Below are 112,576 nucleotides of genomic sequence, written 5' to 3'. Positions count from 1 at the left end.
CCACCTGGTCCGTGCGCAGCACGCAGATGTGCACGTCCGGCAGCAACGTGATGATCCGGCGGCCCTGGTCCGGCGACGCGTCGAGCACGATGGTGCCGGTCTCGGCCACGGCCACGGCCGCGGCCGTCAGCACGGCGTCGGCCGCGGCGATCCGGTCCGGCGCGAGGTCGTCGTCGACGAAGGCGCCGGCGGGGCGCCAGGATTCCGGCAGACCGGGCGGTACGAGCACCGCAGCCTCCCCGCCCACGATGGCAGCCACCGCACCCACCACCTCGGCCGAACTCACCCGGTGCACCTCGGCCTTGTAGTCGACGAGCCGGTCGACCAGCACCTCGACGTCGACCGCGCGGCCACCCTGCCGGTACTCGCGGGGCACCTCGGCGACGACCGGCGCGTCCCGCAGCGCCGCCCGCACGCGCCCGAGGATCAGGTCGCGGGAACTCATCGCTCGGCCCACCAATCGCGGAACGTCTGGGACGGGAACTCGGGCAGGTCCCGGCCCGCCGTCCACCCGGAGAACGGCGGCGGCAGTCCCCGTCCGCGCCGGCCCGCGATCCGGGCCAGCTTGGCGGCGCGTTGCGCGTTCGCATACAGCCGGGGGCGGGCCATCGTGTAGGCGGCGGCTGCCATCGCGGCCCGCTCGGCCGGTGGGTGCGGCACCTGGTTGCGCAGGTGGACCAGCAACGACGGGATGTCGATCTTCACCGGGCAGGCGTCGAAGCAGGCGCCGCAGAGCGAGGACGCGTACGGCAGGGAGGCGTTGTCGGCCACCCCGGTGAGCTGCGGCGACAGCACCGCCCCGATCGGGCCCGGGTACACCGAGCCGTAGGAGTGCCCGCCGGTCCGCTCGTAGACCGGGCACACGTTGAGGCAGGCCGAGCACCGGATGCAGTGCAGCGCCTGCCGCCCGGCCGTGTCGGCGAGGACCGCGCTGCGCCCGTTGTCGAGCAGCACCAGATGGAAATTCTGCGGGCCGTCGCCGGGGGTCACCCCGGTCCACATCGTCGTGTACGGGTTCATCCGCTCCCCGGTCGACGCCCGCGGCAGCAGCTGGAGGAAGACTTCGAGGTCGCGCCAGGTGGGCAGCACCTTCTCGATGCCCATCACGGTGATCAGGGTGTCCGGCAGGGTGAGGCACATCCGCCCGTTGCCCTCCGACTCGACCACGCCGAGCGTGCCGGTCGCGGCGATCGCGAAGTTGGCCCCGCTGACCGCCACCTCGGTGGACAGGAACGTCTCGCGCAGATAGCGCCGGGCCGCCGCGGCCAGCACCGGTGGGTCGTCGGTCAACGCGGGATCCACTCCCGGCATCGCCCGTAGGAAGATCTCCCGGATCTCCGACCGGTTGCGGTGGATCGCCGGCACCAGGATGTGGCTCGGCTTGTCGTCGCCGAGCTGCACGATCAACTCGGCCAGGTCCGTCTCGACCGGCGTGATGCCGGCCTCCTCCAGCGCCTCGTTGAGCCCGATCTCCTGGGTGGCCATCGACTTCACCTTGATGACCCGCGACGAGCCGGTCTCCCGGACCAGGCGGGTCACGATCTCGTTGGCCTCGTTCGCGTCGGCGGCCCAGTGCACCACGCCGCCGGCCTCGGTGACGCGCGCCTCCAGCTCCTCCAGCAGTTCCGGGAGCCGGGCCATCACGTCGGCCTTGATCGCCGAGCCGGCGTCGCGCAGCTCCTGCCAGTCCGGCAGCTCGGCGATCACCTTGCCGGACTTGCCGCGGATCGTCGTGGTCGCGTGCCGCAGGTTGCGCCGCAGCTGGGAGTTGCCGAGCGCGTCGTGCGCCGCTCTCGGGAACGTCTGGTCGCCGCGCAGGTGCCCGACGCCGCGCGGTGCGGTCGCCGGCATCCCGAGGAACGTGCTCATGAAGTGAACTCCGTGGAGGCGAGGATCTCGGCGAGGTGCACGGTCCGCACGCCGGTGCGCAGCCGGGACAGGCCGCCGCCGATGTGCATCAGGCAGGACGCGTCGCCGGCGGTGCAGACGTCCGCGCCGGTGGAGACGATGTTGGTCATCTTGTCGGCGAGCATCGCGGTCGACGTCTCCGCGTTCTTGATCGCGAAGGTGCCGCCGAACCCGCAGCACTGCTCGGCCGCCGGCAGCTCCACCAGGTCCAGCCCGCGGACCTGCCGCAGCAGCCGCAGCGGCTTGTCCCCGACCCGGGTCATCCGCAGGCTGTGGCAGGTCGGGTGGTAGGTGACCCGATGCGGGAAATACGCACCCACGTCCTCCACGCCGAGCACGTCGACGAGCAGCTCGGACAGCTCGTAGGTGCGCGAGCCCACGTCGGCGGCCCGGGCGGCGAGACCCGCGTCGCCGTAGGCCGCGGCCACCATGGAGTGCTGGTGCCGGATCGACCCGACGCACGACCCGGACGGCGCGACGATCACGTCATACGGGTCGAAGACCGAGGCGTATCGCTTCACCAGCGGCAGCGCGGCGGCCTGATAACCGGTGTTCACGTGCATCTGGCCGCAGCAGGTCTGCTCGGCCGGGAAGACCACCTCGTGGCCGAGCCGCTCGAGCAGCAGCACGGTCGCCTTGGCCGCCTCCGGGAAGAGGGTGTCGGCCAGGCAGGTGGCGAAGAGCGCGATCCGCACGGGTCACCTTCCTGCTCGCGCGGCGGCGGCCTGCCAGGCGGCCGGTCCACCGGAGGTGCGCGGCTCGTAACGCACGATCCGTTGAGTCTCGCGCACCAGCGAGCGCAGCGCATCCAATCCGCCCTGGACCACGCCGGCGGCGCGGGCCTGGACGAGGAGGTTGCCGAGCGCGGTCGCCTCGACCGGGCCGGCCAGCACCGGCAGGCCGCACGCGTCCGCGGTGAGCTGGCAGAGCAGCTCGTTCAGCGCTCCCCCGCCGACCAGGTGCACGACGGAGACCTCACGGCCGGCGAGCTCCTGGGCCTGGCGCACCGCACGACGGTGGGCGAGCGCCAAGCTGTCCAGGATGCACCGGGTGACGACCGCCGGCGACGCGTCAGCCGGAAGGCCCGCCAGCTTGCGCAGGCGCCCCTCCATGTCGCCGGGCGGCAGGAAGACCGGGTCGTCGAGGTCGACCACGTAGGCCAGACCGGGCTCGGCCGCCGCGGCGGACAACAGCGAAGGAAGATCGGGTGAGCCCCACTCGCGGAGGCACTCCTGCAACGGCCATAACCCCATGACGTTCCGGAGGTACCGGAACGTTCCGTCGACGCCACCCTCATTGGTGAAGTTGGCCCGCCGCGACGCGTCGGTCAGCACCGGCTCGTCCAGCTCCAGGCCGACCAGCGACCAGGTTCCACAGGAGATGTACGCGAAGTCGCTGCCGCTCGCCGGCACCCCGACGACCGCGGAGGCCGTGTCGTGCGAGCCCACGGCCACGACGGGCGTGCCGTTGAAGAACCCGATCCGCTCGCCGGGCTGCCGCACCGGCGGCAACAGCTCGGCACGCAGGCCGAGCTCAGCAACGAGAGAAGCGGACCAATCCCGGGTACGCACATCGAGCAGCCCGGTCGTCGAGGCGTTGGTGTACTCCGCCCCGATCTCCCCGGTCAGCCAGTAGGCGAGCAGGTCCGGGATGAGCAGCAGGTGCCGCGCGATCTCGTACTGCGGGGTCCCCGCCGCCGCGACCAGCTGATACACGGTATTGAACGGCAGGGTCTGCAGCCCGTTCACCGGATAGAGCTCACCCACCCGCGCAGCGATCCCGTCGGTACGCGAGTCCCGGTAGTGGACCGGATTCCCGAGCAGCGCCCCGCTGGAGTCGATCAATCCGTAGTCCACCGCCCACGAGTCGATGCCGATGCTGCTCACCGGCCCCGCCGCGCGCAGCCCATCGAGCATGCCGCGGTGCAGCGACAGGATGTCCCAGTGCAGCGTCCCGCCGACGCGGACCGGCTCGTTCGGGAACCGGTGCACCACGTCCAGATCGAACACCCCGTCGCCGAACCGGCCGACCACGACGCGCCCGCTGGACGCGCCGAGGTCGACCGCGGCAAACGCCTTACTCATCGCAGGAACGCCGCGGCGACACCCGCGTCGACGGGAACGTGCAGGCCGGTGGTGTGCGACAGCTCGCCCGCGGTGAGCACGAAGACCGCGTTGGCCACGTGCTCCGGCAGGACCTCCCGCTTGAGCAGGGTGCGCTGCGCGTAGAACTCGCCCAGCTGCTCCTCCGGCACGCCGTAGACGGCCGCCCGCTGCGCGCCCCAGCCACCGGCGAAGATGCCCGAGCCACGCACCACACCGTCCGGGTTGATGCCGTTGACGCGTACCCCGTACGCCCCCAGCTCTGCGGCCAGGAGCCGGACCTGATGGGCCTGGTCCGCCTTGGCGGCGCCGTAGGCGACGTTGTTGGGGCCCGCGAACAGCGAGTTCTTGCTGGAGATGTAGACGATGTCGCCGCCCATGCCCTGCTCGATGAGCACCCGGGCGGCGGCCCTGGCGACCAGGAACGAGCCCTTCGCCATGACGTCGTGCTGCAGGTCCCAGTCCTGCTCGGTGGTCTCCAGCAGCGGCTTGGAGATGGACAGGCCGGCGTTGTTGACGATCAGGTCGACGCCGCCGAAGGCGAGCACGGCCTCGCGCAGCGCCGCTTCGACCGCGGCAGCGTCGGTGACGTCCGCGGTCACGCTGACCGCCGCGTCGGTGCCGCCGATCTCGCGGGCCACCGTCTCGGCGGTCGCCGCGTCCCGGTCGGCGACCACGACGCAGGCGCCCTCGGCGGCGAGCCGCAGCGCGATGGCCCGGCCGATGCCGGAACCGCCGCCGGTGACGAACGCGACGCGGGTGGCCAGGGGCTTCGGCTTCGGCATGCGCTGGAGCTTGGCCTCTTCGAGAGCCCAGTACTCGATCCGGAACTTCTCCGACTCGTCGATCGGCGAGTAGCGGGAGACCGACTCGGCGCCGCGCATCACATTGATCGCGTTGACGTAGAACTCGCCGGCCACCCGGGCGGTCTGCTTGTTGGCGCCGAAGGAGAACATGCCCACGCCGGGGACCAGCACGATCGCCGGGTCGGCGCCGCGGATCGCCGGGCTGTCCGCGGTGGCGTGCCGCTCGTAGTAGCCGCGGTAGTCCTCGCGGTACGCCTCGTGCAGCTCCTTGAGCCGGGCGACGACCTGCTCGAGCGGGGCGTCCGGGGCGGTGTCGACGACCAGCGGCTTGACCTTGGTGCGCAGGAAGTGGTCGGGGCAGGAGGTGCCGAGGGCGGCCAGCTCGGCCAGGCGCTCGCTGCCGACGAAGTCGAGGACCACGTCGCTGTCGGTGAAGTGGCCGACCTGGGGGCGGTCGGTGGAGGCGAGACCGCGGATCACCGGGAAGAGGGCGGCGGCGCGCTCACGGCGTACCTCCGCTGGGAGGGGTTGATGGACAGTGGCGCCGAACGGCGCGCTGCGGCCGTGCGAGGCCAGATAGGCCGCGGCGGTGTTGATGATCTCGTTGGAGTTGGCCTCGCACTCGGCGCTGGTCGCGCCCCACGCGGTGATCCCGTGCCCGCCCAGGATGACGCCGATGGCCTGCGGGTTCGCCTTCTGCACGGCGGCGATGTCGAGGCCGAGCTGGAAGCCGGGACGGCGCCAGTCCACCCAGACCACCCGGTCGCCGAAGATCTCCTTGGTCAGCGCCGGACCGTCGGCGGCGGTCGCGATCGCGATGCCCGCGTCCGGGTGCAGGTGGTCGACGTGCGCGACGTCGACCAGGCCGTGCATGGCGGTGTCGATGCTCGGGGCGGCGCCACCGCGGCCGTGCAGGCAGTAGTCGAACGCGGCGACCATCTCGTCCTCGCGCTCCAGACCCGGGTAGACGCCCGGCAGCGCCCGCAGCCGGTCCAGGCGCAGGACGGCCAGGCCGGCCTCGGTGAGCGTGCCGAGGTCGCCGCCGGAACCCTTGACCCACAGCAGCTCGACCGGCGCGCCGGTCACGGGGTCGGTCTCGGCGCCCTTGGCGGAGGTGTTGCCGCCGGCGTAGTTGGTGGTGCGCGGATCGGCGCCGAGGCGGTTCGACCGGGCGATCAGTTCGGAGACTGCGGGGTTGGTCATGACGGTCCTTCGAGATCGCTCATGAAACGTTTCAGAGTTACGGACAGATTACGCGCGCGCTGAAGTCCGGGTCAAGGGTCAACGACAACACCCTCTTCCACGTACGTTTGTACACATGACCGTGAGTGAGAAGAGCATGCGCGAGCGGATGCTCGCCGGCGAGCTGTACATCGCCGACGACCCGGAGATCGCCAAGGAGCTGGCGCACGCCCAGCGGCTCAGCCACGAGATCAACACGATCGATCCGACCGATTACGACCGGCGTCGCGAGCTGCTCACCGAACTGCTCGGCTCATTCGGCGAGGGCAGCGAGATCCGCCCGCCGCTGCACTGCGACTACGGCTACCAGACGAGTTTCGGGGCCCGCTCGTTCGCCAACTTCGGGCTGGTCATCCTGGACGTCGCGACCGTGACCGTCGGCGACGACGTGCAGATCGGGCCGAACGTTCAGTTGCTCACCGCCACCCACCCGCTCGAGCCGGGCCCGCGCCGGGACAAGTGGGAGGCGGCCAAGCCGATCGTGATCGGCGACAACGTCTGGCTGGGCGGCGGCGTGATCGTCTGCCCGGGCGTGACGATCGGCGAGAACACCGTGGTCGGCGCGGGCTCGGTGGTGGTCCGCGACCTACCGGCGAACGTGGTGGCGGTCGGCTCACCGGCCCGGGCGATCCGCGAATTGTGAACACCACCCTTCCCGCAGTGCCCGGTCCGGCGCCGTCGCCCGAGGGCCGCAGCGGCTCGGAGCGCGGCGCTCGGCGGGCGCGGCGGCACGATCCGGATCGCAAGGACCGGATCGTCGACGCCACCATCCGGGTGATCGCCGAGCACGGCGTCGCCGGGACCACCCACCGGCTGATCGCCGCCGCGGCCGACGTGCCGCTGGGCTCGCTGACCTACCACTTCAGCGGCCTCGACGACCTGCGCGCCCAGGCGTTCCGCCGGCACGCCGAGCGGATGTCGGTCGCCTACGCGGCGCACTTCGAGGGGGTACGCACGCACGACCAGCTGGTCGACGCGGTCACCGACCTGATCCACGGCAACGCCGGGGCGGACTCGCAGGACTGGGCGATCTCCTACGAGCTCTACCTGGCGGCGCTGCGCGACCCGGGCCTGCGCGAGGTGACCGAGAGCTGGATGCGTACGAGCCGCGCCGTGCTGGAACGCTTCGTCGACCCGACGACGGCCCGTGGCGTGGACGCGCTGATCGAGGGTCTGGTCATCCACAAGACGCTGGCCACCACCCCGGTGCCGTACGCCGAGATCCGCGAGATCGTGCGCCGCGCGGTGGGCGCAGCCGCTCGGGTGTGAAATTCCTGTTACAGGTGCAACCTGGCCGGGTGGTCATCGCGTCCTCACTATGAGGGCTGTTGCGGCCCGGCACGGGTACGGGGTGCGGCGGCGGCACCGGTTCGGGTTGCCGCCGCCCTGTGTCGCTACTCGACGGGCCCGCCGCCCAGGCCTATCTCGTTGCCGTCCGGGTCGTAATAGGTGATCTTCCGGACCCCGTTCTCGTAGGTCTCCCGTTTCCCCGGTTCCAGGCCGCGCTCCGCGATCCCGGCCACCCGCGCGTCCAGATCCTCGACGAACAGCGTGGTCAGCCCGTGTCCCGCGTGCGCCGGCCGGTGCTCGATGTAGACGAAGCGGTGCTCCGCGACCTCCCACACCGCCTCGACCTCGTTCGGCAGGAAGGCGGGCGGCCCGCCGAACAACTTCTCGTACCAGGCGAGCCCGGCCGGGAAGTCGCTCACCGAGATCCCGGCGAACAGTTCGACGCTCACGAACCCGCCTCCAGCGGCGCGCAGATCATCACCGGATTGCCGTCCGGGTCAGCCACGTACGCCATCCGCTCGCCCCACGGCTGGTCGGCCGGCTCGGCGAGCACCGGCGCCTTGGCCGCCCGCAACTCCTCGACCGCCTGATCGACGTCGTCGGTGTAGACGCACAACTCGAACGGCCGGCCCACCCGCATCTTGATCGGCAGCCCGTGCGAACCGTTCTCCCCGTCGTTCACCGCGGCGAGGGAGATGCCGTGCTCCAGGGCGACGAACGCGGCCGGCCCGTCCGGCGGGAACTGGTAGGTCTCGGCGAACCCGAGGCGGTCCCGGTAGAACTCCAGGGCCGCGGGCAGGTCCTCGACGTACAGGATTGTCGATGCATCTCGGAAGACAGCCACGAACCCGACCCTATCGCTCTACAGCAGCCCGTGCTCCCGGGCGAGGACGACCGCCTCCCGGCGCCGGGCCGCACCGAGCTTGCGATAGATGGCCCGCATGTGCGCCCGGACAGTGTTGACCGAGATGGTGAGGCTGTCCGCGATCTCCCCGGCGGTCAGCACCGTGGGCAGGAACCGCAGCACCTCGATCTCCCGCGGGCTGAGTTCCTCGGGCAGCGGCGGCGCCGGGTCCGATCCGGCGGGCACCCCCGGGACCGGGTCGGCCGTCAGCCACTGCCGGCGTTCGACCAGCGACGCGACCCGGCCGCCGCCGAACCGGCGGAACGGCCGGCTGATCCGTTCCGGCCCGGCGAGCGTCTCCGCCCGGCGAATCGCGTCCAGCGACCGGGCACTCTGTCCGTACGCGTCGGCCAGCAGCGCGATCCCGATCCAGGCGGCGACCGCGGAGACGACGTCTCCCCCGTCGGCCGCCCGGATGAACCGGATCTCCGCCTCGGCGCGGTTCTCCATGGCCAGGTAGGCCTGCCCCAGGCACACCTGCTCCGCCGGGTTCAGGGTGCGCCCCTCGGCCCCGGCGTATCGGCTGACGACACGGGCCGGCTCGCCGAGCGCCAGGTCCACCTCCGACCGGGTACGTTCCAGCCAGCGGTCGAGCAGCGGCGCGTCGAGACTCGCGGGCCGGTCCCGGCGTGCCTGCCGCAGAACCTCCCGGGCGCCCTCCGGCTCGTCCCGGGCCAGCCGGACCTGGGCGCGAACCAGGCAGGTGAGCATCACCGTCGCCGCCTCGTGCGGATAGGCATCCAGGTGCAGTGCCAGCCGCAACGCCTCCTCGGCCTCGCTCACCTGGTCACGCTCCACCGCGATCAGCGCCTCGATCAGGAATGCTGTGGTCGCCTGCGGAGTGGCCGTCAGGTCGTACTCCTCGGCCAGGCTCCGGCAGTCCGCGGCGTATTCCTGTGCCTCGTGCAGGGAACCGCGCAGGAAGGCGAGCGCACCGAGATGCCCGAGAGTGTTGATCTCGGTCAGCCCCACCCCGGCCGTTCGTGCGGCGCTCAACCCGGCCCAGAGATCGCGCTCGGCAGCGTCGGCCCGATCGGCCCAGAACAGACCGACACCCTGGTTCGCGATCGCGATCGCCCGGTAGTGGTGGGCGGCCGGCAGCTGTTCCAGCCGGACCGTCGCCAGCCGGCGCAGGATGCGGGTGGTCTGCTCGATGAGCTTCGGCATCTCGCCGCGCACCCGGCGAACGACGGTCGCGTCCAGCAGGCGCGCCGCGGTCTCGACCATCAGCCGGTCCGCCTTCCGCCGCCCGGCGAGCAGACGATCGACGCGGGCCAGCTGCTCCGGCACCGCCCCGTGATCGCCTTCACTGACCAGCCGCAGTGCGCCGCAGACGGCCAGCTCGGCAGTGAGGCTGAAGGCCTCCGGCGGAACCTGTTGCACGACGGCGAAGAGCTTCGCCCGCTCCGCCGTCACGATCAGCGGGGCCGCCGACTCGACCACGATCCGGCCGAGCGCCGGCCAGTCCTCGGCGGCCACCGCGTGGTCCAGGGCGTACTGGGGGAGCTGACGGGTGACGTACCAGCGCATCGCGAGCCGGTGCAGGTCCGGCGCCAGCCCCGGATGGTCACGATGCAGGCGGTGCAGCAGCGTGGTCCGCATCTGCGGGTGGTAGCGGAACTGGTCGGGCGTCTCCGGGTCGGGCCGGACGAAGGCGTCGGCGCGGACCAGCCCCTCCAGGATCCGTGCGGCGTGCCGCTCCTCGGCCAGTTCGGCGGCCAGCGCGGCCGGGACCTGGCGCAGCACGCTGGTGCGCAGCAGGAGCCGACGGGCCGGCTCGGGCAGGCCGGCGAGCACCTCGCCGTCCAGGAAGTCGGCGACCGCGCTGGACTCCGGCTCGTCGCCGAGTCGCAGCCCGGCAGCCCAGCCGCCGGTACGCGCCACCATCGCAGCCGGATCGCCGGTGACGGGCAGCAGTTCGGCCACCTCGAAAGTGGAGAACGCCAGGGTGGCCGGGCCGATCACGGTCAATTCACCGGAGGCCTGCCAGCAGTGGGTGGGCAGTGCCGGTTCGCCGCGGCCGACGAGCACCGTGGACAACCGGTGTGCCGGGTCGCGCAGCACCGCCTCCAGCACGGCGATCGCGCCCGGGTCCCGGAGCCGGTGGTGATCGTCGAGCACCAGCAGCGACGCGCCGGGCGACAGAACCGCCTGCAGCTCGTCCCGCAGGACCACGGCGTCGTTGTGCCGCTCCGTCAGGGAGAGCCAGGCGGCCGGCTCGGGGCGGTCCCGCACCCACGCCGCCACCAGCACGGTCTTGCCCCAGCCGGCGCCGGCCCGGACCAGCGTGAGGGTGCCACGCACCCCCTCGTCCAGCTGAGCCTCCAGCCGCGGGCGCCGGACCAGGGTGCGTGGAAGCGCCGGGAACGCCGACGGCGGCCCCGATCTGCCTGGGCCGCGTTCTCCCCGCATACCCCGCCCCAGTTGCGGCGGGCCCACTGTTGGACCCGGCCGGATGCCAGTGGACCACGGTCGGCAGCGGGGCGGCAACAGCCGGCAAATGTGATCTTGAGCGTTGCTCAACGCCGGCCGGTGCGGCGCGGACCGAGGTCGGCGGTCTTGTACGTGACCACCGGCACCGTGGTGACGACCGGGGTGGCCAGACCGTGCCTGACCAGGTCGCCGATCACCTGCTCGATCCGCTTGTACGCGGTCGGCGCCTCCTCGAACAGCAGCTGCCGGTCGCCGCAGACGACAAGCGAGCCGACGGGCGTACGCCGCAGCTCTTCCACCGTGTGCTTGGCCTTGCCGCGGCGCAGCGCATCCGCCCGGGACATCTTGCGTCCCGCGCCGTGCGCGACCGAGTGCCCGGCCTCCGGGCCGGCGTGGGCGGCCACCAGGTAGGAATGCGTGCCGCGGGTGCCGGCGATCAGCACGTCCCGGCCGTCGCCCGGCGCCGCGCCCTTGCGATGCAGGTAGACGCCGTCACGGACCTCGACCGAGTTGTGGCAGACGTCGACGATCGGCTCACCGATCTCGGCGCCGAGGGCCGCGGCGACCCGCTCCGCCATCAGCCGCCGGTTCAGATGCCCCCAGCGCACGGCCGCATCGTGCATCGCCAGGTAGGCGCCCGGATCCGGGGCGGGCCCGGCGCCGTGCCGCTCGGTGTGTGCCCGCAGGATCCGCTCGCCGAGACCGCGCGAACCGCTGTGCACGATCAGGACCACGTCACCGGCGGCCATGCCGAGACGGCCGGCGTGCGCGGCGTCGAGAACGGCGTCGACCCGGGCCAGTTCGACGAAGTGGTTGCCGCGGCCGACCGTGCCGAGGCTGTCGGTGTAGCCGGCCGGGATGTCGGTGTCCGGCAGGTCGGCGGGATCGAGCGGCTCGTCCAGGTCGGGGAAGCGGGCCGCGATCCGCTCCGGCACGACCCGCTTGAGCCGCAGCGGGAAGACGGCGATGCCGCAGCCGATGTCGGAGCCGACGAGCAGCGGGTAGAGCACGGTCGACGCCATCGCGGCGCCGATCGGGGCGCCCTTGCCGGGGTGCAGGTCGGGCATGCCGGCGACGTGGGTCATGCCGGGGAGGGCGGCCACCTGGTGGCACTGGTCGACGGCGCCGGACTCGATCCAGGAGCCGGGCGCGGCGAAGACTCTGACGGTTGCAGACGTGGACTGCACGAACGCTCTCTTCTGCGAGGAGTTGCTTCTCTGAAGGCCGAGGCGGTTCGTCAGTACGTCATGCCGATCACTCTCGTCGCGGCGGCCGGCAGCGGCAACCGATTTACCGCCATATCACGGCGGCAGGTAGCGGCTGGGATTACCACTTTGTTACTGGCGGGTTACCTTCATTGCATCCATCGATGGCAATGATTCTCCCGCCTACCCCTGGGAGTTCCAGATGCCCTTCTCCGCTTTCCGGACCGCTCTCTGCGCCGCCGCCGTCAGCGCCGCGCTGCTGGTCGCGCCCGCCGCGCCGGCCCAGGCCGCCAACCCGTACGAGCGTGGCCCGGCACCCACCAACGCCAGCATCGAAGCCAGCCGCGGATCGTTCGCGATCGCCCAGGTCACCGTGTCCCGGTCCAGCGTCACCGGGTTCGGCGGCGGCACGGTGTACTACCCCACCAGCACCACGGCCGGCACCTTCGGCGCGGTGGCCGTCTCGCCCGGCTTCACCGCCTCCCAGTCCAGCATCGCCTGGCTCGGCCCGCGGCTCGCCTCACAGGGCTTCGTGGTGATCACCATCGACACGCTGAGCACGCTCGACCAGCCGGACAGCCGCGGCAGCCAGCTGCTCGCGGCGCTCGACTACCTGACCCAGCGCAGCACGGTGCGCACCCGCATCGACGCCACCCGGCTCGGCGTCATGGGTCACTCGATGGGCGGCGGCGGCAGCCTCGCCGCGGCCCGCACCCGCCCGGCGTTGCAGGCGGCGGTTCCGCTGACCCCGTGGCACGGCACCAAGAGCTGGACGACCGTACGCGTCCCGACAATGATCATCGGCGCGGAGAACGACACGGTCGCGCCGGTGTCCTCACACTCCGAGCCGTTCTACACCAGCCTGTCGGCGGCGCCGGACAAGGCGTACCTGGAGCTCAACAACGCCAGCCACTCCGCGCCCACGTCCGGCGGCAACGTCACCGTGGCGAAGTACAGCCTGTCCTGGCTCAAGCGCTTCATCGACAACGACACCCGCTACGACCAGTTCCTCTGCCCGGCGCCGTCGGGGTCCGCGATCCAGGAGTACCGCAACACCTGCCCGCACTCCTGACCTACCTGCTGCGGGCGGGACACCACGTCCCGCCCGCGGTGCTCAGTCCAGCAGCCAGGTGTTCATCTGGCGCCCGTAAGGCGTGAGCGCGAGGACGAGCAACAGCACCCAGACGGCGGTCAGCGCGAATCCCCAGCGCAGCGCCTTGCGGTCGGCGACCCTCCGAGCGCCGGCGATGCCCGCCACCCCGAGCATCAGCGCCGCGAATGCGACCGGGTAGACCAGCATCGCCACCAGCCGGCAGATGCCGACGATCCAGGTCAGCGGGTTGCCGACACCCCCCGGCATGGAGTCCTTCGGGTCGCCGAGCCGATCCAGGCCCGGGTCGAGCAGCGCGCCGGCGTCACCGGTCTGCACGACCGCGAGGACCAACACCCCGAAACCACCGATCAGGTACGCCACCAGCAGCACGCCCTGAGTCCAGAGCGCCACCCGGCCGCCGACCGTGTCCCGTACCTGTGTCATGGCCGGGGAACCTACCGCAGCGCGCGGCGATCAGAACAGGGTGAGCGGCCCGATCGGCTCCGGGGCCGGCAGTGGATCGAGTTGCGGCACCCGGGCCCGGACCTCGTCGTGGAAGCGGCGGCACAGCTCCGGCGCGTCCGCGTTGTCGGGCGTGTGCACGAAAACCGTCGGTGAGCGGCCCTCCCGCAGCCAGCCCGCCACGGTCTCCACCCACCGCTGCCAGCCCTCGACGGTCCGCTCCGGCGAGTCCCGGCCCAGGTAGCGCACGATCGGGCGGTCGGTCAGCGCCCGCATGCGCAGCGGCATCCGCGGCTTCTTCGTCCACGCGTCCCGCTCGGCGTCGCTGGCCGGCGGGGTGGTGAAGAACGACGTCGTGTCGAACGGGATCCACTCCGCCCCGACCGGACCGAGCACCTCCTCCAGACCGCGCGGGTCGTCGAAGAAGGCGGGATGGCGTACCTCCACCGCGTACCGATGCTCGGCGGGCAGACCCCGTAGGAAGCGGGACAGGACCGGCAGATCGCCGGGTCCGAAGGACCCCGGCAGCTGAACCCAGAGCGCATGCGTGCGCGGCCCGAGCGGAGCGATCGCGTCGAGGAAGGCGCGCAGCGGCTCCTCGGCGCCGGTGAGCCGGTGCTCGTGCGTGACCACCTTGGGGATCTTCAGGACAAACCGGAAGTCCTCACCGGTCTGCGCAGCCCAGCCGGCCACCGTCTCCCGGGTGGGGGTGGCGTAGAACGTGGTGTTGCCCTCGACCGCGTTGCACCACCCGGCGTAGGCCCGCAACCGCTCCGGCGGGGTGGCCGGATGCGGCAGGAACCGTCCCTGCCAGGACTTCAGGCTCCACATGGCGCAGCCGACGTGCAGTCTCACCGCCGCACAGTACCCGTGGAGGCGCGAGCCACCAGCGCCGGCACGAACGTCGCCTGCTCGTGCACGTGATCGGGGTTGGTCGCCTCGTCCAGGACCAGGCGCGCGGCGGTGCGGCCCAGCTCCTGCCGCGGCTGGCGCACCGAGGTGAGCGGGACGGCGGCGGCCGCGGCGAAGTCGATGTCGTCGAACCCGACGATCGCCAGGTCGTCGGGAACCCGCAACCCGGCGGTGACCGCGTGCTGGAGCAGGCCGAGCGCGAGCAGGTCGTTGGCGCAGAAGGCGGCCGTGGGCCGGCGGCGGCTCGGCAGGCCGGCGAGACGTTCACCGGCGGAGCGCCCCTCGCTGACGGTCATCGCCTCGGTGGGCAGGTGGACGAAGTCCTCCTCGGCCATGCCGAACTCGTTCCAGACCGCCCGGGCGCCCTGCAGCCGCTCGCGGACCTGGCCGATGCTGGCCGGGCCACCGACGAACGCGACCCGCTGGTGCCCCCGGTCGAGCAGGTGCTCCACCGCAATGCGGCCGCCGAGCACGTCGTCGACCGAGACCGAGCAGTGGTCGCCGGCGGCGCTGAGCCGGTCGACCATGACGAACGGGATGCCGCGCCGGGCGACCTCCTCCAGATGCGGCGCGTCCGGGTCGACCGGGGTGATCAGAATGCCCTGGACCCGCTGCTGGACGAGCCGGTCGAGGTGTTTGGCCTCGCGCTCGGCCCGGCTGTTGCTGTTGCAGACGAACAGGGAGAGGTCGGCGTCCTCGGCCGCGGTCTCGATGCCCTCGGCGACGTCGTGGAAGAACGGGTTGCCGCCGTCGAGCATCACGTAGGCCAGGGCGCGGCTCGTGCCGGCCCGCAGCTGCCGGGCCGACTCGTTGCGGATGAAGCCGAGCTCGGCCATCGCACGCTCGACCCGCTCACGAGTGGCGGTGCTGACCACCGCGGGACGGTTGAGCACGTTGGAGACCGTGCCCAGGGAGACGCCCGCCGCCGCGGCGACGTCCTTGACCGACGGGGCGCGACCGTTGCGGGGCGGTTGGCTCACCGGGCCTCTTCTCTCCTCGAAACCCTTGAAACGTCATAGGGGAGCATAAAGCATTCATGCCGCAGTGGTTGCCCACAAGGGATCCCATCCGGGTGAAACATTTCAACGGCATCGCCGAGCCGGCTGGGCCTGCCGGTAGAAGACCCGGGCGAAGAAGGCACCACCGCCCCGGAACAGCATGATCCACGCATCGAGGAAGCGGGTGGAATCCTCCGTGACGCCCAAGTCGGTGACCAGTTCGGTGGGCCGTTCCGGATCTACCGTGATCGGCACGTTGTGGGCGCGACCCGAGGACGATCAATGGCCGGGTGTCACCCCACTCAGTGTACCGGGATGTATACCATTGCCCCATGAGCACACCGCCGCCCCCGTCCCGCACCGTCGACCGCGCCGACGTGGTGCACGAGCGGCTCCGCGACGCCATCCTCTCCGCCGAGCTGCGGCCCAACCACCGCCTGGTCGAGAAGGAGATCGCCGACTGGCTCGAGGTCAGCCGCACCCCGGTGCGCGAGGCGCTGTTCCGCCTCGTGCAGGAGGGCCTGGTGGTTCAGCGTAAGGGCTGGGTGGTCCGCGATCACACCCCCACCGAGATCCTGGAGATGATCGAGGCGCGTTCCGGCGTCGAGGCGCACGCTGCGTACCTCGCCGCGCAGCGGATCACCGCGCCGCAGCTGGCGCGGATGGAGGAGCTGATCGAGACGATGGAGGACGACTCGATCTCCCGGCTCAAGCTCAACGAGCTCAACAACGTCTTCCACGACATCATCACCGAGGCCAGCACCAACACCGTGGTGGCCCAGCTGCATCGGCGCACGAAGATCAACTACTGGAACCTCAACCAGCCGGTCGTCTTCACCCCCGCCGACGACGAGATCGTCAACACCCAGCATCGCCAGCTGGTCACCGCGCTGCGCGACGGCGACGGCGAGACCGCCGCCCGGGTGGCCCGTCAGCACGTGGAGAACACCGCCCGCATCATCCGGGCCGCCCTGGGCATCAAGTGATCGCCCGGGTCGACCACACCCACCTCTTCCCCGGCGCGATCATCCATCTCCCGGGGCCCGGCAGCGCGCTCACCCTCGAGTTCTCCGACGGCAGCCGGGTCACCGCCGAGATCATCGGCGGCAGCCTCGCGGTCGAGGCCCACACGACCGCCGCCGGCACGGCGATCCCCGCCAAGGTCTGGGCGATCAAGGAACAGACCCCGCGGACGCTTCGGCTCGGCGCCAGACTTCCGGCTTAACCCTTTTCTGGTACGGGTTTTCGAGAAGTTCCCGCCGCACCGCGCGATCATCTGCCGGTCCGGGCCGCCCGGCGGGCGCCGGGCTCATGCAGTCTGCCGCGGCCGATCCCGCGTACGGCCTCGGAGGCGAAGACGGCCAGCCCGCCCAGGATCAGCGCCAGGGCCACCCACTGACGGCTGTTCACCGATTCGCCCAGGACGAGCACGCCCAGGGCGATCCCGACGATCGGCTGCAGGTAGGTGTTGAACGACGTGGCACTCGACCCCCACCGCAGGATGAACCGGAAGAACAGCAGGTAGCAGAAGGCTGACGCGAACACCCCCAGCTCCAGGACGGCGAGCAGCGGGAGCAGGCCGGGACTGTGCGCGGGCCACACTCCCCCGGCCAGGGCCGCCGCCGGCAGCAGGTAGAGCAGGCTCGCGGTGATCTGGCCCCAGGCGATGACGAGCGGGTTCAGGCCGGCCAGGTGACGGCGGGTGTAGACGTTGCCGGCCGCGTACAGGGCGGAGCTCAGCACCACGACCAGCGGCCACCCCCACGATCCGGCGCCGCCGCCGTGCCAGCCGGAGAGCACGGTGACGCCGGCGAAGGACAGGGCGACGCCGAGCAGCCGCCGGCCGCTGAACGGTTCGGCCCGCAGCAGGCCGGCGAAGAGGAACACGAAGACCGGGGTGGTGGCCGACAGCACCACGGTCAGCGACGACGTCACGTGCTGCTGCGCCGCGGTGAGCAGCAGGAACGGCAGGGCGATGTTGAACCCGCCGAGCACCACGAGATGCCCCGCCGCCCGCTGTGCCGGAAGCGGTGGACGGCGGATCAGCACCACACCGGTCAGCACAGCCGCGGCCAGCGCCATCCGCAGGACGACGACCCCGACCGGGGTGAACGAGCGCAGCGCGATCGCGGTGAAGAAGAAGCTCGCTCCCCAGCCGGTGGTCAGCAGCGCGAAGAGCAGCCGGTCGGTCACCCCGTCATCCGGGCCAGGAACGCACGGGTCCGCTCGTGCGACGGGTCGCGCAGCAGCTTGTCCGCCGGCCCCTCCTCGACGATCCGGCCGTCCACCATGAACACGACCCGGTCGGCGATGTCCTCGACGAGCGGGATGTCATGGGTGGCGATCAGCATCGTGCACTGCGACCGGGCCAGGTCCCGGATGACGCCGGCCACCTCGACGCGCAGTTCCGGGTCGAGGGCGCTGGTCGGCTCGTCCAGCAGGATCATGCTGGGGTCCATCGCCAGCGCTCGGGCGATGGCGACCCGCTGCTGCTGGCCGCCGGAGAGCTCGCGCGGGTAGTGGTGTTCGCGGCCGGTGAGCCCCATCCGGTCCAGCAGCTCCCGGGCCTTCTCCCGGGCAGCGCGTTTCGGCAGGCCCAGCACCTCGCGTGGCCCGTAGGCGACGTTCTGCGCCGCGGTCATGTGCCGGAACAGGTGGAAGTGCTGGAAGACCATGCCGATCCGGGCGCGCCGGCGGCTGGCCTCCTTGTCGCTCAGCGGCTCCAGGCAGCCGTCGGCCTCGCGGTAGCCGACCAGCTCGCCGTCGACCGAGATGTGCCCGGAGTCGATGGTCTCCAGGTTGTTGACGCAGCGCAGAAAGGTGCTCTTGCCGGCGCCGGACGGCCCGATCAGGGCGACGATCTCGCAGTCGGCGACCTCGACCGAGACGTCCTTCAGCACCTGCAGGTCGCCGTAACTCTTGAACACGTGACGGGCGGAGAGAGTCATCGCGGGGGGAACTTTCGCTCGACGAAGTGCTGGCCGATCGTGATCACGGCGGTCAGCAGCAGGTACCAGAAGGCCGCGACCAGCAGCAGCTCCAGGTACTTGAAGTTGGTGTAGTAGACCCGGCTGACCGACAGCAGGATCTCGGAGTAGCCGATGGCGTACGCCAGCGAGGTGTTCTTGATCATGAGGATGTACTGGTTCGCGAGGGCCGGCAGCACGATCCGGAACGCCTGGGCCAGCACGATCTGCCGCATGATCTTCCCGGCCGGCACACCGAGGGCCCGTGCCGCGTCCCGTTGCCCGGCGTCGACGCCCTGGATGCCGCTGCGCACCACCTCGGCCATGTAACCGGCCTCGGCCAGGGTCAGCGCGAACAGCCCGGCCACGAACGGGGTGAAGAAGTTGCTGGCCGGCTGGTACGGGACGAGCACGATGTCGGTGCCCGGAACGTAGAGGCCGACGTGCCCGACCACCCGCGGCACCGCGTAGAACCAGATCAGCAACTGCACCAGCATGGGCGTGCCGCGGAAGACGAAGACGTAGAGGGACGCGCCGGCTCGCAGCACCGGGTTGGCGCTGATCCGCAGCAGCGCGACGCCGGTGCCGAGCACCAGGGCGAGCGCCGTGCTGAGGGTCGCGAGGGAGAGGGTGCCCCAGACGGCTTTGAGGATGGTCGGCCCGAACAGGTACTCACCGACGGTGGCGATGTCGAAGACGCCGGAGGAGAGGAACGGGTAGACGACGGTGGGGATGAGGGCGACGACCACGGCGGCCTGGACGATCTGGCCCCATTGCCGCGGACGGCGTACCGGATAGAAGACCTTGTCGCTCACATGCGCTCTCTATGGAAAAGGGTGCGGGCGGCGGCATCGCCGCCCGCGCCGTCTCAGGGCTTGCCGGTGAGTTCGCCGTTGTAGGCCGGCTGGGTGAGGCCGCCGGTCTTGAGGTTCCAGCCCTCCAGGATCCTGGTGTACGTGCCGTCGGCCATCATGTCGCCGAGGGCCTTGAAGACCGCGTCGCGCAGCGCGGCGTTGCCGTTCTTCCCGAAAGTGAAGTTGATCAGGTAATCCACCAGGTGATAGTCCGTCGTGGCGAACTGCCCGGGGTTCTCCTTGACGATGTACTGCGCCTGGGCGAGGTCCGGCGCGTACGCGGTGATCCGCTCGGACAGCAGCCCCTGCAGACCGAGCGGCGTCGAGGTGTAGAACTCGATCTGGATCGGCTTGCCGCCACACTTCTCGTTGAGGGTGGCCACCGCCTTCTCCAGCGTGGTGGAGCCCTCGAGCATGCCGAGCTTGTGGCCGCACATCGACTCGCCGGTGGTGTACTTACCCTCGTCGGCCGCCCGGACCAGGAACGTCGCCCCGGACTGGTAGTAGCCGATCATGTCGACCTGCTGCAGCCGTTCCGGGTTGACGCTCATCCCGCCCGACCCCATGTCGAACTGCTGCGCCTGCAGCCCGGTGATCAGCGCGGAGTAGTCGGACTGGACCCATTTCGGGGTGAGGCCGAGCCGTTTCGCGATCTCGGCGACGATCTCCACGCCGAAACCGGTGAGCTCACCGGCGCCGTCCTCGCGGAACTCGCCGGGGATGTAGGACTGCTGGGACCCGATCATCAGGGTTCCGCCCTGGATCGTGGTGAGGCCGCCGGCCTGGTCGTCGGCGGCGGACTCCGGTTTGCCGCAGCCGGCGACGGCGAGCGCCGTCGCCAGCAGCACGGCCGGGAGCAGACGTATCTTCCTTGACATGCTCGTCTCCCTGGTCGAGTCGGCGGTGCCGGTTACCGGCTGTCGGCGGAGCGGCCGGGTTTGCCGGCCGGCATCGGGCGGTCGAAGTCCGGGCACTCGGCGGCCTCGTCGAAGGTCCGCTGCACCTCGGCCCGGTAGTCAGCCGGGAAGTTCTGCTCCGCGAGACCGTTCGGGACACGTTCCCAGTAGAAGCGCGGCGGCCGCATCCGGATGCCGGGTTGCGAGAGAACGTACGTGAAGCAGTCGTACGCCTGACCGTCGTCCCCCCGGACGGTGAGGAAGACGATGTCGAAGTCGTCGAACTCGTCCTTGAGCCGGGCGTCGTCCACCTGGAAGACGATGCCCTGCGCCGCCTTGCCATAGGTGCCGCGGTCGGCGAGGTGGCACCAGCCGCGGTCGGTGCGCTTCCCCGACGCGCGGAACTGGACCTGATGGTTGGGCGCCACCGCCTTCGTGACCGGCGAGGCCTCGGGCAGGTATTTCCGCAGCTCGTCCTCGAGCAGGTAGGTGCAGTAGCCGAAGTAGTACATGGAACCTCCTGGCGTTGGTGCACCGCAATGTATACCGTCTGGTGTGCCGTACAGAAGTCATCGGGAGGTAAAAGTTGTTTCAGCGCCTGCATCACGTCTGCGTCGTGGTCGCCGACCTGGAGAAGGCCGTCGCCTACTACGAGGGACTCGGCGTCGGGCCGTTCTTCGACTACCCCAAGGGCACGCCGTACGTCGAGTTCGAGGTGCCCGACCCCGCAGCCTCGGCCCAGATGCGGTACAAGTGCGCCGACCTGGAGAACGTCCAGCTTCAGCTCTGCCAGCCGGGCACCCTCGACTCGCCGCAGCGGCGCTTCCTCGACGAGCGCGGCGAGGGCGTCTACCACCTGGGCTTCGAGGTGCCGGACCTGCCGGCCGCGCAGCAGGAAGCTGCCGGCCGGGGGCTCGGCGTGATCGCCCGCGGGCTACGGGCGGACGGGTCGGGCTTCTGCTACTTCGACACCCGCGCCGACGCGGGGGTGGTCCTGGAGGTCCGCCGCTAGAGGACGGCGATGTGCGCGGCGACGATGCGCCAGCCGTTCTCGTACGCCCAGGTGCGCGTGTAGCGCATCCGGGCGGAGAACGGCGCGCCGCCGAAGGTGCCGGAGACGGTGCCGGTGAAGAACGTGACGCCGGTGCTGCCGACGACCAGCGTCTCCAGGCTCTCCTCGACCAGTTCCCCGACCACCGAGGCGCCGGACCGGTACGCGTCCAGGTCGTCCTGCTTGCGGTAGCGGGCCCCGTCCGGCCCGATCGCGATCAGGCGGTCGTCGAGCAGCCGGTCGAGCTCGGCGACGTCACCGGCACGCTGGGCGGCCTGCAGACGGTGTTCCGCGGTGATCAGTTCGGCCTCGATCATGCGCCCACCCTAACCGCAACGGGGTCTCCGGCACGTCCGCCGGAGACCCCGTCAGCTACCGATCACCGGCCGGTCTCACCGGTCTTCCCACTGCCAGAGCTGGTCGAGCTGGTAGGTGATGCAGGTGTACTGGATGGCCTGCACCCCCTTGTTCGGGCTGTCACCGGGGATCGCCAGACACTTGCCGCTCTTGCGGTTCTTGAGCTGGAAGAACCCGGTGTCGTTCGGCAGGTAGACGCGCTTCCACTGCTGGTCGTGGTTGCTGGTGTCGTAGGTCCACTGGATGATCGGCGCCCCGTTGTCGGTGCGGCCCCCGCTCACCCCCATCGCCTTCCAGTCGGGCGTGCCGGCGTTGCGCAACGAGATGTAGCCGTTGCCCCGGTCGACGATCAGCCAGTCCTGGTTGGGGGCCGCCTGCTTGTCCGGCCCCACGATGTCCTTCGTCCACTGGATGACCTTGCCGCCGTTGGCATCGCTGCTCCCGCTGATGCCCAGGACCAGGCCGGTGGTCTTCCTCTCGATCATCCGCCAGCCGTCACCCGGCTTCGCCTGTGCGGCGCCCGGCGCGGCGGCCACGCCCAGAACGGCAACCAGGGCCGCGGCGACGTATCGAGTCCCCCGTGCAGTCTTCAAACCGACCTCTTCCGTCCACATAGGTGATAAACGAAGATCGATTCAAGCATCTATCTTGAGCGATGGTCAATATCCGCCGGCGGCCGGGCCATCGACCAGGAGACCGGGCGGCCGCGGCCGGGCTGGCCACCCTGCTCGGCGAGCTGTCGCTGCGGCCGCGCATCGGCGCGTTCCAGGCCGCCGCGCTGAACGTGCTGCCGCCCGCTGGCCGGCGAGGCGTGGGTGACCATCCTGGCCGGGCACGCCGCGCGGGCCCAGTTCGACCGGGCCGCGGCGGCCGCCGGATTCACCCCGGACATCCGGTTCCAGACCGATCCCTGGGCCGGCGAGGCCGCCCCACCATCTCCGTCGATCAGGCCGGTGCGGTTTTGCAGGCGCGTTCTTCATCGAGGCGGCCCGGCCGGCAGCACAGAGGCGGGCCACGTCTCCTCCGGGATGAGCGTCCGAGAACCCCTTCGGCGCCACCCGGCGGGCAGATCCGGGCGACTCCGGTGGCAGATGAGTTCCCGAACGCCGGCACACCCGTAGCGGGTGTAACCACACCCGCTGTGGGTGTGGCCCTTCAACCGGAAGGTCTCCCGCCGCAGAACGCCGGCCGCCGCACGCACGGTGCTCTGCCAGCCGGGGCGGGCGCGGCTGGGCCGGAAGGAAGGACAGCCTGGTGCGTGCCTGCACCGCAACCCGGCCGGCCACCCGGCACATCTCGCGATCGAGGCGAGCGGCGGACGGCCGCCGACTCCGGGCCGACGGCGAGACCCCGACGCCGAAGTCCTCTAGCGGGTCGCGTCCAGGACCGGCTTGACGTCGATGACCGGGGTGCCGTCGACGGCCTCGAGGTCGGCCACCCGCACCCGGAGACCGTCGACGGCGAGCACGCGTACGCGGTGCAGGCCGACCGGGTTCGGCCGGTCCGAGGAGCGGGTGCTGAAGACGCCGGTCAGCGGGGTGCGCGGGTCGTCGCGCGGATGGACGGCGAGCACCGAGCGGTCGGCGAGGTGCAACCAGGTCAGCACGAACACGTCGTCGCCGGGCCGCAGGTCGCGGAGGCCGTCGGCGACGGTGGGATGGAACGCCAGCCAGGCCTCCGGACCGCCCTCCACGCCCTGCTTCGGCGCGGTCGCGGGATCGGCCAGCGGTGACTCGACCACGGCGACGGGACGGATCTCGTACATCGTGTCTCCTCTCAGGCGAACCAGGTCAGGCCGTCACCGTGCGCCCGCGCCCAGGCCTGCGGCTTGCCGTCGAGGGCGAGCACGTTGTGCAGGGTCGCGTCGGGCGGGGGCGGCAGATTCCCGTGGCTGATGACGGTCGGGTTCTCCACCGCCACCCAGTGCGCGGGCAGGTCGCGGACCAGATCGACGAAGGCCTGCCGGCGCGGCTCGGGAACCTGGTAGAGCACCGACGTGTGGAAGATGACCAGGGTGACACCGGGTGGCGCCTGGGCAGCCAGGGCGGGCAGGTCGTCGACCAGGTCACCGCGTACCAGATGGGGTCGCTCGGCCGCGGCGATGCGCGCCGCGGCACGCAGCCGCGCCCGGCGATGCTCCTGTTCGGGCCAGATCAGCGCCTGCAGCCAGGCAGCGTCGGCCGGGTCGGTCACGTCCAGCGGGTTCAGGTCCAGACCGGCACGCCACACCACTTCGGGTACGCGTGACGGCGGCGCCACCCCGGTCAGAGCGCAGTCGAGCACCGGCTCGTCACCGGCGCCGAGCAGGTGGTCGCCGTAGCGGTAGGAGTACCGGTCGGGGAAGAGGTTGAGCCCGGCGCTGGCGCCGACCTCGAGCAGGGCGAGCGGCTGCGGCAGGGCGGCCAGCACCGGCAACAGCAGGGCGCACCGGGCCGGCTCGTTGGTCTGGGTCGCCCGGGTGCGGATGTGCGACTCCACCTCGGGCCAGTGTTCCGCGGCGAAGTTCAGGAAGGCCGCCGGATCGGTGACCGGGCCGCCGAGGAACTGGACGACCGCGAACAGCAGGTTGGGCTGCCGTTTCGCCGGGGGCAGCGAGTCCAGCAGAGCGAGCAGCCGGTCGTCGCGGGAAACAGCGGCGGCGAGCGCTTCGTAGGCCGGTGACTCGCCGGCGGCCTCGCGGGCGGCGAACTCGGCATACGTCATGGCGGTCTTCACCGCCGCGATGATGCCACGTGGACGACGTCCGGTTCGCCCCGTGGCACCGGCACGCGGACAGTTTGGGTGGGGCCGATCCGGCGGTCGAGTTCGGCGGCGAAGCGGGGCGAGTCGGCGGCGCTCCAGACGGCGAGGACGCCGCCGGGGTTCAGCCGGGCGCGCAGCAGGTCGAGGCCGGCGGGCTCATACAGGCCGGAGTTGGCGGCGAAGACGGTCCAGTCGGGGCCGTTGTCGATGTCCAGGCAGACCGCGTCGTACCGGTCGGTGGTGGTGTGCAGCCACGTCGTCAGATCGGCGGTGATCACGCGTACCCGGGGGTCGTCGAGCGCGCCCTCGCTGTACGGCCGCAGCACGCCGCGGTGCCAGCCGACGACCACCGGTTCGATCTCGACGACGACGATCTCCGCGGCGTCCGAGCGGGCCGCCTCGGCGAGCGAGAAGCCGACGCCGAGACCGCCGATGAGCAGCCGCGGTCGTGGCCCGGCGCGGTCCAGTGCCTCGCGGACCAGGGCGCGCTCCGACTCGCCGGAGCGGGTGTCCATCAGGAAGACGCCGTTGCTGATCAGCTCGTAGTGGCCGTCCCGCCGGCGCAGCACCAGCTCACCACGCTCGGTGATGATGCGCTCCACAATGTCCATTGCTCGCAGCGTATCGCCGTTAAGGTGCGGTCATGCCGTTGCTGTTTTCCTACGGGACCCTGCGCGACCCTGCCGTACAGATGGCCAATTTCGGCCGTGAGCTGCCCGGCCACCCGGACCGGATCCTCGGTTTCCGCCTCGAACGCGTGCAGATCACCGATCCGCGCGTGCTCGCGGTGAGCCGCCAGTCCCACCATCCGATCCTGCACGCCACCGGCAGCCCGGCCGACGGCGTCGACGGCGCCGTCTTCGAGGTCACCGACGAGGACCTGCTACTCGCCGACGAGTACGAGGTCGACGACTACCACCGGGTCGAGGCCACTCTCGCCTCCGGGGCCACCGCCTGGGTCTACATCGCCCGCTGATCGGTGTTTCGCGGGCGGCTCGGCGGGCAGGTAAAAGAGCAGACAGATAGTCCAGGAGGAGGTTCGTCCCGATGGCCCGCAAGGAGCACGACGTCAACCGCAGCGCCCGCAGTGGACGGTTCGTGAAGGAGAGCACCGCTGAGCGTTCACCGCGGACCACGACGACCGAGCGTGTCGGTGGCGGCAAGAGCGGTCAGAAGCGCGAGGTGCACCGCAGCGCGAGCACCGGCCGCTTCGTGAGCTCGGCCACCGCCGAACTGCACTCTTCGACCACCGAGACACAGCGCGTCTGACCTGTGCTGCGACCGCCCTCCGCACCCGGGTGCGGAGGGCGGTCGTGTTTACCGGATCGGCTACCTTGAGCGCGTGCAGAAGCAGGTTGATCAGGAACAGCAGTGGCTCCTCTGGCCGGTTCGCGCTCTCGCTGTCGTGGTGGTGCTCCCGTTCCGGCTGCTCTGGGAGGGCGCGAAGCTGATCGGCCGGTTCCTGGCCTGGTTGTGGCGGCACCTCGTGGCGATCCCGGTGCTCTGGCTGTCCCGGCTGATCGGGGCCGGCCTGACCGTTCTCGGTCGCTGGCTCTCGGCCGCGCTGCGGGTGCTGATCGGTGTCCCGCTCGCCTGGCTGTGGCGGCAGGCGCTGCGTCCGGTGCTGCGCGCGATCTGGCAGTACGTGCTCCGCCCGGTCTTCGTGGCCGTGGTGCTGGCAGTCACGTTCGTGATCGAGCGGGTGGTGGCGCCGGTCGCCGGGTTCGTCTACCGGTGGGTGCTGGCCCCGGTCGGGCGCGCGCTCGTCTGGTTCCTGCGCGCCGGCTGGCAGGGCACTTCGTGGCTGGGCGTGCAGCTCTACCGGTTCCTGCTGCGCCCGCTCGGCATCGCGGTCGCGTGGCTGTGGCGGTACACGTTCGGCGCGCTGTTCCGCGGCATCGGCTGGCTGTGGAGCGTCACGGTGACTCCGGCTGCCCGGTGGATCCGCGACGAGATCCTGCGCCCAGCGGCGGCCGCGGCCCGGTCGGTGCTGGTCGCGGTCGGACTGCGGCGGTAGCGGGGCTCGCCATGCGGTAGAAATGGGGCGAGCCGCCCCGGCACCGGGGAATCGGCGACGAAGCGGCTCGAGTCATCAGGAGCCCGTGGGAGCGCTCCCAGGAGACGTTACAGCACATTGACGTTCTTGAGAAGATCTGTTGACCGAGCGCTTGATCAGACAGCCGGGAACGGCGGGCGGTCCTGCGCGCAGCGGCTGCCCACCGGCGGGACCTCACCGTGCAGCAGGTATCGGGCGTACCAGGCATCGACGCAGACGCTGTGATCGCTGGTGTGGCCGAACCCGTCCAGGGTCAGCAGCCGCGCGTTGCCGAGCCGGCGGGTCATCTGCACGGCGAACTCGTACCGGGTCGCCGGGTCGAAGGTCGGGTTGACCACCAGAATCGGCTGGGCGGTGCGCCTGTTCCACGGGCCGGCGTAACGCTCGTCGACCGGCGGCCAATTCGCGCAGCCCACCTCGCTGAACGCCTCCGCCCGGCCGAACGTCGGGTACACCGCCTCGAACGCGGCGGCGAAACCGGGATACCGCGCCGGTTCCCGCGGCAGCGGAGCGTCCGCGCAGTTCACTGCGAAGAAGGCGTCGTTCGAGGTGTACGAGTACGCGTCCGGCAGCCACCCCCGCACCGGCGGCGCCTGCGGCAACGGCTTCGGCCCCGGCACCTGCAGCACCATCGGATCACCGAAGATCTCGTCGTGGACGAACTGCAGGGTCTGCGCCGCCTCGGCGAACGCAGCCACGTCGTAGAGCATCCGCCCGGTGAACCCGACCAGATCGTCGAGGGTGACCGTGCCGAGGCTGGGCGACGTCACCGGGCCCTGCCGGAGCCGATCGCGCAGCCGCTCGAACTTGGCGCGGGCGTTCCCGGCGAAGGCACAGTTCAGCCCGGCCCGGTCGCACTCGGTGAGGAACCCGCGCAGGGCGATCTCGAAGCCGCCGGCCCGGGCGAACTTGTTGGCCAGCCGGGCGCCGGTGCGCTGCGCCGGGTCGACGCTGCCGTCCAGGATGATCGCCCGCACGCTGCCCGGGAACAGGTTGGCGTAGGTGGCGCCGATCAGCGTGCCGTACGACTTCCCGACGAAGGTGAGCTTCGCGTCCCCGACGGCCTGGCGCAGCAGGTCCAGGTCCTTCGCCACGTTCAGCGTGCTCATGTGAGTGAGCAGCGGCCCGGCGGTGCGCTTGCACCCCTCGGTGTATTCATAGTTGGCCCGCAGCGTCTCGCCGATCTGCTCCGGCGTCACCGGCACCCCGGTCATCCGGTCAAGCAGCGCCTCCGCCTCGGCGTCGGTGGCGAAACACTGGATCGGGTCGCTGGCGCCGATGCCGCGCGGGTCGAAGCCGACCACGTCGAAGCGGGCCAGCACCTCCGGCCCCAACAGGGCCGCGGCCGAGGTGACCAGACCGCGGCCGGCGCCGCCGGGACCGCCGGGGTTGACGAAGACGGTGCCGATCCGGCGCGCCGGGTCGCCGGCCGGGCGGCGGGCCAGAGCGATCGTGGTGGTCGCGCCGCGCGGCAGGTCGTGGTCCAGCGGCACTTCGTACGTGGAGCACTGGTAGCCGGCCAGGGGCTCCTCGATGCACGGCGCCCAGCTGACGGCCGGGGCGGCGGAGGCGGCGACGGGCACGGCCAGAGACGCCGTCAAGGCGGCGAGCATGACCGCGACCCGGGCCCACATGCCACGCATACTCTCACGTATTCACATAGATCCGCGCCTCTGTCTCAGCGCTTGATGCCGACACCGGCGTACGCCCCGACCCGCTCCGGGTGCTCGTCGACCGCGTCACCGGGCCCGGGCCGCCACTGCGGTATGAACACCAGACCCGGATCGACCAGGTCGAACCCGTCGAAGTACGCGGTGATCTGCGGCCCGGTGCGCAACACGATCTCGGTGCCGGTACGCCCGGACAGTTTCTGCGCCTCGATCACCTCGGGCGGCTGCCCGTCCGCGGTGGCGTGCGAGATCAGCAGGTAGCTGCCGGTCGTGACGGCGTCCCGCAGGGCGGCGACCAGCCCGGCCGGCCCGTCCGCGTCGGGGATGAAGTGCAGCACGCCGGCGAAGAGCACGGCGACCGGCTCGTCGAAGTCGATCAGGCCGAGCTTCTCGCTCTCGCCGAGCACCTGGTCCACGTCGCGGGCGTCGGCGCAGATCACGCCGGTCCGGTCGACGCCGGCCAGGATGGCCCGGCTGTGCTCGACGGCCACCGGGTCGATGTCGACGTAGACGACACTCGCGTCCGGCGCCACCTCCTGGACGATCTCGTGCACGTTGCCGGCGGTCGGGATGCCCGAGCCGATGTCGAGGAACTGCCGGATGCCCTGCCCGGCCAGATACCGCACGGCCCGGCGCAGGAAGACCCGGTTGGATCGCATGGTCTCACCGATGTTCGGCGTCATCGCGGCGATGTGCCCGGCCAGCTCCCGATCGACCGGGAGGTGGTGCGTGCCGCCGAGGAAGTAGTCGTACACCCGCGCGGCGCTGGGCTGATTCACGTCGATCCCGGCCGGCACCCAGTCCGTCACGGCGCACCCTCCACAGTCTCCGGCTTCAAGAACCACAACTGTCTATCGCCCGCGGCCGCCGACCGCAACCGACCGGCTCATCCCGCGCGGGTGCGAACGCGCTTCCGCACCGGGGGCGGCGGCACGGTCGCGCAGGTAGCCGAGGCGGACGGCAAGCCGGTCCTGCGGTTTCCCGGCCGGCCGTCCTGCCGCTGGTCCGACGGCACGAACTTCGTGCTGCTGGAGCGGGTGACGAGGACTTCCGGTTCACGGTGGGCCAGTGGTATCTGGAACAGCACTGGTGACAGCCGCACGGATCCGCGCCGACCAGAGCGACGTGGACACCGACCAGTTCCACGGCGGCCTGGACTCGATCGAGTTCGGCCGCCGGGAACTGCCCTCGGACGGTCAGGCGGCGTCGTCGCGGCTCAGGGTCGACAGCACACCCGGCAGCGCGGGACCGCGGGCCGGAATCTGATCGGCCCGGGCCGGGTCGATGCGCCACAGCGAGCCGTCGGCGGCGCCCTGCACGGTGGCGATCATCGAGACGAAGGCCGTGGTGATCTGGAACTCGGTCTGCTCCTCGGGCAGGTCGGAGAGCTCCACCAGCAGCGACGCGCTGCCCAGGATCCCGTACGCGTTCCGCGCGATCCCCTCGTAGTCACCGCCCGGGTAACGGGTCACGTACGCGCCGGGGACCCGGGAGGTGGCCTCGTCGGTGCGCACGGCCAGTTGCCGCCCGGCGGTGACCGCGGCGGCCGTGACCAGCGGGCTGGTCGGCCAGAGCACCGAGGCGGTGGTCTCCTCGCCGTCGGGCTGCAGGTAGCGGCCCTGCATGTGGTAGTCGACGACGATCCGCGGGCGGGTCTTCTGCCACAGCCGCAGCACGGCCCGGGACTCCGGCACCGGGTTGTCGGCGATCGGGGTCAGCGGGTTGTGGAACCGGTTGATGTCGTAGCCGACGCCCGGCGCGGAGTAGTCACCGCTTGCGCTCGGGTCGTGGTTGTAGCGCTGGTTGCGCACGGCGCCGTCCGGGTTGGCCTGCACCACGATGTCGACGGTGACCCGGTTGCGCAGCCAGCGGTGCCAGGCGGTGTCGGGGACACCGAGGGCCCACAGCGCGCGGATCGCGGCCGGGGTGCCGAGCGGCTCGTCGCCGTGCTGCTGGGTGACGAAGAGCAGCCTGGTCCGGCCGTGGCCGACGCTGGCCAGGCGCAGCGGGCGGTTCTCGTTGCTGCGGCCGATGACGCCGAGGCGGACCCGGCCGTCACTGGCGCGGGCGATCTTCGACAGCGCGCGGCGCACGTCGTCGGGGCTGGGACGGGCAGGGACCAGGCCGGCCGGTGTGGCGGTGGTCAGGCTGTCCAGGGTGGTGGGTGCGGGCTGGGCGGCGGCCGGGGTGGCGGTCAGGCCGACGGCGAGGACGGTGGCGGTGGCGAGGGCGGCGAACGTGGATCTCACGGCGGCTCCATCGTTTGACGTCGATGTCAAAGCTCACCGTAAGGAGACCGGCCGGGATCCGCCACCGCTCAGCCCGGCGGCCGCGTCACGGCCCGGGCCACAAACCTGGCTCGCGGGTCGCAGGACCGGGGACGCGTCACGCGTACTCCCCGGGTTTGAAACGCGACAGGTAAGCGCGGGCGCGGCGCCGCCCGGTGTACTGCGTGGCCGCGAGGCTGCCGAAGCAGAGCGCCTGGAAGCCGTAGAGAAGGACGCGGGGCAACGACAGTTCGTCCTCCCAGACGACGTACAGGATTCCGCCGATCAACGGGAGGACGGCGGCCGCGGCCAACAGGGGCAGGGCGATCGGGGTCATCTTCAGGGTGCGTTCGGCCTCGCTGAGTGCGAGACGGCCGGGCTCGCCGGCCGGTTCCTCCTGGTTCTTGAGGATCCGGGCGACCTCGGCGCGGGTCTCGCGGTCGGCGCCCCACAGCGGCGAGACCAGGCTGCCGGCGCGGCGCCTGGTCGCCCGGACCATCAATGTGATGCCGAGGCCACAGATGCCGATCACGCCGAGCAGGACGGCGAGGACGATGAGCCAGTTCTTCGGTTCGCGGCCGATGCCGGCGGCGAGGACACCGGCGAGCAGCGCGACCAGGGTGAGCAGGCCGAAGACGAGCATGACGACGCGAAAGCGGCGGTCAGCGCGGGTTTGCAGGTCGCCGGTCATGGCGTGCTCCCGCAGCGGGCCAGGTAGGCGCGGGTTTGCAGGTCCCCGGTCACGGTGTGCTCCCGTAGCGGGCCAGGTAGGCGCCGGCGCGGCGGCGCAGGATCATCTGGTCGACGGCGACGGCGGTGAACAGGACGGCCGGGAGGGCGCTGATCGCGATTTTGACCGGCGAGCCGCCGACCAGTTGCAGGCCGAAGCTGAGCCACGCCAGGACGCCGGCGATCGTCATCAGCGTGACGGACAGCGGGGCCATCTTGAGGATGCGGTCGGCCTCGGCCAGCGCGAGCCGGCCGATCTCGCCGGCCGGCTCCTCCTGGCGCTTGATGACCTTGACGGTCCGCTGCCGGGTCCGGCGGTCGGCGCCCCACAGCGGTGACACCCCGGTGCCGGCGCGCCGCCGGGCCCAGCGCATCGACAGCGCCATGGCCAGGCCCATCAGAGCGAGGAGCCCGACCACGAAGGCGGCGATGATCGCCCCCGAGCGCCACGTCCAGTCGCCGGCGCCGGCCAGCGCGCCGAACACGCCGGCCAGGCCGGTCAGCGCGAGCGTCAGTACCGCGACGAGACGGAAGCGCCGGTCGGCGCGGGTCTGCAGATCCACACCGGAGCGGTACCCGTCAGCGGCCGTAACCGAACATCTTGGCGGCCAGGTCGGTCATCACCTCGGTCGCGCCGGCCCCGATGCCCAGGATCCGGGTGTCGCGGTAGTGGCGTTCCACCTCCGACTCGCGCATGTAGCCCATGCCGCCGTGCAACTGGACGGCCTCGTCCACCACGTACTTGCAGGTGTCGACGGCGGCGTTCTTGGCCAGGCAGACCTCGCCGATGACCTGTTCGCCGGCGGCGTGCCGGATGGCGACCTGCCGGGTGTACGCGCGGGCCAGCTCGATGCGCTGCCGCATCTGCACCAGCTTGTGCTGCACCACCTGCCGGGCGATCAGCGGCTTGCCGAAGGTGGTGCGCTCACGGGCGTACGCCAGGGTCAGGTCCAGGCAGCGCTGGGCGGTGGCGTACGCGTGGACCGCCGCGATGATCCGCTCGGGGACGAAGACCTGGGCGATCAGGAAGAACCCGCTGTCCTCCGCGCCGATCAGGTTGGCGGCCGGCACCCGGCAGTCGCTGAACGCCAGCTCCGCGGTGTCCGAGCAGAGCCAGCCCATCTTGTCGAGCTTGCGGGACACCGTGAAACCGGGCGTGTCCTTCTCGATGACCAGCAGGCTGATCCCGCCGGCGCCCGGCCCGCCGGTCCGCACCGCGGTGGTGACGAAGTCGGCGCGCACGCCGGAGGTGATGAACATCTTCGCGCCGTTGACCACGTAGTGCTCGCCGTCGCGGACCGCCGTGGTGCGCAGGTGGGCGACGTCGGAGCCGGCGTCCGGCTCGGTGATGCCGAGCGCGCTGACCTTCTCCCCCGCCAGGGTGGGCCGCACGAACCGGTCGATCAGGGCGGGGTCGCCGGTCGCGACCATGTGCGGCAGCGCGATGCCGTGGGTGAAGATCGCGGCGTGCGCGCCGGACGAGCCGCCGGCCTCCAGGAACGCCTCGGTGGCCACCACGGTGTCGACCGTGTCGCCGCCCTCGCCGCCGTGCTCCTCGGCGAACCCGATCCCGTACAGGCCGGCCTTGGCGGCCCGTTCGTGCAGGTCGCGGGGGATCTCGCCGGCCTTCTCCCAGTCGGTGAGGTGCGGCGTGATCTCGCGGCTGACGAACTGCGTCATGGCGGCCCGCAGATCGGACCGTTCGGGAGTGTCAAAGGGGTTGAGGTACGTCACTTGCGCTCCTTTGCGGGACGTTCGACCAGGGTGTCGGGGTCTCGGCGGCCGAGCAGGACGGCGGCGGCGCGTTTCCAGCGGCGGATGAGCAGCTCGCGGCGGGCCAGGTCGCCGCTGACGATGCCGGTCATGGCGGAACCGGTGAGCACCTCGAAGCTGAGCTGGATCACTGTGGCCAGGCGCGGGTCGCCGGGCATGGACGCCTCGAGCAGGCCGCGGGACTGCTCGTGCAGCACACCGAAGACCTCCTTCTCCACCGGGACCAGCGCGTCGCGCAGCTCGGCGTCGGTGCGGGCCGCGTTCCACAACTCGAGGGCGGCCCAGAACAGCGGTGAGGAGAAGTGCCGCCAGAGGATGTCGATCAGGGCGTCGAGGCGGTCGGCGCCGCCGGGCGCGGCCAGCTCAGCGGCGGCCAGCTCGGCGGCGAGGCCGTCGAGACGGCGGCGGGCGACGTGCTGCACCGCGGCGACCAGCAGGTCCACCTTGGTCGGGAAGTGGTGCAGCAGGGTGCCGCGGGGCACGTCGGCGCGGGCGATCACCTCGGAGGTGGTCGTCTCGGCATAGCCGCGCTCGACCAGGCACTGGACGGTGGCGTCCAGAATTTTGATCCGGGTCGATTCGCTGCGCTGCGCTTGGGTGCGCCGGGGTTGAGCGGACACCCAGATACCGTACGACGTGACGGTTAGTTTTGTCTCCGCCGAATTTGATCAGCCCTTGCCGTGACTCAGGTCACCCATTTACCGTCACGGCAGACTGTTAGGGGGATGTCGATGCTGGGTCGTCTGCTCGCTGTCGGCGGGGCCGTGGCCGGAACCGTCCTGAGCCGGATCACCCGGTCGCCCAAGGCGCCGGACACGCCGCCCGCTGTCGAGCCGCCGCGGGAGCTGGCCTACCCGTTCACGGCGGCCGCGGAGATCTCGGCGTCACCCGATGCGGTCTTCGCGGTGCTCGCCGAGCCGGCGCGGATGGCCGACTGGCTGGTCATGCACACCGGCTGGCCGGGGACGCCATCGGGTTCGATCGAGGTCGGCGCGCGCTTCGCGCAGCGCGTCAAGCTGATGGGCATGCCGACCGAGGTGCGGTGGACGGTGGTCGGCCTCGATCAGCCTCGTACGGTGTGGCTGGACGGAACCGGTCCGATGGGGATCGTCGTCGGGTTCTACCTGTCGCTCGTGCCGACCGTGGGCGGGACGACGGTTCGCATCGACGGCGGCGTGGAGGGCGGCACTGCTGACGGGCCGCTCGGGCCGATGGTCGCCCGCAACCTGGCCGAGGCCATGCAGAAGTCGCTCTCCCGGCTCGCCGAGGTCGTCACTCGGCCGGCTCCCGGCGGCAGCGTGCAGGCCGGCACCGGCTCGCAGGCCGCCTCGGGCGCGCGAACCACCGGCCGGGCCGGCACGGCAACCGCGCGCCCCGCTCCCCCACGGCCGGCGCGGGCGAAGCCGGCACCGATCCGGCATGAGCGCAGCGGGCAGGACATCGACCCGTGGACGCCGGTGATCGTCGGGGTCGGGCAGGTCTCCGAGCGGTCCACCGAGCCACTCGGCGGCGACCCGGTCTCGCTCGCGGTCCGCGCGCTGCGGCTGGCGGCGCAGGACGCCGGTGCGGGCTCGGCTTCGGGCACGGGCTCGGCTTCCGGTGTGGGCGCGGGTGGGGCTGAGGCAGGACCCGGCGCTGCCCTGCTGGCCGCGGCCGACACGGTCGGTTATGTCGCCAGCGTGTCCTGGCAGTACCCGGACGGCGCCGCGCTGATCGCTGAAGCGGTCGGGGCGAAGCCCGACGAAACGGTGCAGACCAGCATCTTCGGTGGGGACGGGTCGCTGCGGCTGCTCAACGATGTGGCCGCGGAGATCGCGTCCGGACGTACCGAGATCGCTCTTCTCGGCGGCGCCGAGGCCGCTGCCACCGCGGCCGCCGCCGAACGTGCCGGCCGGGACCTCGCCTGGCCGGGGCAACCGGAAGGCACCGCGCCGGGTCGCACGGTCGGCGTGGACACCACCCCGAACACCGACGTGGAGATCGAGGCCGGCCTGGTCGCGCCGATCTACGTGTACGCGCTGATCGAGTCCGCGATCCGCGGCCGGCTCGGGCTGAGCCCCGAGCAGCACCGGCAGCAGATCACCGCGTTGTGGTCCCGGTTCTCCGGCGTGGCCGCGGACAACCCGCACGCCTGGCGCCCGGAACGGCACACCCCCGGGGAGCTGGCCGCGACGAGCGACGACAACCGGCCGATCTCCGCGCCGTACCCGAAGCTGCTCACCGCGAACCTACAGGTCAACCAGGCCAGCGGGATCATCGTGTGCAGCGCGGCCGCCGCGCAGAGGGCCGGCGTGCCGCAGGACCGGTGGGTGTTCCTGCACGCCGGGGCACACGCCACCGACGAATGGTTCGTCACCGAGCGCGACGACCTCGCCTCGTCGCCCGCGATCCGCGCCGCCGGCGGGGCCGTGCTCGAGCACTCCGGGCTGTCCATCGACGACATCCGGCACCTCGATCTGTACGCGTGCTTCCCGTCCGCGATCGAGATCGGCGCGGCCGAGCTGGGGCTGCCGCTCGACGACCCGGAACGTCCGCTGACTGTCACCGGCGGGCTGACCTTCGCCGGTGGGCCGGGCAACAACTACAGCAGTCATGCGGTCGCTAATCTCGTACCCCGGCTGCGGTCTGACCCGGATGGTTTCGGCCTGGCCACCGCGCTGGGGTGGTATCTGACCAAGCACGCCGCGACCGTGCTGTCGGCGCAGCCGCCGCGGCGCGGCTTCCGGGACATCGACGCTGACCTGCGCCTGCCGCGCCCGGCCGCCCGCAAGGTCGACACCGGCTGGACCGGTCCGGCGATGCTCGAGGCCTACACCGTCCCCTACGGCAGGGACGGCGAGCCGGAGTCCGGCATCGTCACCGCGATCACCGCGACCGGCGACCGGGTGGTGCGCCGTGTCTTCGACCGGGCGCTGATCGACCGGCTGCTCGCCGAGGACCCGCTGGGCTGGCAGCTGGAGATCACCACCGACGGGTTCGCGGTCTCCGGCACCACGGCCGTCGCGCTGCCGGCCGCCGGTGCGCCGCCGGTGCTCGTCGAATGGCACGGCCCGGTCACCGTGATCCGGCTGAACCGGCCGGCCGTCCGCAACGCCGTCGACCTGGCCACCGCCCGCGCGCTGGAGAAGGCCGTCGACGCGTACGAGAAAGATCCGCAAGCCCGCGTCGCCGTGCTGACCGGAAGCGACACCGCGTTCTGCTCCGGGATGGATCTCAAGGCCGCGGCCCGCGGCGAATATCCGGTGACCGAGGGCCGTGGGCTGCTCGGCCTGACCGCGCGGCCGCCCCGCAAACCGCTGATCGCCGCGGTGGAGGGCGCCGCCCTGGCCGGCGGGTGCGAACTCGCACTCGCCGCCGACCTGATCGTGGCCGCGGAGGACGCCGTCTTCGGCATCCCCGAGGTCAAGCGGGGACTGGTCGCCGCCGCCGGTGGCGTCCTGCGGCTCGCCCGGAGCCTGCCCCGCAGCACCGCCCTGGAACTGGCCCTGACCGGCGCGCCGATGCCGGCCCGCCGCCTGTACGACCTCGGATTGATCAACCGCGTCACCCCGTCCGGCAAGGCCCTGGAAACCGCACTCGACCTGGCACACGACATAGCGGCCAACGCGCCCCTCGCGGTGTACCTCTCCAAGCGGATCGCCGACGAACATCACGACTGGAGTTCCGCGGAGGCCTTCGACCGGCTCGCGGACATCGCCGGTGAGGTGATCGGCTCCGAGGACGCCGTGGAGGGTGTCCGCGCGTACGCCGAGAAGCGCACGCCCATCTGGAAGGACCTCCCGACATGATCGAACATCTGCGTGCCGTCCTCCGTATGCATCAGATCGGCATCGTCAACCTGCTGCACCCGCGCCGGCTCGTGCGCGCCGCCGTCAACAACAAGCGTCTCGGCCCGCAAGCCGCCCTGATCATGAAGGCGGCCGTCGAGCACCCCGGCCTGCCCGCGGTCACCGACGAACGCGGCACCCTCACCTACCGCCAGCTCGACGAGCAGTCCAACGCGCTGGCCCACGCCCTGAAGAAGCACGGCCTGCCGGACCGCTCGGTGGTCGGTGTGCTCGCCCGCGACCACCGCGGCCTGCTGCTCGCGATCAGCGGCACGGCCCGCGCCACGCTGCGCCTGGCGCTGATGAACACCGGCCTGGCCAGGCAGCAGTTGGCTGAGGTGGTGGCCCGGGAGAGGGTACGGGTGGTGCTGTACGACGAGGAGTTCGCCGGCCTGGTCGACGGGCTGCCCGACGACATCCCCCGCTACCTGACCTGGGGTTCGGGTTCTTCTTCAGGCGCCGATCCGTCGATCGACGAGCTGATCGCGGCGAACCCGGTGACCCCGCTGCCGCCGCCGGACCGGCCGGGCGGTTTCATCATCCTCACCAGCGGCACCACCGGGCTGCCCAAGGGCGCACCGCGGACCAAGGTGTCGCCGCTGGCCAGCGCCCTGATCGCGGACCGGATCCCGTTCCCCCGGCAGGGCGCCGCGGTGTTCGCGTCACCGCTGTTCCACAGCACCGGTTTCGGCGCGTGGACGGTCGGGTTGTCGCTGTCCAACCACGCGATCCTGCTGCGCCGCTTCGACGCCGAACGCATCCTGCAGGCGATCGCCGAACACCGGGCACAGATGCTGGTCGCGGTCCCGACGATGCTCACCCGCATCCTCGCCCTGGGCCCGGAGATCATCAACAAGTACGACACCTCGTCGCTGAAGACCGTCTTCGTGGCCGGCTCCGCCCTCGCCCCCGAGTTGACCGCCCGCTTCCACGATCAGTTCGGCGACATCATCTACAACGTGTACGGCTCGACCGAGGTCGCCGTCGCCGCGGTCGCCCAGCCCGCCGAGTCGCGCCGCGCGCCGGGGACGGTCGGGAAACCGCCGGTCACCGTGCACGTGGCGCTCTTCGACAACCAGGACAAACGGATCGACCGGCCGCACGCGCACGGGCGGGTGTTCGTGCGGACCGGCATCCCGTTCGAGGGCTACACCGACGGCCAGCACAAACAGGTCATCGACGGGTACATGGCCACCGGCGACCAGGGGCACTTCGACGACGAGGGCCTGCTGTTCATCGACGGCCGCGACGACGACATGATCATCTCCGGCGCCGAGAACGTCTACCCGGTCGAGGTGGAGAACCTGCTCGTCAGCCGCGACGACGTCCTGGAGGCCGCGGTGATCGGCGTCGACGACCCGGACTTCGGCAAACGGCTGCGCGCGTTCATCGTGCCCACTTCCGCGTCGGCGCGGGACCCGCAGGAGATCAAGGACTTCGTGAAGGCGAACCTGGCCCGCTACAAGGTCCCGCGCGACGTGGTCTTCCTCGACGAACTGCCGCGCAACCCGACCGGCAAGGTGCTGCGGCGCGAGCTGCCGACCGGGCCGCTCAACGAGGCGTGAGCGGGGTTCCGGTCAGCTCGGCGCAGCGGGCCAGCAGCTCGTTCTGCAGGGCTTCGTCGTACGCCTGCGGGTGTGCCCGCAGCGACTCGCGCCGCTTGAAGTAGTGGCCCGTCACCGTCGCGTCCGGCGCGGTGGCGAGCCACACCTGGGTCTCGGAGCCTTCCGGCAGGTCGTCGGTGGCTCCGGGGCCGCCCATCCGGGTGCGGATCCAGCCCGGATCGACCGCGTTGCTCAGGGTGCCCGGCCAGAGGCGGGCGACGGCGAACGCGAGCATCACGTCGTACAGCTTCGAGTCGCTGTAGGCCTGCATGCCGTTCCACGGGCGGTCCCGCCACTGCAGGTCGTCCAGGCGGGGCTGCCCGTTCGCCTCCAGGCCCGAGGTCAGATAGACCAGCCGGGCGGGCGCCGGCAGAAGAGCGGTCAGAAGGTACGGCGCGAGCGTATTCACCTGGAAGATGCGTTCGAGGCCGTCCTCGGTGATCACCGGGGCGCTCTGCCCACCACCGATTCCCGCGTTGTGGATCACCACGTCGTACTTCGCCGCCTTCTCGGCCAGCTCGCGGGTCTGCGCCAGCGAGGCCAGGTCGCCGACCAGCACGCCGGCAGCCGCCGGGACCGCCTTGAGCGCCTCCTCGGCCCGCTGTTCGTTACGTCCGTGCAGCACCACGCGGTGCCCCTGGTCGGCGAGGGTGGCCGCGGTGTGCCGCCCGATGCCGTCGCTGGACCCGGTGATCAGAATCGTCGCCATGGCCACACCATGCCCCATCACGTATCGCGTACTCCATACGGCGTAGATCTCAGCCTGGCCAGGCCGCCTCACGTCTCCCGGCGCAGGCTGCCGCAGGCCGCTCACTCCGCGCTTCGGTGCTGAGCCACCTCAGCCCGCGTGATCAACCCGGGCTGACGCCCAGTGTCCCTTCCCGCCCGCCGAAGCAGCCTTGACCGTCAGCCACGCCCTCTCAGCTGGCGCTCACGGTCGCTTCCCGGCCACCGAAGCAGCCCTGACCGTCAGCCACGCCCTCTCAGCTGACGCTCACGGTCGCTTCCCGGCCACCGAAACAGCCCTCAGCGTCAGCCAGGGCCCTCGGGTGGGGTGCAAGCGGAAAATCGGGTGATCGTCGGGGTGGGGCGGGCTAGCTTCGCCGACATGGAACCACTCGATGAGCGGGCGATCCGGGCCGCCTTCGTCAACTGCAGCAAAGGCGAGGCGAGCCGGATCAAGATGCCCTCGGGCTTTGCGGACGGCAGCGTTCCGTGGGGCGACCTGGACTTTCTCGGCTGGACCGACCCGGGTGCTCCGCAGCGGGCGCTGCTGGTCGCGCCCGGTTCGGACGGGCCGGTCGGTCTGGTGCTGCGCCGGCCGGAAGCGCGCAAGGTCAGTGCTATGCGGTCCAGCATGTGCCGGATCTGCCTGACCGACCACGCTGCTTCGGGGGTGGCGCTGTTCGTGGCGCCGCTCGCCGGTGCGGCCGGGCGTAACGGCAACACCGTCGGCGAGTACATCTGTGCTGATCTGGCCTGTTCGCTCTATCTGCGGGGGAAGCGCCAGCCGAGGATGCGGCTGGTTCGCCGGGAGGAGACGCTCAGCCTGGCCGAGCGCGTCGACCGGGCGATGACGAATCTGGCGGCCTTCACCGGCCGGGTCGTCGCGGGCTGATCCGGAGGGCGTGAGCGATGAAGCAGTCGAGTGACCGCACAAGACACGGCCCCGCCGGACACGCGATGGCAGCCGGTGGGGCCGGACAGAGCAGCATCAGCCGTGGCCGGGCCCCGCGGCGCTTTCGCAAGCAGACAGCCCACCGAAGCAAACACGCGCCGGCCGCCGAGATGGGCGGCCGGCGCGTCCGATCCCAGCCGCGGCGGCAACAGCCGTCCTTGGCGTTCGCACCTTCGGCCTGCTCAGTCCGCTGTAGTGGCGGCCGACCTCAGTCGCGGTAGTAGTAGTGGCCGTTGGTGTCGTCGAAACGGCCGCCGCGGCGGCAGCACCGGCGGAAACCGCCGCCCGGAACCGCATGGGCACGGGTCGTTGCCGCCGAGCTTTTCGATCAGCTCCTTGTCGCCGACGAAGCGCTGGCCCCGCTTGACCTGGGTCTCGCTAGAGGGAACCCCCTGCGGCGTTTGTTGGTGACCTCAAAAGGACGTCTCGGTGTCGTGGTCGCGGTACATGATGACCTCCTCGTTGAAGGGGATGGCGACCCAGACGCTAACCGGCCCGCTGCCCGCTGGGCCACGGATTAACCGGGTCAGTGTTTGCGGCCGACGGCTCCGTAAAGCGCCACCTGAGCATCCGTATAGGAGGTCTCCGAGTCGGGACGCCACTGCAGGATCGGGACCACCCCGGGGTCGATCATCTCCATGCCGGGGAAGAAGCGGGCGACCTCAGCCTTGGTCCGGACGCGGGTCGGGATGCCCTGCCGGCCCATGACCTCGGTGAAGCGGCCCCACGCCGACGGGTCGTGGTCGCCGGTCAGGTGGGAGATCACCAGGTAGCTGCCGTGCGGGAGTTCGGCCATCAGGCGGGCGACGATGCCGTACGGGTCGGCGGCGTCCTCGAAGAAGTGCAGGACGGCGTAGAGCAGCAGCGCGACCGGCTGCTCCAGGTCCAGGACACCGCGCAGTTCCGGGGAGGCCAGGATCCGCTCCGGCTCGCGCAGGTCGGCGTCGAGGTAGGTGGTGCGGCCATCGCCGGCGGCGGTGAGCAGGGCGCGGGCGTGGGTCAGCACGAGCGGGTCGTTGTCGGCGTAGACGACCCGGGCCGACGGGTCGACCGATTGGGCGACCTGGTGCACGTTCGGCGGGGTGGGCAGGCCGGTGCCGATGTCCAGGAACTGCCGGATTCCGGCTTCGGCGGCGAGGAACCGTACCGTGCGCTGCATGAACGCCCGGTTCTGCCGGGGCGCGGTCGCCGCGTCCGGGTTGGCCTTGAGCCCTTCCGCGGCGGCCGCCCGGTCGGCGGCGAAGTTGTCCTTGCCGCCGAGCAGGTAGTCGTACACCCGGGCGGGATGTGGCCGCCCGGTGTCCAGTGGTTCGGCCATTGATCTCTGCCCCCATCGATCAAAGGATGATCGACAAGCATAGACCTTGATCATCCCTTGATGGCGCCGGAGGTCATGCCGGCGACGATGCGGCGGTTGAAGAACAGGAACATGATCAGCGGCGGGACGGTCACCAGCAGGATGTCCATGAACAGCAGGTGGTACTGGGTGGCGAACTGCCCGGCGAAGTTGTAGATGGTGGTCTGCACGGTGGCGTTCTGCGAGCCGGGCAGGAAGTACAGCGGGTTGACGAAGTCGTTGAAGACCGCCACCGACTGCACCACCACCGCCGTGATGATCACCGAGCGGAGCAGCGGGAAAATCACCCGGAAGAAGAGGCGCAGCGGGCCCGCGCCGTCGATGATCGCCGCCTCGTCGAGCTCTCGGGGGATGGTCGAGATGAACGCGCGGAACAGCAGTACGCAGAAGCTGAGCCCGAACGCGACCTCGATCAGGATCAGTCCGGGCATGGTGCCGAACAGGCCGAGCCCGTCGAGGACCCAGATGGTCGGCACCACCGCGGGCGGGATGATCAGCCCGCACAGCACCAGGAAGTTGATCAGACCGTTCCACTTCGACGCCCGGCGCTGCAGGACGAACGCGACCATCGCGGCCAGCACCACCATGATCGCCACGCTGGAGACGGTGAGGATCGTGCTGTTGATGTAGGCGATGATCAGCATGTAGTCGCGGGCCTGGAGGACCTCGATCAGGTTCGGCACGAAGTGGAACGACGTCGGCCAGGAGAAGTCCAGCCGGGCCGCCTCGCGGGCGTTCTTCGAGGCGGTCAGCAGGATGAACGCGAACGGGACGAGGAAGAACACCGCGGAGAGGACGATCGCGGTGACGCCGAGCGTCCAGGAGCGCAGCCTCACAGCTCGACCTCCTTGCGGTTGAGGAAGCGCGACAGCGGCAGCACGATCGCGGTGACCACGATGAAGAGCACGACGTTGCCGGCGGTGGACAGGCCGTAGAAGCCGGCCTGGTACTGCTTGTAGATCACCGAGGCGATCACGTCGGAGGTGAAGCCGGGGCCGCCGCGGGTCATCGCCCAGATCAGGTCGAACGAGCGCAGGCCGCCGATCAGCGACAGGATGATCACGGTCACCGTGGCCGGGCGGGCCAGCGGCAGGATGAGGTGCCGGAAGTTCGCCCAGGCGCTCGCGCCGTCGACGCGGGCGGCCTCGAAGTACTCCTGCGGGATGGAGACGATCCCGGCGATGTAGATCAGCGTGGCCAGCCCGACGCCTTTCCACACATCGACGAGGGCGACGGACAGCAGCGCGTACCGGGGATCGGTGAGCCAACCGGGACCTTCGATGCCGACCGTGCCCAGCGCCTGGTTGATCAGGCCCTGTTCCGGGTTCATCAGCACGGTGAAGGTCAGGCCGACCCCGATGGTGCTGACCAGGACCGGGAAGAAGACCACCGAGCGCAGGTAGCCGCAGGCCACGATGCGGGAGGTGAGCAGCACGGCGAGCAGCAGTCCGAGGACGACCTTGGCGCCGGAGGTGACCACGCCGTAGATCAGGGTGTTGACGAAGCCCTTGACCAGGGCGGGTTCCTGGAAGAACTGGACGAAGTTGTCGAACCCGATGAAGTGCGACTCGAACAGCGTCCAGCGGGTCAGGCTGAAGTAGAACGAGGCGAACGTGGGCACCAGGAAAAGCACGCCGTAGATCACGGCAGCAGGCAGGAAGAACCAGGTGGGGTACGGGCTACGCGCCCGCGCCGAAGGCGACCCGGTGGACCGGGCCGCCTTCTTGACGGCGGGCAGTGTGGCCGTCACGACCATCCCGGCAGGCCGAGCTGCTGGGCCTGCTTCTTGACGTCCTCGTCGTAGAGTTTCGCCCCGTCCGCGGCCTTGCGGATACCGGAGCCGACCTCGACGCAGATCTGCTCGAGGGCCGGGCCCTTCACCGGGGAGACGAACTCCAGCGCCAGGCTGGACGCGCCCGGCTTGTCGATGTACGTCTTCATGTCCTTGACCACCTGCGGAACGTCGTCCGGCAGGGTGCAGCCCTTGACCGCGAACGGCCCGTTGATCACGACGGCGGCGGCCTGCGCGGCGCAGCCGTCCGGGCTGGAGATGAAGGCCAGGAACTTCTTGGCCGCGTCGAGCTTCGCGCCGGTGGTGCTGGCCGGGATGTACGCGCCACCCGGCGCCCAGACGGTGAGCCCGTTGGTGGCGGCGTTGTCACCGGGGATCGGGAACAGCCCGATGGTGTCCTTCTCCTCGGGGAAGGTGCCGAGGAGCTGGCTGATGATGCCGGACAGGATCGGGTAGTGCGCGCCGGTCCCCTTGGCCAGCTGCTCGACGGCGTCGTTCAGCTTCGCCGACGCGAAGTCCTTGTTGGTGTACCCGGCGCCGTGCACCTCCTGCAGGTGCTCGAACCCGGCGAGCGCGGCCGGCGTGGTCGCGTACTTGGCCTGGTTGGCGGTGTACTTCTCGGCGAAGTCGGGCTGCGCGGCCGTGACGTTGTGGAAGTCGCCGAGGACGAACAGCTGCGAGGTCCAGGTCTCGCCGTACGACTGGATGACCGGGGCGACGCCGGCCGCCTTGAGCTTGGCGTTGTTGGACATGAACTCGGCCCACGTCTTCGGGACCTGCAGGCCGTTCTTCTCGTAGACGCTCCGGTTGTAGAGGATCGCCCCGGCGTTGTAGGTGCCGAACGGCGCCCCGAACAGCTTCTGCTCGCTGGTCACCGACGTCTTGAAGTTGTCGTCCAGCTGCCCCGCCCACGCCTGGTCGTCGAGGGCGACCAGGTTCTTCGTCGGCGCGAGGGCCTGCAGCAGCGAACCCGAGTTGTACTGGAAGACGTCGGTCATGTCCCCGGTGGAGAGCCGGGTCTTGACCAGGTTGTCGCCCTCGGTGCCCTGCGGGCGGGTCTCCACCTTCACCGTGATGCCGGGGTTCTTGGCGTTGAACTCCTTCGCCAGGCCCTCGGCCATCTTGCTGTTGGTGTCCGAGTTGTCGACCAGGAACGACAGCGTGACGGCGCCGCCCTCCTCGTCGTCGCTGGAGCCGAGGCTGCCGGCACTGCAGCCGGACAGCGCGAGGGTGGCGGCCGCGAACGCAGCCAGGGCTATTTTGATCTTCATCTTCTTCCTCCGGGGGTTCAGACGCCGGCGCCGGGCAGCAGCTCGGCGAGACGGCGGCGCAGGTCCGCGGCGCCCGGCACGAAACCGGCCGCGGTGAGGGCTTCGATGAGCTGGTCGGCGGGGGCGTCCAGGTAGCGGCTCAGCCGCGCGGCGACGGCCGGCTCGCCGGTGGCGGCGCCCGCCTCCACGGCGGCGGTGACCACGGACCGCCAGAGCGGCTCCCGGTCGAGGACGTCACGCACGGTCACGATCGAGGGTTCGGTGACCGGGTCCGGGATGGTCCAGGAGTGGGTGCCATGGGTTACTCGTACCGGATCGGCGCCGGGCAGGTGCACGGTTGCCGAACTGCCCACCGGCACGCGCAGATCCAGGGAGAACTCACCGCCGGCACGGCGCCAGGAGACAGCCGCTTCCCCGTACGGGGTGAGGTGCCGAGCCGAGGCCGAGGTGAGCCCGTGGCCCGGAACCGGCGCGACGACGATCTCCCGGTAGCCGGGGGCGGCCGGGGCCAGTCCGGCGACCCGGCGGTGCAGCCAGTCGGCGACCGCACCCAGCGCGTAGTGGTTGAACGAGGTCATCTCGCCCGGGTTGATCGACCCGTCCGGCAGCATGCTGTCCCAGCGCTCCCACACCGTGGTCGCGCCCATCGTCACCGCGTACAGCCAGGACGGGCAGCCGGTCTGCAGCAGCAGCCGGTAGGCCACCTCGGACTCGCCGGCGTCGGTCAGCGCGTCGGCGATCAGCGGGGTGCCGACGAAACCGGTCGCGATCCGGAAACCCGAGGCGCGGACCAGATCCGCCAGCCTGCGCCCGGCTCGCTCACGCTGCCGCGCGTCCGGCAGCAGGGCCCAGTTCAAGGCCATGGCGTACGCGGTTTCGGCATCTCCGAGCACGCGGCCACCGGCTGTCACGTACTCGGCGGCGAAGGCGTCCCGGACCCGGGCGGCCAGATCGCCGTACTGCCGCGCGATCGCGGTCTCGCCCAGCACCTCGGCCGCCTCGGACAGCACCTGCGCGGAGCGGGCCAGGTGCGCGGTGGCGATCACGTCGGCGTCGGTGCGGGCCTGGAACGGGTTCTCCGGTGGGGCGGCCGGGTCCAGCCAGTCCCCGAACTGGAAACCGCCGGTCCACAGCAGGTCGGCGCCGGCCAGGTCGGCGATCCGGTCCACCCAGGCGCGCATGCTCGGCAGCTGGCGGGCCAGCAACTGCCGGTCACCGGTACGTCGATACACCGTCCACGGGACCAGGGTGGCTGCATCACCCCACGCCGCGGCGGCCGGTCCCTGGTCACGCAGCACGTCCGGGACGACGAACGGGACCGAGCCGTCCTTGTGCTGCTCGGCAGCGAGGTCGGCGAGCCAGCTCGTCAGGAAACCGGCGGTGTCGTACAGGAAGGCGGCGGTCGGCGCGAAGACCTGGATGTCGCCGGTCCAGCCGAGCCGCTCGTCACGCTGCGGGCAGTCGGTGGGCACGTCCAGGAAGTTGCCGCGCATGCCCCAGACGACGTTCTCGTGGAAGCGGTTCAGCAGTTCGTGGGAGCTGTCGAACCAGCCGGTGCGGCGCAGATCCGAGCCGACGACGACCGCCTCGATGTCCTCGGGGCGCAGGTCGTCTGGTGCTACGCCGGTGACCTCGGCGTAGCGGAAGCCGTGGAAGGTGAAGCACGGCTCCAGACTGACCTCGCCGGGGCCGGCCAGGACGTATTTGTCGGTGCAGGCGGCGGTGCGCAGGGGGCGTACGCCGAGTTCGCCGTTCTCGAGGACCTCGGCGTGCCGGACGACGATCTCGTGGCCCTCGGCGTGGCCGCGGGTCTTCAGGCGCACCCAACCGACCAGGTTCTGGCCGAAGTCGATCAGGTTGCCCTCGATCTTGACCGCGGGCCGGACGCCGGTGATCCGCACCGGGGGGCCGTCGGCGCCGACCAGCCTGTCCAGGTCGGCTTCCACCACGTCCACCGGCCCCGGATCGGACCGCCTCTTGCGCAGATCGGTGACCTGTCCGTCGTACAAATCATCGCTTTTGATCTCACTGGTGTCCGCGAGCCACGTCTCGTCGGTGACCACCCGCTGCGTCGTGCCGTCGGCGAAGGTCAGCTCGAGCTGCGCCAGCAGCGCCAGCCGGTCGCCGTAGAGGGCGCGGCCCTGGGCGAAGCCCAGCCGGCCGCGGAACCAGCCGTTGCCGAGCAGTACGCGCAGGCTGTTCTCGCCTGACCGGATCTGATCGGTGATGTCGTAGACCTGGTAGCGCAGGCGGCGCGAATAGCTGGTCCAGCCGGGGGCGAGCTCGTGGTCGCCGACCCGCTCGCCGTTGAGTTCGGCCCGGTAGAGGCCGTGGGCGGTGGCGTAGAGGCGGGCCCTGGTGATCTCACCGCTCACCGTGAACGCCTTCTGCACCACGTTGTCGCCCTCCCGCTGCGGGCTGACGAACCGTGCGGTCCAGTCCTCGGCGGCGTTCAGGCCCGCCTCTACCGTCTTCGGCTCGCTCCAGTCGCTCCAGCCGCCGTCTTCGCTGCCGCGCACCCGGACCTTGACCGTCTTCTGCTCGCCGGAGCGCAGCGGCGCGCCCGGCCAGGGCACCAGAACCTGCTCCACCGATTCGACCGCGTACCGGTCCTCGCCGATCGCGATCTCGTAGGCCTGCTGGACGTAGCCGGGTTCGGCCTCCTCGACGAACCAGGAAAGCCGCGGAGTAGGCGTGCTGACCACGGTGTCGTCGGTGTGGTGTTCGAAGCGCAGGACGAGCATGGGGCTCCTCGTGATCAGGACGATGTGATCCCGGCCCGCAGCGTTACCCCCGGGTTAACAGCCTGTTGCGGGCGCAGCTCCATCGTGGTTCCGCTGCACCGCCGTCGATAGGCCAAGCTGCACCTGGGCTAGCACGATATTGACCCCGCGTGATTTGGTGTGCGAATGAGCGAACCACCCGTGGGATCCGATCGCGGCCTGCTCTACTTCTCCGACGGGTCCCTGGCGTACGCCGGCCACTACATGCACCAGGACACCCACCCCGACCACACGCACAGCTTCGTGGAGATCGCCGTCATGGTCGGCGGCGAGGGCCGGCACCGGTCCGTGCTCGGCAACCAGCAGCTGCGCGTCGGCGACGTGGTGCTGCTGCGGCCCGGCGTCTGGCACGGGTACGAGCAGTGCGCCGCCCTGGACCTGTACAACTGCTGCTTCTCCGTCGACCTGCTGCACCGCGAACTCGCCTGGACCCGCGAAGACCCGCTGCTCAGCTACCTGTTGTGGACCGGCCCGTACGCCATGCAGCGGCGCGGCATGCTCACCGCCCACCTCTCCCCCGGCGAACTGGCCGAAAGCATCGAACACCTGGACGCGCTCGACAAGATCCGGGCGCGGCCGCATCGGGGAGACATCATCGGGCGGCTCATCCTGTTCCTGTCGGTGCTGTCCCGGGCGGTGGCGGGGGATCAGGCGGCGGCGCCGACGCATCCGGCGGTGACCCAGGCGATGCGGCTCATGGAGGCCGACCTGGCGCGGCGATGGACGCTCACCGAACTCGCCGACAAACTCGGGTTGAGCGCCGGCTACCTGGTGCGGATCTTCAAGGCGACCACCGGGTTGCCGCCGGTGGCGTACCTGTCCCGGCACCGGGTGGAGACCGCGGCCAACCTGCTGCTGCACACCGACGACCCGATCACCCAGATCGCGCAGGATGTGGGCTGGCCGGACCAGAACTATTTCGCGCGGCGGTTCCGGGCGCACTACGGGTTGAGCGCCTCCACGTACCGGGCCCGCTTCACCCACGGACGCGTCCGGCTGGGCGCGGGCGGCCGCCCGGTCCGCGTCTCGGCCCCCACACACAGCTGAGGCCGGGCGGTCATCCACCCGGCCTCAGCCGTCCCCCGTTGTTCCCCCGTCGCCCCCGCTCCCCCCGGCCGTTCCCCTCCTGCCAGCCGTTCCCCTCCCCGCCGGCCGCTCCCCGCCGACCGTTCTCTTTCCCGCAGGCCGTTCCACTTGCCGCCTGCCGGGTCCCTTCCCGCCGACCGGCCCCTCCCCGCCAGCCGATCCCCCTCCGGCCGTTCCCCACCTCCGGCCCTTCCCCGGTCTCCCTGGCCTTGCCCTGCACCCCGGTGTCCCTTTTGGGGTACCTCGTCATTCCGCTTGCCCCCGCCGTTCCCCAGCGATCCCGTTTCCGTCAGTGCAGAGCACGGCTCCGCACTGGTCCGGACGCGGCTCCCAGCGCCCGGATTGGTTCGCGTTCCGCCGGCCGTTCGTTGCGTTCATGCCTGGCCGGTTGCTCGTGCCCGGCCGGTTGCTCGTTGTCGGCCGGTTGCTCGTGCCCGGCCGGTCGCTCGTGCCCGGCCGGTCGCTCGTGCTGCGTCCGCCGGCGTGCCAGCGGGGCCAGCGCGCCGATCAGCAGCAAGGCCGCGACCGGCAGCAGGTTCAGGTTGACGGTGACCACGACAATTCCGGCGCCGAAGAGCAACGGACTCCACACCGGGACACGGCGGCCGGCGACCATCAGACCGAGCAGGGTAAGCATGCCGAGGGTGAACAGCATCGGCCCGGCAACCTCAAGCGGAGCCGGCAGCGGCATGGACTCCCGAAAGCCCGGCGCCAGATCCCCGGTGATCCCCCACAGCAAGCAGGCCACCCCGAAGACGGTCACCCCCGCCGCCCCCGAAGCCACCCGCCGCGCTCCAGCCGGAACCAGCGGCACCAGCCCGCCAGCCAGCACCCCGAACAGAACCATGGCTGCAAAGAACGCAAGGTGCCCCAGGTTCCAGGCAAGACCCGGACCCCGATCCCCGTCAGATCCGTCGACAAGGCGCAGCAGACCATAGGCGAGTACCAGGACCGGCGCGTCCAGAGCGGCCCGCCGAACGGTGACGCTGTTCGATGACATGAGCCGACGTTACGACCGGCACGCAGCCGCGGAATACCGGCGGTTTCCCTGCCTCGCCCCGGATCCCGCCCTCGGGGACACCCCGCACCACCCCTAGGGCATCCTAGGAACCTATCTCAATGTCAACCGCGCGCAGGCTACCGACCGGCAGACAGCCTGCCGGCTCGGTACGCGCGCCGGCGGTGGCCGCACACCTCCTCGGGCACCATGCCAGCGCCGAGTTGCGGCCACCTCTGCCTGCATGTCGGCGCCGGGATGCATGCCCGGCGCCGGCCGCATCCCGACGCTGGCCCAATTCCGGCGCTGGCCCATTCCGACGCTGGCCGCATTCCGGCAAGATCGCCAGAGAGCCTGCCGGCGCTGCACAGCGCGCCAATGCCGAGCATCCTCCACCACAGCCCCGCCGCCCGGATGCAAGCCATCACCCATGGAGAAACGCCGCCTCCCTCACCGCACGAACGCCAGCTGGAAGCAGCGAGCACGGCTAGCGCCACTACGAGCCCGCAACCGCCCCGTTGCCTGCCTCAGCGACGGCTGAGCACTGCCAGCCGTCGCTCACGCAGGCAATCAGCCCGATTCAGTGCGTCACAGCCAGCCGGCGAGGCCCAGCCGGCAGTGAGACATGGAATCGAGGCCCGATTAGCTGCACCACCGCCAGCCGGCGACACCCAGCCGACGGTGAGACATGGAATCAAGGCCCAATTAGCTGCACCACCGCCAGCCGGCGAGGCCCAGCCGACCGTGAGACATGGAATCGAGGCCCGATTAGCTGCACCACCGCCAGCCGGCGACACCCAGCCGACCGTGAGACATGGAATCAACGTCCGCGATGAGGTGCATGGCGGTCAGGCCGGCGGCCCGCGGGACCGTAGGTCTTGCCGACGGTGCGGCTGAGATGAGGCAGGTTGAGGTGGGCCGCCATCTGGAGGCGGGCACCGGCACGACGGCGGCGGCGCAGACCGGCAGAATTTGGGCTCTTGCGGCGAAGAGCCGCACCTCACAGGCCTGATATTCCTAGTAAATAAATAGGAATGCTATGCTGCCTCAGCACTGGACGTCCTCGGGGAGTGAGGCAGCGCGTGACCACCCTGACCGAACAGGCCGCCGAGGAATTCATCGCCGCCCGGGCTTTCACGCCGGGGCTGCCCGGCTTCGTGGGGATAGCCGTCGATCTACTGCTCGATCCGGCTGCGGCTCCGGAGGGCCGGCGTCCGCTGCGGCACGGCTTCCTGGACACCCGGTCGTCGCGCGTGATGGTGGTCAGCGGGCCGCCGTCCCCCGGGCTCGAGGTGGCTCTGCGGCGGATGTCCGACGACCTGGCCGCCTCGAACCGGGTCGCTGAGCAGCACCGGCTCACGGTTCTGCCGCTGGCGAGCGACACCGTGCATCCGGAGGGTCCGACGCAGGCGCTCGGTACGGCGACGGCCGGCATCCGGATCGGCCTGGAGGCGGGTCTGGACGGCGGTGGCCCGCTCGGTCTGGCCCGCCGCTGGGCGCTGGCGCACATGCTCGCCCCAGTGCTGGCGGCCTCCTTCGCGAACTCGCCGTTGCGTCACGGCCGCCCGACCGGTTGGCGCAGCGTTCGGACGGCGTTGCGCCGTGACCTGCCGGTACGCCCGATGGCGGAGGAGCCGAGGGCCGGCTGGGTGGCGTACGCGATGGATGACACGACCGCGACCGGCCGCTCGCTGAGGCAGCGGATCCAGGCCGGCATCCGCATCACCCCGGCTGATCTGCTGCGGCATCTGGAACTGCTGCGCCCGCCGGTAGCGGCGCGCGGCCATCTGGAACTCGACGTCGCCGACCGGCAGGGCGGCGGCAACTGGCGGCTGGCCGCGACCGTCGCGGCTGTGCTGCTCGACGACCCGCGCGCCGCCGCGGAGGCGTGGGCGGCGACCAGCGCGCTTGCCGCCGAGCCGCGGCTCTGGGAACGGGCCGGGCGCGACGCGCTCACCGACCCGGTGCTGGCAGCCGCGGCTCGCGAATGCTTCGTGGCCGCCTACGCGGCCCTTGCCCGGCAGGGCGTGTCACGCGAGTTGCGCGATGCCTTGGCTGACTTCACGGAGAGGTACGTCTCTCGCGGCCGCTGCCCCGCCGACGACGTCCTGGACCGGGTGACCGCCCACCCCTGAGCCGAGCGCGCCGGCCACTCTGCGCCCGAGAGCCAGCCGGGTCACCCAGGCGAGCTTCTGCGCCCGAGAGCCAGCCGGGTCACCCAGGCGAGCTTCTGCGCCCAAGAGCCAGCCGGGTCGCCCAGGCGAGCTTCCGCCGGGCCGAAGGGACTCTGACCGTCAGCCGGCTCCCCCGGCCCGAAGCAACACTGACGGCCGGGCTGAAGCAGCGCTGCGAAACAGGAGGCAAGGGGACGGCGGGTCAGCGGACCAGGGAGAGAACTTTGTCCATGGCCTTGAAGCGGTCGGTGCCCGTTCCCAGCAAGCCGTCGGGGATGAGGAGTTCGTCGAGGCCGCCGGCGCGGTACGCGGCGATCTCGTCGGCCAGTTTGCCGAGCGACCCCCCGATCACCGGCATCGGCAGGTCGGTGGGCAGCGGCCCGTCGACCACCGTCAGCGCCTGCGCGGTGCGCGCGATCGTGCGCGGGTCACGGCCGACGTCAAGGCAGTGCCGGTCGAGGACCGCGGACTTGTGGGCGATCAGTTCCGGACGGCCCCACGTGTTCCACATGTCGGCGTACTCGGCGACGACCCGCAGCATCCGCTTCTCGCCCTTGGCGCCGATCAGGATGGGCAGGGGATCCTGCACCGGCTTGGGTTCGCAGACGGCGTCGGTGAGCGTGTAGTACTCGCCGTGCACCGTGGTGCGGCTCTCCCGCAGCAGGCCGCGGAGCACCTGCAGCGCCTCCACGAACCGGTCGATGAGTTTGCCGACCGGGGGCAGCTCTATCCCGTACTGTTCGTGCTCGTTGATCTGCCAGCCGGCGCCGACGCCGAGCGTGAAGCGGCCCTGGGTGATCTGGTCGACGGTGGCCGCCATGTTGGCGAGGACCGCCGGGTGCCGGTACGTGTTGCCGTAGACCATCGTGCCGATCCGGATCCGGGGCACTGTGGCGCCGAGTGCCGCGACCACGGAGCCGCATTCCAGGACGGGGTGGTCGGGGGCATAGGCGCCGCCCGCGTTCGGCATGAAGTGGTCGGCGACGTAGACGCCGTCCCAGCCGGTCTCGGCCGCGTGCCGGGCCACTTCGAGGACGTCGGCGTACGGTTGCCCCGCACCCGGCCAGATCGAGATTCGCATGCTGGTCACCCTGCCACCGCCGCCGTTGTGGTACGACTGAGGGGTGGGCGACCACGCACGAGCGCCGGCGCCGGGCGCGCTGCCCCGGGCGGAAGCGTTCGCCGAGCAGGCCCGCCTGCGGTATGCGGAGGCGACCCTGCTGATGCGCCGGGCCCACCGCGCCCGCAACGAGGCCACCGACCGGCGGGAGGCCGCCGAGGCCTGGCACCGCGAGGTGCACAACGAGTTGCGCAGCCGGCGGCGGGAGGTAAGCGCCCGGACTGCCGAGGCCGCTCGCGAGGCGGCGGCGCTGCGCCCGGCCGGCCGTTCCGGGCTGGTCCTTTTCGGCACCGACTTCTGCGGCGTCCACGATCCCACCGCGATCATGTCGGCGACGCTGGCGGCCGCGCTGACGCTGAGCCAGGCGCGGATGGGCCACGTCCAGCTCTTCGACGACGCCTCCGACGGTTTGCGCATCGTCAGCCAGTACGGGTTCGGCCGCGACTTCCTGAACTTCTTCGCGCTGGTCCGCGACCGGGACACGGCCTGCGGGGCGGCCCTGGCCGAGGCGCGCACGGTGCAGGTGCGCGATGTCGGGCAGAGCGTGCTCTTCGCCGGCACCAAGGCGGGCGAGGTGCTGCTCGACGCCGGGGTCCGCGCGGTGCGCTCGATCCCGCTGATCAGTAACGGTCTGCGGCTCGGGGTGTTGTCGGTGCACTACAGCGCGCCGCACGAGCCGGACGCGGCCGAGCAGCACCTGCTGGCGACGGTGGCCTCGGCGGGGGCGCGCCGGCTGGTCCGCCCGCCGGTGCTACCGCTCGGTGGTGAACCGGCGGGCGACGGCGACGGTGCGGCGGGCGTCGCGCCAGGCGATCAGCGCGGTCCGCAGGCGCGGTGAGCTGACGTCGCGGCCGTCCCGGCGGGCCTGCAACTGCTCGATGAGCCAGGCCGGGGCGTGTGCCGCGGTCACCGCCTGCGTCTTGGTGAGCAGGTCGCCGGTGGCCAGCGCGTGCCGGCCGCGGGCCATCGAGGTCAGGCTCAGGTCGGCGATCACCGGCGACCGGAACATCCAGGGACGACGGGCGGCCCACGCCCAGTACCCGGTCAACTCGGCGCGCGCGGCTGCGCGTACGTCATCGGCTGTCATCTGCGGCAGGGTGTCGCGCGGAGGGCGACCGAAGATCGCCTGCCCGTGCCGAACCAGTTCGGCCCGGGTGATCCCGGAGAGGATGCGCTGCACGAGCAGCCCGTGCGTCCAGGTCGGATGCCGTGCGCCGTGGTCCGCCAGGCGGCCTGCGTCGACATAGACGCAGCCCAGGTTCAGTCCGCGTGCGGGCCCGGCGTCGAGGCGGCGGTGCAGCGCCACGAGCGTGTCCTGCCGGGCGGGCCCGGCGGTCAGCGCCACCAGGTCGATGTCGCTGACACCGGGCCGATAGTCGCCGGTCGCCAGCGACCCGGCCACGAACAGATCGGTCACCCACCCCAGGGCCGCCAGGTCCCGGCCGAGATCAGCGACGGCGGCGGGAAGCATGACCGCACTCTATGCAAGATTTTCCGGTACGGGTTCACGCCGAGTCCCCGGTTTTCCGCGCGGCCCGGGCACAACGCCGGGCCGCCCGGCGGGCGCCGGGCTCAAGCGACCGCTCACCCTTACCCATCACCCCGGACGACCTGGAATTTCGCAGGGTCACCGGGTCGCGCCGCCGGCGTGCATACCTCTATGATCTTCGAACTTCCAAGATCAAGAGGATTGAATGCGTGAGTTCTCCGTTCCCGAACGGCTCGGCGGCTTCGGCGCGCTCGTCGCCGTCGCGGCGGCGGCCTGGCCGGCGGTCAGCGCCCGCACCGGGGCGGCCCTGCCGTGCCCGCTGCGGATGCTGACGGGCGTGCCCTGCCCCGCCTGCGGCATGACGACCGCGGCCGTCGCGTTCGTGCGTGGCGAGTTCGGCGCGGCGTTCCACGCGAATCCCCTGATCTTCGGGCTGGCCGGCCTCACCGTCGCGTCGGGCGCCCTGGTGGCGCTGCGCGCCGCGGGCGTGCTCGGCAACCCGCGCCCGTGGTCGTCCACCCGACGGCGGCGGACCGGGTGGCTCGCCGGACTGCTCGCCACCGCGAGCTGGCTCTTTCAACTACATCGCACACTCGGAGAAGGAACAACGTGACATATCCGCCCAGCGACCCGTACGCCCAGGTCCCCCAGCAGGCCTACCCCACCCCCGCCGCGTACGGCGCCCCCGCACCCTACGGCGCTCCCCAGGCCGTCGCCGCCTATGCCGGGTGGTGGCAGCGTGTCGGCGCCTACCTGGTCGACGGCCTGGTCTATGTGCCCTTCGTCCTCCTTGGCGTGTTCCTCGGCCAGGGCACGGATGAGGTGACCGGGGCGACCACGATGAACGCCCTCTACCCGATCTTCGTCCTGCTCGGCCTGGTCGCGCACGGCTACAACCGCTGGTTCCTGGCCGGCCGCACCGGGCAGAGCTGGGGCCGCAAGGCGCTCGGCATCCGCCTGGTCGGCATCAACACCGGGCAGCCGATCGGCGGCGGCAAGGCGTTCCTGCGCGACCTCGCCCACTTCGTGGACTCGATCTCCTGTTACGTCGGCTGGCTGTTCCCGATCTGGGACGCCAAGAAGCAGACCTTCGCCGACAAGATCGTCAACACGGTCGTCGTCCGCTGATCCTCCGAAGCCGGCTCTACCGCGTGCGGTGGGGCCGGCTTCATCCGGACAGTTCTCCCGGGCCGCCGGTCTCGCGCAGGATCGCCCAGACGACCTTGCCGACGCGGGTGGGCAGCACGCCCCAGGCCTGCGAGGCGACGGTGACCAGGCGCAGGCCCTTGCCGTTGCCGCTGGGCGGCGGCATCCGGGGATCGTGGTCGTAGACGGCCAGGTGCAGGCTGGTGGCGCCGCGGGAGGCGGCCCGGCGCAGGGTGCCGCGGTGCGAGATGACGACGTCGATCGGGCTGCCGACGTGCACCACGGCGTTGGTCACCAGCTCGGAGACGACCAGGCGGGCGCGTGGCAGCAGAGCGGTCATGCCCCATTCCGTGCAGGCCGCGCCGACGATCTGCCGGGCGTTGGCGACGCTGGCCGGCACCGGCGGCAGCTGGAGCCGGACCTGGCTGGTGGTCGGGCGGTGGCTGGTGATCGCAGTGCGGGCCAGCCCGACCGTGCTGAACATGGACAGGTGACGGCCGGCGCCGATCCGGTCGAGCCGGCCGGCCAGCCGGGCGGTGGGCGGCAGACAGGCGACGACCGGCACCGGCGGGTGGAGCCGCCCGCCCTGCGCGGCGACGGTCATCCAGAGCGGCGCGCTGGCCGACCGGGGATCGTGCAGGTTGAGCAGGTCGAGCGCCAGCCCGGCGGGATGTTCGGCCAGGCATTTCTGCGCCGTCCGGTACGCCGTGTAGCCGAGCCCCCGGTCCCACTGGCCGTTGACGGTCAGCTCGATGATGCCGGTCTCGTGGTCCATGACGGCCGCGACCGGCGGGTCTGTTCCGGTGCCGGATGAGTCGCGTGGCATCCGCACCGGATCAGCACCACGCCAAGGTGGCGTTCGTTCCGTACGTGATCGGGTTCGCTTGACGGGTCACCCTTACGGACCTATCACGCGGTGGACGGGCCGGTCATCACCGGCACGGGTGAACCAGCGTCGAGAAGCCCCTCAAGAGTGTCTGCGGTGTTCGGCGCGTAGAGCGCGGTGGGCGGGCACAGGCCGGTGATCTCGAGCGCCTGGCGGACCGGGCCGTGGGCGCCGGTGACCTCGAAGCCGTGGCCGGTGCGCAGCGCCCGGGTGTACGCCACCAGCAGCACCTCGATGCACTCGCTGCCGATCGAATCCACCTCGGTCAGGTCGACGAGGACGGCGACGCGGCGGGACCGCTCGAACGCCCGGTGCAGGGAGCGGCGCAGCTCGGGATGGGCGGCCCGGTCGAGGCTGCCGGTGACGCGCACCCGCACGGCCGGGCCGGCCGGGGTGGTCTCGCGGCGGGTCTCACAACGCACGTGTTCCATGGGTCTGGTCTATCGGGACGATGTGTACGAATCGCGAACACGAGGTAATCCGGCGACCATGAACCGCCCTGAACTGCCCTTTCAACTTTATGGTTGACAGGTGACCCGGGCCACGCCTAGGGTAGTTTTCAACCAACCAGTTGAAACGAGGGTTCGATGCCGGCGGACACGTTGACCCGGGTCTTCTCCGCACTCGCCGATCCGACGCGCCGCGACATGGTGGCCCGGCTTGCCGACGGGGACGCCACGGTGAACCAGTTGGCCGAGCCGTACCGGATGTCGCTGCAGGCCGTCTACAAGCACCTCAAGGTGCTGGAGGACGCCGGTGTGGTGAGCCGGCCCCCGGGCCCGCAACCCCGGCTGGTCCGACTGGAGACGGAGGTGTTCGACGAGATGGACGCCTGGATCGAGCTGTACCGGGAGCGCGCCGAGCGGCGCTACCGCCGACTGGACGCCGTGCTGGAAGCCATGAAGAGCGAGCCGACGAATCGGGAGAAGGACGATGACCAAAAACGTTGAGGCAGCGATCGAGGCCGACCCCAAGCTGCCGATCATCCGCATCACCCGCGACTTCGACGCCACGCCGGAGCAACTGTTCCGCGCGCACACCGACCCCGATCTGTTCGTGCTGTGGAACGGTCCGGACTCGGTGGAGAACAAGATCGACTACTGGGACGCCCGAACCGGCGGTAGCTGGCGCTACGTCTCGAGCCGCATCGGTGATACCAGCGGCGAGGAGTTCGCGTTCCACGGCAGCTTCCACGAGGTGCGGCCCGGCCTGATCGTGCAGACCTTCACCTGGGAGGGCATGCCGGACGGGGTGTCGCTGGAGACGCTGCGGTTCGAGGACCTGGGCGACGGGCGGGCCCGGCTGCACGCGCAGTCCCTCTGCGACAGCTTCGAGGGCCGCGACGCCTGGCTGCAGAGCGGCATGGAGGTCGGGGTCAACGACGGCTACGCCCGGCTCGAGCAGCTGGTCAAGGACGGGAAGATCTGAGTTCGGCCCGGCGACCGCCCCGGCAGGACCGGGGCGGTCGTCTGCGCGTACGTCATCGGATCAGATCGTCGAAGACCGCGCCGCGGTCGAAGGCCATGGCGTGCGATCGCGCGCGTTTCTCCAGGTCGGCCCGCTCGTCGCCGGTCATCTCCAGGACCACCCGGTCCACCGCCTCGGCGAGTCCGGCGATGTCGCCGGCGTCCACGATCACCGCGGCGTCGCCCACCGCCTCGCCGGTGCCCCCGGTCAGCGTGGTGATGATCGGGCCGCCACCGGCCAGCGCCTTCTCGGCCAGCGCGATGCCGAAGGTCTCGACGAAGTCCGGTTCCGGCTTGGTCGGCAGGGCGTACGCGGCACATCCGGCCATCAGCAGCGGCTTCTCGTCGTCGTCCACATCGGTGAGGAAGACGATCCGGTCGTCCTCCTTGGCCATCGCGCGCACGTGTTCCAGCGCCGGCCCGGTGCCCGCCACCACCAGCTTCACGTCGTCCCGGCAGCGCATCTGGCCGTACGCGATGACCAGGTCGTAGATGCCCTTGGCCCGCGCCACCCGGGACAGGAACAGAACGTACTTGTCGCGCTGCAGCCCACGCCGGGCCAGCGCCGCGTCCACCGTGTCCGGGTCGATCCCGAGGAACGCCGACGAGTTGATCGGGGGGTAGCTGACCATGACCCGCCGCCGGCACTGCTCGGCGAAGGCGGTGCCGCAGTTCGCGTCCACCTCCTCGGCCGAGGCGATGATCTCGTCGCGGGTGTACTCGGAGACCGCCACCACCTCGTCGCTGGCCAGGAACGTGGTGAGCAGCACGGTCGCCGCGCCGAACCGGCCCTCGCGCAGGCAGTTGCGGATCACGTTGGTGACGTCCGAACCGACCGCCTTGGCGATGGTGTGCACCTGCGGGCCGAAGCCGGCGGCCCGGGCCGCGGTCACCGCGTCGTTGATCACCTGGGTGTGCGGGACCAGGTACATCGAGAGGCAGACCGTCGGCACCCCGTCGGCGAGCAACTCCACCAGCCGCCCGGTGAGCCCGGCCAGGTGCCGCCCGTCCGGCACCCGGTAGTCGCCGACCGCCTCGGGCCGTTCCACGGTGATTCCCGGGCTGTACGGCAGTAGCCGGTCGAGCGGCTTCAGCGGCAGACCGGCCTCCTGCAGCGCCGGGATCGGCCAGGTGAGCAGCCGGACGTCGTCGAAACCCCGGGTGAGTGCCACCTCGGCGAGGTTGCGCGCCTCACCGGAGTGTCCGCAGATGACCGGGTCGGCGCGGACCGCGATGACGAGGCGGCGGGTCGGTCGGCTCATCGTTCGCCCTTCGGGTGGAGGTTGGGAAGCGACGGCGGCCGGGACCGGTGACCCCAGGTGGAGGGTTCCGGGCCGAGCCGCAGGTGCAACCGTCCGCCGTGGTGGACGTCGGCCGCGGTCAGGTGGGTGCGGTCCAGTGGCCTGCCGTTGAGGGTCGCGGACTGGACGTACTGCGGGCGCGGGTCCCGGTCGATGCCGTCGACGCCGATCGGGGTGTCCCGGTGACCGCTGGTCTCGATGACGAACTCACCGCCCTCGACGTGCAGGGCGGCCCGCTCGAAGGCCGGGGCGTTGACCAGGAACAGGTTCTGCCCGGCCACCGGGAACAGGCCGAGGGAGGCCCAGACGTACCAGGAGCTGAGCCCGCCGGAGTCGTCGTTGCCCGGCAGGCCACCGGGTCCGGTGCCGAACTGCCAGGTCAGTGCGGCGTGCACCACCTCGGCAGTGCGGTCCGGGCGGCCGGCGTAGTGGTAGGCCCAGGGCGCCTCCATGTCGGGTTCGTTGTTCAGGCCCTCGAAGCGGTTCAGGGCGTACCCGGCGGCCATCTCGGCGGGCTGCGGGCCGACGCCGGGCTGCTTGACCGGGTCGGCGCCGTAGCCGAAGAACCGGTCGAGGCGGTCGATGAACGTCTCGTCGCCGCCGGCCAGGGCGATCCGGGCGGCCATGTCGTGCAGCAGCCGGAACGAGTAGTTCCACTTGCCGCCCTCGTAGAACTCCGAGTCGCGCAGCAGGCCGGTGGCCGGGTCGAAGGCGTTCACCCAGTGGCCGGCGCGGCGTTCCAGGTCGGCGGCGAGGCGGTGGTCGTTCAGGGCGCGGGCGAGCTGGGCGGTGCAGTGGTGGGCGTACGCGAGGTCCAATGTGTGCGTGATCGGGTGCACCACGCCGTGCTCGAAGAAGTCCTCGCCGTAGAGCCGGCGCAGATCGTCGACCATGTGCACCAGCGCCCAGGTCCAGTCGATGCCGGGCCGGCGCAGCGCGTGCGCGTCGGCGAGGGCGGTGTGCGCGAGGGCGCTGGCCTGCCGGAAGAACCGGTCGGCGCCGCGGGCCATCCGGTAGCCAATCGGGAAGTTGCCCTCCTCCTCGCACACCCGGATCAGCGATTCGAGCAGGTCGCCGTGGCGTTGCGGGGTGATCGCGGCGAGCAGCGGCAGCTGGGTCTTGTAGATGTCCCACATGGTGCAGATGTCGAAGGCGTACGGGCCGGAGTTGGGCCACATCGGGCTTTCGTCGTCGGCGATGCACGGCTTGATCAGCGAGTGGTAGAGGGCGGTGCCGAACACGGTGCGGCGCGACCGGGTTCCGCCGTCCACCTGGACCCGGCGCAGATGGTCCTGCCAGCGGGCCCGGGTGCGGGTCCGCACGGACTCGAAGCCGGCGCCGCATTCGCGTTCCAGGTTCGCCCGGGCCTGGTCGCCGCCGCGCAGCGAGAAGCCCATCCGCACCTCGATGCTCTGCCCGGCCCGGACCGGCCCCATGAAGATCATCCCGAAGGGGCGCAGCGTGGTGTGCCGGATGCTGTCGAAGTCGAGACGGGTGCCGCCCGGGATGAGCCGCCGGTCGTACCAGAGCATCTGCCGCCAGCCGGGGCTGTCCACCTCGATGAAGACCGACAGCGGCACGCCCTCCATCACCACCGTGCCCTGCGCCCGGCCGTATCCCATGCTCTCGGCCTGGGCGCGCAGCGGGACGGTGCGGCCGAGGTCGATGGCGAGCCCGCCGCAGGACAGGTCGACGACCACCCGGGCGCTGTCGTGGTCCGGGAAGGTGTAGCGGTGGACCGCGACCTTCTCCCCCACGGTGATCTCGCAGCGCACCCCGGTGTTCAGGTTGGCGGCGTAGTAACCGGGTTCGGCCTGCTCGTCCTCCAGCGGCCAGGACTGGCCGAGGTCGTCGAGCGGCTGGACCATCGGGGTAACGCGCACATAATTGTAATATTTCCGAATTGCCCCAGTTCCGGACTGCTGGAAGTGGGTGAACCCGGAGGCCTGCAGCCGGGGGAACATCTCCTCGGGCACGCCCTCGGTGTTCTTGGCGTACCGGCCGTACCCGGTCGGGTAGGCGCCGGAGTACGCGCACGCCGAGACCATGCCCAGCGGTGACGTGGCGCCCGGGTGGGTGTTGCCCACCTGCGGTTTCGGCCACCACCAGGTGGCGGCGAGACCGTGTGCGCGAGGCAGCTCGGTGGCCGCGGTGCCGATGAAAGGATCTACGTCGTCAAGGATGGCCGGAATCTAACCGGCCAATGCGCTCCCGGTGGTTTCCGCCAGGTGAACACCACTGGCGGGTGATCGCAGCATCCGGTCGAAATCGGGCGCCGGCAGCGGCTTGCTGAAGAAATAGCCCTGCACCGCCGGGCAACCCGCGGCCTGCAGCGCGTCCCAGTCGGACCGTTCCTCGACGCCCTCGGCGATCGTGGACATGCCCAGCGAACTGGCCAGCCACAGCACCGCCGAGATGATCGAGGACTTGCGGCCGTCCTCGGCGAGCCCGGCCACGAACGAGCGGTCCAGCTTGACGATGTCGGCGGGCAGCGACTTGAGCCAAGTCAGCGAGCTGTAGCCGGTGCCGAAGTCGTCCAGGGCGATGCGTACGCCGAGCTGCTTGAGCGCGGCCAGCCGCTCGCTGACGTCGACCGTCGAGGACAGCAGAGCGGTCTCGGTGATCTCCAGGACCAGCCGGGACGGGTCGAGGTACGGCACCGCGGCGAGCGCCTCGGCCACCTTCGGGACGAAGTCGGGTTCGGCGAGCTGCCGCGGGCTGACGTTGACCGACACGTAGCCGAGCCGGTCCGACCAGTGCAGCAGGTGCTCGATCGCCGAGCGCAGCACGTGGTCGCCGAGCGGCACGATCAGCCCGGTCTCCTCGGCTGCGCCGACGAACGTGTGCGGACCGAGGATGGCGCCGTCGGGCGTACGCATCCGCACCAGCGCCTCGGCGCCGATGATCCGGCCGGTGACGGTCGAGACGACCGGCTGGAACCACAGCGGCAGGGTGCGGCGGGGGTCAGCGGCCAGGGCCTGGCGCAGCCGCTGCTCGGCGGCGAGACGCTCCTGCACCGGGATCCGCAGCTCCTCGGTGAAGACCTCGAGGCGGTTGCCGCCGGCGCGCTTGGCCGCGTACATGGCGGTGTCGGCGGCGAGCACGGCCTCGTCCACGGTCGCCGGACCGAACGCGGTGGCCACCCCGACGCTGAGCGAGAGCGGCTGACCGGCCAGCGGCTCGTTCAGGCAGGCGAGGATGCCGTTGCCGACGCGCAGGCCGGTGCCGGCCGGGCCGGGCAACGCGACGATGAACTCGTCACCGCCGAGCCGCGCGATCAGGGCGCCGGTGGGGACGACTTCGGTGAGGCGTACGGCCAGCGCCCGCAGAACATCGTCCCCGCTGGTGTGCCCCGACCCGTCGTTGATCGACTTGAAGCGGTCCACGTCGAGGTAGATGACGCTGACCGGCTCCGCGCTGGCGGCCAGCATCGCGGCCAGGTCGTGCTCGAACGCCTTGCGCGACAGCAGCCCGGTCAGCGCGTCGTGGCGTACCTGATAGCTCAGCTCGGCCTCGTGATCACGGACCGCGGTGACGTCGAGGCAGTTCACGAAGATCATCCGCAGCCGGCCGTGCCGGTCGTGCAGCCCGGTGCTGTGCACCTGCACCCAGATCATCGAGCCGTCGTCGACGCGCCGGTAGCGGTGCGTCACGGTGACCGGGTCGGCGTGCCCGGAGAGCGTGTCGAACAGCTGGGCGGCGGCGTCGTCGACCGGGCGGATCGGCAGATCGGCGACGGAGAAGCCGGCCGGCAGCTCGGCGGGCAGGCGCAGCCATTCCCGGTACGCCGCGTTGGTGCGCACGAACACGCCGTCCGGGCCGATCATCGCCATCGGCACCGGCGTCTCGTCGAAGGCGACGCTGAGCTGGGCCTGGCTCTCGTCCAGGTTCTCCTGGGCGCGGGCCTCCTCGGCCTCGGTCAGCCGCCAGGACACGATCTGGAAGCCGGCTGCGAACAGCACCGCGACGCCGTGCAGCAGCGCCCAGATCAGCGGGTGCGCGAACGCCTTGTCGTGGTCGTAGGTGTGGTCGCTGAACAGGCTGCCGAACACCCCGTGGTGCAGGGTGGTGGCGACCAGGAACGCCCCGAACGGCGCCCAGTCGCGGTAGAGGGCGAGCGCGGCGACCGCGATGAAGAAGGTGAAGTGCGCCTCGGTGAGGCCGTGGCTGAGCGAGACGAAACCGGCGCAGGCCACCGTGAAGCCGAGCGCCACGGCGACCGAGCGCAGCCGCCGCGAGCGCAGCCGGGCGGCCGCTGCGATGGCCGGCAGGACCAGGCCGTCGGTGAGCAGCAGCGTGGGCGCGTGCTCGTCGCCCTGGAACACCCCGAACACGGTCAGCAGGACCATGGCGACGGCGAGCAGCACCGTCAGCAGCCGGTGCCGGCCCGCCCAGTCCTCGTCTCGTAGCCCGCCGCCGGTCGGAAGCCGGTCGCGCAGCCACCCCATCCAGGTCACCACGTAGGCAGCATCGGCGGTCCCGGTGGGCCGGTGCAGGATCCGCCGGGTAGCGGCTCAGGTGCGAAGTGCCGCGGCCAGGCCGGTGAGCAGACGGTCCACGTCGTCGGCGGTGCTGCCGAGGCCGAAGCTGACCCGCAGCAGACCGGTGGCCGTGGCGCACTCGCGGGCTTCGGCGGCGCCTGCCCCGGCGGCGCCTGCCCCGGCGGTGCCTGCCCCGGCGGCGCCTGCTTCGGCGGCGCCTGCTTCGGCGGTGCCGATGAGCCGCCGGACCAGCGGGTGCGCGCAGAACTGGCCGGCCCGCACGCCGATGCCGTGCTCGCGGCCGAGGCGCTGGGCGATGGCGGCCGGGTCGTGGCCGGGCAGGTGCAGCGAGACGATCCCGACCCGCGGCTGATCCGGGCCGAACACGCTGACCTCGACCGCCTCGGGGATCGCGCGCAGCCCGTCGCGCAGCCGGCCGAGCAGGGCCTGTTCGTGTGCGTGCAGGGCGTCGCGGTCGGCGGTGATCAGGGCGGCGCAGACCGCGGCCAGGGCGACGGCGCCGAGCAGGTTGGGGGTGCCGCCCTCGTGCCGGGCCGGGCCGGTGGCCCAGGTCAGGTCGTCAGGGCGGTCGCCCACGACGGCGCTGGCGCCGCCGCCGGCCAGGTAGGGTTCGGCGGCGTCCAGCCAGTCGGTGCGGCCGGCGAGCACGCCCGCGCCGAACGGGGCGTACAGCTTGTGGCCGGAGAAGGCCAGATAATCCGCGCCGAGGTCGGCGAGCGAGACCGGGTGGTGCGGGGCGAGCTGGGCAGCGTCGACTATGACGCGTACGCCGTACGCGTGCGCCACATCGGCCAGGCGCCGAACCGGCCACACCTCGCCGGTCACGTTGCTCGCGCCGGTGACGGTGAACACGGCCGGCCCCGTGATGCCGCGCAGCGCCCGCCCGCGCAGCACCCGGTCCAGGGCGGCGACCGCCTCGTCCGGCGACGCCGGGGTGGGCAGGCGCAGCACGTTCGGCCAGGGCAGCAGGTTGGCGTGGTGCTCGCCGTCGAACTGGATCGTGGTGGTGCCCGGCGGCAGGGCCCGGGCCAGCAGGTTCAGCGCATCCGTGGTGTTCCGGGTGAAGATCACGCTGTGGTCGTCGCCGGCGCCGGCGAACTCGGCCACCACGTCGCGGGCCAGCTCGTAGGCGATCGTGGACGCCTGCGACCGTACCCCGGTGCCCCGGTGAACACTGCCGTAGCGCGGCAGCAGCTCGGCCACCGCATCGGCCGCGGCCTGCGCGCAGGGCGCCGACGCCGCGTAGTCGAGGTGCGCGAAACGCACCGTCTCACCGCTGGGAAGTTCAACCTTGAGATCGTCGCCGACGATGTCGAGAGATGGCATGACCGCGCCTCCACGGGTTCGCCGTTTGCCGATGTCGGGTGACATCGGCCCGGTCCTCACCCGGGGCACCCCGTCGCGAACGGAAGGGTTGCCGGCCAGCGAGCCGGGGCTTCGCGCTGGCACTCATGACCTGCTGGGCACGGTAGCAGACGTGGCTATCGTTGGCGCATGACGATCTTGTTCCGGGACGAGTGGGAGCGGTGGCACGCCGGCCACGAGCAGCGGCGCGCCGCCCCGCACGGCTTCCTCGCCATCACCGGGCTGCACTGGCTCGACGCGACCCCGCAGCGCATCTCCGGCGCGCCCGGCGAGTGGAGCAGCGGCCCGGACGGGGTGACCGTGGCCCTGGGCGACGGCGAGCAGCTGACGCTCGACGGCGCGCCGATCACCGGAACCCACCGCTTCGACCCGATCGAGGAGCGGGGCGACGTCACGGCCGGCTACGGCGACGCGGTGATCGAGATCGCCCGGCGCGGCGGCCTGGATGTCGTCCGTCCCCGGCACCCGTCCAATCCGGTGCTGACCGCCTACACCGGCACCCCCGCCTACCCCGCCGACGAGAAGTGGGTGGTTCCGGCCCGGTTCGTGGCCTACGCGTCGCCCCGCCCGACCCCGGTCGGCTCGGTGGCCGAGGGCATCGAACACGTCTACGAGTCCCCGGGCGTCGTCGAGTTCTCGATCGGCGGCCAGGACCTGTCGCTGATCGCCTTCAACGGCTCCGGCCCCGGTTCGCTGTTCGTCCTGTTCACCGACGAGACGTCCGGCCTGACCACGTACGCCGCCAACCGCAGCCTGTTCATCCCCCGCCCGCCGACGACGGCGCGGTCGTGCTCGACTTCAACCGGGCCACGAACCTGCCGTGCGCCTACACCGAGTTCGCCACGTGCCCGCTGCCGCCGGCCGGCAACCGCCTGCCGGTAGCTATCGAGGCAGGCGAACAGAAGCCGCGCTACTGATCTGGGGCTGCCTGCCGCCGCTCACGACTGCTACCCGGCCCGGGAACCCACCCTGCTGGCGGCTCGCACCACCCGGCCGCCACTCAGACGCGTTTCGCGGACGGTGAAGCATGCCTGAGCGGCGGCTCGCGTTGCCCGGCCGCCGCTCAGGCACGCTTCGCGGGTGACGAGACATGCGTGAGCGGCGGCCCGCACCCCCAGCCGCCGCTCAGGCACGCCTCGCCGGGACGGCAGCGCGGTGAGCGGTGGGGAGTCCGGGGTCGGCTCGGCTTCCCGGCCAGGCATGACCGAGTACGTGCTGGGCTGACCGCGACAACGTCCGCCACCGCCGCTGAGTTCATCGACGCCGACGATTGATTCGGGGAAGATCACCCCGATCGGTCGATATCTTGGGGCTCATGGACGATCTCGATGTTCGATCGCTCAGCCAGGACGTCGATCGTGCGACGTCGGACGCCGGGACCGCGACGGCCTCGCCGGGGAGCCGGTTGGTGCGCCTGATCAGCGTGCAGTCCACCGCTGACCGGCCGGACGAGCTGCATCGGGCGCTCGAGATGGTGCTCGAGCTGGTCGGTCCGGGGTTCGAGGTGCGCCGGTTCGAGTCGCGGGGCAAGCCCAGCGCCCTGGTCGGGCCGAACAACGCCCGGGTCGTCCTCAACGCGCACCTGGACGTGGTGCCGGGCACGCCCGAGCAGTTCACCGCCCGCCGCGACGGGCACCGGCTCTACGGCCGGGGCGCCCACGACATGAAGTGTGCCGCCCTGATACTGGCCACGGTGTTTCGCGAGCTCGCCCCGCAACTGCCCTACCCGATCGCGCTGCAGCTGGTCACCGACGAGGAGGTGGGCGGCTTCGACGGGACCGGGCATCAGGTGGCGCAGGGCATCCGGGCCGGCTTCGTCGTCATCGGGGAGCAGAGCAACCTGCGGATCGTCACCGAGTCCAAGGGGATCCTGCGGGTGCGGCTGACCGCGACCGGGCGGACCGCGCACGCCGCCTACCCCTGGCTGGGGGAGAACGCCCTGGTCGCGGTGGTCGACGCGGTACAACGGCTACTGGAACGCTTCCCGGTGCCGGCCGCCGAGGACTGGGTCACCACGGTGAACGTGGCCAAGATCGAGACCGGCAACGAGGCGGTGAACATGGTGCCCGCCGACGCGTGTGCCTGGCTGGACGTCCGGTTTCCGCCGACGGACACCGATCTCGTCGCCGAGCTGCGCGAGATCGCCGGGCCGGGGGTGGAGCTGCACGTCGACGCGATGGGTGCGCCGCACCACGCCGATCCGGCCGGCGCCGAGGTGCGGGCGTTGCAGCAGGCGGCCGCCGCGGTGGGCTACGACGGGTCGCTGTTGCGTAAGCACGGCGCGGCGGACGGCCGGTTCTACTCGGCGCACGGCATCGACGCGGTGATCTTCGGGCCGGGCGGCGACGGTCAGCACGGTCCGGCCGAGTACGTGGATCTGCGCACGCTGCGCCCGCACCGTGACGCGCTCCGCACCTTCCTGTGGTCGCTAGCGCAGTAGCGCCTCGACGCGGGCGGCGGTGGCCCGCAGGTACGGCCGGCGGTCCGCGTCGACCAGGGCGTTCACCGAGCAGGGGCCGTGGCGCAGCAGCATCTCCGCGTACCGCTGCTCGGTGTCGACCCGCTCGCCGCGCGGGCCGACCGTCTGGTCGGCGTAGGTGAGCGCGTCGGCCATCAGGCTGCGCTCGTCGGCGAAGACGGCGAGCTGGTCGGTGAAGCCGCGGGCGGCGGCCACGAAGCGGGCGCCCGAGTGGTACGCGACCAGGCCGGCGACCCGGGCCGGCCAGCCCTCGCCGGTCAGGTGGACGGCGCCGTCGAGCGGGTGGAAGCCGGTGTGCGCGATCGGTTTCGCGTACCCGATGTCGTGCAGCCAGGCCGCCGCGACCAGCACGTCCGGGTCGAGGCCGAGCCGGTCGGCGAGGCCGGCGGCCCGCTCGGCGACGCCGGCGCTGTGCCGCCACCGGTCGCCGCTGTCACCCAGCAGTGTCTCGGCGAGGTGGCGTGCCGCGTCGGCCCGGGTGGTCAGCAGGGCGGTCATTGCCTGAGGTTAGTCCCGCGCAGGTGAACAACGGCCGAACAAGCCATGGCGGGTGGCTGAATGCGGCGGCCTGGCCGTTCGGGTGATCGTTACCGGCCGATCGGTCCTGTGCAGGGACCGGAACGTTTGCTTCCCTCGATGGGCTTCCCCTATTGCCGACGACAGGTCCGATAAATGAATGCAACGCCCAAGCCCGGGCGTCACCGGCTCAACCCCCGCCGGCTCTTCAGGTATCGGAAGCGACTACTCGGCGCGTTCGTCGTGGCACTCTGCGTCGCCCCGCTCGCCCTGGTGAACGGGAACGCGACCGCTGCCACCGCCCCACTTCCGCCGCAGCCGGGCACCTTCAAGGGGTACGCGTTCGACGCCTGCACCGCGCCGTCCAGCGACGCGATGAAGGGCTGGCTGCAGTCGAAGTACCGCGGGGTCGGCATCTACTTCGGCGGCGTCGCCCGGGGGTGTACGCAGGCCAATCTGACTCCGGCCTGGGTCAAGGAGCAGATCAACCGCGGCTGGAAGCTGCTGCCGATCTACGTGGGCCCGCAGGCCAGCTGCACCGGCGCGTCGGCCAAGACCCGGATCACCAACAGCAAGGCGGGATCGCAGGGCCGGGCCGCCGCGGAGGACGCGGTCACCCAGGCGCTGAAGTTGGGGCTCTCCCGGGGCAGCGTGCTGATCTACGACATGGAGGCGTACGCGACCAACGACGCCGCCTGCGAGGCCGGCGTGCTCGCGTTCATGAGCGCCTGGACGGCCCGGCTGCACGACCACGGTTACTTCTCCGGGTACTACAGCAGCGTCAGCTCCGGCATCGCCGACCAGGTCGCGGTCTACAACAAGGCCGGGTACGTGCGGCCGGACTACGTGGACTTCGCCCGCTGGGACAACGTGGTGACGGTCAACGACAAGGCGATCCCGGCGACGTACTGGGCGCCGCACCGCCGGATGAAGCAGTACGGCGGGCCGCACAAGGAGACCTGGGGCGGCCACACCATCAACATCGACAGCAACTACGTCGACTTCGCCCCGCTGCCCGCCGCCAAGCTCGGCGACTGGACGCGCAACGGCTGGTCGGACGTGGTGGCGCGGACCAAGAGCACCGGCAACCTGTACGCGTACCCCGGCAACGGCACGGTCGTGACCGAGAGCGCGCGTACCCACATCTCCGGCGGCTTCGCCAGCGCGAACGCGCTGATCCGGATGGACCTCAACCGCGACGGCATCCAGGACGTGATCGCCCGGCTGAGCAACGGGGCGATGTACTTCTATCCCGGCCGCAGCACCGGCAAGCTGGGCCCGCGCAAGAAGTTGTACAGCAACATGAAGCACCTGCGGGAGATCACCGCGATCGGTGACTTCAACAAGGACGGCTACCCGGACATGCTGGCCGCGCAGACCAGCAACGGCAACGTCTACCTGTACCCCGGCGCCAAGGGTGTCAAGTTCGGCAAGCGCAAGATGCTGGCCAACGGCGACTGGAACAACCGCAGCGAGTTCACCGGGGTGGGCGACTTCAACCGGGACGGCTTCCAGGACCTGGTGGTCAAGCTGAACAGCAACGGCGGGATCTACCTGTACCCCGGCAAGTCGGGCGGGTTCAAGGCGTCGGTGAAGATCGGCTCGGGCAAGGGGCTGCGGGACTTCACCGGCATCGGGGACTTCGACCGGGACGGCTCGGCCGACATGGTGGGCGTGCAGGCGGCCACCGGCTACCTGATGCTCTACCGGGGCACCGGCAAGGTTCTGCGTACGCCGATCCGGATCTCGACCGGCTACAAGGGGCGTACCCCGCTGTTCTGATCGTCAATGTGATGCCGGGCCGCAGCGAAATGCTGCGGCCCGGTGTCGTTTCAGGAGATCAACGGCGGCGGGCCTGCGCCAGGCCTTCGCGCAGCGCGAAGTAGGCCGGCTTGCGGGTGAAGTCGTCCCACATCACCGTCGCGGCGCCCTCGGCCGGGAAGAAGACCGGCACCCAGGAGTACTTGTCGGTGAAGCCCCAGATGGTGAACGAGTTGCAGTCGTCGACGGCCAGGCAGGCGTCCAGGACGGTCCGGTAGTAGCGGGCCTGGGTGGCCAGCTGCTCGGCGGTCGGCACGCCGCCCTCGGGCAGGTCCATCCGCACGTCGAGCTCGGTGATCGCGGTGTAGAGGCCGAGGTCGTCGAAGCGCTGCAGGACGGCCCCGAGCTGGTCCGGCGCGCCGTAACGCATGCTCAGGTGGGCCTGCGAGGCGAACCCGTGCAGCGGCACCTTCGCGGCGAGCAGTTCCTTGGCGAGCGCCTCGTACGCGTCGACCTTGGTGCCCGGCCAGTCCACCCCGTAGTCGTTGAGGAACAGCTGCGCCCGCGGGTCGGCCTGGTGTGCCCAGCGGAACGCGTCGGCGACGATGCCCGGGCCGAGCTCGCGGATGAAGATGTTCTCCTGCCGGTACTCGCCGTTCTCGTTGAAGATCTCGTTGGCAACGTCCCACTGGTGGATCTGCCCGCGGTAGCGGCCGACCACGGTGTAGATGTGGCTCTTCAGGATCTGCCGCAGCTCGGCCTTGGTGAAGGTGCCCTCGGTGAGCCAGGCCGGGTTCTGGCTGTGCCAGAGCAGCGTGTGCCCGCGCACGGCCTGCCCGTGCTGCCGGGCGAACTTCACGATCGCGTCGGCCGGCCCGAAGTTGTACCGGTAGCGCTCGGGGTGGATGAACTCCCACTTCATCTGGTTCTCCGGGGAGACCGAGCTGAACTCGCGGGCCAGCACCTTGCGGTACTGCTTGTCGTTGGGGAACGGGTCCGGATAGGGCTGGTCGACGTGGTGCCCGCCGCCGGCCACTGCGGAGCCGACCCGCAAGTCTCGGGGTGCGGCCGATCGCAGGGTCTTGCCGTGGTCATGCCCGGCTTGCACTGGTTGGGCGGTGAAACCGAGGAGTGCCGCGGTGGCGAGGACGGCCACGGTGGCAAGGGACGGCTTTCTCAAGGTGACTCCTCCGAGGAAAGCGAAGCGCGTAACTTTCGGTGGTCCCTCGTAAGTTATGCGGAGTCACCATGTGCGTCAATGCATCAGGGCAGCGTGAAGACGAAAGCGGTGCCTCCGCCCGGGTTGTCCGCCACCCGGATCGACCCGCCGTGGCGGTCGACGATGCGCAGGCAGCTGGAGAGCCCGATGCCGTGCCCGGTGGCGGGCGCGTCGTCGAGCCGGGTGAACATGTCGAAGACCCGGCTGCGCTGCTCCGGCGGGATGCCCACACCGTTGTCGGCCACCCGGATCTCGCCGCCGGTCGCGGTCACCGTGACCACGCAGGGCCGGTCGGGATGCCGGTACTTGACCGCGTTGGCGACCAGGTTCTGCAGCAGTTGCCGGATCAGCACCGGGTCGCAGGCGGCCACCGGAAGCGGCTCCGGCACGTCGACCCGGGCCCCCGCCTCCTCGATCGCCCCGCGCAGGTCGGCGAGCACCTGCTCGAGGATGTCGCCGAGGTCGACCGGCACCCGGCGCACCGGGGCGCTGCCCGCCTGCGCGTACCCGAGCAGCGACCGGATCAGGTCGCGCATCCGGGTCACCGCCCGGCTCGCCGCGTCCACCCACCGGCGGGCGTCCTCGTCGACGACGTCCTCCAGCAGCTCCAGGTAGCCGCCGACCGCGCCCAGCGGGGCGACCAGGTCGTGGCTCACCGCGCCGGCGAAGTTGCTCAGGTCGGCGTTGGAGCGGCGCAGCTCCTCGTTCGCGGTGGCGAGCTCGCGCCGGGCCTGCTCGATGGCCCGCTGCTGAGCCCGGTCGCGGGTCACGTCGGTCATCGCCACCACGGCGCCCATCGCCCGGCCGCCCGGACCGGTCAGGGCCCGGCCGCTGGCGGTGACGTGCACCGGATCCCCGGTCCGCCGCTGGATCACCAGCTCAGCGTCGGTGACAGCGCCCTCGCGCAGGGCTCGGAGCAACGGGACCCGCTCGGGGTCCAGCCGGGTCCGGCCGTCGGTCTCGTACAGCGAGTACCGGTCGGAGAAGTCCCACGGGTCGACGGCCGGGTCGGCGTCCAGCCCGTGCCAGTCGCGGGCGGCCCGGTTGAACAGGTTGAGCCGGCCGTCCTCGTCGCAGGCCACCACGGCCACGTCGATGGTCTCCAGCAGCGTGTCGGTCCAGCGCTGGCGGGCCTCCGCGATGACCGCCAGCTCCCGGTTGAGGCGCGCCTGCCGGCGGCGCTCGAACAGGGCCAGGATGATCGCGGCGAGGTCGGTGAGCCGGGCGATCTGGCCGTCGTCCAGGGCCGCCGGTTCGGAGTGGAAGACGCAGAGCGAGCCCAGCGCGTGGCCGTCCGGGGTGATCAGCGGCGCCGAGGCGTAGAACCGCACGTCGGCGAGGACCCCGGTGACCCACGGGTTGTTCCGGAAGGTGGGGTCCACGCTGGCGTCCGGCACGTAGGTGAACTGCCCGGTCTCGAACCGGACCGCGCACATCGAATCGGACCGCGCCGAGTCGCCGCCCTCGAACCCGACCGTGGTGAGCTGGCACTGCCGGTTCTCGTCGATCAGGTTCAGGGTGGCGTTGGGCACGCCCGCGATCGCGGCGGCGACCCGGACCACGGCCTCCAGCTCGTCGCCGGCCGGGGAGTCGAGCAGCCGGTACTCGTGCAGGGCGGCCAGCCGCTGCCGTTCCCGCTCCCGCTCCCCTGCCGCGACGAGATCCACCTCTGTCCGATCGGCAGTCTCATCGGACTTCTTACCCGGCCGGCCCGGGCAGCTGGAACACGACCGTCACACCGCCCTGCGGGTTCTCCTCCATCCGGATGCGGCCGCCGTGCCGGTCGACGATGCGCAGGCAGCTGGCCAGGCCGATGCCCTGCCCCTCCTCGGCGCGCGGGTCCAGGCGGGTGAACATGTCGAAGACCCGGTCGCGGTGCTCGGCCGGCACGCCGAGGCCGTTGTCGGCCACCGCCACCCCGTCGCCGTCCGCGCTCACCGTGATCCGGCACGGCCGCCGCGGATGCCGGTACTTCACCGCGTTCGCCAGCAGGTTCTGCAGCAGCTGCCGGATCAGCACCGGGTCGCAGGAGAGCACCGGCAGCGGTCCGGTCACGCTGACGCGTGCCCCGGCCGCCTCGATCTCGGCACGCAGGTCCAGCATTGCCTGGTCGAGGAGGTTCTTCAGGGGTACGCGTACGCGCCGCACCGGTGCGCTGCCGGCGCGGGCGTAGTCGAGCAGCGCGACGATCAGGTCCCGCATCCTGACGACCGCCCGTCCGGCGGCGTCCGCCCACCCGAGCGCCCGGCCGTCCAGATCGTCGGCGATCAGCTCCAGTGCGCCGCCCACCGCGGCCAGCGGAGCGACCAGGTCGTGGCTGACCGCGCCGGCGAAGTTGGTCAGGTCGGCGTTGGAACGGCGCAGGTCGGCGTTCGCCGCGGCCAGCCGGTCCCGGGCCTCGTCGAGCAGCCGCCGCCGGGTCGCCTCGGCGGTCACGTCCTGCAGCGCCACCACCGCCCCGAGCACCGCGCCGCCGTCGGCCTGCAAGGCTCGCGCGTTCGCCCGTACCCGGCGCGGCCCGGCACCCGGCCGCCGGATCAGCATCTCCCGGCCGGTGACCGGACCGCGCCCGGACATCGCCACCATCAGGGGGATCTCGTCGTCCGGGACCGGGGTGCCGTCCAGCTCGTACAGCGAGTAACGGCCGGCCACGTCCACCGGCGCCGCCGCCAGGTCCACGTCCGGGGCGTGCAGGTCGCGGGCCGCCCGGTTGAACATGGTGACCCGGTAGCCGGGGTCGATCGCGATCACCGCGACGTCGATGGTGTCCATCACCGTCTCGGTCCACTGCTTGCGGGCCTCGTTCCCGGCGGCCAGCTCGGCGGTGAGCCGGGCGTGCCGGCGGCGCTCGAAGAACGCCACGACGATGGCGGCCAGGTCCTCGAGCCGGCCGATCTGCGCGGCGGTCAGCTCCCGCGGCACGCCGTCGAAGACGCACAGGGTGCCGAGCACCGAACCACGCGGGGTGACCAGCGGCGCGGAGGCGTAGAAGACGATCGAGCCGAGGGCGCCGGTGACCCACGGGTTCGAGCGGTAGTCCGGGTCGAGGCGGGCGTCCGGCAGGTGGACGAACCGGCCGGCGTCCAGGCGTACCGCGCACATCGCCTCGGAGCGGGCGCAGTCGCGGCCCGGGAAGCCGACCGTGGTCAGCTGGCACTGCCGGCGGTCGTCGATCAGGTTCAGGGCGGCCGTCGGGACCCCGGCCACCGCCGCCGCGACCCGGACCACCGCCTCCAGCTCCTCCTGCGGCGGCGTGTCGAGCACCTGGTACTCGTGCAGCTCGGCAAGCCGCCGCCGCTCCCCGTCCACCGTCACCTGATCCCTATCGGCACCCTTCCCGCAACGCTTACCGCGACGCTCAGTAGCCGACGTCGCGGCGACGGAAGCCCGCGAAGCCGGCGGTGATCAGGGCCACGACCACGACGCCGACGACGATCAGAGGTGTGGCGGTCACCGATTCCAGGGGCGCGTCGGGCAGGTGGACGAAGGGCGAGGCCTGCTGCATCCACTCCGGCAGGTTGAACGAGTCGGCGAAGAGCTCGACCACGGCGCAGTAGCCGAGCGCGACCCAGCCGGCGACCGCCGCGGCGCGCGCCCACCAGCCGAGGCTCAGCGCGGCCACCGCCACGACCGCCCAGACCGCGGGCAGGTAGACCAGGGCCACCCCGGTCATCCGCACGGCCTGGCCGGGGTCGTTCACGGTCAGGCCGTACGCCAGGCCCTCGCCGAAGCCGGCGGCGAGCAGCACCAGCGCGCTGCCGGCCAGGGCGACGCCGAGGTGGCTGCCGAGCCAGGCGCCCCGGCTGACCGCGGTGGCCAGCAGCGGCTCGGCACGGCCGGCGGTCTCCTCGGCGCGCGCCCGCAGGGCCGCAGCCACGCCGAAGGCCGCGGCGAGCAGCGCGCCCATGGCGATGGTGAGAGCGAGGTACGCGTCGACGACATCGGACGCCCCGCCGGGCAGGAACTCGGACACCTCCGGGTTGTCGGCGAGGTACTGCTCGATGCTGTCACCCAGCGAGCCGTAGGCCGCCCCGAGCACACCCACCCCGAGCACCCAGCCGATCACGCTGCCCCGGTGCAGCCGCCAGGCCAGGCCGGTGGGAGTGCCCAGCGCCCACGACGCCCGCGGCGGACCCGGCCGGGACCGCACCAGACCGGCCCCGAAGTCGCGCCGGTCCAGGGCGACGATCGCGATGCCGGTCAGCAGGACGGCCGTACCGATCATCAGCAGCACCGGCCACCAGCGGTCCTGACCGTACGGAAAAGTGCGCTGACCCCAGCCGATCGGCGACGCCCAGGACAGCGCGGGGTTTCCGGCGTCGCCGGCGGCCCGCAGCATGTAGGCCGCACCGATCGCCACGCCGACCGCGCCGTAGACGCCCCGGGCGTGCTCGAACACCTGCGCGGCCACCGCGGTCAGCGCCGCGAAGACCAGCCCGACACCGGCGAGGGCCACGGCGACCAGCAGCGAACCGGCCGCCGGCAGGCCGGTGCCGACACCGATCGCGAAGATCGCCACGGCGACCGAGAGGTCGGCGAGCACGGCCAGCAGCAGGGCGGCCTGCAGCGGCGAGCGCCGGCCGACCCGGGCGGAGCGGATCAGCTCGGCCCGGCCGGTCTCCTCGTCGCCGCGGGTATGCCGGCCGACCAGGAACATGTTCATCAGGGCGACGATGATCGCGGCGAACGCGAAGATCTCGAAGACGATTTCGCCGCCGATGCTTTCGAGCAGCTCGACCGGGCCGCTCATGGCGATCACCGCGGTGTTGCCGCCGAGGGTGGCGCGCAGCGCGGCGAGCTCCTCGGGGGTGCCGTAGAGGTTCTGGCTCTGGGTGGACTGGATCAGGAACAGCAGCCCGGCGCCGCCGATCCACAACGGCAGCGCGACCCGGTCCCGGCGCAGGTTGAAGCTCAGCAGAATCCCGGTCCCGGTCATGCAGCGCCCTCCCTCGTCATGCCCTCCTGGCCCTCGCCTGCCAGGCCATAGGGCGGTGCGGCTGGGTGCCGCTCGGTGCAGTCGGTCATGACCCGTCGTCCCCGTAGTGGCGCAGGAACATCTCCTCCAGGGTGGGCGGTGTGCTGGTGATGCTGCGTACGCCCAAGGTCGCCAGCCGCTGCATGACCGGCTCCAGGCCCTGGGTGTCCACGTCGAACCGGGCGTGATGGTCCTCGAGGACCGCGTCGTGCACGCCCGGCAGGCCGTCCAGGCCGGTGACCGGGCGGGCGGTCTCCACCGAGATCGAGGTACGCGTGAGGTGCCGCAATTCGCGCAGCGTGCCCGACTCCACGGTGCGGCCCAGCCGGATGATGCTGACCCGGTCGCAGAGCGCCTCCACCTCGGCCAGGATGTGGCTGGACAGCAACACGGTCCGGCCCTCCGCCTTGACCTGGCGGACGCAGCGCTGGAACTCCGACTCCATCAGCGGGTCGAGGCCGCTGGTCGGCTCGTCGAGCAGCAGCAGTTCGGCATCGGACGCGAGCGCGGCGACCAGCGCCACCTTCTGCCGGTTGCCCTTCGAGTAGGCGCGGGCCTTCTTCGACGGGTCCAGATCGAAACGTTCGAGCAGTTCGTCGCGGCGTTTGCGGTCCAGGCCGCCGCGCAGCCGGCCGAGCACGTCGATCACCTCGCCGCCGGTGATGCCGGGCCAGAGGATCACGTCGCCGGGCACGTACGCCAAACGCCGGTGCAGGGCCACCGCGTCGGTCCACGGGTCGCCGCCGAGCAGTCGCACCGTTCCGGCGTCGGCACGCAGCAGGCCGAGCAGGACCCGGATGGTGGTGGTCTTGCCGCTGCCGTTGGGCCCGAGAAAGCCGTGCACCTCGCCCTCCTGCACGGTCAGGTCGAGCCCGTCCAGCGCGGTGGTCCGGCCGAAGGTCTTGGTCAGGCCGGAGATCGCAATCGCAGTCATCGCATCGCCCTTCCTCAATCACCTCCAGAGTGCGCCTTCTGCGCCAGTTCAGCGGCCCCGTGCCACCTCGATGGTCTGAAGCTTGCGGAAAGCGTTACGGAACTCGATGCGCGGCTTGCCGCAGCTGTCGGGCGGCACGCCGGGACGCAGCCAGCGGCCCTCGGCGTCGAGCAGGACCAGCCAGGGGACGTACGGCATGTCGTCGGTGCAGACCTCGGCGATGTGCGCCTCGGGCGGGAGCCGCAGCGTCGCCAGCAGGGCGGTCACGTCGCCGGCGCGTTCCTCGACGGTGACCATCCGGGAACCGCTCTGCTCGGCGCGGCAGATCACGGCGGCGACGGGCCGGAAGCCGTCGGGTACCGGCGGGAGTCGCAGGGCCTGCACACCGGCGAGATCGGACTGCGAGTCGGCGGCCGCGCACGACTCCCAGACCTGTGTGATCACCGGCGGGGCGGACGGCAGAGCGACGGTTGCGGTGGGCGGGGACGAGGTGGGGCTCTCGCTCCGGTTCGCGCAGCCGGCCAGGAACAGCGTGAAAACGATCACCAAGGCGGTCGACCGGGCAGCCATGGGTTCCTCCGATGTCGGTGACACCGGTGAGACGAGGGTGCCGCGGCCACGGTTCCCGTCTGCTCAAGCCCGGCGGCCGCGTCGAAGGCCGCGGCCACCTGCGTGGTCGCGTGGTAGCGAGGGACGGTCCGGGTTGGTGGGTGCGGCGTGCTCCCGTACCGAAGAAAGTGCGCAAGCGAAGCGCATCGGCCGACCCCGGGCTGATCTTTTCGGTCTGTGCCTGCCGGGGGTGGGCGTGCGATAGTCGGGGCATGGATCTTCCGACCCGGAGAGGCAGGGACAAGCCTGCTGTCCGGACCGACACGCACGTGGGCACCCCCGCGCCGGCGCAACGGCTGCCGGTGGGCAACTTCGGCGCCGAGCCGCTCTGTCTGTTGCTGGAGCCGATCGGGTCGGACTACTGGCTACGCCCGGGTGAGACGTTCATCGTGGTGGGCACCGGGGGCGAGCGGCAGTTCCGGGTCGACAGCGTGCCCGGCGAGGTGGTCGTGCACGTGCTGGAGGGCAATCCGGCCGACGTGAAGGTGGTGGACTCGGCGACCGGCTGGGTCCTGCCGAGCGGGCACGGCAGGACCAGGCGCTAGCCTCAGAACCACCTGCGGCGGTAGTGGCCGTGGTGCCGGTAGTGTCCGTGATGACGGTAATGACCGTGGTGACCGTAAGCACCGGGGTGGCCGTAGCCGCCATGATGTCCATACGCGCCCGGGTGGTGGTATCCGTAACCCTGGCTGCGGGCGATCCGGTGGTTCACCTCGCGCAGCAGGCCGTCGACAGCGGGGTTGTGGTGCTTCTGTGACGCCTTGTGAAGCTTCGACGCGACCATCCCGAGCACCATCCGCTTGAAGAAGCCACTCACCGGCACCGTCTCCTCTACCTCTGGCCGTTTCCTCAACGGTACGCGGCCACGTCCAGCCTGAGCTGTATGTTCCCTGTCGGTTGGCTGGACATGCGCGGGGCATCGGCGCAGCATGAGCTTTCATGTACACCGAGCCGAACTGGGCGGCCTCCGCGCTGGTCGTCATCGACATGCAGGTGGACTTCGCCGACGACGGGGCGCTGCCGATCGCCGGCACCGACGCGATCACGCCGAACGTGCGGCGGCTGGCCGAGGGATATCGCCAGGCCGGGCTGCCGATCGTGCACATCGTCCGGCTGTACGCGCCCGGCTCGTCGGACGTGGACCTGCCACGGCGGGCCTTCGTCGAGGGCGGCGGCGTCTCGGCGGCGCCGGGGACACCCGGATCGGCGGTGATCGCGGGGATCGCCGGGCCGGGTGATCCGCTGGCGGTCGACGCCGGCGTGCTGCTCGCCGGGGAGCCGCAGGCGCTGGGGAAGAACGAGATCGTGCTGTTCAAGCCGCGGTGGGGGGCGTTCTACCGGACGCCGCTGGAGGCGTGGCTGCGGGAACGGGACGTGGACACCGTGGTGGTCGCGGGCTGCAACCTGCCGAACTGTCCACGGGCCACGCTCTTCGAGGCGAGCGAGCGGGACTTTCGTACGGTGCTGGTCGGCGATGCGGTCTCGCAGGTCAGCGCGGAGCGGCTGACGGATCTGGCGGGCATAGGCGTGAACATTCTGCCCACCGGAGCGGTGCTCGGCCGGGTCGCCTGATCATGCGATGCTGCGGCGCATGGACCTGATGTCGATCGTCGGTCTCTGCGGACTGGCGGTGCTCGTGCTGATCGTGGTGGCCGGCTATCTGCGTGACCGGCGGCGGGGACGTGTTCGCGGGGAGGACTCCGGCGGCAACTTCGGGTCCGAGACGGACGGGAACCGGCATGCCGATTCCGGCTACGACGGTGACAGTGGCGGCGGAGGCGGGAGCGGCGGTGACTGAGCGGGCCTGCGTTTGAGGCGACCGCTCCCCGGCGTTTCTGCCAGGGAGCGGTCCGCGGCGCTCCGCTACTTGCGCGTGGTGGCTGCCTCTTCCTCCTGGCCGGCCTCTGCGCCGGCCTCTTCACCAGCGCCGGCCTCCTCGCCCGCTTCTTCACCGGCACCGGCTTCCTCGCCGGCGCCCGCTTCCTCGCCCGCGCCGGCCTCTTCCTCGGCGCCGGCTGCGGCGGCCTTGGCGTCGGCGAGCGCCAGGCAGGCCTGGAGCAGGCCCTGCTGGGCGGCGGCGACAGCCTCGGCAGCGGCGCCCGCGTCCTCGGCGGCGCCCTCCTCACCGGCTGCGCCCTCCTCGCCCGCGGCACCTTCCTCGCCCGCGGCGCCCTCTTCGCCCGCGGCGCCTTCCTCGGCCGCGCCCTTGCCCTTGCCGTTGGCCGCGCCGTTGCCGTTGGCGGCCTTCCTCAGCGCCTTGGCCCACTTCTTGGCCAGGGCCTTACGTTCCTTCTTGGCCTCGGCGGCGCTCTGCTCCTCCTCGCCGGCCGCCTCCTCACCGGCTTCCGCACCGGCGTCCTCGCCACCGGCCTCGCCCTCCGCGGCCGCGATGTCCGCCACGAACTGGTCGCACGCCGCCTCGAGGGCGATCGCCGCGGCCGCTGCCGCGTCGCCGGCGCCCTGCTCCTCGATCGGCGCCAGCTCCTCGCCGTCACACACCACGGCGCCGGCGTTGATCTGCAGCTCGGCGCACTGGGAGACGTCGAACTGCTGCCCGTCCACGTTGATCACGTCCGCGGCCTTGGCCTCGGTGCCGGCCGACGCCAGCTGCACCCCGGTCACTCCGGTCGCCAGCAACACCCCCGCGACCGCTACCGCGCCGATCGTCTTGCGCCGGCTGCTCTGGTCGCCTCGGTACTTGCGCGCCCTCATGCTCACTCCTCGTCGTTGGACTTCGGTGTGCCCGGTCGGGGGCCAGTACGGGCGGCGGGTCGCGTGCGGTTCAACACAATTCGCCGCAAGACCCCTGCAAGATCGTTTATTGAATGGCGAAAGCCCAGGTCAGCGCCTTGAACGAGGACCTTGAAAAAGTCCGGTAATTCATGCCCCCGATTGCGCCGATCCGTGATGATGGGGCCCATGGACGAGCGTGCGGACGGTTTCGTTGCCAGCTTCCAGGCGTTCCTCGACGAGGTCGTGTTCGTGCACCGGGGCCGGCGCGGCGACGAGCCGAGCCTGGTCGCCGCCCTGACCGGGCATCTCGGCGCCGATCCGCGGAAGCTGCCGGTGGTACACCGAGGAGCTGCCGTCGCACATGTTCGTCGACCTCGACGTGGCGCTCACCGAGGTGCAGGACGGCTCGCCGGAGTCCCGGCTGCTCGGCATCGGCGGCGGTGAGCAGCGCAAGCACAACTCGCTGAGCGAAATCATCGACCATTCCGAGCGGCACGGTAACTTCCCGGTCGCCGCCGTCGACTACCACAGCATCGCGACCGGGCCGGACACCACCCGGCAGGCGATCTCGTTCGGGCTGCGGCTGTTCACCTTCGACGGTGCCCCGGTCGCTGTGCTGCAGCGCGCCGCCGAAGCGCGGTTCGGGCAGCCCAAGGCCCAGATGGACGTGCTCACCGCGGCCGACGGGGTGGCGGCCCGGCTGATCGCCCGGGTCCGGGAGCTGATGCTGCTCCGGTCGGTGCTGCGCGGGCAGGTGCTGTCGCTGGGCGGCTCGGACTACGAGCCCGGGGTCGGCGACATCGTCTTCCACCGGCGGCCGGCCCTGACGGCGGACCAGATCATCCTGCCGCCCGGCATCCTGGACCGGATCGTGCGGCACGTCGCCGGCGTGGCCACCCACCGCGACCGGCTGCGCGCGGCGGGCCAGCACCTCAAGCGCGGCCTGCTGCTCTACGGCCCGCCCGGCACCGGCAAGACGCACACCGTACGGTATCTGCTCGGAGCCCTGCCCGAGGTCACCGTGATCCTGCTGGCCGGGCCGTCCATCGCGTACATCGCGGAGGCCGCCCAGATGGCGCGGGCGCTGCAGCCGGCGCTCGTGGTCCTGGAGGACTGTGACCTGGTCGCGGAGAGCCGGGACCACCATGCCGGGGCGCAGCCGCTGCTGTTCGCCGTGCTGGAGGCGCTCGACGGTCTCAGCGACGACGCCGACGTGGCGTTCCTGCTCACCACCAACCGCGTCGACGTGCTGGAACCCGCCCTGGCACAGCGGCCCGGCCGGGTCGACCTGGCCGTCGAGGTGCCGCTGCCGGACGCCGGGGCGCGCCGCAGTCTGATCGCGCTCTACGCGCGCGGCATCACGTTCGGCGCCGCCACACTGGACCGGGCGGCGGAACGTTCGGCGGGCATCACCGCGTCGTTCGCCAAGGAGCTGGTACGCCGGGCGGTGCTGATGGCCGCCGAAGCCGGGCACGAGCCGGGCGACACCGACCTGGAAGCGGCCCTGGACGAGATGCTCGCCGAGAGCGAGTCGATCACCCGGTCGCTGCTCGGCGCGCAGCCCGATAGTGTGCGGCCATGACTCGCACCGCTCTGGTCACCGGCGCCTCGTCCGGCATCGGCAAGGCGACCGCGGCCGCGCTGGCCACCCGCGGCTACCGGGTGATCGGCACCAGCCGCAAACCGGAGTCGCTCGCCGACGACCAGCGGGCGCCCGGCGTGGAATATGTGGCGCTCGACCTCACCGACGACGCCTCGATCGAGGCCCTGGCGGACCAGCTGGCCGGCGTGGACGTGCTGGTCAACAACGCCGGGGAGAGCCAGTCCGGCCCGTTCGAGGAACTACCGGTCGACGCGTTGCGCCGGCTGTTCCAGATCAACGTGATCGGACCGGTGCGGCTGGCCCAGCTGACGCTGCCGGGAATGCGCGAGCGCGGCTACGGCCGGGTCGTCATGATCGGGTCGATGCTGGCGTCGTTCCCGCTGGCCTACCGCTCGTCCTACGTGGCGACGAAGGCGGCGATCAAGGGCTTCAGCAACGGCGCCCGGCATGAGTACTCGCCGTACGGAGTGTGGCTGACCACCGTCGAACCCGGCTCGATCAGCACCGGGATCAGCGAGCGGCGCACCAAGTACATCGCGCCGGACTCGCCGCACCGCCCCGAGTTCGAGAGGATGCTGGCCGCCCTGGATCGCAACGAGAAGGCTGGGGTCAGCGCCGAGCGTGTCGCCGCGACCATCGTCGCCGCGATCGAGGCTGACCGGCCGAAGCAGCGGTACGCGGTCGGCAGCAACGCCCCGCTGGTTTTCGGCCTGCGCCGCCTGCTGCCGGCCGGCATCGTCGAGAAGGTCACGCACCGCAAGCACGACCTGTCCCGCTGAGCGCTGCAGGCTGCGTGCTGCGGTCCGCGGGCTGCGGTCCGCGGGCCGCGGACTGCGGACTGCGGGCTGCGGGTCCGCCGGTCCGCCGGTCCGCCGGAATTGTCGGATCCCTTTGCCGGCCCGCACCACCGCCTCCGCCTGCGGCTGCCGAGCAGCGGAATTGACGGCCGGGCATCGCCGAATGGCCTAAGCCGGAATGGTTAGTCTCTTCGGTCAGGCCGGATTCGCGATCATCCCAGGGCCGCGCTGCGGACGGCTTTGCCGAGTGGCATACAGAGACGGATTCGATCGGCGGACCTTGCGACGGCCCCATTTTCGCCGTTAGATTTCTGCGCGACCGGCGCATTTGTCGAAGCGACCGGAAAATGATCGAATGCGCTCTGGGGAGAGTCATGCGCAACTTGCTGCTCAGATTAGGAACCATGTGGGTCGGCATGGTCACGGTGATGGTCGGTTTCTCGATCATGGCCGGGTCCGGAAGCGCCGCGGGCGGCGGCGCGGGCGCCCTCTTCGGTGGCGTCGTCCTGTGGCTGTTCTCGCTGCTCATCGGCCTGGCGTTGAGCGCGCCGGCATTCCTGAACCCGCCGGACGACAACGGGGGCATGTGGGCCTTCGTCGTTCCGCTGCCGTTCTGGCTGTTCCTGATGATGATGAAGCTGATTTCGCGAATCGGTTTCTACGTTCTGCTCGGCGCCTGGATCCTGATCTTCAAATTCTGGGACAACCGGCAGAACAAGAAGCTGCCGGCATTCAGCAATATGCCGCAGCAGGCGGCTGGGCCGGCGCCTTTCGGCGGACCGAACCCTTATGCCGCCCAGGCGCCATTCGGCGGCACCGGGGCGAATGTGCCCGGGCCGCGGACGCCGGGCCTGCCGGCAGCCTCCTGGCAGCCCGACCCGACCGGCCGCTACGGGCACCGCTGGTGGGACGGCACACGCTGGACAGACCGCGTCGCCAACGGCACCGTGCAGGCCACCGACCCGGTCTGAGCGGTCGGGCCAGTCACCAGTCGCCGGCGGCCGACCCCGGCCCTGGCTCTGGCCCCGCCCCGGCCCTGGCTCTGGCCCCGCCCCGGCCCTGGCTCTGGCCCCGCCCCGGCCCTGGCTCTGGCCCCCGCCCCGGCCCTTTGCCCCGGCCCTTTGCCCCGGCCCTGGCCACGGCCCCCTGCCCCGGCCCGGCCGCCGCTGCGGCCCTGGCCATGATCCTGGGCCCGGCCCTGGGCCCCGGTCCCGGCCCCGGCCCTGGTCCTGGTCCTGGGCCCCGACCCTGGTCCTGGTCCCGGTCCCGGTCCCGGTCCCGGTCCCGGTCCCGGTCCCGGTCCTGGTCTTGGCCATGATCCTGGGCCCGGTCCTGGGCTCCGACCCTGGCCCCGGTCCTAGCCCTGATCCTGGGCCCGGTCCCGGGCCCCGACCTCGGCCAGGGCTCTGGCTCCGGCTCCGGCCCGAGCCCTGGATCTGGGCCCCGCATCCGGCCACGCGCCAGCAGTCAGCGAGCCAGCCAGCCAGCCAGCCAGCCAGCCGAAGCTGATCATGCGGATAGGGTGTCGCGGTGATCATCATCGCGAACGTGCTGGTGGCGCTGGTTGCGCTGATCCACGCCTACATCCTGGTCCTGGAGATGTTCCTGTGGACGAGCGCGCGGGGCCGGGCCGCGTTCGGCCTCACCGCGGAGTTCGCGGAGCAGACCAAGGTGCTGGCCGCCAATCAGGGCCTCTACAACGGGTTCCTGGCCGCCGGTCTGATCTGGGGCCTGGTCGCCGACGACCAGGCCGCCAAGATCTTCTTCCTGGTGTGTGTGGCAGTGGCCGGCGCTTACGGGGCGGCCACCGCGAGCCGGCGTATCCTGTTCGTGCAGACCGTCCCGGCCGTGCTCGCCCTCGGCGCCGTCCTTCTGGCCGGCTGACAGCCCGGCCGCGGGTGAGGTTGGGCCAGCACAACGGCAACGACGAAGGCGCCGAAGTCACCGATGCCGACGCCAAGGCCGACGCCAAGGTCGACGCCAAGGTCGACGCCAAGGCCGAGGCCGAGGCCGAGGCCGAGGCCGAGGTCAAGGTCGAAACCGAAGCCGAAGCCGAAGCCGAAACCGAAGCCGACGCCGACGCCGACGCCGACGCCGACGCCGACGCCGACGATCAGGGCCGAGGCGCCGCCATGCTGGGAGAGGACGGCATCACCGTGCCCGGTCCCACCCAGCCGGCAGGTCCAACGGCAGTGGCGGCCAATCCGGGTCCGGCCGGAAGTCGCACCACGTGCCATCGAACGGGAACGCACCAGCCTCGGCCAACGCGATCACCTCCTTGCCCGCCCGCCGGACCCGTTCCTCGTCATCGACCCAGTACGAGTCCGGCATAGCGAGCCGTGCCACGAACTCCTCCTCGTCCTTCCACCGCCAACCGCGATCCGGCTCGATCACCACGTCGAGGTCCCAGTCGGTGGTGTCCAGCCCGGCCAGGTCGCCGGCCCGCCAGGTGACTGCGGGGGCCTCCAGGTTCGCGTACCACCGGTAGAACGTGCCGTCCGGCCGGAAGAACCAGCGGATCGAGTAGTCCCGCCCGTACGGGTGCCAGCTGAGCACGCCGTGGTCGACGGTGTGCGGCACCGGCACCCGTGGCGACGCCGACCATTCGGGCAGCGGGGTCTGCGCCATGCCGCGACCGTCGGTCATGTTGAAGTGCCAGCCCTGAGTGCCGGCCGGCGCCCACAGCAGCACCGCATCCTCATGGCCGGCGACCGCCTGGAACGGGAAGATCAGCCCGATCTGCTGCCGCTGCAGATGTCGCAGGTAGACGGTTTCCCCGGAATCGAACTGGACACCCATGCGGCCACGCTATCCGGTGACACCGAACGCCTGACCGGAAGGCGTCGGCGTTGCGCTCACGACGAGAGGGACAGCGCCTCTGCGACGCGGCTGAGGGCTTCGCTGAACTCGGCGGGCGACAGGTGCCCGAAGCCGAGGCGGAACACCCGGTCGTCCTCGCCGAACCAGGAGCCGGGCGAGACCCGGGTCTCCCGTTCGGCGAGCCGGGCATAGAAGCGGGCCACATCGATCTCGGGACGCAGGCGCACGCAGCTCAGCGGCCCGCCGTCCGGCACGACCAGGTCGACCGGCTGGTCCGCGGCCCAGCGGCGCAGCTCGCCGAGCTGCTCGCCGAGGAACTTGGTGCGCGGCGCGAGGATCTCGGCGCGCCGCTGCAGCACGCGGGTGGCCAGGAACTCGTCCACACCGGAGCAGGCGATCGTGGTGACGAACTCGGCTTCGCGCAGGCGGGCGTACAGGGTCTGATCGGTTGCGGTCAGCCAGCCGAGACGCAGGCCGGGGGCGCCGTGCGCTTTGGAGACCGAGGAGCAGGTGACCACGCCGGGCAGGACGGCGGCTGACGGGGGCACGGGCGCGTCGGCGTACGTCGATTCCCGGTAGGTCTCGTCCACCAGGACCACCGCCTGCGGCGCGCGTTCGCGCACCGCCGCGAGGAGTTCACGCACCTCACTCTCGGTGACGCGCACACCGGAGGGATTCTGTGGAGAAGCAAGAGAGACCAGCCGGGTACGCGGCCCGAGCGCCGCCACGACCCGGTCCAGGGGCAGCCGGTATCCGTCGTCGAAGGTGGCCGCCACCAGGTCGAGGTGCGCGCCGAGACCTTCCGGAACGGTCCGGGCCGGCGGGAAGCAGGGTGTCACCAGCAGCACCCGGTCGCCGGGCCCGCAGACCGCCTGGGCCAGCAGGAACATCGCCTCGATCGCACCGACGGTGACCAGCACCTGGTCGGCGTTCACCCCGGCGTCGGCGGCGATCAGTTCCCGCAGCCGGGCGTCGCCGCGGGTAGTGCCGTAGCCGAGCGGGATCGCCGCGAGCTCGCCCGGCTCGGCCAGGTCACCGAGGGACACCGGCGGGCAGGTGCTCTCGGCCAGGTCGTAGCGGTAGTGGTCGTCGATCAGCGCGGTCATGGCGTTCGGTGCGAACTCGGTCATGAACCCATCGTCGGCATTACGGCTCTCGATCGGCAGAGCCAATGCCGCTAGATTGGTCTGCTGATGGAGCCAATCAGTCTGGTCGAGCGTCTCGGGCGGTGGTCGTCCGGGCGCGGCGCGCTGTATCTGCTGCTCGCGGCCCGGATCCGTACCCTGATCGACGAGGGCGAGCTGCCGCCGGGCGCGCTCCTGCCACCGGATCGGGTCCTGGCAACGGCGCTTTCCGTGGGCCGCAGCACGGTCGTCGCGGCCTACGACCTGCTGTGCGGCGAGGGGCGCATCGTGCGGCGGCAGGGCAGCGGGACCCGGGTGGCCGGGCCGCCGGTCGCCACCTCCCGCCCGACCACCGAGGCGCCGGCCTTCCTGCACCTGCTCGAACCCCGCGACGGCGTGATCATGCTGGCCTGCGCGGCGCCGGACGCGCCACCGGAGGAGCTGATCTCGGCGTACACGCGCACGCTCCCCCAACTGGCCGGCATCGCCGGCGACATCGGCTACCACCCGATGGGACACCTCACCCTGCGTGAGGCCATCGCGGATCGTTACACGGCTCGCGGACTGGCCTGCGACCCCGACCGGATCCTGGTCACCACCGGCGGCCAGCAGGCCCTGACGCTACTGGCCAGGGCCTTGATCCGGCCCGGCGACCGGGTGCTCGTGCAGGCGCCGACCTACTTCGGGGCGCTCGAGGCGTTCCGCGAGGAGGGCGCGGTGCTGCGCACGCTGCCGGTCACCCTGAGTGGCTTCGCTTCCGCACTGCAGGAGCAGAAACCCGTGCTTGCGTACGCCGTAAGCACCTTCCACAATCCCACCGGAACCGTCCTGCCGTCCCCGGTCCGGCAGCGGCTCGCGCAAGCGTCCGCCGCGGCCGGGATCCCGCTGATCGAGGACGAGGCCCTCGCCGACCTGGGCTTCCCGGACGTGCCGGTGCCGCCGCCGATCGCCGCCCACCACGACGACGTGATCAGCATCGGGTCGCTGAGCAAGGTCGCGTGGGGCGGCCTGCGCGTCGGCTGGGTACGCGCACCCGCCTCGGTGATCGCCCGGCTGGCGCGGATGCGTACCGTGCTGGATCTCGGTGGCAACGTCCCGGCCCAGCTGGCTGCCGCCGACCTGCTTCCCCGCCTTGCTCCGCTGATGCGGCGGACCGCCCTGGAGCGCCGGGCCCGCCACGATCATTTGCGGTCTGAGTTGGCCCGGCATCTGCCGTCGTGGGAGGCGCCGGCGGTCCCGGGCGGGCAGACGCTGTGGGTGCGGCTGCCGCACGGGGACGGGCGGTCGTTCGCGCAGCAGGCGCTGCGGCACGGTGTGGCGGTGCTGCCCGGCGCCGGCCTGGACCCCACCGGAGCAGGCGACGGATACCTGCGGCTGCACTTCCTGGCCGAGCCGCAGGAGTTGAGCGAAGCGGTCCGCCGGCTGGCGGCCGCGTGGCGGGAGTATCAGGCCCGGCCCAGCCAGGCCACCTACCCGCCGCCGATGGCCGTGTAGTCCCTTTCGGTCAGGCCAGCTCGAGGATGATGCGGTAGCCGGTCTCCTCGCCGTCCGGGGCATGCTCGCGGATGATCTCGACGATCAGGTCGAACAGGGTCTCCCCTTCCCCACGTTGCGCGGCGCGGAGCCGTGCCTCGATGCCGGCCCGGTTGGTGGGGTGGCAGGACTGCAGGGTCCGTCGCAGCCAGTGGGCCATCGCCGGATGGCCGAGCACGCTGCGGGACCGTTCCGAGTCGACCCACCGCAGCGTCCAGGTGGTCTCCGGCGTGCCGAAACCACCGCGCAGGATGTCGTTGAAGGCGTCCAGGTTCCCGTTCCAGGTGTGGTGGCAGAGCAGCGTATTGAACTCGCCGACGAAACCGTCGAAATCGTCGAACGCCGCGCCGTCGATGACCCGGACCGGAGGTTCGGGGCTGACGTAGACCCACAGGTCGAGCACGGTGTCCGCGTCGAGCGGCTCGTGCAGTTCGCCGACGCGCTCCCAGCCCTCGGACTCGTAGAGGGCGACCGCCGGTCCCAGGCGCTGACCGACGTCGAGGACGGCACGCCGGCCGAGCTTCGGCGCTTCAGCGGTGGCGTGCCGCAGCAGACGGCGGCCGAGACCGGTACGGCGCTGCTCCGGGGCGACGAAGAGCCGGGCCACCAGCGCGAGCCGGTCGACCGGGAGACCGGTGGCACGGGCGGCGACGTCCAGGGTCGGGCTCTCGGCCGGGGTGCGCAGCGCGACGTGCCCGACGATGACACCGTCCGACTCGGCCACCCAGGCGCCTGCTTCCCGCCCGGCGACCGGGGTGAGGAAGCCCGGATCGAGGCGCATCGGATAGCCGTCGGCATGGTGCACACGCGTCACCAGTTCGAGGCAGGCAGCGGCATCGGCAGCGGTCTTCTCCCGGATCTCCACAACCACGGCCGGATCGTATGCGCTGCCGCATCACGGCGCCGCCCTCCCCCGATGCCGAGGGCGGCGCCGTCGCGGGTCAGGGGACTTCCGGCCGGGGGACGTACGTCCAGGAGGCGCCGTCCTCGGAGAGCCAGATGCTGGCCTCGTTGTTGTTGGTCGGAATGGCGTAGCCGCCGCCCGGCAGCGCGTAGGCGCGGGCCCCCAGTGATTCGCCGACCCTGGTGAACGTGCGGCCGCCGTCGGTGCTGCGCAGCGTGTCCTTCGGGCTTTCGATCTGGACGTTGCCGCCGCCCAGCGGCAGCAGCGACAGCATCGGGCCGCCGAGGTCGAGGCGGGCGCCGGTCTGCCAGGTCTGGCCGCCGTCGGTGCTGGAGTGCAGTTGCACGCCGGCGCCGCCGTCGAGCCGGTCGGCGAGGTAGAGGGTCTGGCCGTCGACCGTGGTCAGCATTCCGCTGTTGACGCCGTCCTGCTCGGTGTCCGGCAGGACCCGGACGTCCCAGGTCTTGCCGCCGTCGCGGCTGACCAGCACGATCAGTTTGCTCTCCCGCCGCACCTCTGCGCCCGGACTGGGGCCGGGGCTGGAGACCGGCATCGGCTGGCGGTCCAGCATCCAGATGCCACTGCTGGGCTGATTGTCGATCGGCATCGCGAAGGACCACAGGCTGCCGGGGAAACGCGGTAGCGACGGTTTGATCCAGGTCATGTCGCCGGTGGCCGGGTTCACGGCCGCGATCCACTCGCTGCTCGGGATGTAGACGGTCGCGTCCGCCGGGAGAGTCTCCACCTTGCGCATCGCCGAACGCTTCCAGGTCGTCCCGCCGTCGGTGCTCACCAGGTAGGAGGCGGGAGGTTGCGTCGTGTCGAAGCCGGATCGGGTGATCGTCCCGTCCGCGGCGACCACGAGGTTGCCGTGGGCCAGCACGAGCGCGCCGTACCGCTTGTGCTGTTGCACGTCGGGGTGCATGGGCGTCTTGCGCCAGGTGCGCCCGCGGTCGCTGCTGGACGCGAGCATCGAGCGGCACTTCTTGCCTTCGCAGTCGCGGTACTCGAGGTAGAGGTGGTCCAGGTCACCGGCGAACATCTGGGTGAAGATGCCGGTCAACGGTTTGTCGGGTTCGGCGACGTCGAATGCGCCCGGTCCGATCCGGACGTAACTGGGCTGCGCTTGCGGGACCCGGGACGAGCCGGGCGCGGGCGCGTACGAGGTGCGGAACGGCCCGAGCGTGGGCGTGACGACCGGGGTGGGCGTGCGGTCGGCGGTGAGCGCGAGGGCCGTACCCCCGCCTGCGGAGACGCCCAGTGCGAGCAGGCCGGCGCTGAGCGTGCGCAGGCGGCGCCGGCGGCGGGCGGCCCGCGCCTCCACGTCCGCGAAGTGCGGCTTGAAGGCGTTCGCCGCGGCCCGGGCCAGACCGGCGAAGTCGGCGTTGAGCTCGTCGTCAGGCACGGCTGGACTCCATCTCGATCTCCTGCAGGTGCTGGGCGAGCGCGCGGCGCCCGCGGACGAGCCGGGTCTTCACGGTGTCGGCGGTGCAGCCGAGGGCGGTCGCGACTTCGGCGACCGGCAGATCGGCCAGGTGATGCAGGACCACGGTCTCCCGGATCGCCCGGGGCAGCCGCTGCAGCGCGGTGACCAGCGCGACGTGATCCGGCGAGATCGGCGGGACGATGTCGTCCGCGTCGAGGCGTCCCGAGCGGGCGATCCGGTCGAACAGCGCGCGGCGCCGGTGCCGGGACCGGGCGATGTTCATCGCCACCCGGCGCAGCCACGCCTCGGGGTTGTCCACCCCACGGATGCGCGACGGCCGGCTCAGCGCCCGGGCGAACGCCTCCTGCACGGCGTCCTGCGCTTCGGCGAAGTCACCGGTCATGCCGTACAGCTGGGCGACGAGCCGGCCGGCCGAGGCGGCGTACACGTCGCGGAGATCCGGTTCGGAAGTCACGAAGGTAAGACTCACGGCACGGCCGCCTGGTGACATCCGGATCGAAGAAATGTAGACATGGATCGTCACCACTGTGGGTTCAAGGGGGTACCCCGTGATGCGACGACTTCTGCTGCTGACCGTTGCCGTGCTGGTCGGCGTGGCGCCGGCCGGCGTCGCGGTCGCCTCCGACCATCAGCCGGCGACCGGCCTGCTGCCGTTTCCCAGCGACCGGTTCACGGTCCGCGACCGGACCAGCCCGACCGGGCTGCGGGTGCACTTCCCGGCCGACGCGCTGCCGGCCAATGTGGCCGGTAAGCACATCGACCCCACCGAGTGGAACCGGCAGGACGGCTTCAGCCCGGGCACGCCGATCCTGGCGCACGTGCCGGGACTCGATCCGGCGGCCAGTGGTATCGCGCCGGTCACCGATATCGGGCGGTCGCTCGCGCCCAACTCGCCGATCCTGCTGCTGAACACCCGTACCGGGCATCGCACGCCGTATTGGGCGGAGCTGGACGCGCATGCCGCGGCCGAGCCGTTGCTGATCATCCGGCCGGCGGTGGCGTTGCAGGAAGCGACCCGGTATGTCGTCGTCCTGCGCGGTCTGCGCGACCAGGCCGGAAAGCTGATCCGGCCGATGACCTGGAGTTTCACCGTCGCCAGCGAGCGCGGGCTGACCGGCCGGGTGCTGCGGATGCGCGACGACGCCTTCGGCGCCCTCGGCCGGCGGGCGCCGGCGTTCACCGTCGGCCAGGTCACCGACTACGCCCCCGAGCAGGACACCCGCATCGCGCGCCAGGTCCGCGGCACGGTCACGGTTCCGAGCTATCTGACCGGTACGGGCGGACCCGGCGCCCGCCTGACCTACGGACCGGACGGCCTGCCGGCCACCTCGGGTCAGACGCTCGCCGCCGAGTTCGTCTGCAACATCCCGCGCAGTGCCAGCGCCGAACAGCCGGCGCATCTCTCGCTCTACGGGCACGGGCTGCTCGGCGCGCCCACCGAGATCAACGCCGGCAACGTGAAGCAGATGTCGCAGGACCACCGGTTCACGTTCTGCGCGACCAGCTGGATCGGATTGTCCTCCGGCGACATCCCGTTCGTCGTGCAGACCTGGAGCGATCTGAGCACGTTCCCGGCCGTGCCGGACCGGCTGCAGCAGAGCTTCCTGAACTTCCTGTTCCTGGGCCGGGCGATGATCGCGCCGGGCGGGTTCGCCGCGCATCCCGCGTTCCAGGACAGCGCGGGCCGCAGCCTGATCGACCGGGCCGGCGGGCTGCACTACGACGGCAACAGCCAGGGCGGCATCAACGGTGGCGCGCTCACCGCGATCGCGCAGGACTGGAAGCGCTCGGTCCTCGGCGTGCCCGGCATGAACTACAGCACGCTGTTGCAGCGCAGCACCGCCTTCGCGCCGTTCCAGCAGCTGATGGACCAGTCCTACCCGGACAAGGCCGACCAGCAGCTGATCTTCGCGCTGATCCAGATGCTGTGGGACCGGGGCGAGGCCAACGGGTACGCCCAGCATCTGACCCGCGACCCGCTGCCGCGCACCCCGGCGCATCAGGTGCTGATGCACGTGGCCTTCGCGGATCAGCAGGTCTCGCCGGCCGCCGCCCAGGTGCAGGCGCGGACCATCGGGGCCCGGATCCACCGGCCGGCGCTGGCACCGGGCTGGTCCGACGAGGTGGTGCCGTTCTGGGGGATCAAACCGATCACTGCGTACCCGTACCGTGGCTCTGCTCTGGTGGTGTGGAACAGCGGCCAGGCGCTGGCGCCGCCGCCGACCAACCTGGCCGCCGGCCCGGAATTCGGGCCTGATCCGCACGAGTTCCCGCGTGCGCAGGCGAGCGCGCAGCTGCAGAAGGCGACGTTCCTGCTCACCGGGAAGGTGATAGATGTGTGCGAGGGCGGCCCATGTCCGTGAGCGGCGACGGGTTGAGCCGGGCGAAGCCTTCCTGGCGCTGGTAGGGGAAGTACGGGTACGGCGCGGTGCGCTCGCTGACCGCGTCGAGGCGGGCGATCTGGTCCGGGGTGAGCGACCAGCCGACCGCGCCGATGTTCTGCAGCAGTTGTTCCTCGTTGCGGGCGCCGATGATGACGCTGGCCACAGTGGGTCGCTGCAGCAGCCAGTTCACCGCGATCTGCGGGATGGCCCGGCCGGTCTCGCGGGACACTTCGTCCAGGACGTCGACGATGCGGAACAGGTGCTCGTCGTCGACCGGCGGGCCGAAGTCGGCGGTGGCGTGCAGGCGGCTGCCGGCCGGCAGCGGGGCGCCGCGGCGGATCTTGCCGGTGAGGCGTCCCCAGCCGAGCGGGCTCCAGACGACGGCGCCGACGCCCTGGTCGAGGCCGAGTGGCAGCAGTTCCCACTCGTAGTCGCGGCCTGCGAGGGAGTAATAGACCTGGTGCGCTGCATAGCGGGTGCGGTGGTCGCGGTCGGCGACGGCGAGGGATTTCATGAGCTGCCAGCCGGCGAAGTTGGACGCGCCGAGGTAGCGGATCTTGCCGGCCCGGACCAGGTCGTCGAGGGCGGCGACCACCTCGTCGACCGGTGTCCCGGCGTCGAAGGCGTGCAGCTGGAACAGGTCGATGTGGTCGGTGCCGAGCCGGCGCAGGGCGGCCTCGACCGACCGGATCAACCGCGCCCGGGAGGTGCCGAAATCGCCGGGTCCGTCGCCGGTGGGCAGCCCGCTCTTGGTGGAGATCAGCAGGCGGTCGCGCCGGCCCTTGATCGCTTGGCCCAGGACCTCTTCGGAGGCGCCGTCGGAGTAGACGTCGGCGGTGTCGAACATGGTGATGCCGGCGTCGAGGCAGACGTCGACGAGGCGCTGGGCCTCGCGGGCGCCGGTGTCGCCCCAGGCGCTGAACAGCGGTCCGGAGCCGCCGAAGGTGCCGGCGCCGAAGCTCAGGGCGGGGACGGTGAGTCCGGATGCGCCCAGTCGTCGGTATTCCATGAGGTCCTCCCTAAAGGAACTCTGGTTCCGTTAGTATCGGAGTCAGGCTAGCACGGTTAATGGAACTGGAGTCCCGTTATGACGATCGGCACTATCCGGCCCGGTGGGCGTACCGCCCGGGTGCGGGCGGCTGTGCTGAGCGCTGCCGCCGACGCGCTCGTCGAGCACGGCTTCGACCGGCTCGATCTCGCGGACGTGGCCCGCCGGGCGGTGGTGGGCAAGACGACGGTCTACCGGCGCTGGGGAAGCGCAGCGGGGCTCGTCGCCGATCTGCTCGAGGACATGGCGGAGCAGTCGTCACCGCGTACCGATGCCGGGTCTTTGATTGAAGATCTGCGTGCGAACGCGCGCCTCGTGCAGCGCACCCTGAGCGATGCCCGGCAGGGTCCGCTGTTCCGGGCGGTGATCGTCGCGGCGACCTGTGACAGCCGGGCTGCCGAGGCGTTGCACCGCTTCTACGCGGTGCGCATCGCGGAGTGGGCGCCGTGCGTGGAGCAGGCGTTGCAGCGGCGGGAGGTGCCCGCGGGTACGGACGCGGCGGAGGTCATCCGGTCGGTGTCGGCGCCGCTCTACTACCGGATGTTGATCAGCGGGGATGCGGTGGACGAGGCGGCGGCCGACCGGGCCGCCGAGGCTGCGGTCGCCGCTGCCCGAGCCGGGGCCTACCTCTCGTGACCGGGGTGGCGATCCGGCTGCGGCCGGTGGGCGAGGAGGACCTGGCCATGCTGCGGCGGTTCAAGACCGAGCCGGGGCTCATCGGTCTGGACTGGGCGGGATTCCGCGACCCGGGAACGGTCGATCGCCGCTTCGCCGCCGACAGCTATCTGGGTGAGGACGACGGCGGCCTGATCGTCGAGGTGGAGACCGGGCCGGTGGCGGCCGGCTTCGTGAGTTACCGGTGGGGGCAGTTCGGGGCGGCCGGCCGGCACGTGGAGATCGGTATCGTGCTGCTGCCGGAGTGGCGTGGGCAGGGCATCGGCTGGCGGGCGCAGGCGATGTTCTGTGAGTACCTGTTCCGGCATACCCCGGTGCACCGGATTCAGGCCGGGACCCATCCGGAGAACATCGCTGAGCAGAAGGCCTTAGAGAAGGCCGGCTTCCAGTTCGAGGGCGTGATCCGCGGCTGCGAGTTCCGCGACGGCGGGTGGCGCGACGGTTACCTGTACAGCCGGCTGCGCTCGTAGCCGGGCCGGGTCTTTACAGCTCTTTACAGCCGGCTGCGCGAGTAGGCGGGCCTGCGCACCAGCACGAGCGCCACCGCAGCGAGCGCCAGAATGACCGGCACCACGGTGAGCGCCGCCTTCAGCGACGTCGCATCGGCCAGCGCACCGACCGTGAGCGGCAGCAGCACCACCGCGAACGCGCTGATCGTCACCGCCCGCCCGCTGGCCAGCACCGCCTGCTCCGGCACGAGTCCGACCAGCACGGACAACGCCATCGGGAACAGGTTGCCCAGCCCGATCCCGAGCAGCGACAGCCCGACAACCGCCTGCGCCGCCCCGGTCGACGGCCACAGCACGGCGAACCCGGCGGCCGCGATCGCCAGGGCGGCGCCGAGCAGCTGCGCCGGGTCACGGCGGCGGGCGAGCCGGCTGCCCACCACCCGCCCCACCAGCACACCGCCGTAGAAGCCGGCCATCAGCAGGACCGCGGTATCGGCCGCGACACCGGCCGCCTCCTGGACGAAGGTCGCGCCCCACGCCGAGATGCACCACTCGGCCGCAGTGGTGCAGAACAGCATCGCCGCCGCGATCCAGAACACACCGGGCAGGCGGCCCTGCGCCGCCCCGGACACCGGCGCCGCATCGATGGCCAGCCGACGGTTGCCCCACCAGGTCAGCGCAGGCACGATGAGCGACGCCAGCACCGCGATCCGCCAGCCGATGTGCAGGCTCGCGGTCAGCGTCAGCAGTCCGATCAGGATGACGTAGGCGACGCTCGCCGCCACGTTCGCCTCGGCCAGCGCGACGGCGCGGCGCACACCGTGATGGTCGGCGAGGGCCGCCTGCACGGTCGTGAGCACCACCCCACCACCGATGCCCATGATCAGCACCGAGGCGACGGTCACGGTCGCGGTGCGCCCGGCCGTCAGAGCGATCGCGGCCGCACTCAACACGGCAACAGCAGACCAGAGCACGGTACGCCGCCCGAGCGCCCGTTCCAGCCACGGCGAGACCAGCCCCGCGAGCATGCTGCCGGCCGCGAACGCGGTGACGTGCAGCCCCGCGGTCGAATAGCTCAGGTCGAGCTCCTCGCGCAGATGAGGGATCACCAGACCGGGTGCCGCCTGCAGATACGCAAACCAGGCGACCAGCAGGTAAGCGATCCAGGTGAGCCGGTCACGGATGAAGTCGCTCATGCTGTGTAACGATACACCGGACGTTAGGGTAGGTGCATGTCGAAACGGGTGACCCTCGCACAGGTGGCCAAGTCGGCCGGGGTGTCGGTGATGACCGCCTCGTACACCTACAACCAGCCCGGCCGGGTCTCCGAGCAGGCGCGCAGCAGGGTGCTCGCCGCCGCCGCCGACCTCGGCTACCCGGGACCCGACCCGAGCGCCCGCTCCCTGCGCCGCGGCAGCACGCAGACGCTCGGCGTGGTGCTGGGCGAGCACCTCACATACGCCTTCGACGACCCGCAGGCCGTCACCTTCCTGGCCGGCGTCGCCGAGGTCTGCGCCGACCAGGGCTACGGCATGACCATCCTGCCGATCTCCGGCGCCCCCGACGACGTCTCCCGGATCACCAGCGCGGCCGTAGACGGGTTCATCGTCTGGACCACCTCCGACGAGGATCCGGTCCTCGCCGCCGTCCAGGCCATGAAGCGGCCTGCGGTCATCCACGGCGGCCCCGAAGTCCCCGGCCTGGAACTCGTCACCATCGACAACCGGGCCGCCGCCCGCGAGATCGGCGCGGTCGTCTTCGCCGGCGCCCGCCGCCCGGCGATCGTGAGCCAGCCGCTGTCCCGCTCGCGGATCAGCACCATCACCCGCGGCGCCGACATCGCGGACGCGCTGTTCCCGGTGACCCGCGACCGGCTGGCGGGTTACCGGGACGCCGCCACGGACGCCGGAATCGCCTGGGCGGACGTGACCGTCGCGGTGTGCGCGCGCAACGATCTCGCCGAGGCCGAACGCATGACCGCCGCCTTGCTCGCCTCCGCCACACCGCCCGACGCGATCGCCGCGATGAGCGACCAGCAGGCCGCCGGCGTGATCCGCGCGGTCCGCGCTGCCGGGCTGACCATCCCTCAGGACGTCGCGGTCACCGGATGGGACGACGCCGCGGTGGCCGCGTCGCTCGGGCTGACCACGGTCGCCCAATCACTGCGCGAGCAGGGCGCGGCCTGCGCTTTGGCTGCGCTCGGCAGCGAGCCGGGCTCGCATCAGAAATCATGGGCGATCGTACGCAGGGACAGCACCCGCCGCTGACGGATCCCCGGCCGGCAGTTCCCGCCGCAGCTTTCGCGACAGAACGGCCACGACCGCCCCGGCGAGCACTACGACGCCCAGCGCGTACCGAAAATCGGTGGCGTCCGCCAGGATGCCCACCAGCAGCGGCGCGGTGAGAAACCCGAACCGCGACACCATCGAGACGAACGCGATCCCGGAGGCGCCGCCCGCCGACCGCCCGGCCACGCTGAACGCCGCCGGAAAGATCGGGCTCGCCCCCAGCCCGACCAGCGCAAACCCGGCGATCGCCGCCAGCGGTTGGTTGATCGCAAGGCCGGCCGCGAACCCGGTCGCGATCAGCAGTCCCCCGCCGAGCAGGACGCGCGGCGTACCGAACCGGTCGGTGACCCGGTCACCGACGATGCGGCCGGCCGCCATGAAGAACGAGAACGCCACGAAGCCCAGCCCAGCGACACCGGCGCTGGCGCCGAGGCCGGTGGAGAAGTAGACCGCGCTCCAGGACAGCGGCACGTCCTCGATGAACGCGGCGGCAAGCACGAGAAGGCCGGCAACCACCAGAATCGGCGTGGGCCGGGCGATCCGCGACGTGCTCTTCTCCCTGCCGGCGATGTTGCTGGCTGCACTGTCGTCAGCCGCGCTGTTGTCGAAACTGTTGCGGGCCGCGCTGTTGCTCGCCGCGCTGCTGCGGGCCGCGTCGTTGCTCGCCGCGCTGTTGCTCGCCGCAGTGTTGCTCGCCGCACTGTTGCTCGCCGCGCTGTTGCACGCCGCGCTGTTGCTCGCCGCGCTGTTGCTGGCTGCATTGTTGCTGGCTGCGTTGCTGCCGGCGGCGCCCGCGTGTGGAGACTCGCGCTGGTCGAGCAGACCGCGACCGGCAAGCAAGGTGGCCGTCCCGAGCAGTGCACCGGCCGCCAGCAGATGCGCCCACACCGGTATGCCGGCGGCTGCGGCGGCCGCCCCGGCGAGGCCGCCGAGCACGGCACCGATGCTCCAGGAGGCGTGGAACCCGCTGAGCAGCGAACGCCCTTCACGCTGTTCCAGCAGGACACCGTGCGCGTTCATCGCCACGTCCATCAGCGAGTCGACCGCGCCGAGCACCAGCATGGCCGCCAGCAGAAACCACCAGCCGGGGGCCAGACCCGGCAGTACCAGCAGCAGACTGAGAGAAGCGATCGCCACCAGCAACGCCCGGCGGCTGCCCAGCCGGTCCACGATGATCCCACCGGGCAGCGTGAACAGAACCCCGCCGAGCGCACCACCGGTCAGCGCGAGACCCAGCATGGTGGCGTCCAGCGAGAGCGCCTCCTGCACAGCCGGAATCCGCGGCGCCCAGGTCGCGAACGCCGCCCCGTTCGCAAAGAACGCGGCCAGCACCGCCCACCGCGCCCGTCGCAGAGCCCCAGCCTCGATCGTCACCATGCCCCCGCCCGATCGCACTTCGGCTGCCCATCCGGTACCCGCTCCCGACCGGGATACTCAGCCACCCACGCAGATCGACATCGGTCTCAGCCTTGGAGTACATTGCCCCCTTCGTGAGACGGCCGTTTTGCCCCGCCTACCCCGGAACGGCACCCGATGAAGTTCCTGCAGATCCTGGTAGTCACGCTGATCCTCGCCGCCGCGGCGCTGATGCTGTACCTCGCACTCATGTCCTCGTAGCCCGGCATCGTCCCTCCTTCCGGTGCCAGCGACCGGTGCCAACGAGCGGTGCCGGCTACCGGTGCCGCCGACTACCGGTGCCAGCTACCGGTGCCAGCTACCGGTGCCAGCGCAACGGACCGGGCCGAACGCTCCACCACAGTCGCGCCCACCACGGACGCCGCCGGCGCAACGCCGCACAAAAGGCAAGCACCTCCGTGGTCGCGCCGTCCACCTGAGCGGGGTCTGCCCGACCGGGCGCAAACCCAGCCACATTGACCGCCGCAACAAGCCCGTCCAACGGCGGCAGCGGCTCGCGGACCTCTTCGAACTCGCGGTCCTCGGTCACCGTCAACACCCCAGCGCCGGCAACCGGCACGCCCTCGCCATGGCCCACCGGCTCACTTCCGCCCTGGCCCGCCGGCTCGCCCTCGCTGTTGGCCGCCGGCGGGTCTGCGGTCGCTGATCTGCCGGCGTTCCGGAGCCAAAGCGGAGCGGCGCGGCGGAGCAGGGCGCCGCGATGCGCGGGCGATGGCAGCGCGGCGGCGAACTCCGCGGCCTCGGTCGCTGACAGGTGAGCGGGCAGAGGGCGACCGGCCAGGCGTAGTGCGTCGGTGAGTTCCAGCCACGCCCCGGTGATTCGGTCGCCGGGATCCCCGGTGAACAGCCGGCGACGCCGTCGGATCTGCCGCATCCGCACCACCGCCAGTGCACCTGTCACCGCCACCACCAGCGCGGATCCGCCTGCTCCCCCGGCCACCGCCAGCGCGGGCGAACCCTTGCCGGCAGGCAGTGCAACCGGCGTCGAGGAACCCTCGGCTGAAGGTGTCTCGCTCGCGGTGGGCGGGTCCGACGGGGTCGGCGGCGGAGTGGTGGGCTGCAGGGCGAAGTCCTCCTCAACCGGGCGGGCTTCGTCGCTCTTCGGCATCGGATCGAACGCGACCCAGCCGAGCCCGTCGAACAACACTTCCGGCCAGGCGAGCGCGTCACCGCCGGTGACAGCGCCGCCCGCGGCTGGCGCGGCGAAGCCGACGACGATGCGGCTGGGCAGGCCGGTCAGGCGGGCAAGCAGGGCGTACGCGGCGGCGAACTGCTCCGAGGTGCCCGCTCGGCCGCCCTGCTCGGCGCGTCCGAAGAGGAAATGGGTCAGATTCGGGTAGGCGTGCCCGCTGGGTGCGTCGGCCACCGCCCGGTAGTGCTCGGCGATGAACTCCTCGATCGCGACCGCCCGGTCGTAGGCGCCGCCGTTGCCGTCCGCCAGGTGCTCGGCGAGTCGCTGGATCGGGGCCGGCACCCCGGCGCCGACGGTGAGATAGCGAGCGACCGCATCGCCGGACGGCGCCTCCGCGATCGGCAGCAGGTTGAGGTCGGGCGTCTGCACCCGCGAGGTGGCTGTGTAACGCAGCCCGGAGGTGAGCCCTTCGGGCCGGATCAGCGTGCCAGTCCCGGCGTCGTAGGCCACCCGCGCCCCGGAAACCGTCACCGGCGCGGGGATCGCCGGTAGCAGGCGGCCGGTCAACCCGGTCACGGTGATCTCCTGCCCGGCGTCGGTGAAGGTCGCGCCGGGCAGCGCCGGTTGGTCCGGCAGCACCCGCCCGGCATTGCGGTAGAGCCCGCCGACCCGCCAGGTCACCCCGTCGTAGTCGGGCAGGACGGCAAGCCGCAGCCGAACCTGCTCACCGTCGGACTGCGCACTGTCGGCAGCCAGCCGTTCAGAAAGGTCGCCAGCAGACGTCGGGTCGGAAAGGCCGCCGCCAGCAGTCCGATCGGAAGGGCTGCCGACCGCTGGCCTGCTGGGAGAGCTGCCTGACGCCGGGGCCGGCCGGAATTCCAGCAGGGGCTGGTCCGGGGTGAGCGCCCAGCCCGAGATCCGGTTCAGCGGGCCCTCGTCCAGGTTGTCCACGCGCGGTGGTTCCACGTACCGCCGGGGGTCTGCCGGAATTGCCGCAACCTGGCGGCTGACCCACGGCCCGGCCACCACGACCAACGCCAGCATGGCCGCCATGCCTGCCGCCGCGGTGATGAGCGCGTGCGCTCGCACGCGGGCGGGAAGCCCGGCCGACGCCGGAGGCGATGCCGGCGCGCCACCGATCAACGCCGCTGCGACGAGCCCGGCGAAGGCCAGACTGAACCCGGTCGCCGGCCCAGCATTCGGCCCGACCACGTAGAGGGCGGCCGCATAGAGCACTGCCGGCGGAAGGCAGCCGAGCAGGACCCGCTCTCCGCGCACAACGATCTCCATCGCCGTAAGCCCGGTCAGCCAGACAGCGACGACCGGCGCCACCACGGTGTCCGGCGTGGATTCGACCGGGATCAGCGCGGTGAGCAGGCGTGGGATGCCGTTGGCGACGGCGTCGCGAAACACGGCTGCGGTGATCCCGGCGGGTGCCGCGAGGTGCACGGCGAGGATGGTGTACCCGGCGAGCAGCAGCGCGGAGATCGGCGCCGCGGTCCACGACGGCAGTCGGCGCGCCATGACGCCGGTGGCGACCGAGGCCGCCGCGGCGCCCGCGGTGAGCTGGAGAAGCAGGTCATCCGAGTAGATCCGCCCGAGCACGGCACCGGCTAGCGTAAGCATTCCGGCCAGGGCAACCGGCACCGTCGCGGCTCGCAACCACCGGGTCATCCGCACACCGCCCGCAGCGCAGATCCGGCCCGGAGCGCGGGAGCCGGGCCCGGCTGTCTCGCCACGGGCATCGCGAGCCCGGCGGCAAGGTGTGGCTGTCTCACCATCCGCGCACGCTGTCCCAAGCGGAGGCGAACTCGGCGCCGTCAGCGGCTTCGATGATGATCAGGCCGGCGGCGGGCTCGGTGGCCGCGTCGCGGTCGTCGAAGAGGGCGGCGACAACCACCGGGTACGTGCCGTGCAGGCCGCTGACCGCGCCGAGGTCGGCCCGCCCGGCCGGCCCGGTGAGGAAGATCAGGGTGTCGCCGAGCCGCTGCGATCGCATCCGGCGTAGGACCGCGCTGAGGTCGCCATCGCGTAGGTCGACCTCGGTGAGCACGTCAAGGAACGGGCCGGTCGCTGCTGAAGACACCAGGTGCAGGCTTACCGGCAACGCCTCCCGCACGGCCGCCGTGATCACCGAGGCCGCGGCCTCGCAGGCGTGCTCGAAAGAGTCCGGCGTGTGCGCCTCTGAGCGATCATCGAGCAGCACCACCAGCGTGGGCTCGGCCGTGTCGACCTGTTCGCGGACCATCAGCTCACCCACTTTGGCGCTGCTGCGCCAATGGACCCGCCGCAGTTCGTCGCCCGGCACGTATTCGCGCAGCGCGTCGAACGTGATGCTCCCGTGCGGCACCCGGTCAGCCCGCCCGTCCAGGCTGCGGGTCATCCCCGCAGGCACGGCCCGCAGCGGATGGATCCGGGGATGCACGCGCACCGTGACGGTCCCGCCGTAGGACCGGGAGACCCGGACCAGGCCGAGCGGATCACGACGAGTGACCCCGAGCGGCCCCACCGGCACCAGCCCGCGCCGATGGGTGGGCACCGGATAGGTCGTGGTGGTATCCCGGCCCGGCCGCAACCGCAGCAACGGCACCGGAACGGACGCCGGCCCGCAGCGGTCGACGGCGACGAGCGTGGCCGCCCGTACCCGACTGCTGTTGCGGACGGTGAGGGTGATCGCGGCCGGGTCACCGCGGGCCACCCGCTCCGGTTCGGCGGTCCGGGACACCCCGAGGCGCGGGCGCCAGGCGGCGAAGGCGAGCGCGGCGGCCACCGCGAGGCCGGCGGCGGCGCCGAGGAGGGCGAGGTCGGGGTAGCCGTACCGGAAGCCGGCGGCGAGCAGCAGCACGGCGGCGGCCAGCAGGGCGATGCCGCGGGCGGTCACGGTGCGGCGGGGACGCGCTGGTCGGGCAACGGTACGGGCACCGCCCGCACCGCGTCGGCAAGGACCTCGACGGCCGTGACCCCGCGCAGCTGGGCGTCTGCCGACAGCAGCACCCGGTGCGCGAACACCGGCGTGATCAGGTCCTTGAAGTCCTCCGGCAGCACATAGCCCCGCCCGTGGATCAGCGCGTAGGCACTGGCCGCCCGGGTCAGCGCGATCACCCCGCGAGGGCTGACCCCCACCCGCACCTGGGGATGGTTGCGGGTCGCCGCGGCGAGGCGTACGGCGTACGCATAAAGGGGGTCAGCAATGTGCACACCGTGCGCCATCCGCACCATCTCCCCGATGGTGTCGGTGTCGGTGACCGGCTCCAGAGCGTCCGCCGACCGCCCGGCCGCGCCCCGCAGCACCTCGATCTCCACCTCTTCGTCGGGATAGCCGACGGACAGCTTCACCAGAAAGCGGTCGAGTTGCGCCTCCGGCAGCCGGTAGGTCCCGTCCATCTCGACCGGGTTCTGCGTCGCGACCACAAGAAACGGCTGCGGCACCGGATGCGGCACCCCGTCGACCGTAACCCGCCGCTCCTCCATGACCTCGAGCAGCGCCGACTGCGTTTTCGGCGACGCCCGGTTGATCTCGTCGGCGATCACGATGTTGGCGAAGACCGGCCCCGGATGAAACTCGAACCCGCGACTGGCCTGGTTGAAGATCGTCACCCCGGAGACGTCGGACGGCAGCAGGTCGGGCGTGAACTGGATGCGCCGCCACTGCCCGCGCACCGACGCGGCGAGCGCCCGGGCCAGCGTGGTCTTGCCGACGCCGGGCACGTCCTCGAGCAGCACGTGGCCTTGGGCGAACAGCGCGGTGAGGGCGAGCTGGACCACCTCGGGTTTGCCGAGTACGACTTCGCCGATCCGGTCGGCGAGTTGTGCGGCTACCTGGGCGAATCCGTTGACATGGGCGGGGCTCAGCACGTGGGCAGGTCCTTCAGGTCGTCGCCGCCGTCGAGGTTGAGCCAGGCCCAGGGAATGTAGTTCTTCCCCTTGTACTCGACCTGGATCCACCACGTGCTGCGCTTGTTCTTGTTGTAGACGAAGGCGTACACCTCTTCGCCGGCCTTCTTGCAGTACGCCTTGAGCCGCGTCCCCGGTTTCGCCCAGCCCGCCTGCCGGCCGTTGACCTGCTGGGCGATCTCGAAGATCTCGTTGCCGTTGCGCCCGTCGACGTCTTTGTCGCAGTACGTCTTCTGCTCCCCGCTGTCCCCGTTGACGCAGGTAGCCGTGCCGTACAGGGCGGCCGTCGTGCCCGAGGCTGCCTTCGTGGCGGTCCCGGCGGCGTTGCGCGCGCTGACCGTGAACGTGTACTTCGTGCTCGGCTTGAGCCCACTGGCTTTCAGTCCGGTACAGCTGCCGGTGGCGCCCTTGCCACCGCCGGAGACGGTCAGCGCGCAGGCCGCGGCGCCTCCGCCGGGGTTCACGGCGAACGTGACCGTCGCCGCGTTGAACGTCGGCGTCACCCGGGTGACAGTGACCGTGGGGACCGCCACCGTACGCGCGGACGCGCTCACCGGCTCACTCTCGCCGGCCTCGTTGACCGCCACGACCCGCACCGCGATGTTCTGCCCGTTGCCCATCCCGGTGAGCGTGACCGCCGTGCCACCGGTGACGTCGGTGTCCTTGCCACCGGCCGTCACCACGTATCTGCTGATCGGCCGCCCGTTGTCCGCCGCCACACCCCACGCGACCTTGACCGCCCCGGCCCGGTCGCCAACCGTCGCAGCCTGGACGCCCTCCGGCCGCCCCGGCTTCGTGAACGGCACGACGCTGTTGCTGACCGCCGACGCCTTCGACCCCGCACCCCGGTCGTTCACCGCCACCACGGTGAACGCGTACTGCCGGCCGTAGTCGAGCCCCGGCACAGTGAGCGAGGTGCCGGTGACCTCGCCGAGCGGCGTGGCCCCTCCCTCAGCGACCGCGGTAACCGTGTACCGCTTGATCTTGCGTCCCTGCCCGTCAGCCGCCGCCCAGTTGATCGTGACGGTGCCGTCCGGTTTCGCCACGGCCACCGGCGCACCGGGCGGATCCGGGACCTCAGCGGTGGGGCGGACCGCGTTGCTGCTGCGCCCCGGCCCGTCACCCTTCCGGTTCACCGCGTGCACCCGGAACCGGTACGTCTCGCCGTTGGCCAGCCCGGTGACGACCAGGGACCGCTGGTCCGCCCCCACCTGAAAGGTGCGCCCGGCGCCGGCGACCACGTACTTGCTGATCGCAGCGCCGTTGGCGGCGGCAGCCTGCCAGGTCACCCGCGCCTCGGCGTTGCCCGCGGACGCGCGCACGTTGCGGGGCGCGCCCGGCTCGGCGACGGCCGGTTTCGGCGGTTTGCGCTTGCGTTCCGGCGGCGCGGGCGGGACGACCGGGGGCGCGTCACCGCCGAGGACGTCGTCGGCGTATTTGTCGACCACCTGCACCCGGTGCGCGTCGTCGACGACGCGGGCGGTGGCAGCTCCCGGAGCGTTGATGAAGAGGTGGTTCTCGCGTACCTCGAGTTCCAGATCGCCGCCCGGCTGCGGAATGCGGATGGCCTCGCGAGCTTTGCCGTCCGCGTCGAAAACGTGGACCACGTCGCCATCGGCGACATAGAGAAAGCCCTCCCAGGCCACGGCGGGCCTCAATTCGGGGCCTTCACCAGGCACAACCACATCGGTACGCACGCCGCGCTCGTCCACCGCATAGACCCGTCGGTCGGCCGGCACAGTGACCGCGACCGTGTCGCCGTCGGTGTGCGGCGACAGCACGCCCGGCCCGGAAAGCGGCAGCTCAGTGGTGGTTTTGCCGGCACCGATCCGGGTCAGCTCGTTGGTCGTGCGGTCGAGCACCGCCACCCCGCCGGCCAGCCCGGTGACGGCCAGGTCGTGGCTGGGCTCGGCGACCGCCTCGGTGCGCTCGCGACTCGGCGCGGTCTCCCCCGGCGCGATCTCGGTGACCGTGCCCTCGCTCGGCGACGCGATCCAGAGCCGCCCGGCGCCGTCGAAAACCCCGCCGGTGATGCCCGGCGGGAACTGCAGTGGCTCCCCCACCGGCTGCAACGACGCCGGATCGACCTGCTGCACCCGCCCCTGCACCGCATCGATCACGAACGCCGAGTCGTCGTGCAGCGCCACACTGATCCCCACGCCCGGCTCGGACTGGCCGTGCCAGAACGCCTGCAGGTCAGCGAGATCCATGGTCGCGATCGCGCCGGTGTCCACGTCGCGCAGGATCACGTACCGGTCGCTCTGACTGACCTGCACCCCGTGCCCGCGCGCCGGCCCCACGTCGACCCGGGTGTCGACCTTGGCGGTGACCCCGTTGACCCGGGCCACCTCGCCGCGCTCCCGGCTCCACACCCACGACGCGGCGTCGAAGCTGGCCAGTGCCTCGTCGGCGGACCCCAGCCCGCGCACGGTCAGCCCGAGCGCAGCTGCCAACACCACCACGACACCCATCGTGACCAGGTGACCACGGCGCGTCTTGGAGGCGTCGGAACTGCTCACCACCGTGATCCCCTCGTCACAGCCGGTCAGGACCGAGCCATCATAGGGAAATCTTGGCGGTCGTCGATACCCGCGATGTGCCGCTGTGGACAGACGCTCAGGACCGCCGCGTGCAGACCTGATCCGAGCTGGCGAACCGGTCCGTCGCATAGACTGCCACCACTGCAAAGCAGTAGTCGAGCCCCTCGTTCAGCCCACCCATCAAGAACGACGTCTGCCCAGCTCCGACCTGCGAAACCGGCTTCAGCCGCTGCCCCGGCCGCCCCATCGTGACCATGAAAGGCGCCCGCCCCTTCGCCGGGTCAGTCCAGCTGATCTGAACGCTGTCGCCGCGGTCATCCAGACGCACATTCCTCGGCGGTTCCCCGGCCAGAGTTGGCACACTCGGCAGATTTGACACATTCGCCCGAGTTGGCACGCTCGGCTGGCCGCTGGCCCCTGCCGGCTGGCCGCCGGGCACGCTTCCTGGCGCGGCCGCAGGCTCACTCGCCCGATCCACAAGCACAAACACCAGCGCGGCCACCGCAACAATCCCGGCCACCACCGCGGCGATGGCCATTCCCACCCCTATTCGGTACGAGCTACGCCCACCCGCCCCGCGCAAGAGGCTTTGCGACCGTTGGGGCGCCGGGATTGGCGCCCCACTCCAGATCGCCATTTCCGAGCTCGCCGGCTGCTCATCCGGCCGTCCACCCGGCCACGCCGCGACCGCCTGCCCGCCGGGCCGTTCATCAGGCCGCCCGCCCGCCTGCTCAGCCGGCCATTCCCCGCGTTGCTCAGTAGACCGCTCGGCGTGCTCCGCGGCCGGCCACTCACCGCGCTGCCCGGCAGGCCATCCACCGCGCTGCCCAACAGGTTGCCCGGAAGGCCACTCATCGCGCTGCCCGGCGGGCCACTCACCATGCTGTGCCGTCGGCAGTTCGCTGGGCTGCTCGGACGACGAATTGTCGCGCTGCTCGGCGAGCCGTTCATCCCCATGCGCGGTAGCCGGGTGGTCGCCACGCCGCTCGGCGGCCAGCTCACCGCGCTGCTCGGCGAGCGCCTCACCGCCCTGACCCGCCGGCTGCTCGCCGCACCGGTCGGTGGACTCCTCGGCGGGCCCAAGACTGACGGCACTAGATTCGGGCCGCGGCACGTCAGCCCGGCCGCTGCGCTGCGGCGGCGCCGACCACGGATCCGTCCTACCGGCCCCGGCCTCGACCCCGTTCGCTCTGCCCGGAGGCGGCGGAGGTGCTTCGACCGGCGCAGGTCGGGGTGCCGGCACAGCCGAGGCCGCAGGGACTCGGTCCGTCGTCGTCTCGGAGGCGGGCGATGGCGGTGCTTTCTTGCGTACCGAAGAGGGGTCTTGATCTTGATTTAGGTAGGCCTGCGCTTGGGCAACCGCCCAGTGGTGCGGCCCCAGAACGGCCGGGCCGTGGCCGGCCACGCGGCTGAAAGCCTTGCGGGCCTCGTGCCGGTTGCCCAGCTCCTCGGCCACGACGCCGAGATCGTAGGAGATCTGCAGCAACAGCGGATCACTGTCGCCGAGCCGCCACTGCCCAGCCGCGTAGGCCTCCTCGAGCGCCCGCCGCGCCGCCGCCGGATCATCCGCCCGCCGGTGCACCGCGGCCAACTCGCGCTGGGTGGCGACCACGTCCGGATCGTCGTCCCCGAGATTCGCCCGGCCCAGCTCAACCGCCCGCTCCAACAGGGTTCGCGCCCCCGCCAGGTCACCGGCAGCGACCAGGGCGTGCGCACGTTGAAGCGCCGGAGTCAGCGGTGAGGGCTGCGCCACGCCCGCCATGCTGCCCGGTTCGTCCCCCACCCGCCAGGTCGACCGGTTTTATGCCCCGGAATGTCCGTCCCCCACCCCTGCTTTGTAGGCCGTTCCGCGCCGTGTACAGTTCTCACCTGTGCGGCCCGCGGGGCAGCCGGAAACCCAGGTGAAAGCCAGGACGACGGCTCCGCTAAGCTGTACTGAGCAGGTCCGGGTGGCGGAATGGCAGACGCGCTAGCTTGAGGTGCTAGTGCCCGTATAGGGCGTGGGGGTTCAAGTCCCCCCTCGGACACTTTCACGTAGCATCCATGCATCACATGGGTGCTCATGTGTCGCATAGTAGCTGGTCATCGAGTGGAACGGCCAAGCCGAGGTCTCGATGGGATAATCAAGGCATCCTGCCGGTCTGCAGCTATTGGACGCTTCACTAACTATGCCTGGCTTCTGAGCTGCCCTACTTGACCAATCATGGGCGCCGTTCGACCTTCCTGCAGCGGTGAAGGGCCAAGCGTTCTTCCATAACCTCCGCGGCTGTTCGTCTCCCCGCTCGCCGGGACCACCGCCGCCGGAGGTTCTCACCTTGAACGAGCTCTGGCCGACTGAGTGGCCATGTCAGTGGAAGCCAGTGGTTAGCTTCCCCTCGTAACATGGAGGCATCGCCTTAAAGGATTGGTGACCGGCGATGGCTGAGACACGACGAAGGTTTGATCAGGACTTCCGAGATGGTGCGGTGCGGCTGGTCCGGGAGACCGGGAAGCCGATCGCTGCACCGCAAGCCAAGGCACATGCCAGCCGATCCGCGCCCACAGGTGTCATACCGGCAACGGGTGATCGGACGGCCGCTGCGATACCGCAACAGCTGACCATCCTCCTGCGCGCCACGGTCGTCGGCATGCTGCGCAGGTGCCGCATCAGGGTCTGTCGGCGACAGGGCCGGGGACACCAGTTGCCATCGGATCGTGTCGCCCTCCTTCCGCAATAGGATCAGACACTGCTCGTCGTCCAGGTCCGTCGGCCGCAGTGCCAGCGCTGCCCTCGGCTGCACCCCGTCTCGCTGTGCAACCGCTGCAACAGACTCTCCAACACTGGATCACCCTCGGTCGACGCCACCACCTCATTGATCTCCGCAAGCCGCACATCGGCCACCGCCCGACGCGCACTCGGCAGCCGACCTGGCTTCGCCGCCTTCAGCGCCGGATTACACGTCTCCGGGCTCAGCCCGTCGGCGGCGGCCCGCCGGTACAGGCAGCGCAGCCCGGCGATCAGATGCTCCGCCGAACCCCGACCACCCCGCGCGTTACGCCTTGGCACGACCGTCGCCCGGATCACCTCGGCCAAATTCTCGATCTCCGACGGCGTCGGCTCATCCGGCCGCCGCTCCCCCCACTGCGCGACCAGCTTGTTCCAGTACGAGCCGTACACCCGCCGCGTGCCGTCGCTGACACGACCAGCACGTACTCGGGAAGGGTGCTGCTCAGTCTGTCGCCGCTTCCTGAAGAGTGACCCCGTAGGGATCCGGGAAAGTTAACCCCCCTCCTCCTTGATCTTGGAAGGGGTGCTGAAGGTGGAGGACTGGGCTGAGATCCGTCGGCTGCATCGAGCCGAGGGCGTGCCCATCAAGGAGATCGCTCGGCGGCTGAAGATCGCCCGGAACACGGTGCGGTCGGCGTTGGCCTCGGACCGGCCGCCGAAGTACGAGCGGACGCCGCGAGGGTCGGTGACCGACGCGTTCGAACCGCGGGTGCGGGCGTTGCTGACCGAGTGGCCGCGGATGCCGGCACCGGAGATCGCCCGACGGATCGGCTGGCCGCACTCACTGAGCCCGTTGAAGAAGCTGCTGACCCGGATCCGGCCGGAGTACGTAGGTGTGGATCCGGTGGATCGGGTGGTTTATGAGCCGGGCCGGTTGACCCAGTGTGACCTGTGGTTCCCGGAACCGCGGATCCCGGTCGCGGCCGGGCAGGACCGGATGCTGCCGGTGCTGGTGATGACCCTGGCATTCTCCCGGTTCATGACCGCGGTGATGATCCCGTCACGGCAGGCCGGTGACATCCTGGCCGGGATGTGGCTGCTGATCCAGGGCGTCGGCCGGGTGAGCAGCACGCTGTTGTGGGACCGGGAATCAGCGATCGGCGGGACCGGCCGGGTCAGCGTCCCGGCGGCGACGTTCGCCGGCACCCTCGCCACCCGGATCCAGCTGGCGCCACCGCGAGACGCCGAGTTCAAGGGCATGGTCGAACGCGCCAACGGATTCCTGGAGACCTCGTTCCTGCCCGGCCGCACGTTCGCCTCACCAGGCGACTTCAACGCCCAGCTCGCGGAGTGGCTGCCGTTCGCCAACGCCCGCACGGTCCGCTCGATCCAGGGCCGGCCGGTCGACCTGCTCGACGTCGAGTATCCGTCGCTGCTGGTCCTGCCGCCGACGGCACCGGCGGTCGGGCTTCGTGAGCGGGTGCGGCTGGGCCGTGACTACTACGTGCGGGTCGACACCGTGGACTACTCGGTCGACCCGCGGGTGATCGGCCGGTTCGTCGACGTGACCGCCACGTTGGACACCGTCGCCGTCCACTGCGACGGCCACCTCGTTGCTTGGCATCAGCGGTGCTGGGCCAAACAGGCCGTGGTCACCGACCCGGGCCACAAGCAGACCGCCGCCGCTCTGCGGCGCGAGTTCGCCGAGCAACGCCGCCGCCGGCAGGCCGCGACCCGCTACCACGCCGACGGTCACGCCGTGAGCATGCGGGCGCTGCCGGACTACGACGCCCTGTTCGGCGTCGATTTCAACCCACCATCGGAAGCGAGTAACCAGTAGTGAGCACAGCGACGAAGAACAGAACACCAGCCCGGGCTGCGGCCGGTGACGGCCTCCCGTCCCTGATCGGCTATCTGACCCGGGTCCTCAAGACCCCCACCATCGCAGCGTTCTGGGAGGAACTGGCCGTCCAGGCCCGCGAGGAGAACTGGTCGCACGAGGAATACCTGGCCGCGGTGCTGCAACGACAGGTTGCCGACCGGGAGTCCAAGGGCACCACGATGCGCATCCGCACCGCCCACTTCCCGCAGGTCAAGACCCTGGAGGACTTCAACCTCGACCACCTGCCGTCGCTACGCCGCGACGTCCTGGCGCACCTGGCCACCGGCACGTTCGTCGCCAAGGCCGAGAACGTGCTCCTGCTGGGCCCGCCCGGGATCGGCAAGACCCACCTGGCCATCGGCCTGGCCATCAAGGCCGCCCACGCCGGCTACTCGGTGCTGTTCGACACCGCCAGCAACTGGATCACCCGGCTCACCACCGCGCATCAAGCCGGCCGGCTCGACGCCGAACTGAAGAAGATCCGCCGCTACAAACTGATCGTGGTCGACGAAGTGGGCTACATCCCGTTCGACCAGGACGCCGCCAACCTGTTCTTCCAGCTCATCGCCTCACGCTATGAACAAGCTTCGATCATGGTCACCTCGAACCTGCCGTTCGGCCGCTGGGGCGAGACCTTCGCCGACGACATCGTCGCCGCCGCGATGATCGACCGCCTCGTCCACCACGCCGAGGTCCTCACCCTCACCGGCGACTCCTACCGAACCCGCCACCGGCGAGAACTCCTCGCCAGAGAAACACGCACCAAACGCTCATAACCGCAGGTCAGGGGGTTAACTTTCCCGAACCCATAGAGGGTCAGATTTCAGAAAGCGCTGACACAGTCCGGCGAATCTTCTGGCGCGAGTTGATTCCTGGCCAGGACCGCCCGCACTCCGTGGTGCGGGTCCACCGCGAGTTCGGCGAGGATCGCCTGGCCTTCTGCTGCGGCGGCGAGTGCGGCATGCCGGCGCGCGACCGAAGCGCGGACCTTCGGTGATGGATCGGCGGCGAGTTGCCTGACCAGGGCTAGGGGATGGTTGATGTTGCGATCCCAAACGTTCATCGCCAACACGCGTACGTCGGCGAGGCGATGCCACGCGAGGCTGGCGAGCGACGCGTCCGAACTTGCCAGTTCGCCGATGGCCCACGCCGCAGCGACGCATTCACGGTCGTTGTCCGATCGCAGGAATGGCTCGGCGGCTTCGACGATCTGAGCCGCAGTCTGGTCGTCGCCGAGTGCGGGGTCGGCCGCTTTAGCTCTGGTGTAGAGCCGGCTGGCGGCGTCCGCCGCCGCTGCCTGCAATGTCTCCGGTGGGTTCGTCATGCGGACGGACGCCAGCGGATCTGTGGTGAACGCGAGCGCATCGAGCGGGTGAAGCCCGACCTCGCGGGAAAGGCGGAGGAAAGCTTCCGCGATCTCCAGCGCCCGGGCTGGGGGAACCACGTCACGCATTGCCACGACAGCGCGGACTGCCTCGGCGCGGCTCTGGCCGGAGGCGAGATGGTCGCCGGCCAGGTCAAGGAGCTTGTCCACGACTGCTGCCGCGAGGTCGGTCACGTCGCCGGCCACTAGCACGCCGATCGCCGCATGATCGTCATTGGGCAGGCGGTCATCGGCCTCATCGCCGGGAGGGAGCTGAAGGTTCAGCGGCCCATCGTCGTCGTTGCCGGATCGGACGAGCGCCCGCACTAGCTGCGCGGTGTTCTCCCTAAAGACGCTTAGTCCGACGCTGTTGGATACCCGGCCGATCGGCGTGCGCAATAGCCGGTACGCGTTCTCGCGCGCAGTCCGACGCGTCTCCGTGGTCGCGATACCCCATTCGCTCAGCGTCCGGACCGCATGATGATTCCCGCGTGCCGCACTGGCGCGGATGTCGTCGGTGAGCGGCGCGAGCAGGTCCGGGAGCTGCCGGATCACGGACCACAGGTCATCGCCGATCGTGTACGCGGTGATGGCGGAACGGAACAACTCGACCGCGCGGTCCACGTACTCGGGGAACCGGACGGCGATGCGAGCAACAATCAGAGCAGCCTGCTTCGTGTAAACCGATTCCTGGGACATCCCCGGTTCGGCAAGGGCAACCAACCGTTCTGCCCGAGCGACGTCCACTCGGAACGCGAAACTGGCCAGTGCGTTGAACGCAGCG

At 71.3% G+C, this 112,576-nt stretch carries 106 protein-coding genes, 1 tRNA gene, 1 pseudogene and 1 riboswitch (2 of these 109 running past the window's edge); of the genes and pseudogenes, 37 read left to right on the top strand and 71 right to left on the bottom strand.

Translation table 11 applies throughout. The features are described 5' to 3' along the window. The 5 genes in view from OHA21_RS01520 to OHA21_RS01500 are tightly spaced (at most 3 nt apart) and all read right to left on the bottom strand, a layout consistent with a single transcriptional unit that may run on beyond the window. On the bottom strand, window positions 1-445 hold the 5' portion of the coding sequence (locus tag OHA21_RS01520; protein ID WP_328469322.1) for a LutC/YkgG family protein. The gene continues 152 nt to the left of window position 1, outside the view; the window shows 445 of its 597 coding nt (coding positions 1-445); it begins with the start codon at window positions 443-445; the stop codon falls past the left edge of the window. Then, on the bottom strand, window positions 442-1,869 hold the full coding sequence (locus tag OHA21_RS01515) for a LutB/LldF family L-lactate oxidation iron-sulfur protein (RefSeq protein ID WP_328469320.1): 1,428 nt from the start codon (window positions 1,867-1,869) through the stop codon (window positions 442-444). The genes OHA21_RS01520 and OHA21_RS01515 overlap by 4 nt, the downstream gene beginning before the upstream one ends. Beyond that, on the bottom strand, window positions 1,866-2,603 hold the full coding sequence (locus OHA21_RS01510; protein WP_328469318.1) for a (Fe-S)-binding protein: 738 nt from the start codon (window positions 2,601-2,603) through the stop codon (window positions 1,866-1,868). Before OHA21_RS01510 ends, OHA21_RS01515 begins: the two co-directional genes overlap by 4 nt. A gap of 3 nt (window positions 2,604-2,606) precedes the next feature. Continuing rightward, window positions 2,607-3,992 (bottom strand): rhamnulokinase, encoded by a 1,386-nt coding sequence (locus tag OHA21_RS01505; protein WP_328469316.1) that lies wholly within the window; start codon window positions 3,990-3,992, stop codon window positions 2,607-2,609. Then, window positions 3,989-6,019, bottom strand: a complete 2,031-nt coding sequence (locus OHA21_RS01500) for a bifunctional aldolase/short-chain dehydrogenase (protein WP_328469314.1) — start codon at window positions 6,017-6,019, stop codon at window positions 3,989-3,991. The genes OHA21_RS01505 and OHA21_RS01500 overlap by 4 nt, the downstream gene beginning before the upstream one ends. 115 nt (window positions 6,020-6,134) lie before the next feature. Between OHA21_RS01500 and OHA21_RS01495 the strand changes: the two genes are divergently transcribed. After that, a complete protein-coding gene (locus tag OHA21_RS01495) occupies window positions 6,135-6,701 on the top strand; it encodes a sugar O-acetyltransferase (protein WP_328469312.1) in 567 nt (188 codons plus the stop codon). 17 nt (window positions 6,702-6,718) lie between these two features. Beyond that, the gene (locus tag OHA21_RS01490) at window positions 6,719-7,327 is read left to right on the top strand and encodes a TetR/AcrR family transcriptional regulator (protein ID WP_328469310.1); all 609 of its coding nucleotides are present in this window, start codon (window positions 6,719-6,721) and stop codon (window positions 7,325-7,327) included. 125 nt (window positions 7,328-7,452) lie between these two features. Here OHA21_RS01490 and OHA21_RS01485 read toward each other — a convergent pair whose 3' ends face one another. The 4 genes from OHA21_RS01485 to OHA21_RS01470 form a co-directional block, all read right to left on the bottom strand. Continuing rightward, the gene (locus tag OHA21_RS01485) at window positions 7,453-7,797 is read right to left on the bottom strand and encodes a VOC family protein (RefSeq protein ID WP_328469308.1); all 345 of its coding nucleotides are present in this window, start codon (window positions 7,795-7,797) and stop codon (window positions 7,453-7,455) included. After that, window positions 7,794-8,192, bottom strand: a complete 399-nt coding sequence (locus OHA21_RS01480) for a VOC family protein (protein ID WP_328469306.1) — start codon at window positions 8,190-8,192, stop codon at window positions 7,794-7,796. The genes OHA21_RS01485 and OHA21_RS01480 overlap by 4 nt, the downstream gene beginning before the upstream one ends. An 18-nt stretch (window positions 8,193-8,210) precedes the next feature. Further along, the gene (locus tag OHA21_RS01475) at window positions 8,211-10,556 is read right to left on the bottom strand and encodes a LuxR C-terminal-related transcriptional regulator (protein ID WP_328469304.1); all 2,346 of its coding nucleotides are present in this window, start codon (window positions 10,554-10,556) and stop codon (window positions 8,211-8,213) included. Window positions 10,557-10,771: 215 nt separating this feature from the next. Further along, window positions 10,772-11,872 (bottom strand): RNA ligase RtcB family protein, encoded by a 1,101-nt coding sequence (locus tag OHA21_RS01470; protein WP_328469303.1) that lies wholly within the window; start codon window positions 11,870-11,872, stop codon window positions 10,772-10,774. A 220-nt stretch (window positions 11,873-12,092) separates the two neighbouring features. Between OHA21_RS01470 and OHA21_RS01465 the strand changes: the two genes are divergently transcribed. After that, on the top strand, window positions 12,093-12,962 hold the full coding sequence (locus tag OHA21_RS01465) for a poly(ethylene terephthalate) hydrolase family protein (protein WP_328469301.1): 870 nt from the start codon (window positions 12,093-12,095) through the stop codon (window positions 12,960-12,962). 42 nt (window positions 12,963-13,004) lie between these two features. On the opposite strand, the gene OHA21_RS01460 is transcribed toward OHA21_RS01465, so the two are convergent. The 4 genes from OHA21_RS01460 to OHA21_RS01445 all read right to left on the bottom strand — a co-directional run bounded on the left by OHA21_RS01460 (window position 13,005) and on the right by OHA21_RS01445 (window position 15,610). Further along, entirely contained in the window at window positions 13,005-13,427 is a 423-nt protein-coding gene (locus OHA21_RS01460; RefSeq protein WP_328469299.1) for a hypothetical protein, read from the bottom strand. A gap of 30 nt (window positions 13,428-13,457) precedes the next feature. Beyond that, window positions 13,458-14,276 (bottom strand): DUF72 domain-containing protein, encoded by an 819-nt coding sequence (locus OHA21_RS01455; RefSeq protein WP_328478247.1) that lies wholly within the window; start codon window positions 14,274-14,276, stop codon window positions 13,458-13,460. A 20-nt stretch (window positions 14,277-14,296) separates the two neighbouring features. Beyond that, entirely contained in the window at window positions 14,297-15,337 is a 1,041-nt protein-coding gene (locus tag OHA21_RS01450; RefSeq protein ID WP_328469297.1) for a LacI family DNA-binding transcriptional regulator, read from the bottom strand. 102 nt (window positions 15,338-15,439) lie between these two features. Next, a complete protein-coding gene (locus OHA21_RS01445; protein WP_328469295.1) occupies window positions 15,440-15,610 on the bottom strand; it encodes a hypothetical protein in 171 nt (56 codons plus the stop codon). A gap of 77 nt (window positions 15,611-15,687) precedes the next feature. Between OHA21_RS01445 and OHA21_RS01440 the strand changes: the two genes are divergently transcribed. Together OHA21_RS01440 and OHA21_RS01435 are read left to right on the top strand one after the other, a co-directional pair. Next, entirely contained in the window at window positions 15,688-16,341 is a 654-nt protein-coding gene (locus tag OHA21_RS01440) for a GntR family transcriptional regulator (RefSeq protein ID WP_328469293.1), read from the top strand. Then, entirely contained in the window at window positions 16,338-16,580 is a 243-nt protein-coding gene (locus tag OHA21_RS01435; RefSeq protein WP_328469291.1) for a hypothetical protein, read from the top strand. The genes OHA21_RS01440 and OHA21_RS01435 overlap by 4 nt, the downstream gene beginning before the upstream one ends. Window positions 16,581-16,627: 47 nt before the next feature. Here OHA21_RS01435 and OHA21_RS01430 read toward each other — a convergent pair whose 3' ends face one another. Genes OHA21_RS01430 through OHA21_RS01410 form a run of 5 tightly spaced genes read right to left on the bottom strand, consistent with a single transcriptional unit; the run spans window position 16,628 to window position 20,583 of the window. Continuing rightward, a complete protein-coding gene (locus OHA21_RS01430) occupies window positions 16,628-17,548 on the bottom strand; it encodes a DMT family transporter (protein ID WP_328469289.1) in 921 nt (306 codons plus the stop codon). After that, window positions 17,545-18,303 (bottom strand): amino acid ABC transporter ATP-binding protein, encoded by a 759-nt coding sequence (locus tag OHA21_RS01425; RefSeq protein ID WP_328469287.1) that lies wholly within the window; start codon window positions 18,301-18,303, stop codon window positions 17,545-17,547. Before OHA21_RS01425 ends, OHA21_RS01430 begins: the two co-directional genes overlap by 4 nt. Then, window positions 18,300-19,136, bottom strand: a complete 837-nt coding sequence (locus OHA21_RS01420; RefSeq protein WP_328469285.1) for an amino acid ABC transporter permease — start codon at window positions 19,134-19,136, stop codon at window positions 18,300-18,302. The genes OHA21_RS01425 and OHA21_RS01420 overlap by 4 nt, the downstream gene beginning before the upstream one ends. 53 nt (window positions 19,137-19,189) lie before the next feature. Further along, complete coding sequence (locus tag OHA21_RS01415; protein ID WP_328469283.1) at window positions 19,190-20,053, bottom strand: ABC transporter substrate-binding protein; 864 nt, start codon at window positions 20,051-20,053, stop codon at window positions 19,190-19,192. Window positions 20,054-20,085: 32 nt separating this feature from the next. Then, a complete protein-coding gene (locus OHA21_RS01410; protein ID WP_328469282.1) occupies window positions 20,086-20,583 on the bottom strand; it encodes a hypothetical protein in 498 nt (165 codons plus the stop codon). 74 nt (window positions 20,584-20,657) lie between these two features. On the opposite strand from OHA21_RS01410, the gene OHA21_RS01405 reads away from it, so the two are divergent. Continuing rightward, window positions 20,658-21,083 carry a VOC family protein gene (locus tag OHA21_RS01405; protein ID WP_328469280.1) on the top strand — a complete coding sequence of 142 codons (426 nt, stop codon included), beginning with the start codon at window positions 20,658-20,660 and terminating at the stop codon, window positions 21,081-21,083. Here the strand turns inward: OHA21_RS01405 and OHA21_RS01400 are convergent. From OHA21_RS01400 to OHA21_RS01380, 5 genes are all read right to left on the bottom strand, one after another. After that, window positions 21,080-21,439: a nuclear transport factor 2 family protein gene (locus tag OHA21_RS01400; RefSeq protein WP_328469278.1), complete on the bottom strand. Its 360-nt coding sequence runs from the start codon at window positions 21,437-21,439 to the stop codon at window positions 21,080-21,082. The two genes, OHA21_RS01405 and OHA21_RS01400, sit on opposite strands and share 4 nt — an antisense overlap. Before the next feature lie 75 nt (window positions 21,440-21,514). Further along, window positions 21,515-22,072 (bottom strand): RICIN domain-containing protein, encoded by a 558-nt coding sequence (locus tag OHA21_RS01395; protein ID WP_328469277.1) that lies wholly within the window; start codon window positions 22,070-22,072, stop codon window positions 21,515-21,517. 773 nt (window positions 22,073-22,845) lie between these two features. Next, window positions 22,846-23,244 carry a tRNA (N6-threonylcarbamoyladenosine(37)-N6)-methyltransferase TrmO gene (tsaA, locus tag OHA21_RS01390; protein ID WP_328469275.1) on the bottom strand — a complete coding sequence of 133 codons (399 nt, stop codon included), beginning with the start codon at window positions 23,242-23,244 and terminating at the stop codon, window positions 22,846-22,848. Between the two features lie 11 nt (window positions 23,245-23,255). Further along, window positions 23,256-24,194 (bottom strand): DUF2332 domain-containing protein, encoded by a 939-nt coding sequence (locus tag OHA21_RS01385; RefSeq protein ID WP_442875055.1) that lies wholly within the window; start codon window positions 24,192-24,194, stop codon window positions 23,256-23,258. Next, window positions 24,191-24,832, bottom strand: a complete 642-nt coding sequence (locus tag OHA21_RS01380) for a spermidine synthase (RefSeq protein ID WP_328469273.1) — start codon at window positions 24,830-24,832, stop codon at window positions 24,191-24,193. The genes OHA21_RS01385 and OHA21_RS01380 overlap by 4 nt, the downstream gene beginning before the upstream one ends. Before the next feature lie 32 nt (window positions 24,833-24,864). On the opposite strand from OHA21_RS01380, the gene OHA21_RS01375 reads away from it, so the two are divergent. From OHA21_RS01375 to OHA21_RS01365, 3 genes are all read left to right on the top strand, one after another. Further along, a complete protein-coding gene (locus OHA21_RS01375) occupies window positions 24,865-25,197 on the top strand; it encodes a gamma-glutamylcyclotransferase family protein (RefSeq protein ID WP_328469271.1) in 333 nt (110 codons plus the stop codon). Window positions 25,198-25,268: 71 nt separating this feature from the next. Further along, window positions 25,269-25,490 (top strand): hypothetical protein, encoded by a 222-nt coding sequence (locus OHA21_RS01370; protein WP_328469269.1) that lies wholly within the window; start codon window positions 25,269-25,271, stop codon window positions 25,488-25,490. A gap of 73 nt (window positions 25,491-25,563) precedes the next feature. After that, window positions 25,564-26,238, top strand: coding sequence for a hypothetical protein (locus OHA21_RS01365; RefSeq protein ID WP_328469267.1), 675 nt, complete (start codon window positions 25,564-25,566; stop codon window positions 26,236-26,238). Window positions 26,239-26,393: 155 nt separating this feature from the next. On the opposite strand, the gene OHA21_RS01360 is transcribed toward OHA21_RS01365, so the two are convergent. From OHA21_RS01360 to OHA21_RS01330, 7 genes are all read right to left on the bottom strand, one after another. Continuing rightward, window positions 26,394-27,920: an alpha/beta hydrolase gene (locus OHA21_RS01360; RefSeq protein WP_328469265.1), complete on the bottom strand. Its 1,527-nt coding sequence runs from the start codon at window positions 27,918-27,920 to the stop codon at window positions 26,394-26,396. A gap of 35 nt (window positions 27,921-27,955) precedes the next feature. Beyond that, complete coding sequence (locus tag OHA21_RS01355) at window positions 27,956-28,756, bottom strand: SAM-dependent methyltransferase (RefSeq protein ID WP_328469263.1); 801 nt, start codon at window positions 28,754-28,756, stop codon at window positions 27,956-27,958. A 387-nt stretch (window positions 28,757-29,143) separates the two neighbouring features. After that, complete coding sequence (locus tag OHA21_RS01350; RefSeq protein WP_328469261.1) at window positions 29,144-30,196, bottom strand: M14 family zinc carboxypeptidase; 1,053 nt, start codon at window positions 30,194-30,196, stop codon at window positions 29,144-29,146. A 136-nt stretch (window positions 30,197-30,332) separates the two neighbouring features. Next, window positions 30,333-30,905 carry a hypothetical protein gene (locus OHA21_RS01345; protein ID WP_328469259.1) on the bottom strand — a complete coding sequence of 191 codons (573 nt, stop codon included), beginning with the start codon at window positions 30,903-30,905 and terminating at the stop codon, window positions 30,333-30,335. Between the two features lie 49 nt (window positions 30,906-30,954). After that, the gene (locus tag OHA21_RS01340) at window positions 30,955-31,506 is read right to left on the bottom strand and encodes a hypothetical protein (RefSeq protein WP_328469257.1); all 552 of its coding nucleotides are present in this window, start codon (window positions 31,504-31,506) and stop codon (window positions 30,955-30,957) included. A 16-nt stretch (window positions 31,507-31,522) separates the two neighbouring features. Further along, window positions 31,523-32,677, bottom strand: a complete 1,155-nt coding sequence (locus tag OHA21_RS01335) for an acyl-CoA dehydrogenase family protein (RefSeq protein WP_328469255.1) — start codon at window positions 32,675-32,677, stop codon at window positions 31,523-31,525. Then, on the bottom strand, window positions 32,674-33,336 hold the full coding sequence (locus tag OHA21_RS01330; RefSeq protein WP_328469253.1) for a TetR/AcrR family transcriptional regulator: 663 nt from the start codon (window positions 33,334-33,336) through the stop codon (window positions 32,674-32,676). Before OHA21_RS01330 ends, OHA21_RS01335 begins: the two co-directional genes overlap by 4 nt. Window positions 33,337-33,441: 105 nt before the next feature. Here OHA21_RS01330 and OHA21_RS01325 point away from each other — a divergent pair, with 105 nt between their 5' ends. Together OHA21_RS01325 and OHA21_RS01320 are read left to right on the top strand one after the other, a co-directional pair. After that, window positions 33,442-36,504 (top strand): type II toxin-antitoxin system Rv0910 family toxin, encoded by a 3,063-nt coding sequence (locus OHA21_RS01325; protein ID WP_328469251.1) that lies wholly within the window; start codon window positions 33,442-33,444, stop codon window positions 36,502-36,504. Further along, entirely contained in the window at window positions 36,501-38,108 is a 1,608-nt protein-coding gene (locus OHA21_RS01320; protein ID WP_328469249.1) for an AMP-binding protein, read from the top strand. The genes OHA21_RS01325 and OHA21_RS01320 overlap by 4 nt, the downstream gene beginning before the upstream one ends. Here the strand turns inward: OHA21_RS01320 and OHA21_RS01315 are convergent. Continuing rightward, a complete protein-coding gene (locus OHA21_RS01315; protein WP_328469247.1) occupies window positions 38,095-38,856 on the bottom strand; it encodes an SDR family NAD(P)-dependent oxidoreductase in 762 nt (253 codons plus the stop codon). The two genes, OHA21_RS01320 and OHA21_RS01315, sit on opposite strands and share 14 nt — an antisense overlap. A gap of 399 nt (window positions 38,857-39,255) precedes the next feature. Between OHA21_RS01315 and OHA21_RS01310 the strand changes: the two genes are divergently transcribed. Beyond that, window positions 39,256-39,765 (top strand): FBP domain-containing protein, encoded by a 510-nt coding sequence (locus OHA21_RS01310; RefSeq protein WP_328469245.1) that lies wholly within the window; start codon window positions 39,256-39,258, stop codon window positions 39,763-39,765. A gap of 242 nt (window positions 39,766-40,007) precedes the next feature. Here the strand turns inward: OHA21_RS01310 and OHA21_RS52650 are convergent, their stop codons facing one another. The 6 genes from OHA21_RS52650 to OHA21_RS01285 form a co-directional block, all read right to left on the bottom strand. Further along, the gene (locus OHA21_RS52650; RefSeq protein ID WP_442875148.1) at window positions 40,008-40,154 is read right to left on the bottom strand and encodes an SEC-C metal-binding domain-containing protein; all 147 of its coding nucleotides are present in this window, start codon (window positions 40,152-40,154) and stop codon (window positions 40,008-40,010) included. Between the two features lie 197 nt (window positions 40,155-40,351). After that, on the bottom strand, window positions 40,352-41,143 hold the full coding sequence (locus OHA21_RS01305; protein ID WP_328469243.1) for an SAM-dependent methyltransferase: 792 nt from the start codon (window positions 41,141-41,143) through the stop codon (window positions 40,352-40,354). Between the two features lie 50 nt (window positions 41,144-41,193). Then, a complete protein-coding gene (locus OHA21_RS01300) occupies window positions 41,194-42,018 on the bottom strand; it encodes a carbohydrate ABC transporter permease (RefSeq protein ID WP_328469241.1) in 825 nt (274 codons plus the stop codon). After that, window positions 42,015-42,932 carry a carbohydrate ABC transporter permease gene (locus OHA21_RS01295; RefSeq protein WP_328469239.1) on the bottom strand — a complete coding sequence of 306 codons (918 nt, stop codon included), beginning with the start codon at window positions 42,930-42,932 and terminating at the stop codon, window positions 42,015-42,017. Before OHA21_RS01295 ends, OHA21_RS01300 begins: the two co-directional genes overlap by 4 nt. Then, window positions 42,929-44,245: an ABC transporter substrate-binding protein gene (locus OHA21_RS01290; RefSeq protein ID WP_328469237.1), complete on the bottom strand. Its 1,317-nt coding sequence runs from the start codon at window positions 44,243-44,245 to the stop codon at window positions 42,929-42,931. Before OHA21_RS01290 ends, OHA21_RS01295 begins: the two co-directional genes overlap by 4 nt. A gap of 17 nt (window positions 44,246-44,262) precedes the next feature. Further along, entirely contained in the window at window positions 44,263-46,989 is a 2,727-nt protein-coding gene (locus OHA21_RS01285) for a glycoside hydrolase family 78 protein (protein ID WP_328469235.1), read from the bottom strand. A gap of 165 nt (window positions 46,990-47,154) precedes the next feature. Here OHA21_RS01285 and OHA21_RS01280 point away from each other — a divergent pair, with 165 nt between their 5' ends. Continuing rightward, a complete protein-coding gene (locus tag OHA21_RS01280; RefSeq protein ID WP_328469233.1) occupies window positions 47,155-48,075 on the top strand; it encodes an AraC family transcriptional regulator in 921 nt (306 codons plus the stop codon). A 328-nt stretch (window positions 48,076-48,403) separates the two neighbouring features. Here OHA21_RS01280 and OHA21_RS01275 read toward each other — a convergent pair whose 3' ends face one another. Continuing rightward, window positions 48,404-49,114 carry a hypothetical protein gene (locus OHA21_RS01275; RefSeq protein WP_328469231.1) on the bottom strand — a complete coding sequence of 237 codons (711 nt, stop codon included), beginning with the start codon at window positions 49,112-49,114 and terminating at the stop codon, window positions 48,404-48,406. A 1,079-nt stretch (window positions 49,115-50,193) separates the two neighbouring features. Between OHA21_RS01275 and OHA21_RS01270 the strand changes: the two genes are divergently transcribed. After that, on the top strand, window positions 50,194-51,246 hold the full coding sequence (locus tag OHA21_RS01270; protein ID WP_328469229.1) for a glutamate-cysteine ligase family protein: 1,053 nt from the start codon (window positions 50,194-50,196) through the stop codon (window positions 51,244-51,246). 241 nt (window positions 51,247-51,487) lie between these two features. Here OHA21_RS01270 and OHA21_RS01265 read toward each other — a convergent pair whose 3' ends face one another. Further along, window positions 51,488-52,366, bottom strand: a complete 879-nt coding sequence (locus OHA21_RS01265; RefSeq protein ID WP_328469227.1) for an LLM class flavin-dependent oxidoreductase — start codon at window positions 52,364-52,366, stop codon at window positions 51,488-51,490. A gap of 43 nt (window positions 52,367-52,409) precedes the next feature. Here OHA21_RS01265 and OHA21_RS01260 point away from each other — a divergent pair, with 43 nt between their 5' ends. After that, complete coding sequence (locus tag OHA21_RS01260) at window positions 52,410-53,243, top strand: GAF domain-containing protein (protein ID WP_328469225.1); 834 nt, start codon at window positions 52,410-52,412, stop codon at window positions 53,241-53,243. Here OHA21_RS01260 and OHA21_RS01255 read toward each other — a convergent pair. Beyond that, window positions 53,157-53,876: a nucleotidyltransferase domain-containing protein gene (locus tag OHA21_RS01255; protein WP_328469223.1), complete on the bottom strand. Its 720-nt coding sequence runs from the start codon at window positions 53,874-53,876 to the stop codon at window positions 53,157-53,159. The genes OHA21_RS01260 and OHA21_RS01255 overlap by 87 nt on opposite strands. Before the next feature lie 223 nt (window positions 53,877-54,099). On the opposite strand from OHA21_RS01255, the gene OHA21_RS01250 reads away from it, so the two are divergent. Together OHA21_RS01250 and OHA21_RS01245 are read left to right on the top strand one after the other, a co-directional pair. Next, window positions 54,100-54,507: a DUF2752 domain-containing protein gene (locus OHA21_RS01250; protein ID WP_328469221.1), complete on the top strand. Its 408-nt coding sequence runs from the start codon at window positions 54,100-54,102 to the stop codon at window positions 54,505-54,507. Then, entirely contained in the window at window positions 54,504-55,022 is a 519-nt protein-coding gene (locus tag OHA21_RS01245) for an RDD family protein (protein WP_328469219.1), read from the top strand. The genes OHA21_RS01250 and OHA21_RS01245 overlap by 4 nt, the downstream gene beginning before the upstream one ends. Before the next feature lie 40 nt (window positions 55,023-55,062). Here OHA21_RS01245 and OHA21_RS01240 read toward each other — a convergent pair whose 3' ends face one another. Both OHA21_RS01240 and OHA21_RS01235 read right to left on the bottom strand, forming a co-directional pair. Continuing rightward, window positions 55,063-55,872, bottom strand: a complete 810-nt coding sequence (locus tag OHA21_RS01240) for an ATP-binding protein (RefSeq protein WP_442875054.1) — start codon at window positions 55,870-55,872, stop codon at window positions 55,063-55,065. A gap of 77 nt (window positions 55,873-55,949) precedes the next feature. Further along, entirely contained in the window at window positions 55,950-56,357 is a 408-nt protein-coding gene (locus OHA21_RS01235; RefSeq protein WP_328469217.1) for an STAS domain-containing protein, read from the bottom strand. A gap of 156 nt (window positions 56,358-56,513) precedes the next feature. Here OHA21_RS01235 and OHA21_RS01230 point away from each other — a divergent pair, with 156 nt between their 5' ends. Together OHA21_RS01230 and OHA21_RS01225 are read left to right on the top strand one after the other, a co-directional pair. Then, window positions 56,514-56,876: an ArsR/SmtB family transcription factor gene (locus OHA21_RS01230; protein ID WP_328469215.1), complete on the top strand. Its 363-nt coding sequence runs from the start codon at window positions 56,514-56,516 to the stop codon at window positions 56,874-56,876. Then, window positions 56,860-57,354 carry an SRPBCC family protein gene (locus OHA21_RS01225; RefSeq protein WP_328469213.1) on the top strand — a complete coding sequence of 165 codons (495 nt, stop codon included), beginning with the start codon at window positions 56,860-56,862 and terminating at the stop codon, window positions 57,352-57,354. Before OHA21_RS01230 ends, OHA21_RS01225 begins: the two co-directional genes overlap by 17 nt. 52 nt (window positions 57,355-57,406) lie before the next feature. On the opposite strand, the gene OHA21_RS01220 is transcribed toward OHA21_RS01225, so the two are convergent. Genes OHA21_RS01220 through OHA21_RS01205 form a run of 4 tightly spaced genes read right to left on the bottom strand, consistent with a single transcriptional unit; the run spans window position 57,407 to window position 64,521 of the window. Then, window positions 57,407-58,654 carry a glycosyltransferase gene (locus OHA21_RS01220; RefSeq protein ID WP_328469211.1) on the bottom strand — a complete coding sequence of 416 codons (1,248 nt, stop codon included), beginning with the start codon at window positions 58,652-58,654 and terminating at the stop codon, window positions 57,407-57,409. After that, window positions 58,651-60,876: a glycoside hydrolase domain-containing protein gene (locus OHA21_RS01215; RefSeq protein WP_328478242.1), complete on the bottom strand. Its 2,226-nt coding sequence runs from the start codon at window positions 60,874-60,876 to the stop codon at window positions 58,651-58,653. Before OHA21_RS01215 ends, OHA21_RS01220 begins: the two co-directional genes overlap by 4 nt. Before the next feature lie 9 nt (window positions 60,877-60,885). Next, on the bottom strand, window positions 60,886-63,153 hold the full coding sequence (locus OHA21_RS01210) for a putative bifunctional diguanylate cyclase/phosphodiesterase (protein ID WP_328469209.1): 2,268 nt from the start codon (window positions 63,151-63,153) through the stop codon (window positions 60,886-60,888). A gap of 54 nt (window positions 63,154-63,207) precedes the next feature. Further along, a complete protein-coding gene (locus tag OHA21_RS01205; protein WP_328469207.1) occupies window positions 63,208-64,521 on the bottom strand; it encodes an aminotransferase class V-fold PLP-dependent enzyme in 1,314 nt (437 codons plus the stop codon). A gap of 16 nt (window positions 64,522-64,537) precedes the next feature. Then, window positions 64,538-64,652, bottom strand: a riboswitch (SAM riboswitch). Between the two features lie 37 nt (window positions 64,653-64,689). Between OHA21_RS01205 and OHA21_RS01200 the strand changes: the two are divergent. Further along, window positions 64,690-65,477 (top strand): annotated as a pseudogene (locus OHA21_RS01200) (DUF1684 domain-containing protein). 398 nt (window positions 65,478-65,875) lie between these two features. Then, a complete protein-coding gene (locus OHA21_RS01190; protein WP_328469203.1) occupies window positions 65,876-67,000 on the top strand; it encodes a M20 family metallopeptidase in 1,125 nt (374 codons plus the stop codon). Here the strand turns inward: OHA21_RS01190 and OHA21_RS01185 are convergent. Further along, window positions 66,989-67,537, bottom strand: a complete 549-nt coding sequence (locus tag OHA21_RS01185) for an HD domain-containing protein (protein ID WP_328469201.1) — start codon at window positions 67,535-67,537, stop codon at window positions 66,989-66,991. The two genes, OHA21_RS01190 and OHA21_RS01185, sit on opposite strands and share 12 nt — an antisense overlap. Window positions 67,538-67,711: 174 nt before the next feature. Between OHA21_RS01185 and OHA21_RS01180 the strand changes: the two genes are divergently transcribed. Further along, window positions 67,712-69,337, top strand: coding sequence for a glycoside hydrolase domain-containing protein (locus OHA21_RS01180; RefSeq protein WP_328469199.1), 1,626 nt, complete (start codon window positions 67,712-67,714; stop codon window positions 69,335-69,337). A gap of 58 nt (window positions 69,338-69,395) precedes the next feature. Here the strand turns inward: OHA21_RS01180 and OHA21_RS01175 are convergent, their stop codons facing one another. The 6 genes from OHA21_RS01175 to OHA21_RS01150 form a co-directional block, all read right to left on the bottom strand. Next, on the bottom strand, window positions 69,396-70,496 hold the full coding sequence (locus tag OHA21_RS01175) for an endo-1,4-beta-xylanase (RefSeq protein WP_328469197.1): 1,101 nt from the start codon (window positions 70,494-70,496) through the stop codon (window positions 69,396-69,398). An 83-nt stretch (window positions 70,497-70,579) separates the two neighbouring features. Next, window positions 70,580-72,202: a sensor histidine kinase gene (locus OHA21_RS01170; RefSeq protein ID WP_328469195.1), complete on the bottom strand. Its 1,623-nt coding sequence runs from the start codon at window positions 72,200-72,202 to the stop codon at window positions 70,580-70,582. 31 nt (window positions 72,203-72,233) lie between these two features. Continuing rightward, window positions 72,234-73,850, bottom strand: coding sequence for a sensor histidine kinase (locus tag OHA21_RS01165; RefSeq protein WP_328469193.1), 1,617 nt, complete (start codon window positions 73,848-73,850; stop codon window positions 72,234-72,236). 43 nt (window positions 73,851-73,893) lie between these two features. Next, window positions 73,894-75,471 (bottom strand): ABC transporter permease, encoded by a 1,578-nt coding sequence (locus tag OHA21_RS01160; protein ID WP_328469191.1) that lies wholly within the window; start codon window positions 75,469-75,471, stop codon window positions 73,894-73,896. An 85-nt stretch (window positions 75,472-75,556) separates the two neighbouring features. Continuing rightward, window positions 75,557-76,444, bottom strand: coding sequence for an ABC transporter ATP-binding protein (locus tag OHA21_RS01155; RefSeq protein ID WP_328469189.1), 888 nt, complete (start codon window positions 76,442-76,444; stop codon window positions 75,557-75,559). A 48-nt stretch (window positions 76,445-76,492) separates the two neighbouring features. Further along, window positions 76,493-77,014, bottom strand: coding sequence for a hypothetical protein (locus OHA21_RS01150; protein WP_328469187.1), 522 nt, complete (start codon window positions 77,012-77,014; stop codon window positions 76,493-76,495). A gap of 251 nt (window positions 77,015-77,265) precedes the next feature. Between OHA21_RS01150 and OHA21_RS01145 the strand changes: the two genes are divergently transcribed. Beyond that, the gene (locus tag OHA21_RS01145) at window positions 77,266-77,598 is read left to right on the top strand and encodes a hypothetical protein (protein ID WP_328469185.1); all 333 of its coding nucleotides are present in this window, start codon (window positions 77,266-77,268) and stop codon (window positions 77,596-77,598) included. A gap of 2 nt (window positions 77,599-77,600) precedes the next feature. Here OHA21_RS01145 and OHA21_RS01140 read toward each other — a convergent pair whose 3' ends face one another. Continuing rightward, on the bottom strand, window positions 77,601-77,870 hold the full coding sequence (locus OHA21_RS01140; RefSeq protein ID WP_328469183.1) for a hypothetical protein: 270 nt from the start codon (window positions 77,868-77,870) through the stop codon (window positions 77,601-77,603). Between the two features lie 122 nt (window positions 77,871-77,992). On the opposite strand from OHA21_RS01140, the gene OHA21_RS01135 reads away from it, so the two are divergent. Beyond that, window positions 77,993-78,625, top strand: a complete 633-nt coding sequence (locus OHA21_RS01135) for a cysteine hydrolase family protein (protein WP_328469181.1) — start codon at window positions 77,993-77,995, stop codon at window positions 78,623-78,625. A gap of 19 nt (window positions 78,626-78,644) precedes the next feature. Beyond that, window positions 78,645-78,851: a hypothetical protein gene (locus OHA21_RS01130; protein WP_328469179.1), complete on the top strand. Its 207-nt coding sequence runs from the start codon at window positions 78,645-78,647 to the stop codon at window positions 78,849-78,851. A gap of 65 nt (window positions 78,852-78,916) precedes the next feature. Here the strand turns inward: OHA21_RS01130 and OHA21_RS01125 are convergent, their stop codons facing one another. Continuing rightward, window positions 78,917-79,765 (bottom strand): hypothetical protein, encoded by an 849-nt coding sequence (locus OHA21_RS01125; RefSeq protein WP_328469177.1) that lies wholly within the window; start codon window positions 79,763-79,765, stop codon window positions 78,917-78,919. 168 nt (window positions 79,766-79,933) lie between these two features. Next, window positions 79,934-80,149, bottom strand: coding sequence for a hypothetical protein (locus tag OHA21_RS01120; RefSeq protein WP_328469175.1), 216 nt, complete (start codon window positions 80,147-80,149; stop codon window positions 79,934-79,936). Here OHA21_RS01120 and OHA21_RS01115 point away from each other — a divergent pair. The 4 genes from OHA21_RS01115 to OHA21_RS01100 all read left to right on the top strand — a co-directional run bounded on the left by OHA21_RS01115 (window position 80,148) and on the right by OHA21_RS01100 (window position 84,070). Further along, on the top strand, window positions 80,148-81,368 hold the full coding sequence (locus tag OHA21_RS01115) for an ATP-binding protein (RefSeq protein ID WP_328469173.1): 1,221 nt from the start codon (window positions 80,148-80,150) through the stop codon (window positions 81,366-81,368). The two genes, OHA21_RS01120 and OHA21_RS01115, sit on opposite strands and share 2 nt — an antisense overlap. After that, entirely contained in the window at window positions 81,365-82,168 is an 804-nt protein-coding gene (locus OHA21_RS01110; RefSeq protein ID WP_328469171.1) for an SDR family oxidoreductase, read from the top strand. The genes OHA21_RS01115 and OHA21_RS01110 overlap by 4 nt, the downstream gene beginning before the upstream one ends. Before the next feature lie 392 nt (window positions 82,169-82,560). Then, window positions 82,561-83,157: a DUF2510 domain-containing protein gene (locus OHA21_RS01105; protein ID WP_328469169.1), complete on the top strand. Its 597-nt coding sequence runs from the start codon at window positions 82,561-82,563 to the stop codon at window positions 83,155-83,157. Window positions 83,158-83,716: 559 nt separating this feature from the next. Further along, window positions 83,717-84,070 carry a DUF1304 domain-containing protein gene (locus tag OHA21_RS01100; RefSeq protein WP_328469167.1) on the top strand — a complete coding sequence of 118 codons (354 nt, stop codon included), beginning with the start codon at window positions 83,717-83,719 and terminating at the stop codon, window positions 84,068-84,070. 267 nt (window positions 84,071-84,337) lie between these two features. Here OHA21_RS01100 and OHA21_RS01095 read toward each other — a convergent pair whose 3' ends face one another. After that, window positions 84,338-84,985 carry a DUF402 domain-containing protein gene (locus OHA21_RS01095; protein ID WP_328469165.1) on the bottom strand — a complete coding sequence of 216 codons (648 nt, stop codon included), beginning with the start codon at window positions 84,983-84,985 and terminating at the stop codon, window positions 84,338-84,340. A 56-nt stretch (window positions 84,986-85,041) separates the two neighbouring features. After that, complete coding sequence (locus tag OHA21_RS01090; RefSeq protein WP_328469163.1) at window positions 85,042-86,136, bottom strand: pyridoxal phosphate-dependent aminotransferase; 1,095 nt, start codon at window positions 86,134-86,136, stop codon at window positions 85,042-85,044. A gap of 63 nt (window positions 86,137-86,199) precedes the next feature. Here OHA21_RS01090 and yczR point away from each other — a divergent pair, with 63 nt between their 5' ends. After that, window positions 86,200-87,624 (top strand): aminotransferase-like domain-containing protein, encoded by a 1,425-nt coding sequence (gene yczR / locus OHA21_RS01085; protein ID WP_328469161.1) that lies wholly within the window; start codon window positions 86,200-86,202, stop codon window positions 87,622-87,624. A 10-nt stretch (window positions 87,625-87,634) separates the two neighbouring features. Here yczR and OHA21_RS01080 read toward each other — a convergent pair whose 3' ends face one another. The 3 genes from OHA21_RS01080 to OHA21_RS01070 all read right to left on the bottom strand — a co-directional run bounded on the left by OHA21_RS01080 (window position 87,635) and on the right by OHA21_RS01070 (window position 90,468). Continuing rightward, window positions 87,635-88,534: a GNAT family N-acetyltransferase gene (locus OHA21_RS01080; protein WP_328469159.1), complete on the bottom strand. Its 900-nt coding sequence runs from the start codon at window positions 88,532-88,534 to the stop codon at window positions 87,635-87,637. A gap of 70 nt (window positions 88,535-88,604) precedes the next feature. Continuing rightward, the gene (locus tag OHA21_RS01075) at window positions 88,605-89,972 is read right to left on the bottom strand and encodes a sialidase family protein (RefSeq protein WP_328469157.1); all 1,368 of its coding nucleotides are present in this window, start codon (window positions 89,970-89,972) and stop codon (window positions 88,605-88,607) included. Continuing rightward, window positions 89,965-90,468: a sigma-70 family RNA polymerase sigma factor gene (locus OHA21_RS01070; RefSeq protein ID WP_328469155.1), complete on the bottom strand. Its 504-nt coding sequence runs from the start codon at window positions 90,466-90,468 to the stop codon at window positions 89,965-89,967. Before OHA21_RS01070 ends, OHA21_RS01075 begins: the two co-directional genes overlap by 8 nt. Window positions 90,469-90,565: 97 nt before the next feature. On the opposite strand from OHA21_RS01070, the gene OHA21_RS01065 reads away from it, so the two are divergent. Continuing rightward, window positions 90,566-92,377: a hypothetical protein gene (locus OHA21_RS01065; RefSeq protein WP_328469153.1), complete on the top strand. Its 1,812-nt coding sequence runs from the start codon at window positions 90,566-90,568 to the stop codon at window positions 92,375-92,377. Here OHA21_RS01065 and OHA21_RS01060 read toward each other — a convergent pair. Further along, window positions 92,331-93,407: an aldo/keto reductase gene (locus OHA21_RS01060; protein WP_328469151.1), complete on the bottom strand. Its 1,077-nt coding sequence runs from the start codon at window positions 93,405-93,407 to the stop codon at window positions 92,331-92,333. The two genes, OHA21_RS01065 and OHA21_RS01060, sit on opposite strands and share 47 nt — an antisense overlap. 78 nt (window positions 93,408-93,485) lie before the next feature. Here OHA21_RS01060 and OHA21_RS01055 point away from each other — a divergent pair, with 78 nt between their 5' ends. Next, complete coding sequence (locus OHA21_RS01055) at window positions 93,486-94,082, top strand: TetR/AcrR family transcriptional regulator (protein ID WP_328469149.1); 597 nt, start codon at window positions 93,486-93,488, stop codon at window positions 94,080-94,082. A gap of 5 nt (window positions 94,083-94,087) precedes the next feature. Continuing rightward, the gene (locus OHA21_RS01050; protein WP_328469147.1) at window positions 94,088-94,591 is read left to right on the top strand and encodes a GNAT family N-acetyltransferase; all 504 of its coding nucleotides are present in this window, start codon (window positions 94,088-94,090) and stop codon (window positions 94,589-94,591) included. Window positions 94,592-94,614: 23 nt separating this feature from the next. Here OHA21_RS01050 and OHA21_RS01045 read toward each other — a convergent pair whose 3' ends face one another. After that, complete coding sequence (locus tag OHA21_RS01045) at window positions 94,615-95,766, bottom strand: MFS transporter (protein ID WP_328469145.1); 1,152 nt, start codon at window positions 95,764-95,766, stop codon at window positions 94,615-94,617. A 36-nt stretch (window positions 95,767-95,802) separates the two neighbouring features. Between OHA21_RS01045 and OHA21_RS01040 the strand changes: the two genes are divergently transcribed. Next, window positions 95,803-96,837, top strand: coding sequence for a LacI family DNA-binding transcriptional regulator (locus OHA21_RS01040; RefSeq protein ID WP_328469143.1), 1,035 nt, complete (start codon window positions 95,803-95,805; stop codon window positions 96,835-96,837). Here OHA21_RS01040 and OHA21_RS01035 read toward each other — a convergent pair. The 6 genes from OHA21_RS01035 to OHA21_RS01010 all read right to left on the bottom strand — a co-directional run bounded on the left by OHA21_RS01035 (window position 96,799) and on the right by OHA21_RS01010 (window position 107,593). Beyond that, window positions 96,799-98,235, bottom strand: a complete 1,437-nt coding sequence (locus tag OHA21_RS01035; protein WP_328469141.1) for an MFS transporter — start codon at window positions 98,233-98,235, stop codon at window positions 96,799-96,801. The genes OHA21_RS01040 and OHA21_RS01035 overlap by 39 nt on opposite strands. A 337-nt stretch (window positions 98,236-98,572) precedes the next feature. Next, window positions 98,573-101,080: a DUF3488 and transglutaminase-like domain-containing protein gene (locus OHA21_RS01030; RefSeq protein ID WP_328469139.1), complete on the bottom strand. Its 2,508-nt coding sequence runs from the start codon at window positions 101,078-101,080 to the stop codon at window positions 98,573-98,575. Between the two features lie 100 nt (window positions 101,081-101,180). Next, complete coding sequence (locus OHA21_RS01025) at window positions 101,181-102,287, bottom strand: DUF58 domain-containing protein (protein ID WP_328469137.1); 1,107 nt, start codon at window positions 102,285-102,287, stop codon at window positions 101,181-101,183. Beyond that, window positions 102,284-103,261 carry an AAA family ATPase gene (locus OHA21_RS01020; RefSeq protein ID WP_328469135.1) on the bottom strand — a complete coding sequence of 326 codons (978 nt, stop codon included), beginning with the start codon at window positions 103,259-103,261 and terminating at the stop codon, window positions 102,284-102,286. The genes OHA21_RS01025 and OHA21_RS01020 overlap by 4 nt, the downstream gene beginning before the upstream one ends. Beyond that, window positions 103,255-105,849, bottom strand: coding sequence for a fibronectin type III domain-containing protein (locus tag OHA21_RS01015; protein ID WP_442875231.1), 2,595 nt, complete (start codon window positions 105,847-105,849; stop codon window positions 103,255-103,257). The genes OHA21_RS01020 and OHA21_RS01015 overlap by 7 nt, the downstream gene beginning before the upstream one ends. 67 nt (window positions 105,850-105,916) lie before the next feature. After that, complete coding sequence (locus OHA21_RS01010; protein ID WP_328469133.1) at window positions 105,917-107,593, bottom strand: tetratricopeptide repeat protein; 1,677 nt, start codon at window positions 107,591-107,593, stop codon at window positions 105,917-105,919. 190 nt (window positions 107,594-107,783) lie between these two features. On the opposite strand from OHA21_RS01010, the gene OHA21_RS01005 reads away from it, so the two are divergent. Next, window positions 107,784-107,867, top strand: a tRNA-Leu gene (locus tag OHA21_RS01005). A 692-nt stretch (window positions 107,868-108,559) separates the two neighbouring features. On the opposite strand, the gene OHA21_RS01000 is transcribed toward OHA21_RS01005, so the two are convergent. After that, a complete protein-coding gene (locus tag OHA21_RS01000) occupies window positions 108,560-108,913 on the bottom strand; it encodes a hypothetical protein (protein ID WP_328469131.1) in 354 nt (117 codons plus the stop codon). A 217-nt stretch (window positions 108,914-109,130) separates the two neighbouring features. On the opposite strand from OHA21_RS01000, the gene istA reads away from it, so the two are divergent. Continuing rightward, entirely contained in the window at window positions 109,131-110,387 is a 1,257-nt protein-coding gene (istA, locus tag OHA21_RS00995; protein ID WP_328468909.1) for an IS21 family transposase, read from the top strand. Then, a complete protein-coding gene (istB, locus tag OHA21_RS00990) occupies window positions 110,387-111,205 on the top strand; it encodes an IS21-like element helper ATPase IstB (RefSeq protein WP_328468907.1) in 819 nt (272 codons plus the stop codon). Before istA ends, istB begins: the two co-directional genes overlap by 1 nt. 47 nt (window positions 111,206-111,252) lie before the next feature. Here the strand turns inward: istB and OHA21_RS00985 are convergent, their stop codons facing one another. Beyond that, a protein-coding gene (locus OHA21_RS00985) for a hypothetical protein (protein ID WP_328469129.1) crosses the window boundary here: on the bottom strand, window positions 111,253-112,576 show its 3' portion. Its footprint extends 2,039 nt past the window's final position; 1,324 of the gene's 3,363 nt are visible here — the last part of the coding sequence; the start codon falls outside the window, past its right edge; the stop codon is at window positions 111,253-111,255.

Origin of the sequence: Actinoplanes sp. NBC_00393 (assembly GCF_036053395.1) — a bacterium.
GTDB lineage: Bacteria > Actinomycetota > Actinomycetes > Mycobacteriales > Micromonosporaceae > Actinoplanes.
Note: the sequence above shows the minus strand (reverse complement) of the source record. Positions and strands in the feature narration are given on the sequence as shown.

What these genes read in the sequence shown, in the direction of transcription:
- OHA21_RS01515 (WP_328469320.1), bottom strand. Translation starts at nt 1,869, where the DNA reads ATGAGCACGTTCCTCGGGATGCCGGCGACCGCACCGCGCGGCGTCGGG.
- OHA21_RS01505 (WP_328469316.1), bottom strand. Translation starts at nt 3,992, where the DNA reads ATGAGTAAGGCGTTTGCCGCGGTCGACCTCGGCGCGTCCAGCGGGCGC.
- OHA21_RS01500 (WP_328469314.1), bottom strand. Translation starts at nt 6,019, where the DNA reads ATGACCAACCCCGCAGTCTCCGAACTGATCGCCCGGTCGAACCGCCTC.
- OHA21_RS01495 (WP_328469312.1), top strand. Translation starts at nt 6,135, where the DNA reads ATGACCGTGAGTGAGAAGAGCATGCGCGAGCGGATGCTCGCCGGCGAG.
- OHA21_RS01465 (WP_328469301.1), top strand. Translation starts at nt 12,093, where the DNA reads ATGCCCTTCTCCGCTTTCCGGACCGCTCTCTGCGCCGCCGCCGTCAGC.
- OHA21_RS01460 (WP_328469299.1), bottom strand. Translation starts at nt 13,427, where the DNA reads ATGACACAGGTACGGGACACGGTCGGCGGCCGGGTGGCGCTCTGGACT.
- OHA21_RS01455 (WP_328478247.1), bottom strand. Translation starts at nt 14,276, where the DNA reads ATGTGGAGCCTGAAGTCCTGGCAGGGACGGTTCCTGCCGCATCCGGCC.
- OHA21_RS01440 (WP_328469293.1), top strand. Translation starts at nt 15,688, where the DNA reads ATGAGCACACCGCCGCCCCCGTCCCGCACCGTCGACCGCGCCGACGTG.
- OHA21_RS01425 (WP_328469287.1), bottom strand. Translation starts at nt 18,303, where the DNA reads ATGACTCTCTCCGCCCGTCACGTGTTCAAGAGTTACGGCGACCTGCAG.
- OHA21_RS01415 (WP_328469283.1), bottom strand. Translation starts at nt 20,053, where the DNA reads ATGTCAAGGAAGATACGTCTGCTCCCGGCCGTGCTGCTGGCGACGGCG.
- OHA21_RS01410 (WP_328469282.1), bottom strand. Translation starts at nt 20,583, where the DNA reads ATGTACTACTTCGGCTACTGCACCTACCTGCTCGAGGACGAGCTGCGG.
- OHA21_RS01400 (WP_328469278.1), bottom strand. Translation starts at nt 21,439, where the DNA reads ATGATCGAGGCCGAACTGATCACCGCGGAACACCGTCTGCAGGCCGCC.
- tsaA (WP_328469275.1), bottom strand. Translation starts at nt 23,244, where the DNA reads ATGTACGAGATCCGTCCCGTCGCCGTGGTCGAGTCACCGCTGGCCGAT.
- OHA21_RS01380 (WP_328469273.1), bottom strand. Translation starts at nt 24,832, where the DNA reads ATGGACATTGTGGAGCGCATCATCACCGAGCGTGGTGAGCTGGTGCTG.
- OHA21_RS01375 (WP_328469271.1), top strand. Translation starts at nt 24,865, where the DNA reads ATGCCGTTGCTGTTTTCCTACGGGACCCTGCGCGACCCTGCCGTACAG.
- OHA21_RS01370 (WP_328469269.1), top strand. Translation starts at nt 25,269, where the DNA reads ATGGCCCGCAAGGAGCACGACGTCAACCGCAGCGCCCGCAGTGGACGG.
- OHA21_RS01360 (WP_328469265.1), bottom strand. Translation starts at nt 27,920, where the DNA reads ATGCGTGGCATGTGGGCCCGGGTCGCGGTCATGCTCGCCGCCTTGACG.
- OHA21_RS01345 (WP_328469259.1), bottom strand. Translation starts at nt 30,905, where the DNA reads ATGACCGGCGACCTGCAAACCCGCGCTGACCGCCGCTTTCGCGTCGTC.
- OHA21_RS01325 (WP_328469251.1), top strand. Translation starts at nt 33,442, where the DNA reads ATGTCGATGCTGGGTCGTCTGCTCGCTGTCGGCGGGGCCGTGGCCGGA.
- OHA21_RS01320 (WP_328469249.1), top strand. Translation starts at nt 36,501, where the DNA reads ATGATCGAACATCTGCGTGCCGTCCTCCGTATGCATCAGATCGGCATC.
- OHA21_RS01315 (WP_328469247.1), bottom strand. Translation starts at nt 38,856, where the DNA reads ATGGCGACGATTCTGATCACCGGGTCCAGCGACGGCATCGGGCGGCAC.
- OHA21_RS01310 (WP_328469245.1), top strand. Translation starts at nt 39,256, where the DNA reads ATGGAACCACTCGATGAGCGGGCGATCCGGGCCGCCTTCGTCAACTGC.
- OHA21_RS01305 (WP_328469243.1), bottom strand. Translation starts at nt 41,143, where the DNA reads ATGGCCGAACCACTGGACACCGGGCGGCCACATCCCGCCCGGGTGTAC.
- OHA21_RS01290 (WP_328469237.1), bottom strand. Translation starts at nt 44,245, where the DNA reads ATGAAGATCAAAATAGCCCTGGCTGCGTTCGCGGCCGCCACCCTCGCG.
- OHA21_RS01285 (WP_328469235.1), bottom strand. Translation starts at nt 46,989, where the DNA reads ATGCTCGTCCTGCGCTTCGAACACCACACCGACGACACCGTGGTCAGC.
- OHA21_RS01280 (WP_328469233.1), top strand. Translation starts at nt 47,155, where the DNA reads ATGAGCGAACCACCCGTGGGATCCGATCGCGGCCTGCTCTACTTCTCC.
- OHA21_RS01275 (WP_328469231.1), bottom strand. Translation starts at nt 49,114, where the DNA reads ATGTCATCGAACAGCGTCACCGTTCGGCGGGCCGCTCTGGACGCGCCG.
- OHA21_RS01265 (WP_328469227.1), bottom strand. Translation starts at nt 52,366, where the DNA reads ATGCGAATCTCGATCTGGCCGGGTGCGGGGCAACCGTACGCCGACGTC.
- OHA21_RS01255 (WP_328469223.1), bottom strand. Translation starts at nt 53,876, where the DNA reads ATGCTTCCCGCCGCCGTCGCTGATCTCGGCCGGGACCTGGCGGCCCTG.
- OHA21_RS01250 (WP_328469221.1), top strand. Translation starts at nt 54,100, where the DNA reads ATGCGTGAGTTCTCCGTTCCCGAACGGCTCGGCGGCTTCGGCGCGCTC.
- OHA21_RS01235 (WP_328469217.1), bottom strand. Translation starts at nt 56,357, where the DNA reads ATGGAACACGTGCGTTGTGAGACCCGCCGCGAGACCACCCCGGCCGGC.
- OHA21_RS01230 (WP_328469215.1), top strand. Translation starts at nt 56,514, where the DNA reads ATGCCGGCGGACACGTTGACCCGGGTCTTCTCCGCACTCGCCGATCCG.
- OHA21_RS01225 (WP_328469213.1), top strand. Translation starts at nt 56,860, where the DNA reads ATGACCAAAAACGTTGAGGCAGCGATCGAGGCCGACCCCAAGCTGCCG.
- OHA21_RS01220 (WP_328469211.1), bottom strand. Translation starts at nt 58,654, where the DNA reads ATGAGCCGACCGACCCGCCGCCTCGTCATCGCGGTCCGCGCCGACCCG.
- OHA21_RS01205 (WP_328469207.1), bottom strand. Translation starts at nt 64,521, where the DNA reads ATGCCATCTCTCGACATCGTCGGCGACGATCTCAAGGTTGAACTTCCC.
- OHA21_RS01190 (WP_328469203.1), top strand. Translation starts at nt 65,876, where the DNA reads ATGGACGATCTCGATGTTCGATCGCTCAGCCAGGACGTCGATCGTGCG.
- OHA21_RS01185 (WP_328469201.1), bottom strand. Translation starts at nt 67,537, where the DNA reads ATGACCGCCCTGCTGACCACCCGGGCCGACGCGGCACGCCACCTCGCC.
- OHA21_RS01180 (WP_328469199.1), top strand. Translation starts at nt 67,712, where the DNA reads ATGAATGCAACGCCCAAGCCCGGGCGTCACCGGCTCAACCCCCGCCGG.
- OHA21_RS01160 (WP_328469191.1), bottom strand. Translation starts at nt 75,471, where the DNA reads ATGACCGGGACCGGGATTCTGCTGAGCTTCAACCTGCGCCGGGACCGG.
- OHA21_RS01155 (WP_328469189.1), bottom strand. Translation starts at nt 76,444, where the DNA reads ATGACTGCGATTGCGATCTCCGGCCTGACCAAGACCTTCGGCCGGACC.
- OHA21_RS01150 (WP_328469187.1), bottom strand. Translation starts at nt 77,014, where the DNA reads ATGGCTGCCCGGTCGACCGCCTTGGTGATCGTTTTCACGCTGTTCCTG.
- OHA21_RS01145 (WP_328469185.1), top strand. Translation starts at nt 77,266, where the DNA reads ATGGATCTTCCGACCCGGAGAGGCAGGGACAAGCCTGCTGTCCGGACC.
- OHA21_RS01135 (WP_328469181.1), top strand. Translation starts at nt 77,993, where the DNA reads ATGTACACCGAGCCGAACTGGGCGGCCTCCGCGCTGGTCGTCATCGAC.
- OHA21_RS01130 (WP_328469179.1), top strand. Translation starts at nt 78,645, where the DNA reads ATGGACCTGATGTCGATCGTCGGTCTCTGCGGACTGGCGGTGCTCGTG.
- OHA21_RS01125 (WP_328469177.1), bottom strand. Translation starts at nt 79,765, where the DNA reads ATGAGGGCGCGCAAGTACCGAGGCGACCAGAGCAGCCGGCGCAAGACG.
- OHA21_RS01115 (WP_328469173.1), top strand. Translation starts at nt 80,148, where the DNA reads ATGTTCGTCGACCTCGACGTGGCGCTCACCGAGGTGCAGGACGGCTCG.
- OHA21_RS01120 (WP_328469175.1), bottom strand. Translation starts at nt 80,149, where the DNA reads ATGTGCGACGGCAGCTCCTCGGTGTACCACCGGCAGCTTCCGCGGATC.
- OHA21_RS01110 (WP_328469171.1), top strand. Translation starts at nt 81,365, where the DNA reads ATGACTCGCACCGCTCTGGTCACCGGCGCCTCGTCCGGCATCGGCAAG.
- OHA21_RS01105 (WP_328469169.1), top strand. Translation starts at nt 82,561, where the DNA reads ATGCGCAACTTGCTGCTCAGATTAGGAACCATGTGGGTCGGCATGGTC.
- OHA21_RS01095 (WP_328469165.1), bottom strand. Translation starts at nt 84,985, where the DNA reads ATGGGTGTCCAGTTCGATTCCGGGGAAACCGTCTACCTGCGACATCTG.
- OHA21_RS01090 (WP_328469163.1), bottom strand. Translation starts at nt 86,136, where the DNA reads ATGACCGAGTTCGCACCGAACGCCATGACCGCGCTGATCGACGACCAC.
- yczR (WP_328469161.1), top strand. Translation starts at nt 86,200, where the DNA reads ATGGAGCCAATCAGTCTGGTCGAGCGTCTCGGGCGGTGGTCGTCCGGG.
- OHA21_RS01065 (WP_328469153.1), top strand. Translation starts at nt 90,566, where the DNA reads ATGCGACGACTTCTGCTGCTGACCGTTGCCGTGCTGGTCGGCGTGGCG.
- OHA21_RS01060 (WP_328469151.1), bottom strand. Translation starts at nt 93,407, where the DNA reads ATGGAATACCGACGACTGGGCGCATCCGGACTCACCGTCCCCGCCCTG.
- OHA21_RS01055 (WP_328469149.1), top strand. Translation starts at nt 93,486, where the DNA reads ATGACGATCGGCACTATCCGGCCCGGTGGGCGTACCGCCCGGGTGCGG.
- OHA21_RS01045 (WP_328469145.1), bottom strand. Translation starts at nt 95,766, where the DNA reads ATGAGCGACTTCATCCGTGACCGGCTCACCTGGATCGCTTACCTGCTG.
- OHA21_RS01040 (WP_328469143.1), top strand. Translation starts at nt 95,803, where the DNA reads ATGTCGAAACGGGTGACCCTCGCACAGGTGGCCAAGTCGGCCGGGGTG.
- OHA21_RS01035 (WP_328469141.1), bottom strand. Translation starts at nt 98,235, where the DNA reads ATGGTGACGATCGAGGCTGGGGCTCTGCGACGGGCGCGGTGGGCGGTG.
- OHA21_RS01030 (WP_328469139.1), bottom strand. Translation starts at nt 101,080, where the DNA reads ATGACCCGGTGGTTGCGAGCCGCGACGGTGCCGGTTGCCCTGGCCGGA.